At 71.1% G+C, this 113706-nt stretch carries 105 protein-coding genes and 1 pseudogene (1 of these 106 only partly in view); 53 read left to right on the forward strand and 53 right to left on the reverse strand.

The features are described 5' to 3' along the window. The first annotated feature begins 5 nt into the window (after positions 1–5). Both ACFU97_RS14635 and ACFU97_RS14640 read left to right on the forward strand, forming a co-directional pair. Positions 6–1112 (forward strand): carbohydrate ABC transporter permease, encoded by a 1107-nt coding sequence (locus ACFU97_RS14635; protein ID WP_384255978.1) that lies wholly within the window; start codon positions 6–8, stop codon positions 1110–1112. Then, a complete protein-coding gene (locus ACFU97_RS14640) occupies positions 1109–2008 on the forward strand; it encodes a carbohydrate ABC transporter permease (protein WP_384255549.1) in 900 nt (299 codons plus the stop codon). Before ACFU97_RS14635 ends, ACFU97_RS14640 begins: the two co-directional genes overlap by 4 nt. Positions 2009–2030: 22 nt before the next feature. On the opposite strand, the gene ACFU97_RS14645 is transcribed toward ACFU97_RS14640, so the two are convergent. The 4 genes and pseudogenes from ACFU97_RS14645 to ACFU97_RS14660 all read right to left on the reverse strand — a co-directional run. Then, a complete protein-coding gene (locus tag ACFU97_RS14645; protein ID WP_384255551.1) occupies positions 2031–2984 on the reverse strand; it encodes a GNAT family N-acetyltransferase in 954 nt (317 codons plus the stop codon). 53 nt (positions 2985–3037) lie between these two features. Next, complete coding sequence (locus tag ACFU97_RS14650) at positions 3038–3694, reverse strand: class I SAM-dependent methyltransferase (protein WP_384255553.1); 657 nt, start codon at positions 3692–3694, stop codon at positions 3038–3040. Between the two features lie 50 nt (positions 3695–3744). Beyond that, entirely contained in the window at positions 3745–4185 is a 441-nt protein-coding gene (locus ACFU97_RS14655) for a DUF4265 domain-containing protein (protein WP_384255980.1), read from the reverse strand. A gap of 81 nt (positions 4186–4266) precedes the next feature. Further along, positions 4267–4631: pseudogene (locus ACFU97_RS14660) on the reverse strand (hypothetical protein); the annotation flags it as partial. A 94-nt stretch (positions 4632–4725) separates the two neighbouring features. Here ACFU97_RS14660 and ACFU97_RS14665 point away from each other — a divergent pair. The 12 genes from ACFU97_RS14665 to ACFU97_RS14720 all read left to right on the forward strand — a co-directional run bounded on the left by ACFU97_RS14665 (position 4726) and on the right by ACFU97_RS14720 (position 17380). Then, positions 4726–5793 carry a glucose-1-phosphate thymidylyltransferase gene (locus tag ACFU97_RS14665; protein WP_384255556.1) on the forward strand — a complete coding sequence of 356 codons (1068 nt, stop codon included), beginning with the start codon at positions 4726–4728 and terminating at the stop codon, positions 5791–5793. Further along, positions 5790–6776 carry a dTDP-glucose 4,6-dehydratase gene (rfbB, locus tag ACFU97_RS14670; protein ID WP_384255558.1) on the forward strand — a complete coding sequence of 329 codons (987 nt, stop codon included), beginning with the start codon at positions 5790–5792 and terminating at the stop codon, positions 6774–6776. The genes ACFU97_RS14665 and rfbB overlap by 4 nt, the downstream gene beginning before the upstream one ends. 87 nt (positions 6777–6863) lie before the next feature. Continuing rightward, positions 6864–7766, forward strand: a complete 903-nt coding sequence (gene rfbD, locus ACFU97_RS14675; protein WP_384255560.1) for a dTDP-4-dehydrorhamnose reductase — start codon at positions 6864–6866, stop codon at positions 7764–7766. Further along, positions 7763–8362 (forward strand): acyltransferase, encoded by a 600-nt coding sequence (locus ACFU97_RS14680; RefSeq protein WP_384255562.1) that lies wholly within the window; start codon positions 7763–7765, stop codon positions 8360–8362. Before rfbD ends, ACFU97_RS14680 begins: the two co-directional genes overlap by 4 nt. A gap of 285 nt (positions 8363–8647) precedes the next feature. Continuing rightward, on the forward strand, positions 8648–9814 hold the full coding sequence (locus ACFU97_RS14685) for a hypothetical protein (protein WP_384255564.1): 1167 nt from the start codon (positions 8648–8650) through the stop codon (positions 9812–9814). Continuing rightward, positions 9811–10581 carry a WecB/TagA/CpsF family glycosyltransferase gene (locus ACFU97_RS14690; RefSeq protein WP_384255566.1) on the forward strand — a complete coding sequence of 257 codons (771 nt, stop codon included), beginning with the start codon at positions 9811–9813 and terminating at the stop codon, positions 10579–10581. Before ACFU97_RS14685 ends, ACFU97_RS14690 begins: the two co-directional genes overlap by 4 nt. Further along, positions 10581–11840: a nucleotide sugar dehydrogenase gene (locus ACFU97_RS14695; RefSeq protein WP_384255569.1), complete on the forward strand. Its 1260-nt coding sequence runs from the start codon at positions 10581–10583 to the stop codon at positions 11838–11840. Before ACFU97_RS14690 ends, ACFU97_RS14695 begins: the two co-directional genes overlap by 1 nt. Before the next feature lie 3 nt (positions 11841–11843). Next, entirely contained in the window at positions 11844–13049 is a 1206-nt protein-coding gene (gene wecB, locus ACFU97_RS14700; RefSeq protein WP_384255571.1) for a non-hydrolyzing UDP-N-acetylglucosamine 2-epimerase, read from the forward strand. A gap of 48 nt (positions 13050–13097) precedes the next feature. Beyond that, positions 13098–13958 carry a chain length determinant protein gene (locus tag ACFU97_RS14705; protein ID WP_384255573.1) on the forward strand — a complete coding sequence of 287 codons (861 nt, stop codon included), beginning with the start codon at positions 13098–13100 and terminating at the stop codon, positions 13956–13958. Continuing rightward, entirely contained in the window at positions 13921–15504 is a 1584-nt protein-coding gene (locus tag ACFU97_RS14710; protein WP_384255575.1) for an oligosaccharide flippase family protein, read from the forward strand. The genes ACFU97_RS14705 and ACFU97_RS14710 overlap by 38 nt, the downstream gene beginning before the upstream one ends. Continuing rightward, a complete protein-coding gene (locus tag ACFU97_RS14715) occupies positions 15501–16550 on the forward strand; it encodes a hypothetical protein (protein WP_384255578.1) in 1050 nt (349 codons plus the stop codon). The genes ACFU97_RS14710 and ACFU97_RS14715 overlap by 4 nt, the downstream gene beginning before the upstream one ends. 11 nt (positions 16551–16561) lie before the next feature. After that, entirely contained in the window at positions 16562–17380 is an 819-nt protein-coding gene (locus ACFU97_RS14720) for a glycosyltransferase family 2 protein (RefSeq protein WP_384255580.1), read from the forward strand. A 13-nt stretch (positions 17381–17393) separates the two neighbouring features. On the opposite strand, the gene ACFU97_RS14725 is transcribed toward ACFU97_RS14720, so the two are convergent. Together ACFU97_RS14725 and ACFU97_RS14730 are read right to left on the reverse strand one after the other, a co-directional pair. After that, a complete protein-coding gene (locus tag ACFU97_RS14725) occupies positions 17394–17933 on the reverse strand; it encodes a hypothetical protein (RefSeq protein WP_384255582.1) in 540 nt (179 codons plus the stop codon). Between the two features lie 3 nt (positions 17934–17936). After that, complete coding sequence (locus ACFU97_RS14730; RefSeq protein WP_384255983.1) at positions 17937–19151, reverse strand: GNAT family N-acetyltransferase; 1215 nt, start codon at positions 19149–19151, stop codon at positions 17937–17939. Between the two features lie 309 nt (positions 19152–19460). Between ACFU97_RS14730 and ACFU97_RS14735 the strand changes: the two genes are divergently transcribed. Next, the gene (locus ACFU97_RS14735; protein WP_384255584.1) at positions 19461–20816 is read left to right on the forward strand and encodes a potassium channel family protein; all 1356 of its coding nucleotides are present in this window, start codon (positions 19461–19463) and stop codon (positions 20814–20816) included. Positions 20817–20952: 136 nt separating this feature from the next. Here ACFU97_RS14735 and ACFU97_RS14740 read toward each other — a convergent pair whose 3' ends face one another. The 4 genes from ACFU97_RS14740 to ACFU97_RS14755 all read right to left on the reverse strand — a co-directional run bounded on the left by ACFU97_RS14740 (position 20953) and on the right by ACFU97_RS14755 (position 26825). Beyond that, complete coding sequence (locus ACFU97_RS14740) at positions 20953–23574, reverse strand: family 78 glycoside hydrolase catalytic domain (protein WP_384255586.1); 2622 nt, start codon at positions 23572–23574, stop codon at positions 20953–20955. A gap of 53 nt (positions 23575–23627) precedes the next feature. Continuing rightward, complete coding sequence (locus tag ACFU97_RS14745; protein ID WP_384255589.1) at positions 23628–24539, reverse strand: carbohydrate ABC transporter permease; 912 nt, start codon at positions 24537–24539, stop codon at positions 23628–23630. Between the two features lie 3 nt (positions 24540–24542). Next, positions 24543–25427, reverse strand: a complete 885-nt coding sequence (locus ACFU97_RS14750; RefSeq protein ID WP_384255591.1) for a carbohydrate ABC transporter permease — start codon at positions 25425–25427, stop codon at positions 24543–24545. An 81-nt stretch (positions 25428–25508) separates the two neighbouring features. Beyond that, positions 25509–26825, reverse strand: a complete 1317-nt coding sequence (locus ACFU97_RS14755) for an ABC transporter substrate-binding protein (RefSeq protein WP_384255593.1) — start codon at positions 26823–26825, stop codon at positions 25509–25511. A gap of 262 nt (positions 26826–27087) precedes the next feature. Here ACFU97_RS14755 and ACFU97_RS14760 point away from each other — a divergent pair, with 262 nt between their 5' ends. After that, positions 27088–28128 (forward strand): LacI family DNA-binding transcriptional regulator, encoded by a 1041-nt coding sequence (locus ACFU97_RS14760; protein ID WP_384255595.1) that lies wholly within the window; start codon positions 27088–27090, stop codon positions 28126–28128. Positions 28129–28194: 66 nt separating this feature from the next. On the opposite strand, the gene ACFU97_RS14765 is transcribed toward ACFU97_RS14760, so the two are convergent. Further along, positions 28195–29169: an alpha/beta hydrolase family protein gene (locus ACFU97_RS14765; protein WP_384255597.1), complete on the reverse strand. Its 975-nt coding sequence runs from the start codon at positions 29167–29169 to the stop codon at positions 28195–28197. A 281-nt stretch (positions 29170–29450) separates the two neighbouring features. Between ACFU97_RS14765 and ACFU97_RS14770 the strand changes: the two genes are divergently transcribed. From ACFU97_RS14770 to ACFU97_RS14780, 3 genes are read left to right on the forward strand one after another with little or no spacing between them, the layout of a single operon-like run. Further along, on the forward strand, positions 29451–30335 hold the full coding sequence (locus ACFU97_RS14770; RefSeq protein ID WP_384255600.1) for a helix-turn-helix transcriptional regulator: 885 nt from the start codon (positions 29451–29453) through the stop codon (positions 30333–30335). A gap of 36 nt (positions 30336–30371) precedes the next feature. Then, positions 30372–30731, forward strand: a complete 360-nt coding sequence (locus ACFU97_RS14775; protein ID WP_384255602.1) for a hypothetical protein — start codon at positions 30372–30374, stop codon at positions 30729–30731. After that, complete coding sequence (locus tag ACFU97_RS14780) at positions 30731–31171, forward strand: hypothetical protein (RefSeq protein ID WP_384255604.1); 441 nt, start codon at positions 30731–30733, stop codon at positions 31169–31171. The genes ACFU97_RS14775 and ACFU97_RS14780 overlap by 1 nt, the downstream gene beginning before the upstream one ends. Here the strand turns inward: ACFU97_RS14780 and ACFU97_RS14785 are convergent. Beyond that, positions 31141–32355, reverse strand: a complete 1215-nt coding sequence (locus ACFU97_RS14785; protein WP_384255607.1) for an MFS transporter — start codon at positions 32353–32355, stop codon at positions 31141–31143. The two genes, ACFU97_RS14780 and ACFU97_RS14785, sit on opposite strands and share 31 nt — an antisense overlap. 90 nt (positions 32356–32445) lie before the next feature. Here ACFU97_RS14785 and ACFU97_RS14790 point away from each other — a divergent pair, with 90 nt between their 5' ends. Then, positions 32446–33207 carry a DeoR/GlpR family DNA-binding transcription regulator gene (locus ACFU97_RS14790; RefSeq protein ID WP_384255609.1) on the forward strand — a complete coding sequence of 254 codons (762 nt, stop codon included), beginning with the start codon at positions 32446–32448 and terminating at the stop codon, positions 33205–33207. A 253-nt stretch (positions 33208–33460) separates the two neighbouring features. On the opposite strand, the gene ACFU97_RS14795 is transcribed toward ACFU97_RS14790, so the two are convergent. After that, the gene (locus ACFU97_RS14795; protein ID WP_384255611.1) at positions 33461–34399 is read right to left on the reverse strand and encodes a glycosyltransferase; all 939 of its coding nucleotides are present in this window, start codon (positions 34397–34399) and stop codon (positions 33461–33463) included. Then, complete coding sequence (locus ACFU97_RS14800; RefSeq protein WP_384255614.1) at positions 34396–36429, reverse strand: O-antigen ligase family protein; 2034 nt, start codon at positions 36427–36429, stop codon at positions 34396–34398. The genes ACFU97_RS14795 and ACFU97_RS14800 overlap by 4 nt, the downstream gene beginning before the upstream one ends. Before the next feature lie 71 nt (positions 36430–36500). On the opposite strand from ACFU97_RS14800, the gene ACFU97_RS14805 reads away from it, so the two are divergent. Beyond that, entirely contained in the window at positions 36501–37163 is a 663-nt protein-coding gene (locus tag ACFU97_RS14805; protein WP_384255615.1) for a hypothetical protein, read from the forward strand. Positions 37164–37192: 29 nt separating this feature from the next. On the opposite strand, the gene ACFU97_RS14810 is transcribed toward ACFU97_RS14805, so the two are convergent. The 8 genes from ACFU97_RS14810 to ACFU97_RS14845 all read right to left on the reverse strand — a co-directional run bounded on the left by ACFU97_RS14810 (position 37193) and on the right by ACFU97_RS14845 (position 48476). Further along, a complete protein-coding gene (locus ACFU97_RS14810) occupies positions 37193–38239 on the reverse strand; it encodes a glycosyltransferase family 2 protein (protein ID WP_384255618.1) in 1047 nt (348 codons plus the stop codon). Between the two features lie 72 nt (positions 38240–38311). Further along, positions 38312–41776, reverse strand: coding sequence for a DUF4082 domain-containing protein (locus ACFU97_RS14815; protein ID WP_384255620.1), 3465 nt, complete (start codon positions 41774–41776; stop codon positions 38312–38314). A gap of 204 nt (positions 41777–41980) precedes the next feature. Beyond that, positions 41981–43099 (reverse strand): DegT/DnrJ/EryC1/StrS family aminotransferase, encoded by a 1119-nt coding sequence (locus ACFU97_RS14820; protein WP_384255622.1) that lies wholly within the window; start codon positions 43097–43099, stop codon positions 41981–41983. Beyond that, positions 43096–43806, reverse strand: a complete 711-nt coding sequence (locus tag ACFU97_RS14825) for an acetyltransferase (protein ID WP_384255625.1) — start codon at positions 43804–43806, stop codon at positions 43096–43098. The genes ACFU97_RS14820 and ACFU97_RS14825 overlap by 4 nt, the downstream gene beginning before the upstream one ends. Further along, positions 43803–44942, reverse strand: coding sequence for a DegT/DnrJ/EryC1/StrS family aminotransferase (locus tag ACFU97_RS14830; protein WP_384255627.1), 1140 nt, complete (start codon positions 44940–44942; stop codon positions 43803–43805). The genes ACFU97_RS14825 and ACFU97_RS14830 overlap by 4 nt, the downstream gene beginning before the upstream one ends. Further along, the gene (locus tag ACFU97_RS14835) at positions 44939–45913 is read right to left on the reverse strand and encodes an SDR family NAD(P)-dependent oxidoreductase (protein ID WP_384255629.1); all 975 of its coding nucleotides are present in this window, start codon (positions 45911–45913) and stop codon (positions 44939–44941) included. Before ACFU97_RS14835 ends, ACFU97_RS14830 begins: the two co-directional genes overlap by 4 nt. Before the next feature lie 44 nt (positions 45914–45957). Then, positions 45958–47013, reverse strand: coding sequence for a Gfo/Idh/MocA family protein (locus tag ACFU97_RS14840; RefSeq protein ID WP_384255631.1), 1056 nt, complete (start codon positions 47011–47013; stop codon positions 45958–45960). A 23-nt stretch (positions 47014–47036) separates the two neighbouring features. After that, a complete protein-coding gene (locus tag ACFU97_RS14845) occupies positions 47037–48476 on the reverse strand; it encodes a sugar transferase (RefSeq protein ID WP_384255634.1) in 1440 nt (479 codons plus the stop codon). 286 nt (positions 48477–48762) lie between these two features. On the opposite strand from ACFU97_RS14845, the gene ACFU97_RS14850 reads away from it, so the two are divergent. The 3 genes from ACFU97_RS14850 to ACFU97_RS14860 all read left to right on the forward strand — a co-directional run bounded on the left by ACFU97_RS14850 (position 48763) and on the right by ACFU97_RS14860 (position 52136). Beyond that, entirely contained in the window at positions 48763–49641 is an 879-nt protein-coding gene (locus ACFU97_RS14850) for a glycosyltransferase (RefSeq protein WP_384255636.1), read from the forward strand. Between the two features lie 22 nt (positions 49642–49663). After that, positions 49664–51037 carry an MFS transporter gene (locus ACFU97_RS14855; RefSeq protein WP_384255639.1) on the forward strand — a complete coding sequence of 458 codons (1374 nt, stop codon included), beginning with the start codon at positions 49664–49666 and terminating at the stop codon, positions 51035–51037. 76 nt (positions 51038–51113) lie between these two features. After that, the gene (locus ACFU97_RS14860; RefSeq protein WP_384255641.1) at positions 51114–52136 is read left to right on the forward strand and encodes a TolB-like translocation protein; all 1023 of its coding nucleotides are present in this window, start codon (positions 51114–51116) and stop codon (positions 52134–52136) included. Positions 52137–52214: 78 nt separating this feature from the next. Here the strand turns inward: ACFU97_RS14860 and ACFU97_RS14865 are convergent, their stop codons facing one another. From ACFU97_RS14865 to ACFU97_RS14895, 7 genes are all read right to left on the reverse strand, one after another. Then, positions 52215–53552: a hypothetical protein gene (locus ACFU97_RS14865; protein ID WP_384255644.1), complete on the reverse strand. Its 1338-nt coding sequence runs from the start codon at positions 53550–53552 to the stop codon at positions 52215–52217. A 199-nt stretch (positions 53553–53751) separates the two neighbouring features. Continuing rightward, positions 53752–54357: a TetR/AcrR family transcriptional regulator gene (locus tag ACFU97_RS14870; RefSeq protein WP_384255647.1), complete on the reverse strand. Its 606-nt coding sequence runs from the start codon at positions 54355–54357 to the stop codon at positions 53752–53754. Positions 54358–54384: 27 nt separating this feature from the next. After that, positions 54385–56445, reverse strand: coding sequence for a discoidin domain-containing protein (locus ACFU97_RS14875; RefSeq protein WP_384255650.1), 2061 nt, complete (start codon positions 56443–56445; stop codon positions 54385–54387). A 188-nt stretch (positions 56446–56633) separates the two neighbouring features. Then, positions 56634–56825 carry a hypothetical protein gene (locus ACFU97_RS14880; RefSeq protein WP_384255652.1) on the reverse strand — a complete coding sequence of 64 codons (192 nt, stop codon included), beginning with the start codon at positions 56823–56825 and terminating at the stop codon, positions 56634–56636. A 729-nt stretch (positions 56826–57554) separates the two neighbouring features. Beyond that, on the reverse strand, positions 57555–58766 hold the full coding sequence (locus ACFU97_RS14885; protein WP_384255655.1) for a peptidase S8: 1212 nt from the start codon (positions 58764–58766) through the stop codon (positions 57555–57557). 271 nt (positions 58767–59037) lie between these two features. Next, positions 59038–59382: a hypothetical protein gene (locus ACFU97_RS14890; RefSeq protein ID WP_384255658.1), complete on the reverse strand. Its 345-nt coding sequence runs from the start codon at positions 59380–59382 to the stop codon at positions 59038–59040. A 43-nt stretch (positions 59383–59425) separates the two neighbouring features. Next, the gene (locus tag ACFU97_RS14895) at positions 59426–60496 is read right to left on the reverse strand and encodes a ferritin-like protein (protein WP_384255661.1); all 1071 of its coding nucleotides are present in this window, start codon (positions 60494–60496) and stop codon (positions 59426–59428) included. Between the two features lie 300 nt (positions 60497–60796). Here ACFU97_RS14895 and ACFU97_RS14900 point away from each other — a divergent pair, with 300 nt between their 5' ends. The 7 genes from ACFU97_RS14900 (at position 60797) to ACFU97_RS14930 (ending at position 66998) form a co-directional block, all read left to right on the forward strand. Continuing rightward, the gene (locus ACFU97_RS14900; protein ID WP_384255664.1) at positions 60797–62221 is read left to right on the forward strand and encodes an amidase; all 1425 of its coding nucleotides are present in this window, start codon (positions 60797–60799) and stop codon (positions 62219–62221) included. Between the two features lie 33 nt (positions 62222–62254). Continuing rightward, positions 62255–62473, forward strand: a complete 219-nt coding sequence (locus ACFU97_RS14905) for a hypothetical protein (protein ID WP_384255667.1) — start codon at positions 62255–62257, stop codon at positions 62471–62473. Positions 62474–62760: 287 nt separating this feature from the next. After that, positions 62761–64029 carry an MFS transporter gene (locus ACFU97_RS14910; RefSeq protein ID WP_384255670.1) on the forward strand — a complete coding sequence of 423 codons (1269 nt, stop codon included), beginning with the start codon at positions 62761–62763 and terminating at the stop codon, positions 64027–64029. A 64-nt stretch (positions 64030–64093) separates the two neighbouring features. Beyond that, a complete protein-coding gene (locus tag ACFU97_RS14915; protein ID WP_384255673.1) occupies positions 64094–65209 on the forward strand; it encodes a hypothetical protein in 1116 nt (371 codons plus the stop codon). A 207-nt stretch (positions 65210–65416) separates the two neighbouring features. Further along, positions 65417–66181 carry a GNAT family N-acetyltransferase gene (locus tag ACFU97_RS14920; protein WP_384255676.1) on the forward strand — a complete coding sequence of 255 codons (765 nt, stop codon included), beginning with the start codon at positions 65417–65419 and terminating at the stop codon, positions 66179–66181. 56 nt (positions 66182–66237) lie between these two features. Next, positions 66238–66462, forward strand: a complete 225-nt coding sequence (gene infA, locus ACFU97_RS14925) for a translation initiation factor IF-1 (protein ID WP_384255679.1) — start codon at positions 66238–66240, stop codon at positions 66460–66462. Between the two features lie 185 nt (positions 66463–66647). Then, on the forward strand, positions 66648–66998 hold the full coding sequence (locus ACFU97_RS14930; RefSeq protein WP_384255682.1) for an SCO4225 family membrane protein: 351 nt from the start codon (positions 66648–66650) through the stop codon (positions 66996–66998). 153 nt (positions 66999–67151) lie between these two features. Here ACFU97_RS14930 and ACFU97_RS14935 read toward each other — a convergent pair whose 3' ends face one another. After that, entirely contained in the window at positions 67152–67835 is a 684-nt protein-coding gene (locus ACFU97_RS14935; protein WP_384255685.1) for a DUF4389 domain-containing protein, read from the reverse strand. 868 nt (positions 67836–68703) lie between these two features. On the opposite strand from ACFU97_RS14935, the gene ACFU97_RS14940 reads away from it, so the two are divergent. Beyond that, a complete protein-coding gene (locus ACFU97_RS14940; protein WP_384255687.1) occupies positions 68704–70191 on the forward strand; it encodes a flotillin family protein in 1488 nt (495 codons plus the stop codon). Positions 70192–70333: 142 nt separating this feature from the next. After that, positions 70334–70780, forward strand: coding sequence for a type II toxin-antitoxin system PemK/MazF family toxin (locus ACFU97_RS14945; protein ID WP_384255690.1), 447 nt, complete (start codon positions 70334–70336; stop codon positions 70778–70780). Positions 70781–70806: 26 nt separating this feature from the next. Here the strand turns inward: ACFU97_RS14945 and ACFU97_RS14950 are convergent, their stop codons facing one another. From ACFU97_RS14950 to ACFU97_RS14965, 4 genes are read right to left on the reverse strand one after another with little or no spacing between them, the layout of a single operon-like run. Beyond that, positions 70807–71094, reverse strand: a complete 288-nt coding sequence (locus ACFU97_RS14950; RefSeq protein ID WP_384255693.1) for a hypothetical protein — start codon at positions 71092–71094, stop codon at positions 70807–70809. A 57-nt stretch (positions 71095–71151) separates the two neighbouring features. After that, a complete protein-coding gene (locus ACFU97_RS14955) occupies positions 71152–71739 on the reverse strand; it encodes a chloramphenicol phosphotransferase CPT family protein (protein ID WP_384255696.1) in 588 nt (195 codons plus the stop codon). Positions 71740–71777: 38 nt separating this feature from the next. Continuing rightward, entirely contained in the window at positions 71778–72209 is a 432-nt protein-coding gene (locus tag ACFU97_RS14960; protein WP_384255699.1) for a hypothetical protein, read from the reverse strand. A gap of 49 nt (positions 72210–72258) precedes the next feature. Further along, positions 72259–73002 carry a helix-turn-helix transcriptional regulator gene (locus ACFU97_RS14965; protein WP_384255701.1) on the reverse strand — a complete coding sequence of 248 codons (744 nt, stop codon included), beginning with the start codon at positions 73000–73002 and terminating at the stop codon, positions 72259–72261. A 131-nt stretch (positions 73003–73133) separates the two neighbouring features. On the opposite strand from ACFU97_RS14965, the gene ACFU97_RS14970 reads away from it, so the two are divergent. Beyond that, positions 73134–73535, forward strand: coding sequence for a hypothetical protein (locus tag ACFU97_RS14970; RefSeq protein ID WP_384255704.1), 402 nt, complete (start codon positions 73134–73136; stop codon positions 73533–73535). A gap of 149 nt (positions 73536–73684) precedes the next feature. On the opposite strand, the gene ACFU97_RS14975 is transcribed toward ACFU97_RS14970, so the two are convergent. Beyond that, the gene (locus ACFU97_RS14975; protein ID WP_384255707.1) at positions 73685–74509 is read right to left on the reverse strand and encodes a TIGR02452 family protein; all 825 of its coding nucleotides are present in this window, start codon (positions 74507–74509) and stop codon (positions 73685–73687) included. Positions 74510–74797: 288 nt separating this feature from the next. On the opposite strand from ACFU97_RS14975, the gene egtA reads away from it, so the two are divergent. From egtA to egtD, 4 genes are read left to right on the forward strand one after another with little or no spacing between them, the layout of a single operon-like run. Further along, positions 74798–76114, forward strand: a complete 1317-nt coding sequence (gene egtA / locus ACFU97_RS14980) for an ergothioneine biosynthesis glutamate--cysteine ligase EgtA (protein ID WP_384255710.1) — start codon at positions 74798–74800, stop codon at positions 76112–76114. Beyond that, entirely contained in the window at positions 76111–77475 is a 1365-nt protein-coding gene (gene egtB / locus ACFU97_RS14985; RefSeq protein ID WP_384255713.1) for an ergothioneine biosynthesis protein EgtB, read from the forward strand. Before egtA ends, egtB begins: the two co-directional genes overlap by 4 nt. Further along, positions 77475–78266 carry an ergothioneine biosynthesis protein EgtC gene (gene egtC / locus ACFU97_RS14990; RefSeq protein ID WP_384255716.1) on the forward strand — a complete coding sequence of 264 codons (792 nt, stop codon included), beginning with the start codon at positions 77475–77477 and terminating at the stop codon, positions 78264–78266. Before egtB ends, egtC begins: the two co-directional genes overlap by 1 nt. Then, positions 78263–79225 (forward strand): L-histidine N(alpha)-methyltransferase, encoded by a 963-nt coding sequence (gene egtD, locus ACFU97_RS14995; protein ID WP_384255718.1) that lies wholly within the window; start codon positions 78263–78265, stop codon positions 79223–79225. The genes egtC and egtD overlap by 4 nt, the downstream gene beginning before the upstream one ends. Before the next feature lie 58 nt (positions 79226–79283). On the opposite strand, the gene ACFU97_RS15000 is transcribed toward egtD, so the two are convergent. Further along, positions 79284–80030: a class I SAM-dependent methyltransferase gene (locus tag ACFU97_RS15000; protein WP_384255721.1), complete on the reverse strand. Its 747-nt coding sequence runs from the start codon at positions 80028–80030 to the stop codon at positions 79284–79286. Positions 80031–80320: 290 nt separating this feature from the next. Between ACFU97_RS15000 and ACFU97_RS15005 the strand changes: the two genes are divergently transcribed. Both ACFU97_RS15005 and ACFU97_RS15010 read left to right on the forward strand, forming a co-directional pair. Next, positions 80321–80995 carry a glycoside hydrolase family 11 protein gene (locus tag ACFU97_RS15005; RefSeq protein ID WP_384255724.1) on the forward strand — a complete coding sequence of 225 codons (675 nt, stop codon included), beginning with the start codon at positions 80321–80323 and terminating at the stop codon, positions 80993–80995. Beyond that, on the forward strand, positions 80992–81657 hold the full coding sequence (locus ACFU97_RS15010; RefSeq protein WP_384255727.1) for a polysaccharide deacetylase family protein: 666 nt from the start codon (positions 80992–80994) through the stop codon (positions 81655–81657). The genes ACFU97_RS15005 and ACFU97_RS15010 overlap by 4 nt, the downstream gene beginning before the upstream one ends. A 77-nt stretch (positions 81658–81734) precedes the next feature. Here the strand turns inward: ACFU97_RS15010 and ACFU97_RS15015 are convergent, their stop codons facing one another. From ACFU97_RS15015 to ACFU97_RS15025, 3 genes are all read right to left on the reverse strand, one after another. Then, positions 81735–82988 (reverse strand): extracellular solute-binding protein, encoded by a 1254-nt coding sequence (locus tag ACFU97_RS15015; RefSeq protein ID WP_384255730.1) that lies wholly within the window; start codon positions 82986–82988, stop codon positions 81735–81737. A 250-nt stretch (positions 82989–83238) separates the two neighbouring features. Next, entirely contained in the window at positions 83239–83814 is a 576-nt protein-coding gene (locus ACFU97_RS15020; protein ID WP_384255732.1) for a TerD family protein, read from the reverse strand. A gap of 133 nt (positions 83815–83947) precedes the next feature. After that, positions 83948–87373 carry an indolepyruvate ferredoxin oxidoreductase family protein gene (locus ACFU97_RS15025; RefSeq protein WP_384255735.1) on the reverse strand — a complete coding sequence of 1142 codons (3426 nt, stop codon included), beginning with the start codon at positions 87371–87373 and terminating at the stop codon, positions 83948–83950. A gap of 123 nt (positions 87374–87496) precedes the next feature. On the opposite strand from ACFU97_RS15025, the gene ACFU97_RS15030 reads away from it, so the two are divergent. The 3 genes from ACFU97_RS15030 to ACFU97_RS15040 all read left to right on the forward strand — a co-directional run bounded on the left by ACFU97_RS15030 (position 87497) and on the right by ACFU97_RS15040 (position 89248). Beyond that, entirely contained in the window at positions 87497–87988 is a 492-nt protein-coding gene (locus ACFU97_RS15030) for an Lrp/AsnC family transcriptional regulator (RefSeq protein WP_384255737.1), read from the forward strand. Between the two features lie 131 nt (positions 87989–88119). Then, the gene (locus ACFU97_RS15035) at positions 88120–88935 is read left to right on the forward strand and encodes an SAM-dependent methyltransferase (protein ID WP_384255740.1); all 816 of its coding nucleotides are present in this window, start codon (positions 88120–88122) and stop codon (positions 88933–88935) included. A gap of 97 nt (positions 88936–89032) precedes the next feature. Further along, positions 89033–89248 (forward strand): dodecin, encoded by a 216-nt coding sequence (locus ACFU97_RS15040; RefSeq protein WP_384255742.1) that lies wholly within the window; start codon positions 89033–89035, stop codon positions 89246–89248. Between the two features lie 78 nt (positions 89249–89326). Here the strand turns inward: ACFU97_RS15040 and ACFU97_RS15045 are convergent, their stop codons facing one another. Together ACFU97_RS15045 and ACFU97_RS15050 are read right to left on the reverse strand one after the other, a co-directional pair. Next, complete coding sequence (locus tag ACFU97_RS15045) at positions 89327–89818, reverse strand: hypothetical protein (protein WP_384255745.1); 492 nt, start codon at positions 89816–89818, stop codon at positions 89327–89329. Between the two features lie 20 nt (positions 89819–89838). Continuing rightward, positions 89839–90675: an alpha/beta fold hydrolase gene (locus ACFU97_RS15050; RefSeq protein WP_384255748.1), complete on the reverse strand. Its 837-nt coding sequence runs from the start codon at positions 90673–90675 to the stop codon at positions 89839–89841. 124 nt (positions 90676–90799) lie between these two features. Here ACFU97_RS15050 and ACFU97_RS15055 point away from each other — a divergent pair, with 124 nt between their 5' ends. Continuing rightward, positions 90800–91792 carry an LLM class flavin-dependent oxidoreductase gene (locus ACFU97_RS15055; RefSeq protein ID WP_384255750.1) on the forward strand — a complete coding sequence of 331 codons (993 nt, stop codon included), beginning with the start codon at positions 90800–90802 and terminating at the stop codon, positions 91790–91792. Positions 91793–91832: 40 nt separating this feature from the next. On the opposite strand, the gene ACFU97_RS15060 is transcribed toward ACFU97_RS15055, so the two are convergent. Beyond that, on the reverse strand, positions 91833–92666 hold the full coding sequence (locus ACFU97_RS15060; RefSeq protein ID WP_384255752.1) for a helix-turn-helix domain-containing protein: 834 nt from the start codon (positions 92664–92666) through the stop codon (positions 91833–91835). Between the two features lie 112 nt (positions 92667–92778). On the opposite strand from ACFU97_RS15060, the gene ACFU97_RS15065 reads away from it, so the two are divergent. Then, the gene (locus ACFU97_RS15065; RefSeq protein WP_384255754.1) at positions 92779–93396 is read left to right on the forward strand and encodes an NADPH-dependent FMN reductase; all 618 of its coding nucleotides are present in this window, start codon (positions 92779–92781) and stop codon (positions 93394–93396) included. Positions 93397–93426: 30 nt separating this feature from the next. Here ACFU97_RS15065 and ACFU97_RS15070 read toward each other — a convergent pair whose 3' ends face one another. After that, the gene (locus tag ACFU97_RS15070) at positions 93427–93999 is read right to left on the reverse strand and encodes a TetR/AcrR family transcriptional regulator (protein ID WP_384255757.1); all 573 of its coding nucleotides are present in this window, start codon (positions 93997–93999) and stop codon (positions 93427–93429) included. Between the two features lie 166 nt (positions 94000–94165). On the opposite strand from ACFU97_RS15070, the gene ACFU97_RS15075 reads away from it, so the two are divergent. The 5 genes from ACFU97_RS15075 (at position 94166) to ACFU97_RS15095 (ending at position 99307) form a co-directional block, all read left to right on the forward strand. Next, positions 94166–95185: an NAD-dependent epimerase/dehydratase family protein gene (locus ACFU97_RS15075; RefSeq protein WP_384255759.1), complete on the forward strand. Its 1020-nt coding sequence runs from the start codon at positions 94166–94168 to the stop codon at positions 95183–95185. A 96-nt stretch (positions 95186–95281) separates the two neighbouring features. Beyond that, positions 95282–96964 (forward strand): serine/threonine-protein kinase, encoded by a 1683-nt coding sequence (locus ACFU97_RS15080; RefSeq protein WP_384255761.1) that lies wholly within the window; start codon positions 95282–95284, stop codon positions 96962–96964. Between the two features lie 5 nt (positions 96965–96969). Next, complete coding sequence (locus ACFU97_RS15085) at positions 96970–97728, forward strand: alpha/beta hydrolase (protein WP_384255764.1); 759 nt, start codon at positions 96970–96972, stop codon at positions 97726–97728. Between the two features lie 101 nt (positions 97729–97829). Then, positions 97830–98489 carry a tetratricopeptide repeat protein gene (locus tag ACFU97_RS15090; protein WP_384255766.1) on the forward strand — a complete coding sequence of 220 codons (660 nt, stop codon included), beginning with the start codon at positions 97830–97832 and terminating at the stop codon, positions 98487–98489. A 59-nt stretch (positions 98490–98548) separates the two neighbouring features. Continuing rightward, complete coding sequence (locus ACFU97_RS15095) at positions 98549–99307, forward strand: class I SAM-dependent methyltransferase (protein WP_384255769.1); 759 nt, start codon at positions 98549–98551, stop codon at positions 99305–99307. A gap of 36 nt (positions 99308–99343) precedes the next feature. On the opposite strand, the gene ACFU97_RS15100 is transcribed toward ACFU97_RS15095, so the two are convergent. The 4 genes from ACFU97_RS15100 to ACFU97_RS15115 form a co-directional block, all read right to left on the reverse strand. Continuing rightward, positions 99344–100228 carry a fructosamine kinase family protein gene (locus ACFU97_RS15100; RefSeq protein WP_384255772.1) on the reverse strand — a complete coding sequence of 295 codons (885 nt, stop codon included), beginning with the start codon at positions 100226–100228 and terminating at the stop codon, positions 99344–99346. After that, positions 100225–101124, reverse strand: a complete 900-nt coding sequence (locus ACFU97_RS15105) for an alpha/beta hydrolase (RefSeq protein ID WP_384255775.1) — start codon at positions 101122–101124, stop codon at positions 100225–100227. The genes ACFU97_RS15100 and ACFU97_RS15105 overlap by 4 nt, the downstream gene beginning before the upstream one ends. Positions 101125–101313: 189 nt before the next feature. Next, entirely contained in the window at positions 101314–101718 is a 405-nt protein-coding gene (locus ACFU97_RS15110; protein ID WP_384255778.1) for a nuclear transport factor 2 family protein, read from the reverse strand. 11 nt (positions 101719–101729) lie between these two features. Then, positions 101730–104216: an ATP-dependent Clp protease ATP-binding subunit gene (locus ACFU97_RS15115; protein WP_384255781.1), complete on the reverse strand. Its 2487-nt coding sequence runs from the start codon at positions 104214–104216 to the stop codon at positions 101730–101732. Positions 104217–104378: 162 nt separating this feature from the next. Here ACFU97_RS15115 and ACFU97_RS15120 point away from each other — a divergent pair, with 162 nt between their 5' ends. Then, positions 104379–106784, forward strand: coding sequence for an ATP-binding cassette domain-containing protein (locus ACFU97_RS15120; RefSeq protein ID WP_384255784.1), 2406 nt, complete (start codon positions 104379–104381; stop codon positions 106782–106784). Between the two features lie 39 nt (positions 106785–106823). Here ACFU97_RS15120 and ACFU97_RS15125 read toward each other — a convergent pair whose 3' ends face one another. After that, complete coding sequence (locus tag ACFU97_RS15125; RefSeq protein ID WP_384255787.1) at positions 106824–107342, reverse strand: adenylate kinase; 519 nt, start codon at positions 107340–107342, stop codon at positions 106824–106826. Positions 107343–107408: 66 nt separating this feature from the next. Here ACFU97_RS15125 and ACFU97_RS15130 point away from each other — a divergent pair, with 66 nt between their 5' ends. Then, on the forward strand, positions 107409–107750 hold the full coding sequence (locus tag ACFU97_RS15130; RefSeq protein WP_384255790.1) for a VOC family protein: 342 nt from the start codon (positions 107409–107411) through the stop codon (positions 107748–107750). 31 nt (positions 107751–107781) lie between these two features. Here ACFU97_RS15130 and ACFU97_RS15135 read toward each other — a convergent pair whose 3' ends face one another. Together ACFU97_RS15135 and ACFU97_RS15140 are read right to left on the reverse strand one after the other, a co-directional pair. After that, positions 107782–108036 (reverse strand): hypothetical protein, encoded by a 255-nt coding sequence (locus ACFU97_RS15135; RefSeq protein WP_384255792.1) that lies wholly within the window; start codon positions 108034–108036, stop codon positions 107782–107784. Positions 108037–108177: 141 nt separating this feature from the next. Further along, positions 108178–109377, reverse strand: coding sequence for an alanine--tRNA ligase-related protein (locus tag ACFU97_RS15140; RefSeq protein WP_384255795.1), 1200 nt, complete (start codon positions 109375–109377; stop codon positions 108178–108180). Between the two features lie 263 nt (positions 109378–109640). Between ACFU97_RS15140 and ACFU97_RS15145 the strand changes: the two genes are divergently transcribed. After that, positions 109641–110387, forward strand: coding sequence for an MBL fold metallo-hydrolase (locus ACFU97_RS15145; RefSeq protein ID WP_384255798.1), 747 nt, complete (start codon positions 109641–109643; stop codon positions 110385–110387). Positions 110388–110414: 27 nt separating this feature from the next. Here ACFU97_RS15145 and ACFU97_RS15150 read toward each other — a convergent pair whose 3' ends face one another. The 3 genes from ACFU97_RS15150 to ACFU97_RS15160 form a co-directional block, all read right to left on the reverse strand. Next, the gene (locus ACFU97_RS15150; RefSeq protein WP_384255801.1) at positions 110415–112541 is read right to left on the reverse strand and encodes a DUF6114 domain-containing protein; all 2127 of its coding nucleotides are present in this window, start codon (positions 112539–112541) and stop codon (positions 110415–110417) included. Beyond that, positions 112541–113113 (reverse strand): DUF6230 family protein, encoded by a 573-nt coding sequence (locus ACFU97_RS15155; RefSeq protein ID WP_384255985.1) that lies wholly within the window; start codon positions 113111–113113, stop codon positions 112541–112543. The genes ACFU97_RS15150 and ACFU97_RS15155 overlap by 1 nt, the downstream gene beginning before the upstream one ends. 284 nt (positions 113114–113397) lie before the next feature. After that, positions 113398–113706, reverse strand: partial view of a DUF6230 family protein gene (locus ACFU97_RS15160; protein ID WP_384255804.1) — the final stretch only. The gene runs 321 nt beyond the window's last position; 309 of the gene's 630 nt are visible here — the last part of the coding sequence; its start codon lies beyond the right edge, outside the window; the stop codon is at positions 113398–113400.

The raw sequence follows: 113706 nt of genomic DNA on the forward strand, positions 1-113706 counted from the left end.
CTGGCCTGCGGGTCACCCCTGACCTCCCCGGCCGTTCCGGTCCGGGCGCGACTCCCCGCGCCAAGCCGGCGGCGCGCGCGGGGCGTCGCGCCGAAGGCCGCTGGGGCTGGCTGTTCGTCAGCCCCATGGTGATCGTGCTCGGCCTCTTCCTGGTCCTGCCGATCCTGATGGCGCTCTGGGTGAGCCTGCTGCACTGGGACGGGCAGTCCAACCCGTTCACCGGGCAGACGAAGTTCGTCGGGCTCGACAACTACCGCGCCCTGCTCACCCAGGACGGCCTCGACCGCACCCTCTTCGCGACCTCCCTGCGCAACAACCTCTACTACGTGCTGCTGACCGTGCCGCTGCAGACCGTCCTGGCCCTGGCCCTGGCGCTCGTCGTCAACCAGCGGATGCTGCGCGGCCGCAGCGCCCTGCGCACCGCGTTCTTCTTCCCGTCCGTCACCAGCTCCATCGCCGTCTCCACGATCTTCCTCTTCCTGTTCCAGGGCAGCGGCGCCGTCAACACCATGCTGTCCTGGGTCGGGGTGAAGGGCCCGAACTGGTTCAACGACCCCCGTGGGGTGCTCTCCCTCCTCCTCGGCGGCCTGGGCCTGGTCGACACCGGACACCCCTCGGGCGTCCTCGCCGACCACTCCTTCATGGGCCTGTCCTGGTTCGAGTGGCTGTCCGGGCCGTCCGTCGCGATGTGCACGATCATCCTGCTCGCCGTGTGGACGACCTCCGGCACGTTCATGCTGATCTTCCTCGCGGCGCTCCAGGACATCCCGCGCGAACTGGAGGAGGCGGCCGCCATCGAGGGCGTCAACCGCCGCCAGCTGCTGCGGTATGTGACCCTGCCGGCCCTGCGGCCCGTCCTCTTCCTCGTCCTCACCCTCGGCCTGATCGCCACCTGGCAGGTCTTCGACCAGGTGTACGTGATGAGCCAGGGCGCCCCGGGCAACACGACGCTCACCCCGGCCTTCCTCTCCTACAGCAGCGCCTTCGGCGACGCCGACTACGGTCAGGGCGCGGCCATCGCCTTCATCCTGCTCGCCCTGATCCTCGCCATGACCGCCCTGCAACGCCTCGCACTGCGCGAACGCACACCCCGCCTCCGGAGGAACCGATGAGCACCCCGTCCTCGGCCGCCCGGACGCCAGGCCACCCCGTACTGGGCCGCTTCCCCCCACTGCTGCGCGTCCTCGGCCACACGGCCGTCGTCGCCCTCGGGCTGCTCTACGTCCTGCCGTTCGTGCTCCAGCTGGTCACCGGCTTCAAGACGGACCCGGACGCGGCCGCCCACCCTCTCGGCCTGCTCCCCACGACGCCCACGACCGCCGCCTACCAGCGCCTGTTCGGGCTCAGCCAGGCCGGCGAGGGAGTGCCGTTCCTGCGCTGGCTGGGCAACTCCGCCTTCGTCGCCGTGGTCGTCACCGCCGGACGCGTGCTGTTCGACTCGATGGCCGGATACGCGCTGGCCCGCCTCCGCTTCCGCGGGCGCGGTCTGCTGTTCGGCTTCGTCCTGGCGGTGATGGCGGTGCCCGGCGTGGCCCTGCTGATCCCCAAGTTCCTGGTGCTGAACACCTTCGGCCTCTTCGACACGTACACCGGCATGATCCTGCCGCTGCTGGTCGACGCCGCGGGCATCTTCATCATGAAGCAGTTCTTCGAGTCCATCCCGCGCGAGGTGGAGGAGGCCGCCCGCATGGACGGGGCCGGAGTCTTCCGCATCTTCTGGTCGGTCGTCCTGCCGATGGCCCGCCCCGCGCTGCTGACCCTCACCGTGCTCTCCTTCCAGGGCTCCTGGAACGAGTTCACCCACTTCCTCGTCGCCACCCAGTCCAGCCAGTACGAGACCCTGACCACGGGTCTGGCACGCCTGGTCTCGGGTGGTCTGGGCGGCGGCACCCAGTACCCCCTGAAGCTGGCCGCGGCCCTGTTGGCCACGCTGCCCGTCGCCGCCCTGTTCTTCTGCTTCCAGCGGTATTTCGTCCAGGGGGCGAACGCGGGGGCGGTGAAGGAGTAGCGGTACCTGGCCGGGACTGCGGCTACGGCCGGCCGGCGGTCCTGATGAGCGGTACGTCCCGGCTGAACATCCTGAAACCGACGCTGTAGTAGAGCCCGCGCGCCGCCGGATGCCCCGGTGCTCCCAGGCAGGCGACCGTCATGTGACGCGCCCCGGCCGCGCGGGCCAGATGCATCCCGTGCAGCAGCATCGCCCTGCCGAGGCCGCGGCGCCGGTAGTCAGGACGCGTTCCGACGGGCTCGAACTCGGCGGTGCCGTTCGCCTCGTCGAGCCACATGATCGCCGACGCGGCCATCGTGCCGTCCGGCGCCTCCACCAGGATGTGCAGGTCCCCGCGGTAGGGCGGCGTCCGGCGGACGCCCTCGTAGCCCTCGATCGTGTACGCGGACGGGGTCCACGCGTCCAGGTGGGCCTGGACCGCGGCCTGCGGGCCGGCCTCGTCGGCGGTGCGGAAGCGGAACCCGTCGGGGAGCACCGGCCGTTCGACGTCGTCGAGGTCCCGCTCGTTGAGCTGGGTCCAGGAGCCGGTGTCGCCGAGCGCGTCGGGATCGGTCTCGTAGCCGTGCGCCGCCCAGCGCTTGAGGGCGACGTCGTCGGCGGCCTGCGCGATCACCGAGCGCTCGAGGCCGGCTGCGACCCGGTCGTACCAGTCGATCACCTCGTCCACCAGCTCACCGTGGTCGGGATGCACCTGGTACACGAGGTGGGCGCCGGTGAAGTCCTTCACGGACCCGTCGTTCCGCCTCACCCGTCGTGGCAACGTGACCCATCCCCACGCCGCCAACTCGTTTCTGCCGAACCACAGTTGACGCCGCCAGCCGGCGCCGTCGCTCATGTGCCCCTTGCCCCAGATCCAAGCCAGTTCCCCGACCGAGGCATCGCTGTTCACCAGATCGGGCCGGAGAGCGGTGACCCGCCGAGCCAGGTCCTGCATGAGCCGTACGTCCGCGGCGGTCACGAGCTCGGAGTCGTCCATAGGGGGTCACTGTGCCAGCGCGGCCCGCCGGGATCGACCTGTTTTCCGGGTACTCAGGAGTGCTTCCACACGAGCGTGTAGCGCCAGAACAGCCGTCGTCGCAGGCGCGCTCCGGGAAGGACGGCTCGGGCCTCCCGCAGGACGTCGTCGAAGGTCATGTCCGCTGAGCGGGTACGGGCCGTCATGGAGACGGGCCGGGGCGAGGGGCGTCCCCTGTTCTTCAGCCGGCCCAAGGCGGCATTGGCCGGAATGGCGACACCACCGAGCAGATGGTCCACCAGAGAGTGAGCGCGGGACAGGCCGACGACCACCAGCGTCCCGCCCGGGGCCAGATGACGGCGGAAGGAGGCGAGGACCTGCGTGAACGGCAGATGGTGGATGGTGGCGACGCACGTGATGACGTCGTACGAGCCGGCAGGGAACTCGGCCACTACGTCCGCGACGGTGAAGGTCACGGGAAGCGCGGCAGGAGTCAGCTCCTTGGCCCGAGCGGTGATCACCGGATCGGAGTCGACTGCCGTCACGACGGCGGCACGTCCGGCCAGGAGTCTTGCGAGGTCACCGCTGCCGGAGCCGACGTCGAGGGCGTGGTCGACGTTTCTCGGCAGTTGCCTCAGGATCCAGCGGTGGTAGTGGGCGTTGTGATCCCACGGATGGGCGGCATTGAACCGTTCGAGAGCCCGCAGGACACGAGGCGACAGGATCTTCATCCGTGCAGTCCATCAAGTCCGGGAAGCGCGGGGAAGGAGCACCGCTGTCCTCACGAGCGCGCGGCGGCGTGCCAGGCGGCGGTGACGCACCCTTCTTCCCAGTGCCACCATTCCTTGGTCGCGCCGTGCTCCAACAGCGCGCGGATTTTGGGCAGATCTGCCTCCGGTGGGACATCCAAGGCCACCATCCGGAACTGCTCGATGCCTTCGCCCGTCGTGCCGAGGCGATGGAATGCTTCCAGGACGCTCTGCCGGGCGGCGGCCGAGCCGTCGTCCTTCAGCACGATGAGCCGGATGGTGCAGTTCTGCGAGGGCTCGACCGTTTCGCCGGCCCAGAGAACACCTTCATCGTCGGGTTCAACGCTGATGATGTCTCCGCCGGCGACACCCCGAACGAACCAGGGAGTGTTGTCCAGCCGCACCGTACCGTCGCCGAGGTCCACGGCCCACATGCTCTCCACACTCGCCGGCGGCCAGCCGTCTTCGTCCATGTCCAAACGGAAATGGACCTTCACATGATCGTCCCTGACTCCGCTGCTCGTCACCGAACCATCATCGTGGTCCAGGACCGGCCCGGACCAACCCGTAGCCGCCACCACCTCCCGCGCAATGTCCACGACGACGCGGCCGTCCGTCGCCACTCGGAGGCGGTGAGCAGGACTCGTACGATCCCCACCCCAGGACCCATGGCACGCACGAACATGGCCGTCGCCCCCGGCAGCGCACTGGCGGTGTTCGTGTAGATCAGGCGCCGGTGGCCGAGCCGGGAGAAGTTCGCCCACACGGCGGTCAGATTCCTTTCGGTGATCTCCGCGCGGTGCGGGTCTCCCGCCGGTACCGGATGCACCTGGCCCATGAAGTCGCCGTCGATGATCGCGTGAGGGCGGCCTGTCCGGCAGCCGCCAAGGCGGCCAGGGCCCCGCCCACCGCCCGACACGTCCCGAATGCCCTGGCTGCCCCACGTGGCGAAGACCGGCCCTACATATGCGGAATCCTTTCGTCTGCGTGCAGGGCGAAAGTATGGTGATCTCGTGAAGGCACTCCTGTTGTCTGGTGGCTCAGGTACCCGATTGCGCCCCATAACGCATACATCGGCGAAACAACTCGTACCGGTAGCGAACAAGCCGGTGCTCTTTTACGGTCTGGAGGCGATCGCGGAGGCGGGTGTCACCGAGGTCGGGATCATCGTCGGGGAGACGGCGGAGGAGATCCGTGAGGCGGTCGGCGACGGCTCCGCGTTCGGTCTCGACGTCACCTACATCCCACAGGACCAGCCGCTGGGGCTGGCCCACGCGGTGATGATCTCGCGCGCGTACCTGGGCGACGACGACTTCGTGATGTACCTCGGCGACAACTTCGTCGTCGGCGGCATCACGGACCTGGTCGACGCCTTCCGTGCCGAACGGCCCGACGCGCAGATCCTGTTGACCCAGGTGGCGAACCCCACCGCCTTCGGCGTCGCCGAACTCGACGCGGACGGGCGCGTGGTCGGCCTGGAGGAGAAGCCCGAGCACCCCAAGAGCGACATGGCTCTGGTGGGGGTCTATCTGTTCACGCCGGCCGTCCACGAGGCCGTACGCGCGATCAAGCCGTCCTGGCGCGGCGAGTTGGAGATCACCCACGCCATCCAGTGGATGATCGACGCCGGCCGTGACGTGCGGTCCACGACGATCTCCGGGTACTGGAAGGACACCGGGAACGTCACCGACATGCTGGAGGTCAACCGCTCGGTGCTGGAGACCCTGGAGGGCAGGGTCGACGGCACGGTCGACGAGACCAGCGAGATCATCGGCCGCGTGCGTATCGAGGCCGGGGCGAAGGTGACCGGCAGCCGCATCGTGGGGCCGGCGGTGATCGGTGCGAACACCGTGATCGCCGACTCCTACGTCGGCCCGTACACCTCGATCGCCGGCGACTGCCGGATCGAGGACAGCGAGATCGAGTACTCGATCGTGCTGCGCGACTCCTCGGTCAGCGGCGTCCGCCGCGTGGAGGCCTCGCTCATCGGCCGCAACGTCGAGGTGACTCCGGCGCCTCGGCGGCCCGCGGCCCACCGTTTCATCCTCGGCGACCACAGCAAGGTGCAGATCTCATCATGACGACCAGAATCCTGGTGACCGGCGGCGCCGGCTTCATCGGCTCGCACTACGTCCGCACGCTGCTCGGCCCCGCCGGGCCGGACGAGGTGGCGGTCACGGTGCTGGACGCGCTCACCTACGCGGGCAATCCGGCCAATCTCGACGAGGTGCGCGACGACCCCCGACTCGCCTTCGTCAAGGGCGACATCTGCGACGGCGAGCTGGTGAACGAACTGCTCGCCGAGCACGACGAGGTCGTCCACTTCGCGGCCGAGTCGCACGTGGACCGCTCCATCCTGGGCGCCACCGACTTCATCCGCACCAACGTCCTGGGCACCCAGACCCTGCTCGACGCGGCCCTGCGCCACGAGGTGGGCCGCTTCGTTCACGTCTCCACCGACGAGGTGTACGGCTCCATCGACTCCGGCTCCTGGCCGGAGACGGACCCGCTGAGCCCCAACTCCCCGTACGCCGCCTCCAAGGCGTCCAGCGACCTGATCGCCCTCGCGCACCACCGCACCCACGGGCTCGACGTGCGGGTGACCCGCTGCTCCAACAACTACGGGCACCACCAGTTCCCGGAGAAGGTCATCCCGCTGTTCATCACGAACCTGCTGGACGGCAAGAAGGTCCCGCTCTACGGCGACGGCGGCAACGTCCGTGACTGGCTGCACATCGACGACCACGTCCAGGGCATCGAGCTGGTGCGCACCGGCGGCCGGGCCGGCGAGGTCTACAACATCGGCGGCGGCACGGAGTTGACCAACAAGGAGCTGACCGCCCTGCTCCTGGAGGCCTGCGGCGCGGACTGGGACACCAGCGTCGAGTACGTCGCCGACCGCAAGGGCCACGACCGCCGCTACTCGGTGGACTGCCGCAAGGCGCGTACGGAGTTGGGCTACGAGCCCCGCAAGGACTTCGCCACCGGCCTTGCGGAGACGGTCGGTTGGTACCGCGAGAACCGGGCCTGGTGGGAGCCGCTCAAGGAACGCGCCGCCCTGTAAGTACCGCGGGAAAAGCACCGCGCGCACCATGACCGCCGCACCTCAAGTACCCCTCCCCCGGCCCCCTTTCGACGACGAGCGGACACGATGACCTCCACGACCACCACCTGGCTGATCACCGGCGCCACCGGCATGCTCGGGCAGGACGTCATGGCTCGGCTGCGCCGGGACGGCGAGTCGCCCGTCGGCCTGGGCCGGGCCGGCCTCGACATCACCGACGCCGACATGGTGCACGAGGTGATGGCGGCGCACCGGCCCCGGATCGTGGTCAACTGCGCCGCCTGGACGGCAGTTGACGAGGCCGAGGCACGCGAGGCGGACGCCCTGCGCGTCAACGGCGACGGGCCGCGGCACCTGGCCGAGGCCTGCGCGAAGACCGGCGCCGCGCTCGTCCACGTCTCGACGGACTACGTCTTCGCGGGCGACGGCGCCGGCCCCTACCCCGAGGACGCCGCGACCGCGCCGCGCAGCGCGTACGGCCGTACCAAACTCGCGGGCGAGCAGGCGGTGTCGGCCGCGCTGCCCGACGCGGGCTACGTGGTGCGGACGGCCTGGCTGTACGGGGCCGGCGGAGGGAACTTCGTCGACACCATGATCAGGCTCGAGTCCGTCAAGGACACCCTCGACGTGGTCGACGACCAGCGCGGGCAGCCCACTTGGACGGTGGACCTCGCCGACCGGCTGGTGCGGCTCGGACAGGCCGCCCTCGCCGGGACCGCGCCGGCCGGTGTCTATCACGGCACCAGCGGCGGCGAGACCACCTGGTTCGGCCTGGCGCGCGAGGTCTTCCGGCTGCTCGGCGCCGACCCCGCGCGGGTCCGGCCGACGACCAGTGACGCCTTCGTACGACCCGCTCCCCGCCCCGCGTACAGCGTCCTGGGCCACGACGGCTGGCGCCGGGCCGGGATCGACCCCATCCGTCCCTGGCGCGAGGCGCTCGAGGCGGCGTTTCCCGCTCTGCTCGACGAGAAGAAGGGTTCAGTCCGGTGAGCTCGAGGATCCAGCCGACCGCCCAGGTCGACGAGACGGCCACGATCGGTGACGGCACGACCGTCTGGGATCTGGCCCAGATCAGGGAGGACGCCCAACTGGGCAAAGGGTGCATCGTGGGCCGGGGGGCCTACGTCGGCCCGGGCGTCCGCATCGGCGACAACGTCAAGCTGCAGAACTACGCGCTGGTCTACGAGCCCGCGGTGCTGGCGGACGGCGTGTTCGTCGGGCCGGCGGCGGTGTTCACCAACGACTACTTCCCGCGCTCGGTGGACCCGCAGGGCACGTTGAAGCGCGGCGGCGACTGGGAGGCCGTGGCCGTCGTGGTGGCCGAGGGGGCGTCGGTGGGGGCCCGTTCGGTGTGCGTGGCGCCGGTGCACATCGGTCGCTGGGCGCTGGTCGCCGCGGGCGCCGTGGTGACCCGGGACGTGCCCGACTTCGCACTGGTGGCCGGAGTTCCGGCGCGCCGCATCGGCTGGGTGGGCCGGGCCGGCGTACGACTGACCGGACGCGAGGGGGAGCCGGGCGTGTGGGAGTGCTCCGAGACGGGAGCGCTGTACGACGAGAAGGACGACCAACTCGTCGAACGCGCGTGATGTCCTGTTTCCCCCAAACCGCAAATCTTCGAACATCTCCCGGCATAACATGTGTCTGAAGTGTGCAGAGCAAGCACAATGAGCACACGAACCCGAAGTACCCAGGGGGGGTTGCAGGGGTGGGGACACCTGTGTCTGAAATCCGGAGCGACCGCGCTCCGGTGTCCGACGTCTGACGCCTGACGGCTGCGACGTCCGACGTCTGCCTTACGCCGCGTGACCATGCACTCTGCGGCGCTCACCAAGTCTGTTCACAGGACCCAGGGGGGTTGGTGTGTCCAAAAGATGACCACCACACGTCTGGCGGCACTCGGCCATGAGGAACCGCCGCTTCTCGCGCTCGCCCAACGACTCCTCAAGGTCGCGGAGTCGGGACTTCCATCGATGCTGCTGCCCGGGAGTGAGGCCTTCGTCTTCACCATGGCCGGACAGCAGACCGCCGACGGGTCCTGGACCCTGGAACGGCGCGGGGCCAGCACCCGTTACGGGGCCATCACCGCGCTCGGCGTCCGCTTCCTGCCGGAGGGGCGCCAGCGTGCGGTGCTCGGCGGGCGTACGGCCCAGGAGTTCGCGGGCCTGCTGGTCGAGTCGCTGCCCGCGGTGACCAACCTCGGCGACGCGGCGCTCATCGCCTGGGCCGCCGCCGAGACCGACCACCCCAAGCTCTCCGACGCCCTCGCGCGCGTCTACGCACTCGACGAGGAGGGCCGGCCGCAGTACACCGTCGAGGCGGCGTGGGTGCTGTCCGCCCTCGCGGCCGCCCGCGAGACGGTCGACGTGGAGGAACGCTTCGGCGCAGCCCGGGACCGTCTGCTGCGCGCCCGTGTCGGCGACAGCCCGCTGTTCCCGCACGCCACCGGCCCCGGCCTGGTGCCCTGGTACCGGGCCCACATCAGCTGCTTCGCCGACCAGACCTACCCGCTGCAGGCCCTGGCCCGCGCCCACGCGAGCGCCGACGACGGCGACGCCGAGGCCCTGGCCGCGTCCGACGCCTGTGCGGCGCGCATCTGCGAACTGCAGGGCGAGGGCGGGCAGTGGTGGTGGCACTACGACGCGCGCACCGGCGGTGTCGTGGAGGGCTACCCCGTCTACAGCGTGCACCAGCACGCCATGGCGCCGACCGCGCTGTTCGACCTCGCGGACGCGGGCGGCACCGACTTCGGCGCGGCGATCCGCAAGGGGCTGCGCTGGATGACGGACGTACCCGAACTGGCGGGCTCGGAGCACCGGGAGCCGATGATCCTGGACGAGCTCGGCGCCACCTGGCGCAAGGTCTACCGGGGCGACCCGAAGAAGGCCGTGCGCGCCGCCCGGGGCCTGTCCACCCGTGTGGCGCCCGGCCTGCGGCTGAAGTCCCTGGACCGGATGTACCGCCCGCTGTCGGTGGACCGCGAGTGCCGGCCCTACGAGTTCGGCTGGATGCTCCACGCCTGGCAGGGGGGCCGGATATGACGCGGCGTCAGCAGTTGTTCGGGGTCGAGCTGGACCCGCTGACCATGGACGAGACCGTCGAGCGCTGCCTCGAAGCGGTCCGCGACGGGCGCCAGTTGGAGATCGGCGTGGTCAACGCCGCGAAGCTGGTGAACATGCGGCGCGACGAGCGCCTCGCCAAGGCCGTCTCCGGCTGCGACCTGGTGCTCGCCGACGGGCAGGCCGTGGTGTGGGCCGGCCGCATCCTGCGCGCTCCGCTGCCCGAACGGGTGGCCGGGATCGACCTGTTCCTGCGTCTGCTGTCCGAGGCGGAGACCACGGGCATCCCCGTGTACTTCCTCGGCGCCAAGCAGGAGGTGCTGGACCAGATGCTGCTGAAGGTGGCCGACCGCTTCCCCGGCCTGAAGGTGGCCGGCAGCCGCAACGGCTACTTCGACGACTCCGCACAGCAGGAGATCGCCGACGGCATCGCTCGAAGTGGCGCCCACATGCTCTTCCTTGGCATGACCTCGCCGAAGAAGGAGATCTTCACCGCCGCCTACGGCACCCGCACCGGCGCCCGCGTCGTGCACGGCGTCGGCGGCTCCTTCGACATCCTGGCCGGGGTCACCAAGCGGGCCCCCGCCTCCTGGCAGCGGTGGGGCATGGAGTGGCTCTACCGCGCGGTGCAGGAGCCGCGCCGGCTGGGCCGGCGCTACCTCACCACCAACGCATCCTTCCTTCTCATGACGGCGCGCGAGCTCTTCCGGCTCACCCCGTCGGCAGCTCCCGCGAACAGGAGTCACTGATGCGCGTCGTCGTCGTGGGACAGGGATACGTCGGGCTCCCGCTGGCCATCAGAGCCGCGGAGGTCGGACACGAGGTGATCGGCTACGACGTCGACACCCGCAGGATCAAGAGCCTCGCCGCCGGTGAGTCGTTCGTCGAGGACGTGTCCTCCGAGCGGATCCGGGCGGCCTTGGACAACGGCACCTACCGTGCGAGCGACGCGGCCCGCGACTGCGGCGGCTTCGACGTCGCGGTGGTGACCGTGCCGACGCCGCTGCACGAGGGCACGCCCGACCTCCGCTACATCAGGGAGTCGGCGGTCACCCTCGCCCGCTACCTCCGCCCCGGGGCCACGGTCATCCTCGAGTCGACCACCTACCCCGGCACCACCCAGGAGATGTTCGGCCCGATCCTGGAGGAGGGCTCGGGCCTGGCCGCGGGATCCGACTTCCACCTCGGCTACAGCCCCGAGCGGATCGACCCCGGCAACGCCGTCTGGGGCTTCAAGGAGACGCCGAAGGTCGTCTCCGGCGTCAACGAGGCGTCCTTGAAGGCGGTCGAGGGCTTCTACGGCCAACTCGTCGACACCACGGTGCCGGTGGGCTCGCCCAAGGAGGCCGAACTGGCCAAGCTGCTGGAGAACACCTTCCGGCATGTGAACATCGCGCTGGTCAACGAGGTCGCGATGTTCGCCCACCACCTCGACATCGACATCTGGCAGGCCATCGACGCGGCCTCCACCAAGCCCTTCGGGTTCATGAAGTTCACGCCCGGACCGGGCGTCGGCGGCCACTGCCTGCCGATCGACCCGTCGTACCTGTCCTGGCGCGTGCAGCGCGAACTCGGCCAGAGCTTCCGCTTCGTGGAGCTGGCCAACGACATCAACAACCACATGCCCGAGTACGTGACGCGCCGCATCACCGACCTCTTCAACGAGCGGCGCCGTTCCGTGAACGGCTCGCGCATCCTGCTGCTGGGCCTGGCGTACAAGAAGAACACCGGCGACGCGCGCGAGTCGCCCGCCCTGCGCATCTCCCAGCTGCTGCTCGACATGGGCGCCCAGGTCAGGGCCGCCGACCCGCACGTGGTCGAGAGCCTGCCGATGGACACCCGCCTGGTGCGGGTCGAACCGACGCCGCAGGAGCTGGCGGACGCCGACGTGGTGGTCCTGCTCACCGACCACGACGGCTTCGACTACGAACTCGTCGCCGAACACGCGCCCTTCGTCCTGGACTGCCGCCGGCGGCTCCCGGCCGGGCCCACGATCGAGGTGCTCTGAACCATGCCGCGCATCGTCTGCGTCGCCGGCGCACGCCCCAACTACATGAAGATCAAACCGGTGATGGACGCCCTGGAGGCCCGGGGTGCCGAGGTCCTCCTCGTCCACACCGGCCAGCACTACGACCCGGCCATGAACGACGTGTTCTTCGCCGACCTCGGCATCCGCCCGCCCGACCGCTACCTCGGGGTCGGCTCGGGCAGCCACGCCGAGCAGACCGGACGCGTGATGACCGCGTTCGAACCGCTCCTCGACGAGGTCGCCCCGGACATCGTCGTCGTGGTCGGCGACATCAACTCCACGCTGGCCTGCGCCCTGGTCACCGCCAAGGCCGGACCGCTGCTCGCCCATGTCGAGGCCGGACTGCGCAGCCGCGACTGGAGCATGCCGGAGGAGATCAACCGCGTCGCCACCGACCGCGTCGCCGACTATCTGCTGGCCCCCTCCCCCGACGCCGTGGACAACCTGCGCGCGGAGGGCTACCGGGAGGACCAGGTCCACCTCGTCGGCAACGTCATGATCGACACGCTGCTGGCCAACCTGGAGCGGGCCCGCGCCTCGGACGTGCTGGACCGATACGGCCTCTCCAAGGGCGAGTTCGGCCTGGTCACCCTGCACCGCCCCGCCAACGTCGACGACCCCGAGGTGCTCGCCGGGCTGCTGAAGGCGCTCGGTGAGATCGCCGGGAGCTGTCCGCTCGTGCTGCCCGTGCACCCGCGGGCAGCCGGCAAGCTGGCCGAGATCGGTGTCCCCGGTGGCATCCAACTCGTGCCGCCCGCCGGGTACTTGGACTTCATCGCCCTCCAGGACGCCGCCCGTGTCGTCCTCACCGACTCCGGCGGCGTGCAGGAGGAGACCACCGCGCTGGGAGTGCCCTGCGTGACCCTGCGCGACAACACCGAGCGCCCGATCACCGTCGAGCAGGGCACCAACGTGCTGGCCGGGAGGGACCCGGAGCGCATCGTGGCCACGGTGAACGGTGTGCTGTACGCTCCGCCCGCGCCGCGCCGGCCGGAGTTGTGGGACGGCCGCGCGAGCGACCGTATCGCCGAGGTCCTGCTGGCAGGAGGCACCGCGGCCACCCGCCCGCGGCCGACCGACCTGCCGGCACCGGCGGACCCTCCGGCATCGGCCGACCGGCCGAGAGCCGTCGGCCCGGAAACACCCATCGACCCGACGAGCCCCACGGACCGAACGTTCCCCATATGATCCGCTTGCAACATATGCTCGTCGAACGTCTGGTCGCTAGGGGGGACCATGGATCTCGCTGAGATCTTCCGGGTGATGCGCAGGCGCTGGTACGTCCTGCTGCCGGGGCTGCTGCTGACCGCCGGCCTGGTCGCCGCCGTGCTCACGCTCGTCCCGGTCACGTACCAGTCGCAGAGCACGGTGGTCCTCCTCAACTCCCAGAAGGCCACCGTGGCCTATGACGGCAATCCCTTCCTCAGCACCCAGACCTCGCTGACCGGCATGGCCGACAGCCTGGCGCGCAACCTCAACTCCGACGACTCGCTGCGGGACCTCAAGTCCCGTGGCGCGAAGGGCACGTTCGAGGCCAAGCTCGCCGACAACGCGCAGGGTCCGCTGATGTGGCTCACGGTCACCGGTACCGACAAGGCCTCCGTGCTGGCCTCGGACAAGATCCTCACGTCGTACGCCAAGGAGCGGCTGGACCAGTTCCAGAAGCAGCAGAAGGTCAACTCCAAGGCCATGATCCGCATGACGACGATCGTGCCGCCCCAGAACCCGGTGGCACAGACCAAGACGCGGCTCGAGTACATGGTCATGGCCGGAGGTCTGGGCCTGGTGCTGAGCCTGGTCGGCGTCTTCTACGTGGAGGCACGCCGACGGCCGCGCACGGCGCCCGCGCCGGAGGAGGCCGTACAGCCCGAAGGACCCGCGGAGCCGGTCACCGTCCGCGAGCCGACGGCCGGGGAGCCGGTCGCGGAACAGACGATCGCCCTCCGGCGCCCGCCCGCCTGGTCGCGGGCCGCCGAGAACCGGCGGGCCGCACAGCCGAGGGCCGGCCGGTCCGCCACGGCGGTGGCGCCCGCCGAGCCGCTCGACGAGGAGTCGACTCATGGACAGCGTTCGCACACCCGACAGCGAGAGATCTGAGGCGAGCGGAACAACAGCGGCGAGCGGAACGGCTCCGGCGCACGAGACGGCGACGGCCGACCGGCCCTCCCCGGGCGGTGGCAGCGCCGATCCGAACGGCAGCACTCCCGCCCCGGACTCCCTGGGGACGAAGGTCCGTTCGGCGGCCCGCTGGAGCCTGATCAACACCGTGGTCATGCGCCTGGGCAACTTCGCCACCGGCATCCTGCTCGCGCGCTTCGCCCTGGGGCCGGCCGAGTGGGGCGTCTACGGCATCGCGCAGACGGTCCTGCTGGTGCTGCTCTCGGCGAACGAACTAGGTGTCAGCCTGGCCATCGTCCGCTGGGACGGCGACCCGCGCCGCTTCGCGCCGACCGTCCTGACCCTGGCCACCGCGACCAGCGGCCTGCTCTACGTCGGCCTGTTCCTCTCGGCACCGACGGTGGCCGGACTGCTGGACTCGCCGCACGCCACGGGCGTACTGCGGGTCATGTGCCTGTGCCTGATCATCGACGGGATCGCCCAGGTACCCGCCGGCTTCCTGACCCGGGAGTTCGCGCAGGGCAGGCGGATGGTCATCGACGCGCTCAACTTCGTGCTCAGCACCGCCGTGACCCTGCTGCTGGCCTTCGCCGGCTGGGGCGCGATGAGCTTCGCCTGGGGCGCGGTCGCGGGCAACGTCGCCGCGCTCATCGGCTGCGCCCTCGCCGCCCCCGGCACGCTGCGCTTCGGCTGGGACCGCGAACAGGCCCGCGCCCTGCTGCGGTTCGGGCTCCCGCTGGCCGGGGCGAGCCTGCTCGCGCTCGCGGTCGTCAACGTCGACACCATGGTCGTCGGCTCCACCCTCGGCGGGGTCGCCCTCGGTTTCTACGTCCTGGCGTTCAACATGTCCGGCTGGCCGGTCCGGGTCATCTCCGAGGCGGCCAGACGCGTCTCCTTCGCCGGCTTCTCCCGTCTCGCCGACTCCCCGCAGGCCCTCGCCCAGGGCTTCAGCCGCGCCCTCGGCGTGCTGGTCACCGGCACCGTGCCGCTGTGCGTCCTGCTCGGCGGCCTCGCCGGCCCCGTCGTCCAGCTCATCTACGGCGACAAGTGGCTGCCCGCCGCCCACGCGCTGCCCTGGCTGATGGCCCTGGGCCTGATCCGCATCGGCTGCGAACTCGCCTACGACTGCCTGGTCGCCACCGGACAGCGCCGCTCCCTCATCCTCGTCCAGGGGCTGTGGGTCGTCGCCCTGATCCCCGTGCTGATCGCCGGCGCCCGCGCGGGCGGGATCGTCGGGGTCTCCCAGGGCCATGTCCTGGTCGGCGCCGTGCTGGTGGTCCCCGTCTTCCTGCACGCCCTCGGCCGGGCCGGGATCGGCCTCGCCCACATCGCCAGAGCCTGTGCCTGGCCCTTCCTCGGGGGAATCGTGATGACCGTGGTCCTCCTCGCCGCGAAATGGCTTCTCGGCGACGGTGTCCTCGCGCTGCTCGCCATCGGCACGGTGGCGCTGGCCAGCTACGCGGTGTGCGTGCTGCCCAGCCTCCGTTTCCTGCGCGGCTCCGACCGGACACCGGAGGCCGTATGAGCAGGCTCCGCGCGTGTGCCGCCGGCCTGGCCCTGCTGCTGGCGGCGGGCTGCTCCGGATCGGCCGGCTCCTCCTCGGCCGACCGGGCACCCAGCACCCTTGACCGGCCCCCGGTCGCCGCCGACCCGTCCAGCGCCTCGCCGTCGGTCCGTACGACGCCCAGCCCGAGCCCCTCCGGCTCCACGCCCGCCACCCACGGCCCCAGCGCGAAGCCCTCGGCGCGCGCCACCACCGTGACGTCGCTGGAAGCCGGCTTCCCCAACGCCGGGACCACCGGCCCCCGTACGGCCCTCAAACCGCACTCCACCGGGAACATGAGCATCAAGGCCGACGGCACGGTCATCAAGGGCTGGGACATCAAGGGGTCACTCGACATCTACGCCGACAACGTGACCATCGTCGACTCCAGGATCACGTCCACCAACTGGTGGGGAGTCAACCTGCGGCCCGGCTTCCACGGACTGCGCGTCCTGCACACCACCATCACCGCCGTCCCCGGCAAGGGCCCCGACAACGGCGGTGTGGACTACGCCGTGTCCAACATGGGCGCCAGCTCCATCGAGGTCGGCTGGTGCGACATCTCGGTCTTCGGCAACGCCCTGTCCATGGGCCAGGGCAACATCCACGACAACTACGTCCACGACCTGGTGCCCTTCCGCAACGCGGGCGGTGAATGGCAGCACACGGACGCGGTGATCAGCGGGGGCGGCAACTCCGGCCGGCTGATCATCCGTCACAACACGCTCCTCAACCCGGTGGACGTCGAGCGGGGAGCGTCCGCGAGCATCGGCCTGTTCGCCGACACGGGCCATGTCTCCAACACGGTGATCGACAACAATCTTCTGGCGGGCGGCGCCTACGCCCTCTACGGCGGTGGCGAGGGCGCGACCGGGATCACGGTCACGAACAACGTCTTCTCCACCCGCTACCACCGCAACTCCGGTGTCTACGGCTCCGTGACGGCCTGGAACGCCGGTTCCGGCAACGTGTGGCGCGGCAACCGGTACGCCGACGGAACGCCGGTCACGCCCGAGCCGGCTGGCTGAGGAGAACCGTGATGAGACGCGTGGCCCGCCTCCCCTGGGAACTCCTCAAGCTTGCCTTCGGCTGGCTGGTCCTGTTCGAACTCCGCAACAAGGTGCTGCTGGCCCCGTCGGCCCTGCGCCTGCGCCGCTTCGAGTCGGCGGAGGTCGACCGCCTGGCGCCCACGACCGCCGCCGCGCCCACGGCCCTGGTCGCGACGGTCATCGCAACGCACCGCCGCCCGGAGGAACTTCAGCGAGCCATCCACTCGGCCCTGTCCCAAACGGTCCGCGACCAGATCGTCGTGGTCGTCGACGACGGCGCGGGCCTCCCCGAACTCCCGGACGACCCGCGCCTGTTCGCCGTCTCCCTCTCCCGCAACACCGGAGTGGCGGGCGTGGTCCGCAACGTGGGCATCCGCCTCACCCGCTCCCGCTACGTGGCCTTCCTGGACGACGACAACGTCTGGGAACCAGACCATCTGGAACGGGCGTTGGCGGTCCTGAGCCCCCCGGCCGGACCGGACGCCCCCGAAGACCCTGACGCGCCCGACGGCATCTACACCGCCCTGCGCCGGGTGCTCCCGGACGGCACCGACCACGACGTCCTCTCCGTCCCCTTCGACCGCCATCGCGCGGCCCGCGAGTCCTTCCTGGACACCAACGCCTTCGTGGCCCGCCGCGACAGCACCCTCCACTTCAGCCGCCTCCACCGCACCCCGAAGGTCCTCCCCCGCGAGGACTGGGAGCTGATCTACCGCTACAGCCGGGGGCACAGGGTGCGGCACGTGCCGCACGCGACGGTGCGCTACCTGGTCAACCCGGAGAGTTTCTACACGACTTGGTCGGGCTGAGGACCGATACGCCTCACAGCCAGTCCGCCCGCTGCAGCACGGCGGTGGCAGTCGCGGCTACGGACGTGTCAGTGGCATCGATGCCGAAGTCCTCGACCTCGGCGCGGTCCAGGATGCGATCGAGTTCGCCCGAACGGTTCAGGTGCCAGGTCAGCCCGGTGTGGTCGTCGCCGTGGCGGTGGGCAAGGCGCCGGTGGACCGTGGGGAGTTGGACTCGCAGGCGACATACCGACAAACCGATACCGAGTGCCTCCTCGTACTGACGGCGCTCGGCTCGGCTCTCCGCCACCCCCGCGAGCACGAGCCGGGACACGCCCGCGTCGAGATAACTGCCCGCCACAAGGCGCAGGTTCCGCAACACCATGCCGAAGTTGAAGGGATCGCCTGCGGGACGCGGCCAGGAATTGCACAGCCAGTCGAGGTCCATCACCGCATGGGGGATCTCGGCGTCCGCGAGCAAGTTGCCCGCGGCCTCGGCCACCGAGGTCTTGCCGACGCCGACCGTGCCGGTGATCAGCAAAGCACGCGGGGTGGTGGAGTTGTCAGGAACCATCGATCAGAACCAGTGCAAGCAGTGCGGCTCCCGGTCCCCGCGGAACAGGGTGTCGGCGAGGTGGGCCGCGTTCGGGTGGTGGGGCCGGATGTGGCCCGCTCGGACGAGGGTGCTCGGTGTCGTGCCGCCCAGGTAGATCGAGCCCAGGTCGCTGACGTCCAGGGTCAGGTCGGGGGCGCGGTCCGTGGGGGTGCAGTCGGCCTTGCCGTTCTGGATGGTGAGGAGATAGCGGTCGTGTTCGTCCAGGAACGGGTCGGTGACGTCCAGGACCAGCTCGCCGTCCGTGAACCAGCCGCGGGCGGTCAGCGCGCGAGGGATGTCCAGCAGGCGCACCCAGAGCCAGTCCGTGTCGCCCGCCACCTCGCCCGCGCGGAAGTCCGTCAGTTGCCAGCGCAGCGGGTGCCCGGGCGGCACGTGCTTGAAGACGACCTTGTCGACCAGGTCGTGGTTCAGTACGAAACGGGCCAGGGCCGTGAATGAGGTGTCGTTGGCCGTGATGGTTTCGTCGACCGTCAGCGTCTGCCCCTCGCCGATCAAGTAGCTGGCGTAGCCGTCGGGCACACCTGTCGGGTCACGGTGGACCGCTGCGTAGCGCGACGCCGGCGCGATCGGAGGCTGTCCCGCGCCCGAGGCCCACCAGCGGGGCGGGCGGGAGAGCGCACCTGGCTGGGTGCGGCGGTAGCGGTCGTAGATCTCCTCCAGGAGGTCGCCGCACTCGGCACGCCGCAGTACCTCGACCGTGCCGGCCGGCGCGGCGTCCGCCTCACCGCCCCGGAGTCCCGCGAACGCTCCCCGGTGCCGCGGCACCGTCACCCGCTGCGTGTACGTCGCCGGGCCGTAGCCGAACCTGCGGTAGATCAGGGCCTCGGAGGCCAGGAGGACGGACATCGCCTCCCCGCGCGCCCGCAGCTCGGTGAGCTGGTGCCGCATCATCGCGCTGAGCACGCCCTGGCGCCGGTGCGAGGGCAGGACGCCGACCGCGGTCACCCCGGCGACGGGGACAAGGGTCTCGCCGGGCAGCGTGAGTTCGAAGGAGTACGCACCCGCCGTGCCGACGGGCCGCCCCTCCGCCGTCACGGCGAGCAGGTTGCGGTCCATCTCGAGCGCCGCCCACCACACCCCGCCGCCGTCCTCGGCCGGGGTTTCCGGGAAGCGTCCGAACGCGGCATGGAGGGTGTCGACGAAGACGTCGCGGTCCTGGTCGGTCGTGGAACGAATCTCCGTTGCTGCGGCTGCCTCCCCGGGACGACGGCACCACGGCGCGTGGTGCCCCGCGACAGTGCAGCCCCACCCCGTGCTCAGGTCAAGCGAATTACGGCAGGTCCCGGCCCCACCGCCGCACCACGCAAATCGGATCCTTCCTGTCAAGTGAGGCGACCGTACAACCCGCCACGTGATCGTCATCCAATTCGGCGGCATGATCGCCGCCGCGAAAGGCCGACGCTAGGTCCCATGACGAAGCCTTCCTCGACCCCACCGTCCACACCGCCCCGCCGACTGCAGCTGACCGGAGGATGACGAGACGCCGTGAACCACTCCCCCGCCCCGGCCGGCGGCCGCTCCTTCGTCGTCATCGGCGAGACCAACGTGGCGCGCCGGGTGTGCGCGTCCCTGCGCGAGGGTGCGCACATGGTGCGGCACCTGACCAAGCCCCGTGACGAGGAACTGCGGGCCGCCATGACGCCGCCGCCCGACGCGGTGGCGGTGCTGCTGCACGACGACGTCGCGGCACTGCGCTACGCCCTGGCCGTCGCCCACATGTCCGACCGCACCCCGATCACCGTCACCATCTTCGACCGCACCATGGCCGGCGAACTCCTGCGCCTGCTGCCGCAGTGCCATGTCACCTCCCCCGCCGACCTGGCCGCGCCCGCCCTCGCCGGACCCTGCCTCGACGGCACGATCGCGGCCCTGTCCCACAAGGACGGCCGCCCGCATGCCGTGCAGGTCACCGACGGGCACACCCCGTCCGCCCGGCCCTGGAGACCGGAGCGGGACCACCGCCGGTCCCGGATCGGCCGCCTGGCAGGGCAGTTGCGGCCCCATGACGCGGGCACCCGGCTGATGCTCGTCGGCATGCTGGGCATGCTCGCCGTCCTTCTCGCCGACCTCACCTGGCTGATCGCGCTCGGGCACCACCCCGCGCAGGCGCTGTTCGACGCCGCCCGCGTCGTCGCCACCGTCGGACCGGCGGCCGCACCCGAGCACTCCACCGTGTATCCCGTGGTGGCCAGCGTGTTCATGCTCGGCACCATCGTCTTCAGCGCCATGTTCACCGCGGGCCTCATCGACCGGATGCTCGGGCCCCGCCTGGTCGGGCTGATCGGACCGCGCACCATCCCCCGCGCGAACCATGTCATCGTCGTCGGCATCGGCCAGGTCGGCCTGCGGCTGTGCGGTGAACTGCGGCGCCTGGGCGTGCCGGTGGTCGGCGTCGAGCGCGACCCCGACGCGCCGGGCGTCCGCCTCGCGCGCTCCCTCGGCATTCCCGTTCTGACCGGCCACGGCGGCGACCGGGCCGTCATGGAGAAGGTCCACCTCGACCGGGCCCGGGCGCTGGCCGCCGTCGGCTCCGACGACCTCGACAACATCGCGGTCGCCATCGCCGCGCACGGCATCGCACCCGGAACGCGCGTCGTCCTGCGGGCGGGTGAGCACGAGGCGATCGCCGAGACCCGCTCCCTGCTGCCGCTGGGCACCATCCGCGACGTCACCAGCCTGTCCGCCGCCTACGTCCTGGCCCGCCTCCTGGACACACCGGCCACCGGCGTCATCTCCCATCAGCACCGCATGTTCGTCCAGCTGCCCGCGGACACCTTCGAGCCCTGGCCCCTCGCGGCCCGCACCGGCTGCGCCCACGTGGATGTCGCCCTGACCTCCTGAGCAGCAGGACGGGGCCGGGCGGGGGCGGGTCAGGACGCCCTAGGGAGAAGAGGGGGGGGGTTGGGGGCGGCCGCCCCCACCCCCCCCCCCCCGGCCCCGTCGTCGTGTTCTCAGAACCGCCACCGGCCCGCGCGTCTCAGGCCGCGGCGCGGTCGAGTTCCCCGCTGTCCAGCCGGTGCCGGCCCGGTCCTACGGGGACGGGGGCGCAGCCCGGCAGGTGCACCACGCCTTCGCAGCCGTCGGGCACGACCACGTCCGCCGTCATGCCGGTCGCGGTCTGCTCCCAGGCGATCGAGGCGGTGCCGTAGGGGGTGTCGTGCCGTGTCGTCGCCGAGGTGATGCCGCCGCCGGGGCGGGGGCGGAAGCGGAGGGTGCGGTAGCCCGGCGAGGTGGGCTCCAGGCCACCGACGACGCGGTGCAGCCAGTCCGCCACGGCCCCGAGGGCGTAGTGGTTGAAGGAGGTCATGCCGCCGGGGTTGAGGGTGCCGTCCGGGCGGAGGCTGTCCCAGCGCTCCCAGATCGTCGTCGCCCCCATGGTGACGGGGTAGAGCCAGGAGGGGCACTCGGTCTGGGTGAGCAGCCGGTAGGCGACGTCGAGATGGCCGTTGTCGGTGAGGGCGTCGCAGATGAGCGGGGTGCCCACGAAGCCGGTGGCGATCCGGGCGTCGTCCAGCAGCACGAGCTCCGCCAACCGGTCGGCGGCGGTGCGGCGTTGACGGGGATCGTCGAGCAGACCGAACACCAGGGCCAGGGAGTAGGCGGTCGGGCTGTCGCTGGTCATACGGCCGTCGGGCAGGACGTAGCGGCGGCGGAAGGCGTCGGCCACCTCCTCGGCGAGCCGGCCGTAGTCGGCGGCCAGGTCGTCGTGGCCCAACGCGCGGGCGGAGTCGGCCAGATGGCGGGTGGACCAGGCGAAGTAGCCGGTCGCCACGAGGTGGCGGTCGGTGCGGGCGGCGGCCGGGTCGTCCGGCGGGGCGATCGGGTCCAGCCAGTCGCCGAGCTGGTGGCCGGTGTCCCACAGCCGGTCGGGTCCGGCCAGGCGGGCCATCAGATCCACCCAGGCGCGGCCGGTCGGGAAGTGGCGGCGGAGCAGTTCCAGATCGCCGAAGCGCTGGTGCAGGACCCAGGGGGTGAGCGCGGCGACGTCGCCCCAGGCGGCGCCCGGCCGGATCGGCGTCCACTGCGGGCCGCCGGGGATGACGGGGACGTACCAGGGGACGGTGCCGTCGGGCAGTTGCTCCACGGCGACGTCGCACAGCCAGGAGTCGAGCATGCCGGCGCAGTCGTAGAGGAAGGAGGCGGTGGGGGCGAAGACCTGGATGTCGCCGGTCCAGCCGAGGCGTTCGTCGCGCTGCGGGCAGTCGGTGGGGATGTCGACGAAGTTGCCGCGCATGCTCCACACCACGTTCTCGTGCAGGCGGTTGACGAGCGGGTCGCTGCACGCGAACCAGCCGGTGCGGCGCATGTCGGTGTGGTGGACGCGGGCCACGACGGCGTCCTCGACGGGGCCGCCGGGCCAGCCGGTGATCTCGGCGTAGCGGAAGCCGTGCAGGGTGAAGCGCGGCTCCCAGGTGAGGGCGGCGCCGGGCAGGACGAGGGTGTCCTCGGCGGTGGCGGCGCGCAGCGGCCGGGTGGCGAGTTCGCCGTCCTGGAGGACCTCGGCGTGGCGCAGGGTGACGGTGGTGCCGGCCGGCCCGTCGACGGTGATACGCAGCCGCCCGACCAGGTTCTGCCCGAAGTCGAGCAGCAGGCGTCCGTCGGGCCTGGGCGTCACGGTGACGGGGCGTATCTCCTCGGTGCAGCGCACCGGAGCCGCGGTCGGTGCGACGAGGGTGCGGGGGTCGCGCTCGCCGACGGCGACCGGGGTCCAGGCGCCGCCGGAGGTCTCGTCGCCGGTTTCGTCGCCGGTGCGGCCGTCGGGGGTGGACCAGGCGGGGTCGTGCAGGCGGGCGTCGAACGTCTCCCCCTCGTACAGACCGCTGAAGAGGATCGGGCCGGTGGCGGCCTGCCAGGTGGGGTCGGTGGCGACGACCGTGACGGTGCCGTCGTCGTGGGTGACTTCGAGCTGGGCGATGAGCGACTGGTCGCGGCCGTAGAGGTTGCGATGGCCTCCGTCGAAGCCGATGCGGCCGCGGTACCAGCCGTCGCCGAGCCAGGCACCGAGGGTGTTGGCGCCCTCGGCGAGGTGGGCGGTGACGTCGTAGGTGTGGTAGCGCAGGCGCTCTCCGTAGACCGTCCAGCCGGGCGAGAGCGTGTCGTCACCGATGCGGCGGCCGTTGATCTCGGCCTCGTACAGGCCGTGGGCGGTGATGTACAGACGGGCTCGGGTGACGGGTCCGGGGAGGGTGAAGTCCTTCCGGACGCGCGCGGGTTGGCGGTCGCTGTCCGGGTCTTCGGGCCAGGCGGGGCCGACCGGCCGGGCCTGCCAGTCGGAGGGCTGGAGGAGTCCGGCCTCCACGGCCGCGGGCTCGCTCCACGCGGAGGGCGCGGCCGGCGCGTCGGCGGTCCACACGCGCACGCGGACGACGGCGCGTTCCCGGGAGACGAGGGGGCGACCGGGCCAAGGCACCAGGATCTGCAGCGAGTTGGCGATCCGGCCGGTGCGCTCGGTCACGCCGCCGCGTGCGATCTCGATCTCGTGGGCGACCTGGGCGCCGGTGCCGGCGGGCAGGGTCCAGGACAGTCGGGGCTCGGGGACGCCGGTGCCGAGGCCGTCGAGGAGGTGCTCGAAGGTGACCGGGGCAGGCTGAGAGGACACAGGTGTGGGGCCTTCCGTGGATGCGGGCTGGTGCGGTGTCGGCGCTGCGGTGATCAGCCCTTGACGGCTCCCGAGGTGAGTCCCTTCATCACCTTCTGGTTGAGGAAGAGGTAGATCACCAGGGTGCCGAAGACGTTGATGCAGATGGCGGCGAACAGCGGGCCGTACTGGGTGGCGCCGAAGTCGCCGGTGAAGTTGAGCAGGCCGACCTGGACGGTGCGCAGGTCCTGGCTGTTGGTGAAGGTCAGCGCGATGAGCAGGTCGTTCCAGAGGAAGAAGAACTGCACCAGTCCGACGGTGAGGACGGCGTTGCGGACCATGGGCAGGCTGATGGTCCAGAACGAGCGCAGGATGCCCGCGCCGTCGATGGTGGCGGCCTCGAAGAGCTCGCGCGGCAGGCTCTTGTAGTACGTCGCCATCATGAACACCGCGAGCGGCAGGCCGGTTCCGGTGTACGTCAGCACGAGGGGCCACAGGGTGCCGGACAGGCCGGTTTGGAAGTAGACGGTGAACAGCGGCAGCAGGATCATCTGGGCCGGCACCATCATGCCGGCGAGGAAGATCAGCAGGGTGAGGCTGCGGCCCTTCCACACCATGATCTGCAGGGCGAAGCCGGCCGCGCTGCCCAGCAGCAGGATGAGCGCGAGGGCGGGCAGGACGGCCAGCAGGCTGTTCTGCACGTAGAGGCCGATGTTGCCGGTCGTCCAGGCCTCGCCGTAGTTGCCCCACTCCCAGTGCGTGGGCAGGCTCCAGGTGGAGTGGTCGAGGTAGTCGCTGTTCGACTTCAGCGAGGTGAGGAACATCCATACCAGCGGATAGATCTCGACGACCAGCAGGACGGCGACGACGGCCCTGGCCCACCAGCGGCTGCGGCCGCGGGTGGTGCGGCGGCGGAGGGGGCGGACGGCGCGTCCGGGCCTCCCGTCCGTGGCGGCCGCGGTCTTGAACGGCGTGTCTACGGCCATGGTTCAGCCCTCCGTGAGGTCGCGGCGCGAGAGGCGGAAGACGACCAGGCTCACCAGCAGGCACACCACGGTCAGCAGCAGGGCGACGGTGCTGCCGTAGCCGTAGTCGCCGTAGGTGAACGACGTCTGGAACATGTACAGGGTCAGCGGCGAAGTGCTGTTGCCCGGGCCGCCGTTGGTGAGGGCGACGATCGAGTCGAAGACCTTCAGGGTGCCGTTGATGCTGAAGACCAGGGACGACATCAGCACCGGGAACGACATCGGCAGCACGATGTGGCGGACCAGCCGCACGCCGGTGGCGCCGTCGAGGCGGGCGGACTCCAGCACCTCCTCGGGGATGTCGACGAGTCCGGCGAACAGCAGGACGGCGTAGAAGCCCATGGAGCGCCAGACGTCCATGATGATCAGGACCCAGAAGGCGTGGCCGGCGCTGCCGAACCAGTCGACGGAATCCAGACCGACCGCGTTGAGCAGGGAGTTGACCGGGCCGGTCTGCGGGGCGATCTGGAAGAACTTCTGGAACAGCAGGCCGACCGCCACGGTGGGCAGGACGACCGGGAAGAACACCAGGGTGCGGACGAGGGCGGAGGCCTTCTTGAGGAAGAACACGTAGAGCAGGGCCAGGAGATAGCCGGCGACCACCTGGCCCGCGGTCACGGCGGCGGCGTACTTGAGCGTGAACCACAGGGCCTCGCGCACGGCCGGATCGGTGACCAGGCGCTGGAAGTTGGCCAGGCCGTTGCCGGTGAACCCGTCGATGGTGTTGCCCTTGGTGAAGGAGTATCCCAGCGACCACACCATGGGCACGAGCATGATCAGGGAATAGACGAGGAGGGCGGGACCGAGCAGGATCACCACGGCCCTGCGGTCACCGAGTACGCGGTGCATGGGTGCGTCCACTTCGTTGTCGGGTGTGCCGGGCGGCCGGGGCGCACCGGTTGCACGGGCCGGCCGGCCGCCGGGCCGGCGTCACTTGGTCGACAGGGCGTCCTGCACCGTCTGCATGAACTGCCGGGCGCTCATGCTGCCGTTGACCAGCGAGGCCGCGTTGGTCTGGCTGACGGTGGTGGCCTTGGTGCTGAACAGGGCCTCGAACCACAGCACGTTCCGCCGGGAGCTGCTGATGGTCTTGCGGACCTGCCCGGTGACGGCGTTGGTGTCCGCGACGGTGCCGCTGGTCCTGAAGCCGGAGATCGAGCCCTGGTCCTTGAGCGCGGTGGTGCCGTAGTGGGCGGCGATGCACTTCACCCAGGAGCCGACGTTCTTGTCGAAGGTGCGCTTGCCGAGGGTCATGGGCAGGCCGACGTTGGACGGGTACTGGTCGACGGAGCCCTTGCCGCCGGAGACCGCGGGGAACGGCATGAACCCGACGTTCGCGGCACCGATCTTGTCCTGCTCGGGGTCGGCGATGTTCGTCAGCGCCCAGCTGCCCATGTAGAACATGGCGGCCTTGCCGGTGAGGAACTGGTTGAAGGCGGTGTCGTAGTCGATGGAGCCGACGCCCTTGCCGAAGTAGCCCTTCCTGCCGAGGTCGGCGACCTGCTGCGCCGCCTCGACGTAGGCGGGGTCGGTCAGCTTGGCCTTGCCGTCGGCGACGTCCTTGAGCGCGTCGGGTCCGAGGCTGCGGTAGAGGTAGCCGCTGATCAGCCGGGTCAGCGGCCAGCCCTGCTGGCCGGAGGCGGAGAACGGCTGGATGCCCTTCTTCTGCAACGCGGCGGCCGCGGCGACGAGTTCGTCCCAGGTGCCGGGAACGGCGATGCCGTTGTCGCTGAAGACCTTCTTGTTGTAGAAGATGCCCTCGATGTTGTACTCGTACGGCAGGACCGCGAGCTTCCCGCCGTACAGGGCCTTGATGGTGGAGACCGCGGAGGGCTCCAGCCGGTCGTAGACGCCGAGGCTCTTCAGCTCCTTCTCCAGATCGGCGATCTTGCCGGACGTGTAGAGCTGCTGGGTCAGCGCGGGGGCGTTGCCGGCCGCGAACTGCACGGGCAACGCGCCCTGTCCGGCGAGCAGTTGGAGCTTCTGGTCGAGGCTGGTCTGCGGCACGGTCTCCACCTTCAGCGGCAGCGCCTTCTGCGCCGCGCTGCAGGCTCCCTTCGACAGGGTGGTCAGAGCCGTCTTCACCGTCGTGTTCTCGGTGTTCGTCAGGTAGCTGAAGTGGTCCGGGGACGAGGCCGAGCCGCTGCCGGTGCCTCCGCAGGCGGTGGCGATGAGGGCCAGGGCGGCGGCGCCGGCGGTCGGCCCGGCCAGGCGGGCCCTTCTGGCGGAGGACGAGACGGTGTTCACGGCAGGCTCCCTGTCGTCGGTGAGGGCGGAGTCGGGCGGTGCGGCGCCGGGGGCGGGCACGGCGAGGGAAGCGCTCGTGGACGATTTTGTAAAACGTTATCCACGGCGAAGTGCGCACCACGATGCAGCGCGATGCACCAACCGTCAAGACTTCCGCCGGTAACGCTGACGAAACGGGGGTGAACCGCTTCCGCCGCCTCTGCCGTATCGTGTAGACCGTTATCTTCATTAAGGTCAGCAGGAGACCCAGGGAGAGCCGAACATGGGCCACGAGCCGCAGCCGAGGAAACGCGTCACCATCACGGACGTGGCGCAGCACGCGGGCGTGTCCACCGCCGCGGTCTCCAAGGTGCTCCGCAACGCCTACGGCGTCAGCGCGGCGATGCAGGAGAAGGTCCGCGCGGCCATCGCCGAGCTCGACTACCGCCCGCACGCGGCGGCACGGGGCATGCGCGGGCGCACGTACACGATCGGCGTCCTGCTGGACAACATCCGCAACGCCTTCTTCGCCGACATCCTCGACGGCGTCCGCGACGAGCTGCGCGACAGCGAGTACACCGTCATGATCGGCGCGGCGGGATTCGGCGCGGACGCCCAGCAGCGCACCATCCGGTCCATGGTCGACCGCCAGATGGACGGCCTGCTGCTGATCGCGCCCGGCATCCAGCGCTCCGAGGTCCTGACCACGGCGCAGTCCACCCCCACTGTCGTCATCGGCCACCATGACGCGTCCGACCTGCACGACTCCGTGGTCGACGCCGACGCGGCGGGGGCCGGTCTGGTCGTCGACCACCTGGTGGAGCTGGGGCACCGCAACATCGCGCTGGTCTCGTCGCCGGGTACGCGCAGCAGCAAGTGGGCCCGTACGCCGGAGATCGTGCTCAGCACCGGCTACACCGACGCGATGGAACGGCACGGGCTCGCCGGCCACGCACAGATCAGCCGCACGGCGTACTCGGACGAGGGCGGCCACAAGGCGGGCATGAGCCTGCTGACCGGCAACAATCCGCCGACCGCGATCATGACCGGCGCCGACGTCGCCGCACTGGGCGTCTGGCGCGCCGCCCACGAACTCGGCCTGCGCGTCCCCGAGGACGTCTCGCTCGTCGGCTACAACAACACGGCCCTCGCCGACCTGGCCACGGTCCAGCTCACCAGCGTCGACCAGGCGGGCCACGACATGGGCTCCACCGCGGCCCGCCTCCTCATCGAACGCGTCGAGTCCCGCCGGGAGCGGGCGGTACTGACGACGATGACGCCGCGGTTGGTGGTGCGGAACAGTACGGGGGTGCCGCGGGGTTGAGGCGCCGCGGCGCCCTCCCGGACGGTGACGGGAGCTCGGCGCCCGTAGCCGCCCGGCCGGGGTGGACTACTTGGACTCGACCCGCCCCATCGGCGCGGCACCGGCCGCCAGCTCCTTGCACGCCGTCTCCCAGGCATCGTCACCGGGCTGGAACCGACTGCGCAGGTAGGCCGAGGTGAGGCGTCCGAGGGCCGCCACCTGGCCGGGGTTCTCGTCCGACAACTGCGCCGTCTCGGCCGCGTCGTATCCGGAGATCCCGCCGAGGATGTGTCCGGCGTCCAGCAGGGTCAGCAGGGACTTGGGCGCGGGGGCGAGGTGGTAGGGGTCGGTGTGCCAGTCGGGACCCACGTCGGTGAAGTGCCGCGAGTCGTCCTTGTCGCCGGCGACGACCAGGGCCGGGACGGTCATGGTGGAGAAGTCGGTGGTGCGGAAGAACGGCACCATCCCGGCCATCGGCCCGTTGAGGACGTCACCGCCCCTGCCCGGTGCGGCGAGCAGCACGCCCGCCTTGATCCTGGACTCGAGGAGGTCCACTTCCTCCCCCGTGTCGGGGTCGGTGAGGCGGGCGCCCAGCAGGAGCCCGGCGGTGTGGCCGCCGAGCGAGTGCCCGGCCACCGCGATCCGATCGTGGTCGATGCGCCCGGCGAGCAGCGGTACGGCCTGCTCGATGTCGCCGAGCCGATCGAGGATGTGGCGCATGTCCTCTGCACGGGAGCGCCAGAACAAGGGGGCGCCGGGAGCACCGGCGAGCCGGTCGCTCAAGGTCGCGGAGTCGAGGTGGGTGGGTTGGACGACCACGAATCCGGCCGCAGCCCAGAGGTTGGCGAGGGGCGCGTACCCGTTCAGCGACGAGAGGTTGTTGGAGCCTCCGTGCCCGTGCGAGAGCAGGATGACCGGCAGGCCGGTCCCGGTCACGGGCGCGGAGACGCGGACCTGGAGGTCCACGGGCCGTCCGGGCACGGGCAGGACCACCGGACTGTAGGACAGGACGGGGGCGGGGGATTCGGGCGATGCGGGGGCGGGGTCGATCGAGGCGGGCATAGGGACGGTTCCCTTCCAGGTCTGTGCCGCGACAGCTCGCAACGAGGCGGCGGCAGGCGAGTGGTGAGGCGTATCCGGCCTCGGCGAATCTGAATCGGAACGTCGTTCCGATTAGCATGCGGAACAGAGTTCCGTTTTGTCAAACACATGGGGACGGGCGGTGGGCGGCCGTCGGCCCAGGCGTCGCCGGTGGAACGTTCGGCCGGCGGCTTCATCGGCGGCTGCCGCTTCAGTACCGACAGGAACCCCACGCGCCCGGCGACCGGATTAGCCTGGAATGCGTGAGTACCGAGAGTGACATCCGCGAGTTCCTGGCCTCCCGCCGCGCCAAGATCACCCCGCAGCAGGCGGGCCTGCCCGCCTACGGCGGAAACCGGCGCGTGCCCGGCCTGCGCCGCGAGGAAGTCGCTCTGCTCGCCGGCGTCAGCATCGACTACTACGTCCGCCTCGAACGCGGCCACCTCGCCGGCGCCTCGGAGACGGTCCTGGACGCCGTGGCCAACGCCCTCCAGCTCGACGACGCCGAACGCGCCCACCTCTTCGACCTGGCCCGCGCCGCCAAACGCCCTGCCCGCCGCGGCAAGCGGGCGCGCGGGCCGCTGCCGGACAGCGTCCTGCGCGTGCTCGCGTCGATGACCGACTCCCCCGCCTTCATCCGCAACGGACGGCTGGACATCCTGGCCACCAACCGCCTGGGCCGCGCGCTCTACGCCCCGCTGTTCGCCGACCGGAGCGTCGAGACGGTGAACATCGCCCGGTTCACGTTCCTGACCCCGCAGGGCCGCGACTTCTTCCCCGAATGGCAGGAGTGCGTGAACACCACCGTGTCGCTGCTGCGCACCGAGGCCGGACGGGCCCCGCACGACGGCGAGTTGACCGGGCTCGTCGGCGAACTCGTCACCCGTAGCGAGGAGTTCCGCACCGCCTGGGCCAAGCACAACGTGCGGCTGCACCACACCGGCCGCACGTCCTTCCGCCACCCCGCGGTGGGCGTCCTCACCCTCGACTTCGACGCCATGGAACTACCGGCCCACCCCGGCCTGACCCTCACCGCCTACAGCGCCGCCCCCGGCACCCCCGACCACGACGCCCTCCAACTCCTGGCGGCCTGGGCGGCGACGGAGGAGACCCAGCACACGGCAGGCCCTGCGGTCTCCAGCCCGTGACGGCGAGGTCGTCAATGGAGCGTAGGATCCGGAGTCGTGCTCGGCATACGCTGCAGATCGTTCAAGGACGCGCTCACGGTCGCCTTGATATGTGCCACCGGTATCACCTGCCTGCTGTCTCTGCGCTATGCGGAGATAGGCATGTTCTGGCTGATCGGGTCCCCTGCGGCGGGCCTGAAGCTGCTCGGCACGATGTGCCTGATCGCCGTCCCCTGGCTGTTGTTCCGACGCGCTGGAAACTTCGCCATTGCCGCGGCCGCCATCGTCGCGATCACGGCAGCATGCCTTTGGGGTCGACCCTCGCACGTCGCATTCCCGCTCGTGTACGCGTCCATAATCCTTTCCTCGGCGACGCGGATCACCCTCGAACTTGACGCAGGCCGACCAAACGCGTGATGCGCCGTCGAGAGGTCCTCGCCCGTACGCTCTCCTGTCTCGGCATCTCGGTGTTGGGCTGCATCCTGCTGGCCGCCGCGCTGGTGGTCTGGTTCTTCGCCTCCTGGCGACACGCCGCGCGTGGTCGCGACTTCGGCTCGCAGGCCGCTGTCACCGTGTCGGCCGACCGGCTCAGGGGCAGGCTCGAGGACGCCGACGCCGACGGTGTGCTCACCGAGCAGGAGATCATCGACGCGCTGCAGCACCGACCGGCGCGCTCCCTCGTCCGCGAGCAGGACCGCACCGTTCTCGTGGTGCAGGTCGCCGCGTCCGGCTGGGCCCAGTGCTACGCCTACATCGCGCTGCCCACCGGCTCGGTGGGCCAACGGCCGCTCAAGTCCTGCCCCACGGCGACGACTTCGGCGCCGTATCAGGACCCGTCCCGCACCTCCGCTCGCTGACCGCTGCGCACCACCTCCCGCGTACCGTCGGAGACACCGCGCAGCACCCCGGCAGCCGCCGCCGTGATCACGCACAGCACCGTCAGCAGCAGGAAGGCGTGGTTCAGGGCGACGAGGTGGGTCATCCAGCCGATGACGGCCGGGCCGGAGAGCATGCCGAGGTAGCCGATGCCGGCGACGCGGGAGACGTTGGCGCCGGCGGTCGCGGCGTCGGCGCGCCCGGCGGCGCTGAACAGCTGGGGCACGCAGCCGGACAGGCCCAGGCCGAAGAGCGCCCAGCCCACGAACGCGGCCCAGATCCACGGTGAGACGGCGGCGATCGTGATCCCCGCGGCCGCCATGATCGCGCCGTGGCGCAGCACGGCCAGGGCCCCGAACCGGCCCGAGATGCGGTCGGCGATCAGCCGTCCCACGGTCATGGCCGCCGCGAAGGCGCCGTATCCGAAGGCGGCGGTGCTCGCGGGTGCGCCGAGGATGTTCTTCAGGTGCAGCGCGCTCCAGTCGTTGGCCGCGCCCTCGGCCAGCATGACCATGGCGGCGAGGACGGCGAGGATCCGGATCCGTCCGGGCGCTCCGTGCCGTTTCACGACCGGCTCCGCCCCACCGGCGTCAGCGACGGGCTCGGGCGCGTTCGGCAGCAGGCTGTGCGCGGACACCAGCGCGATCACGATGCCAACCGCCCCCGAGGTGCCCAGAGTTACCGCCGGACTCAGCCCCGCGCCGGCGGCACCCGCGGCGACGAGCGCAGCGATCACGCCGCCGACGGAGAACGTGGCGTGGAAGGCCGACATCACCGGGCGGCCGTAGGCCTTCTCCACGTGCACGGCATGGGCGTTCATGCTCACGTCGAGGAAGCCGTTGAAGAAGCCGAAGACGAACAGGGCACCGGCCAGGCTCCAGGGATCGCGGGGCAGACCGGGCAGCACCAGGGCCGCGCTGCACAGCACGCCGGACGCCGGCAGCACGACGCGCGCTCCGAGGCGGTCCGACAGCCGGCCCGCCATCTGCATACCGGCGAAGGCCCCGAAACCGAGGAGCACGAGCAGGCCGCCCAGCGTGGCGTGGCTGATGCCCACGCGCTCCTCGATGGCGGGGATGTGGACCACCCAGGTGCCCATCATGGTGCCGCAGAGGACGAAGTAGACGAAGGTCGCCACACGGGCGGATCGAAGCGTGCGTTCCATGCCACGCACCATAACGAACAGAATTTGTGTTTGAAAGGCTGCTTCATGAACAGTTTGCTTGTTCGTTCTGTCGTGGTGTTCAATCGCGGTATGAGCAACGCAGACCGGCACGGGCTGATCGCGCAGGCCGTCAGGGAGTCGGGCACCGTGACGGTCACGGAGCTCGCCGAGCTGACCGGCGCCTCGGAGATGACCATCCGGCGCGACCTCGACACGCTGGCCGCGCAGGGCGTGCTCGAACGCGTCCGCGGCGGGGCCCGCACCCTCCTCCTGCGGGGCGAGGAACCACCCTTCGCGCTGCGCGCCCACGAGGCCGTCGACGCCAAGCGCCGGATCGCCGCCGAGGTGTCCGCGCTCATCGCCGACGGCGAGACGGTGCTCCTCGACAGCGGCACCACCTGCCTGGAGGTCGCGCGCCTGCTGCGTGAACGGCCGGTCACCGTCATGCCGTTGTCGCTCCAGGCCATCCACATCCTGAGCGATCCCCCGGGCCGGGCCACGCTCATGGTGCCCGGCGGACGGCCCCGCGCCGCCGAGGGCGCCCTCACCGGACCGCTCACGCTCGCCTCCCTGGCGGCCCTCCGCTTCGACACCGCAGTCGTCGGCTGCTGCGGGCTCAGCGCGGCCGAGGGCCTGACCGCGTACGACCTCGACGACGCGGCGGTGAAGAAGGCGAGCATCACGTCCTCGCGCCGCGTCATCCTCGCCACGGACGCCGGCAAACTCGGCCACACCGCATACGCCTACGTCGGCCCGACCTCACTCCTCCACACCCTGATCACCGACAGGACGGCACCGGCCGAGGAGGTGACGGCGCTGGAAGCGACCGGCACGGTAGTCAAGACGGTCTGACGCCCACCTGCCCTCACCACGGTTACGCGCTGTTCCCGAAGGACTGGAAGCGACACGCCTACTCGTTCGCGTCGGAGGCGACCGTCACCGTCTACGCGAGCAGTTACCCGAGCGGCGGTCCGTGTCTGTACCGGCCGATCCTTCCCGAGGAGTACAGCGCCGACTAGGTCGACCGGGCCACCAAGTTGGACGGTGTCGGTGACCACGATGGGGTGCGTGGCGGACCGAAGTCCCGAACAAGAGGATCGCTGAGTCATGGTCCCGGCGTTGCCCTCAGCGCCCCCGGCCTCAGCAGCGCGACCGCCGCCGCGCGGCTCGCCTTCCTGCCCAGCGCCGCCCGTGATGCCTCGCGCAGCAGCACCGCGCCGCGGAAGCAGAGAGTGGCCGCGGCGCCATGGCGCCGTCCGTACAACCGCACCCGGTTGAGCGTGAGCAGGGTCCACAGCCGTGGTGAGACCTGGGAGTCGCCTCCGAGGTGCACGGCCTCGGCCGTCGGCTCCAGCTGGGTCGCGTAGCCCGCGTCCCGCGCGCGCAGGCAGTACTCCGTCTCCTCCGAGTAGAGGAAGAACGACTCGTCCCAACGGCCGCACGCCGCACGGCACTCGGCCGAGATGGCCATCAGCGCGCCGGTCGCCCAGTCGGCGCGGGTGGGGCGCCGATAGGCGGCGGGGTCGGTGACCATTTCGCTCAGGGCCGGGAAGCGGCCGGCCCGGCGGTTGCCGATGGTCGCCTCGCCGAGCGCCCGCAGTACGCTCGACTCGCGGCGGAGTGAGTGGTGCGGGGTGCCCTTTCCCTCCTCGTGGAGCAGGGGTACGGCGATTCCGACCTCCGGCCCGAGGCTGTCGACGAGGCGCTTGGCGCACCCCTGCCGCATGCGGATGTCGGGGTTGCAGATCAGGGCGACCCCCACGTCACCGGCCGCCTCCAGTGCCGCGTTGACCCCGGCCGCGTAGCCGGCGTTACGGCCGGTCTGGACGACGGTGGCCTCGGGGGCCAGGGTCTTGAGGACGTCCACGGTGTCGTCGGCGGAGTCGTTGTCGGCCACGACGAGGTGCCAGTCGAGGCCGGTCATGCCGTCGGGGAGAGCGGCGAGGAAGCCAGGGAGCACCGACGCGCTGTTCCACGTGACGACGATGACGGCGACGGTCGTACTCGTGGGAACCCCACTGCCCGCCGGGACTTCACTGCTCATCGGGACTCCACTAGTTGGGGAAGCTCGGCTTCCGGGGTCGTGCGTGGGCCGGGCACGCCGGCCGCGGCCGCCTCGCGCCGGATGAAGCCCAGGTAGCTGGCCCCCGCTCCCAGCATCAGGAAGAACATGCCGGCGAACATGGGGAAGCTGAGCGAGTCGAAGGTGGCGCTGCTGACCATGGCGACCAGGGCGGAGGCGAAGAAGGCCTGGCCCAGTTCGCGGTCGGCGTCGGTGCGGGCCAGCCGCCGGATCGCGCCGCCCTGGTGGATGCCGGTGATGAAGAGGACGAACAGGGCCACGAGCCCGAGCAGGCCCATCTCGGCCAGGCCCAGCATGTACTGGTTGTCGGTGAAGAAGTACAGGTCCGGGGTGAAGGTGCCGAAGCCCCGCCCGAACAGCGGGTGTTCCTTCAAGTAGGGCACGATCGCCGAGTACTTGACGGTACGGGCCTGGGTGCTGCTGTCGGAGTTGGACAGGAACGACGCGAACAGACCCGTGATCGTGCCGATCAGTCCGGGCACGAGCACCTTGAAGACGGCGACGGAGGCCGTCAGCACGCCGATCGCGGCCCAGCGCCGGGCCGGCTTCCAGCGCGGCACCATCACCAGGGCCACCAGCAACAGCCCGATGATCGAGGTCCGGGACACCGACAGGGGCAGCGCGCCGGCCATGAGGATCACCGGGCCCCAGCGGCGCAGCACGTGCAGATGACGGCGGACCGGGTCGAAGGCCTGCTGGACGGCGAAGGGCAGCAGGATGGCCAACATGCCCGCGAATTCCAGGGGTTGGGCCGTGGTGGCGCGAGGCCGGGTGAAGGCGCCGCGGTCCATCACGCTGACCTGCGCGACGCTGGTCTGCAGGCCGGGGATGTGGATGGAGTCGGCGATGTTGGTGGCCGCGAAGAAGTCGTAGAAGCCGATGGCGGCGACGACGGACGCCATGATGACGACGCGGCGCATCAGCACGTCCAGGCGGCCGCGCTGCTGCATGGCGGCGGACGTCAGCACGACGAGGGACACCCACACCAGGTAGCCGATGAGTCCGCGGTCGGCGCCGAGGACCTCCTGGTGGGAGCTCTCGCGCATCGCGTCGGAGATGTACGCCGCGAGGACGGCCAGGCCGAGCACGCACAGCGAGACCCGGACGAGCCGGGTGCCCGGGGCGGGCAGGATGCGGCCGCCGAGCCAGGTCGCCAGGTACCACATCAGGCCGAGCAGGGCGAAGACGTTGGCCGGGGTGCCCACTCCGCCGAGCGCGGGCAGGGCGAGGTTCGAGGGGATGAAGAAGGCGAGCACCAGGTAGACGGTGAGGACCGCGGTGGCGTCGACCCGGCGGCTGAACATGCCCGCGCGCGACCGCTTCGGCGCGCGGATCCGCTTGGGGGTGCGGACCTTCTTCGGCCGTGGCGCCTCCCGGTAGCGGCGGCGGACGACCGAGACACCCTCCATCAGGATGGACAGCAGGAACGCGGAGACCACGCCCAGGATGAGGACGGCCGCGACACCCTGGTAGCGGCCCTTGGACTTGGCCACCGGGGTCTGCGGCAGCACGACGGGCGCGGTCTGCACGGCGTACGCGGGCGGGACCTTGGCGGCCTCCTGCAAGGCGTTGAGCTGCTCCCCCGCGAAGGCGGTCAGGGTGTTGGTCTCCTTGAGCACCTTGTCCCGGTCGGTGCCGGTGACGCTGAGCACGAGCAGCGGGCTGTCGCTGGCCGGCGCGAAGCCGGCCGTGTAGGTGTCCGTGACCCCGCGGCTGCGCAACTCCTTGGCGGCGTCGGCCGATTCCAGCGTCCTGATCAGCACGTCGGCGGTGACGATCAGCGAACCGCCCGCGTTCGAGATGGGGTTGCCGAAGGTGGGCGCCAGCCGGGCGACGGCGGAGGAGTCGAGCAGCGCGACCGAGCTGTGCGACTCGTAGGAGACCGGGACGGTCACCCACAGGTATCCCCCGCCGATCAGGCTGAGAACGGTGAAGGGCACCATGAAGTACCAGCGTCGGCGCAGAATTGCCCATATCTCACCAAGACTCACGATGCATCCCTCCATTCGGTGGCATCCCACCGCGTGCCCTGCCAGTATCGGGAGTGACGGAAGGAACTCGTATGTCGCCTGGGAACGTCGCCGACGCACTGCTGCGCCGCTGGTACGTCGTGCTGGCCGCACTGCTGCTGACGATGGCCGGGGCGTACTTCGTGGTCCGGCCGACCCCGCAGTACATCGGGTCGGCGGTGGTCGTCCTCAAGCCGCCGGTGACGCGCAGCCAGCCCAACCAGTACACCAATCTGCAGCCGCCGCTCGCCGTGGTCTCCTACGGCGTCGTGCAGCAGCTGCAGTCCCCCGCCGGGACGAAGGAGTTGCGGGCTGCGGGCGTGACGGGGAGCTACCACCTGATCCCCCGCAACAGCGGCACCAGCGCGACGCCCCAGTATCTGATCCCGTCCCTGCAGGTGCAGTCGCAGGCGGCCAGCGCGGACGCCGCGGTGACGTCGGTGCGCCGCATCGTCGAGGTGTACTCGGCGCACGTCAAGCAGATGCAGAGCGCCGAGCAGGTGCCGGCCGAGGCGTGGATCACGCCCTCCGTGCTGACCTCCCCGAGCGCCGCCGAGGTGCAGGGCACCAAGAGCCGCGGGCTCGCGGGGACGGCGCTGCTGGGGCTGGCGGCCGGGGTCATCGGCGCGCTGTGGCTGGACCGGTACGCGTTGAGCCGCCGGACGGCCCCGCAGGGCCGCCGGCGTAGCTCCGGTCCTCTTCCGGTGGCCAACTGAGTTTCCCACCGGGCTGAACTGATCACTCATCAGATGCCGCGGCGCTTCCAGGACTCCCACCACAGCCACTCCCGCCCGCGCTCGGCCACGGCCGACCACACCAGCGGCTGCAGATAGGGCATCGCCTTCGGCCCGATCCGTCTGCGCAGCTTCAGGGCGCGGTATTCGGGCAGCGCCCGGTAGCCGGGCAGGCACTGCTCGGCGAACGCCACGCATTCCTCGACCGGTACGACGCCGGTACGCCCGCGGTCGTAGGCCCGGTAGGCGCGGCGCAGGGCGAAGCGGGCGAGGCGGGTGTGGACCTGCTCGGCGAGGTGGCCGGCGTTCGGCAGCCGGTCGCCGCACTTGGCGAGCACCGAGTCGAAGGCGACCAGGCGCTGGCGCAGGTCGTCGAGCTGGCCGCCGAAGTCGACGGTGGACATGTTCTTGCCGTGGACGCGGTAGAAGGCCTGGTCGGCGCCGCGGACGTAGCCCACGTCGGCGTGTGCGGCGAGCCGCATCCACATCTCGATGTCGCCGGCGTGGGGCAGGGCCGGGTCGTAGCCGCCGACCTTCTTCTGCAGGTCGGTGCGGACCACGACCTCCGGCGAGGTGATGCAGCCGGTGCCCTCGCGGAAGCGCCGCTCCAGCCACCAACGGCCGGGGTGGACGACCGAACCGGTGCTCTGCGTACGGGCCTTCGGCAGCGGCCCGCCGTGCTGGAAGCGCAGCGGGCGGCCGTAGGCGAAGCCCGCCTCGGGGTGGGCGTCCAGCAGCCGGGCGGCGCGGACCAGCGCGCCCGGGACCAGCCGGTCGTCGGCGGACAGCAGGGCCACGTAGTCGCCGTCGGCCCAGTCCAGCAGGCCCTCGTTGTAGGTGGCGATGTGGCCCTTGTTGGTCTCGTGGACGAGGACCTCGATGCGCGGGTCGGAGGCGGCCAGCTTGTGCGCGGCCTCCGCCGAGTCGTCGGGCGAGGCGTCGTCGATGATGAGTACGCGGACGTCAACGCCGTCCTGCTCGTCCAGGACGCTGCTCACGCAGTCGGCGAGGAAGTGGCCGTACTTGTAGCAGGGGATCACAACACTGACGCTGCTCATCGGTCAAAGCCAATCCCCGTCGGTGGTCCGCGCCGCGCAGGGCGCGGACCACCGACGGTGCGTGCGGACGGGTCAGTTCTTCTTCTTGACGACGGTCTTGCCGGTCAGGGTCCAGCTGCGGGACTGCACCGTGTGGCGGTGCTTGTCCTTCGCCTTGACCGTGACCTTGAACCGTGTGCCGTCCGGCAGGGGGGTGGAGAGGTGGACGGACACCTTGTGCGTCGCCCGGTTGTAGGAGACGACGGCCGTCACATGGAGCTTCTTGGCGGCCGCGGAGCCCTTGACGATACTCACGCTCGCCTTGACCGACGTCACCGCGGCCGTCTTGTCCACGGACATGACCAGGGCGCTCGCCGCGTCGGCGGTGTGCGCCACCGAGGAGGCGGTCGCCTCCGAGGCCTTCTGCGTCGCCAGGGACGCGCTCGGGTTCTCGGCGGTGAAGACGGGGCCCACCCAGTAGTTCGCGGATCCGTAGGAACCGTTGGGGAAGGCCGGGTCGGCGCCGTAGCGGTAGAGCCCGTTGTGATGCGCGGTCGTGTCGGCCGTGCCGGTCAGCGGATACGACTGGTGGGCACCGGCGAAGTAGCCGCCGTCCACCGCGTAGTTGCCGTTCGGCGCGTGGTAGGAGACGACGTACGGTGTGCCGGCGGTGACCGCCACCGGGGTGGCGAAGGTCAGCGTCTGCCAGCCGGAGGCCGTCTCGTTGGTGAAGGTCCCGCTCGCCAGCAGCGTGCCGGCGTCCGACCACAGGCTGCCGGTGTGCGTGCCCGTGTTGCCGGTGCCCTTGTAGAAGGTGACACCGGTGATCCAGCCGGCCGCCGAGGACGTGAACCGGGTGCCCAGCTCGACCGAGTTGGCGTCACCGGTCACATCGGTCGTGGCCGGTGTCGCGGAGGCCGGCCACAGGGTGCACGGGCAGGTGACCGCGGGCGGGGTGGAGTCGGTCGTGAAGGACCAGGTCACCGGATCCGTCATGGCGTTGCCCCACACGTCGGAGGCCTGGACGGAGGCGGTGTAGGTGGTGTGCAGCGACAGCTGCGTCGACGGCGTGAAGGTGGCCTTGTTCGCCGAGGGGAAGGTGACCGCTCCCGGCACCGTACTGCCGTCCGCGTCCTTCACGGTGAAGGTCACGCTGTCGGTGTCGACGGCCGCGCTGAAGGTGGCCGACACCGGCGCCGTGATCGACGTGCCGGTCGCCCCGGAGGTCGGGGAGGTCGCGGTGACGGTGGGCGGGTTCGTGCTGGCGGTGGAGGTGTCCAGCACCACGTCGACCCAGTAGTTGCTGCCCGAGGACTGCGAGTTCGGGAAGGCGCTGGTCGAGCCGTAGTGGAAGACGCCGTTGCCGCCGTCGGTGCCCGACTTGAGGCCCGTCAGCGGGGCCAGGCCCGCGTCGCCGTCGTTGAAGTACCCGCCGTCGTAGGAGTATCCGCCGTTGGGGGCGAAGTACGAGGCGACGTAGGTGGTGTTGGCCTTGACGCTGACCGGGGTGGCGAAGTTCAGCTGCTGCCAGCCCGAGGCCGTCTCGCCGGAGAAGGTGCCGGTGGCCAGGCGGGTGCCGGAGGCGGTCCACAGGCTGCCGGTGTGGGTGCCGGTGTTGGCCGGCGACTTGTAGAAGCGCACCCCGGTGATCGAGCCGGCCACCGTGGTACGGAACTTGACGCCGAGCTCGAGCGAGCTGCCGTCGCCGGCGTTGACGGTGCCGGGCACCGACGAGGCGGGCCAGATGGTGCAGGGGCAGGCCTGCGGCCCGACGGTGACCGGGATGGTGGTGACGGCGCCGATGTTGACGCTGTCGTCGACCGCGCGGACCTTGATGTTGGCCGCGCCCGGGCTGGTCGGGGTCCAGGTGTAGGTCCACGAGGACAGGCCGGTGGCGGCCTTCCAGGTGGAGCCGCCGTCGGTGGAGACCTCCACGCGGGCCACCACGCCACCGGAGTCGGAGGCGGTGCCCTTGATGGTGACCGGCTTCAGCGCCGGGACGGTGACCCCGGAGGCGGGGCTCGTCACGGTGACGCTCGGGCCGGTGGTGTCGGTGGTGGCCGTCGCCGCGACGAGGTTGCTCTGCCGCGTCGCCGGCTGGACGCCCATGTCGGCAAACACGTTGAGCGTCGCCTGCTGCATCCGGGAGTCCTCGGTGACCACCGTGTCGTCGGGGTTGTAGGTGGGGACGTTGGTCAGCCCCCACGACCACTGCACGGTCCCCGACCCGAACACCAGGGCTCCAGAGTCCTGGTCGCGGAACTCGACGAGGTTGTGCGTCGCCGTGCCGTTGCCGTAGACGTTGCCCCAGTCCATGCGGAGCTTCTCGTCGTTGATGTCGACCGTCGTGGACGACACGTCGATCGCCCCGGCGGGCCGGGTGGCGTTGTCGATGTCGCTGTCCCACTCGTAGCCGAGGGTGCCCGTCGGGAACGTGGCGGTCTGGCTCGATGTCAGGTTGGCGATGGAGGTGTTGCGCCAGATCCGGTTCTTGCCGTACGAGCCGGGGACGGTGATGGCGTCGGCGCGGTAGCCGTTCACGGTGAACATGGAGCCGGTCAGGATGTTCGGCGGCTGGTAGTCCTGCCCGTAGTTCTTGCTGGCGGGGTCCATCCAGGTGCCGGTCCAGGTGCCGCTGGGATCGGCGATGCCGTTGTTCTGCGCCATCTTGGTCATCTTGTAGCAGACCAGGGTGCGGTCGGCGGTGTTGGAGCCGTCGATGCTCGGCGCGAGGCGCGTCTTCCAGAAGACCTCGTTGCCGCTGAAGAAGCCCTGCCGCACACCTGCCTTCCGGGCGGCCAGGACGTTGGAGTACTGGCTCTGCGTCCAGTACTCGTCATGGCCGGAGGACAGGTACACCTTGTGCTTCTTCAGCAGGGTGGCGCCGTTGGCGGAGGACACGTCGACGCCGGAGGTGTAGCTGACGTCGTAGCCGTTGCGCTCCAGCCAGGCCAGCATCATGTACTCGGAGCCGTAGATGCCGTTGTCGCCGCCGATGTCCAGCGGCCGGTTGTAGCTGACCTCGTAGGCGCGGCCGTCGGGCGCGGGGCCCAGGCCGCCGTAGAGGTCCTGGCCGCCGTAGTCGTTGTAGGCCTGCCAGGTCTGGTCGCTGGTCTGCACGACGACGTCGGAGGTGCTGGCGTCGTTGCGCACGACGAAGGGGTACGGCATGAGGCCGTCGCCGTCGGTCTGCGTCAGGTTCGCGATGTACAGGCCGGACACGGCGTCGCCGGGCACGGTCCAGGTCGCGGTCACGGGCCAGTTGCCGCAGTCGACCAGGCCGGTGTTCTTGGTGGTGCAACTGGCGGGCTTGGTCGTGTAGTTGGCCGGATACGTCACGGCCGCCTGGGCCGCTGTCGACATCTGGCGGGCGCCGTCGCCGCCGTACCAGCCCAGCCGGAAGATCTGGACGTTGTACGGGGTCTTCGACTGGATCTTGAACTGGACGGTGTCACCCGCCTGGACGCTCTCCTTGGTGGTGAAGCCCTTGATGTCGCCGTAGGCGTTGGGCGAGAACCAGTCGGTCTTCGGAGTGCCCGTCTTGCTGTTCTCGCACACGATCGGGTTCGAGCCCGACCCGCACGGATCGGACGCTGCCTGTGCGGACCCGGCCAGCGGGAGCACCGCCAATATCAATGCCGCCACGACGGCGAGGCGCGTGCCTCTGATCCGTCTGCTCCAATGTCTCATGTGTACCTCTCAGCGGTGCTGTGCTGGACCGGCCCGCGGGAGCCGGTGGTGGAGCGAAACTCTGGGGACCGGTCAGCCGGCGAGTGCGTCGGTGAGCGTCTCGACGACACGCTGCTGCTGCTCGGGGGTGATCTGCGGGAACAGGGGCAGCGACAGGATCCGGTCGGCCGCGTGCTCCGCGTTCGGGAAGTCGCCGCGGCTGTGGCCGAGTCGGCGGTACGCCGGGGTCAGGTGGACCGGGGCGGGGTAGTGCACTCCGGCGCCGATACCCTCGGCGTTGAGCTTGCCGACGACGTCGTCGCGGTCGGCTCCGGCGACCTGGATCACGTACAGGTGCCAGACGTGGAGGTTGCCGGGGGCGGTCACCGGCAGGGCGACCCGGCCGGCCGCCGCGAGGCCTGCGAGCAGGGTGTCGTAGCGGGCCGCGGCCGCCCGGCGGGCCGCGTTGCCGTCCGCCAACCGGGCCAGCTTGGCGCGCAGCACGACGGCCTGCAGTCCGTCCAGGCGGCTGTTGAACCCGGCCACGTCGTGGCGGTACTTGGCGACGCCCCCGTGGTTGGCGATCGCGCGCACCAGGCCGGCGCGCTCCTCGTCGTCGGTGAGGACCGCGCCCGCGTCGCCGTACGCACCGAGGTTCTTGCCCGGGTAGAAGCTGGTGGCCGCGATGTGGCCGCTGCCCGGGGTGCGGCCGTCGCGGCTCGCGCCCTGGCACTGGGCGGCGTCCTCCACCACCCGTACGCCGTCCGGCAGTTGGCCGGTCAGCGCCGTCACGTCGGCCATCTGCCCGTAGAGGTGGACGGGCACGACCGCGCGGGTGGCCGGGGTGATCGCGTCGAGTGCGGCCTGCGGGTCGAGGAGGTAGCTGTCGGGCAGGCAGTCCGCCAGGACCGGACGCGCGCCGATGCGGGCCACCGCGCCGGCGGTGGCGATGAAGGTGTTGGCGGGCACCACGACGTCGTCGCCGGGGCCGACGCCGCTTGCACGCAGGGCGAGTTCGACGGCGTCGGTGCCGTTGGCGACACCCACGCAGTGCGCGATGCCGCCGAACTCGGCGTACTCGCGCTCGAAGTGGCGGACCTCGTCGCCGCCGACGAAGGCCGTGTTGGCCAGGACGCGGTCGAAGCCGGCCCGTACCTCGTCGGCGACCTCCTCGTGGGCCGCCTTGAGGTCCACGAGCGGAATCTGGTTCATATGACTGGTCCCCCCAGTGCGTGCGTCGCGAAGTCGTGTGTGTGCGACGCGAGTTGGTCGAGCGCGGGCGCATCCGCCGCACGCAGCCGCCGGGCCGGGCTCCCCACCCAGACCTCGCCCGGCGGCACGTCACCGAGCACGGCACTCCCCATGCCGATCAGCGACCAGGCGCCGATCGTCGTGCCTTCTCTGATCAGGGCGCCGGAGCCCACGTAGGCCCCGCGCTCCAGCCGTGCGCCGCCGCCCAGGCGGACGCCGGAGGTGAGGGTGGCGAAGTCCTCGACCACGTCGTCGTGGGTGAGCACGACCTGCGGCATCACCGCCACGTGCGCGCCCACCCGCACGGCCGCGGTCAGCACGCAGTGCGCGAGCAGGACCGAGCCGGGCCCGATCCGCGAGGTGGCCGACACCGCCGCCGCGGGATGAACGACGGTGGCGTAGCGGTCCTCGGGCAGGGCGAGCCGGTCGACGAGGCGGGCGCGGGCGGCGTGGTCCCTCGGGTTGCCGACGCAGACCACCACACGGGCGGCGGGCAGCTCATGGACCAGGTCGCAGCCGCCGAGCACGGGCACGCCGTCCACCTCGGTGCCGTGCAGGGCGGGGTTGTCGTCGAGGTGCCCGAGCAGCCTGAACCCGCCCGCGGCGGCCACGGCCTGGGCGGTCTCCCGGGCGAAGCCGCCCGCCCCGACGATCACAAGGTCGTTCATCTGCCTGCCTGTTCGCGCAGTGCGGCCACGACGCGGTCCTGCTGGGCCTCGGTCATGGTGTGGAACAGCGGCAGGATCAGCGAGTCGCGGCTGATGCGCTCGGTGACCGGCAGCGGCGCGCTGGGATGCTGCGCGTAGGCGGGTTCCAGGTGCGCGGCCATGATCCCGCGCCGGGCGGAGACGCCGGCTTCGGCGAGTGCGGCGAGCAGGTCGTCCCGGCCGACGGGGAAGTCCTCGGCCAGCAGCACCCAGTAGGACTGGAAGTTGCTCTGCCCGTGCACGGGATCATGGACGGGGGTGAGGCCGGGGATGCCGGCCAGCAACTCCTCGTAGCGGGCGGCCAGTTCACGGCGGCGGGCGATCATGGCGTCGAGCTTGCCGAGCTGGACCAGGCCGATGGCGGCCTGGACGTCGGTCATGCGGTAGTTGAAGCCGACCTCGAGGTAGCTCTCCAGCACGGGCCTGTTGCTGGCGTGGCGTTCCGCCGCGGAGGCGTTCATGCCGTGCTCGCGCAGCCGGCGCAGCCGGGCCGCCCACTCGGCGTCGTCGGTGGTGACCATGCCGCCCTCGCCGGTGGTGACGAGCTTGCGTGGGTGGAAGGACCAGGCGGCGAGCAGCGCGCCGTGTCCGACGGGCTTGCCGCCGACGGTCGAGCCGATGGCGCAGGCCGCGTCCTCCACCAGCGGCAGGTCCCAGTCCGCGCAGGCGGCGCGCAGCGCGTGCACGTCGGCGGGGACGCCGCCCTGGTGGACGGCGAGGACGGCCTCGGTGCGCGCGGTGCGCACCGCGTCCACGGTGGCCGGGATCAGGTTGCCGGTGACGGGGTCGACGTCGGCGAACACCGGCTCGGCACCGACGTAGCGGACGGCGTTGGCGGTGGCGATGAACGACAGGGAGGGCACCACGACCTCGTCGCCCGGCCCGATGCCGAGGGCGACGAGGGAGAGGTGCAGGGCGGTGGTGCACGAGCTGACGGCGACGGCGTGCTCGGCGCCGACGCGTTCGGCGAAGGCCCGCTCGAAGGCGGCCACTCTCGGGCCCTGGGCGACCCACCCGGACAGCACCGCGTCGGAGGCGGCCTTGGCCTCCTCCTCGCCGAGCCAGGGGATCATCACCGGGATGCGGTCGGTGCTCACTTGGCCGCCTCCCGCTCGGCGCGCCACCACTCGACCAGGTCCTTCAGGCCCGTCCGCAGATCGATCTGCGCCGTGAAGCCGAGCCGGTCGGCGGCCTGCGAGGTGTCCGCGAGCCGGCGGGTCACGCCGTTCACCGCGCGGGCGGGGCCGTGCACCGGTTCCAGACCGGTCGCGCCCATCGCCTCCAGCAGGCCCTCCGCGAGCTCCTTCAGCGAGGTCTCCGTACCGCTGGCGACGTTGAACACCTCGTCGGTCAGGTCCGATTCGGCGGCGAGCACATTGGCCCTGGCGATGTCGCGGACGTCGACGAAGTCCATGGTCTGCAGGCCGTCGCCGAGGATCAGCGGCGGCTCACCCGCCTCGATGCGCTCCATCCAGCGGATGAGCACCTCGGTGTACAGGCCGTGGATGTCCATGCGGGGGCCGTAGACGTTGAAGTAGCGCAGCGCCACGTAGTCCAGGCCGTACATGGCGTGGAAGCTGCGCAGCATGCCCTCGTTGAAGGCCTTCGCCGCGCCGTAGAAGGTGTCGTTGTTGTACGGGTGGTGGCGCTCGGTCGTCGGGAAGTCCTCGGCCATGCCGTACACCGACGCCGAGGAGGAGGCGATCACCTTGGCGACGCCGGCCTCGGCCGCCGCCTCCAGGACGTTGAAGGTGCCGTCGACCAGGACCTCGTTGGCGAGCCGGGGCTCCTCCGCGCATTGGGTGATGCGGATCGCGGCCAGGTGGAACACCAGGTCGGCGCCCTCGGTGACCTTCCGCACGGTGTCGGCGTCCCGGACGTCGCCCTCGACGACCTCCACGACCCCGCTGGGCAGGGCCCGGGCGAGGTTGGCGCGGCGCCCGCGCACGAAGTTGTCCAGGACGACGACCTCACGGGCGCCGCCCTCGGCCAGCAGGTCGACGAGGTTGGAGCCGATGGTGCCCGCTCCCCCGGTGACCAGGATCTTCTTGCCACGTACGCTGCTCAACTGCCATGCCCTTTCAGGGAATTGCATCGCTGACTCGGTTTCGCTCAACGCCCGGCGCGCAGGCCGACGACCGCGCCCTTGAACTCGAGGCTGCGGGAGGCCGCTTCGAGGATGTCCAGCACCCTCAGGCCCGCCCGGCCGTCGGTCAGCGGCGCCCGGCCCTGCCGGATCGCGTCGCCGAACTCGTCGACCATGCTGCGCAGCGCTTCCTTCTCGCCGATCGCCGGCGCGACCATGTCGCCGGAGCGGTAGGAGATGAGCATGTCGCGGCGCTCGTCCGCGCCGATCTCCTGCGGCGAGGCCAGGTCCACGCCCCGGTCGAAGATGGCCACCCGCTGGGCGGGGTTGAGGTCGTCCCAGACGAGGGTGCGCTTGGAGCCGCCCACCATGGTGGTGCGCACCTTGGTCGGCGAGAGCCAGTTGACGTGCACGTGGGCGATGGCCCCGGTGTTGAGCTGGAGCGTCAGGTAGGCCACGCAGGCCTGGCCGGCGCCGATCGGGTCGGCCCCGTGGGCGGCGACGGCGACCGGCTCGACGTTGTCGGGCAGGATGAAGTCCAGGATCGACAGGTCGTGCGGGGCCAGGTCCCACATCACGTCGATGTCCTTCTGCACCAGCCCGAGGTTGATGCGGACCGAGTCGACGAAGTGGATCTCGCCGAGTTCGCCGTCGCGGACCAGTTCGCGGATGCGGCCCACGGCGGGCGTGTAGCAGTAGGTGTGGTCGCACATCAGGGTGAGACCGCGGTCCTCCGCCTCGCTCACCAGGCGCTGTCCGTCGGCGTAGGTCGCCGCGAGCGGCTTCTCCACCAGGACGTGCTTGCCGGCGCGCAGGGCGGCCAGGGCGATGTCGAGGTGGGTGCCGGCCGGGGTGGCCACGGCGACGGCGGCCACCTCGGGGTCGGCGAGGACGGCCGCGTAGTCCGAGGTCGCCTCGACCGTCGAGTACGCGCCGAGGACCCGCTCGGCGCGTGCGACGTCGAGGTCGCACAGCCGGCGCAGCCGGAAGCGGTCGCTGGCCTGGAAGTTGCGTACGAGGTTGGGACCCCAGTAGCCGGCCCCGACGACGGCGACCCCCAACGGCTCCGTGGTCTGCGTCACTTGCTTCCTCTTTCCTCGGTCCATCAGTAGGCCCCCGTTCCTCGCACCACTGCGGACCCGGTGCGCGCCAGGATCGACAGGTCCAGGCCCATCGACCAGTTGTCCACGTATCCGAGATCGAGCCGGACCGCCTCGTCCCAGGGCAGGTCGGAGCGTCCGCTGACCTGCCACAGTCCGGTGAGGCCGGGCTTGACGAGCAGCCGGCGCTTGACGTCCGGCGTGTACTCCTCGACCTCCTCGGGCAACGACGGGCGCGGGCCGACCAGCGACATGTGGCCCTTGACCACGTTGATGAGCTGCGGCAGCTCGTCCAGCGAGCTGCGCCGCAGGAACGAGCCGACGCGGGTGACCCGCGGGTCCTTCTTCACCTTGAACAGCAGTCCGTCGCTGTTCTCGTTGAGGTGCTGCAGCTCCGCCCGCAGCGCCTCCGAGTCCACCCGCATGGTGCGGAACTTCAGCATCGTGAAGTGGTCGCCGAAGCGGCCCACACGCTCCTGCCGGAACAGGGCCGGGCCGGAGCTGTCCAGCCGCACGATCAGGGCGATCAGCAGCATGGGCAGCGCGAGCAACAGCAGCAGGCCCGCGGCGAGGGAACGATCCAGCAGGGACTTGGGCAGCCGCGAGAAGCGGGACATGTCCGGTGCCTTGATGCGCACCAAGGGCACCCCGTTGGTGGGCCGGACCGCGAGCCGCTGGGCGGACACGTCGGTCAGCACCGGGGCCAGCAGGAAGTCGACCCCCTGCGCGGCCGCGCTCCAGGCCATCCGGCGCAGCACGGTCGGGTCGGCTCCGGGCACCGGCAGCGCCACCAGGGTGTTGATGCCCAAGGCGTGGACGACGTCGTTCATGCCGCCGATGCCGCCGAGGAAGGGCAGCCCCAACTTCCTTATTTCTGCGGCGTTCTCCGGGTCGCTCAGGCAGACGCCGGCGACCTGGAGCTCCTGCGCGCCGCCGCGCCGCAGCACGGAGACCAGCTCCACGACGCCGCGCGAGGGGCCGACCAGGAGGGTCACGCTGCGGTCCCGCTCGCGCGCCCAGCGTCTGTGCAGCCGGCGGCGGAGCGAGTAGCGGACCGCCACCCCTGTCACGGCGACCGGCGCAGCCGCCATGATCATGTCATGAAGGAGGCCCGAATCGCGGGTGAACAGCCAGTACGCGACGACGGCCAGGGCCGGCAGCGCGACGGCGCCGCGCAGCACCCGCCGGTACTCCTCGGACCCCAGGCCCAGGGCGCTGCGGTCGTAGGAGCGATGGGCGAACATCGCGACGATCCAGGTCGGGGGCAGCACCAGGGCCACCGCCCAGCGGCCGTACGCCGCGTGGATCAGGAAGGCCGCAGCGGCTGCGGCGCAGCCGTCCGCGACCAGCAGAGCAAGTCGGTACTTGTGTTCCCAACGTCTTCGGCGAGCTTGTGGACGCCGATGTTCCACCTGTGCTCGCCCATGCGTGACCTCAATGGTCATGCCCCCCCCACCATGTGCGCGGCTACCCCTGACCGAAGTGCCCTGGACGGAGCGGCACTGGAAAGCGATGGGAGCGTCAGCGGTTCCCCAACCGCCTCAAGCACCCAGCACGCTGGCTACAGATTGATCAGAATGATTCACATTGCCGCACCGTGACACACACTCAAGAACCTGTTCCCCACCCAAACCGGTCCGGCGGAGCTCAATCTAGACCACGTAACTCAGTCTCGGGAACAGTTGGACGAAACACATGTCGCAATAACGACACCGGCGGCATACTGCCCGCGTGACCAGCATTGTGATCCCGGCCCACAACGAGGCGCCTGTCATCGGCAGACTCCTCGATGCACTGTTGGCCGATTGCGACCCCGCAGACGACACCGACATCCTGGTCGTGTGCAACGGCTGCACGGATTCGACCGCGAAAGTCGCCTCCGAGCGCGGGCCGCGCGTACGGGTGGTCGAGATCCCCGTCCCGTCGAAGCACGCCGCGCTGCGGGCGGGCGACGACCAGGCACGGAGCTTCCCGCGCGTCTACGTGGACGCCGACGTCGTGATCACGGGAGCGGACGTACGGGCACTGACCGAACCGCTCCGGGACGAGGCCTCCGGCATCCTCGCCACCGCCCCCGAACGACGGATTCCGCTCGCCTCCTGCGCCTGGCGGGTTCGTGCCTACTACCAGGTCTGGCAGCGACTGCCCGCCGTACGCGAGGGGTTGTTCGGGCGGGGCGTCATCGCGGTCTCCAAGACGGGGCACGCCCGCCTCGCCGCGCTGCCCCCGCTCATGGCGGACGACCTGGCGGCGTCCCTGGCGTTCACACCCGGGGAACGCCGGGTGGTCGACACGGCCCAGGTCGTGATCCAACCGCCGCGAACATGGCCGGATCTGATCAGAAGGCGTATCCGGGCGGCGGTGTCCACGGCCCAGGTCGAACAGAATCAGGCCGAACGGATTCCGGACTCGGGGGAGGCCGCCGAGACCTCGGCGCGCACGAGCACGGCAGACCTGAAGGCCATGCTCCGCCGCGAGCCGAAGCTCCTCCCGAACGTCGTGGTCTTCCTCGCGGCGGCGGTCACCGCCCGGCGCGGAGCCCGAAAGGCCATCCGGGCCCAGGACTTCGGCACCTGGCTCCGGGACGAGAGCAGCCGGCAGCAGCACTGAACCACCGCACGGGGAGCACGACTTGTATCTCACCGAACGTTCCGCGCCGCCGAAGGCGGACGCCGACCGGGGTCCCAGACGCGGGCCGGGGCGCAAGGTCGCCCCGGTCGTCCTCGTCCTGGGAACGGTCAGCCTCATCACCGACATCTCCTCGGAGATGGTCACCGCCGTCCTGCCGCTCTACCTCGTCACCACGCTCGGCTTCAGCCCGCTCGGATTCGGCACCCTCGACGGCGTCTACAACGGCGTCAGCGCACTGGTCCAGCTGACCGGCGGCCACCTCGCCGACCGCGTTCGCAACCACAAACTGCTGGCGGGACTCGGCTACGGCCTGTCCGCGCTGTGCAAGCCGCTGCTCCTGCTCGCCGGCAGCATCGGCACCCTCGGCGCGGTCCTCGCCCTGGAGCGGACCGGCAAGGGTCTGCGCACCGCCCCGCGGGACGCGATGATCTCCCTGTCCACCCCGGCCGAGAAGCAGGGCCGCGCCTTCGGCGTGCACCGCGCGATGGACACCACCGGCGCGATGCTCGGTCCGCTCGCGGCCTTCCTGATCCTGCGTACGGCCGTCGACGGCTACGACGCGGTGTTCGGCGTGAGCGCGTGCGTCGCCGTGCTCGGCGTGCTGGTGCTGGTGCTGTTCGTACCGGGCCGGCAACGGGGGCCGGACGGGCGGCAGCCGGTGACTGCGGACAGTGCGCCCGCGACGGAGACTTCACCGGATGCAGGAGGCGCGACGGACGCGGGAGTTGACCAGGTCGCACCGGTCCAGGAGGCCGCATCGGCCGCGCCGGGCGGCCGGCAGCCCGTTCGCGTCCGTGAAGCGCTGGCTCTGCTACGGGTGCCGCGGATGCGCGCGCTCGCAGGGTGCGCGGCGCTGCTGGGCCTGACCACCGTGAGCGACGCCTTCGTCTACCTCCTGCTCCAGCGGCGGGCGGGCATCGGCGAGGAGTGGTTCCCGCTGCTGCCCCTCGGCACCGCGGCCGTCTTCCTGCTGCTGGCCGTGCCCTTCGGCGCCCTGGCCGACCGGATCGGCCGCCGCACCGTGTTCCTCGCCGGGCACGCGGTCCTGCTCACCGCCTACGCCCTGCTGCTCTGGGCCCCGTCCACGTCGGCCCTCCCCGTGCTCGTACTCGCCCTGCACGGCACGTTCTACGCCGCCACCGACGGAGTGCTCCCGGCCGCCCTGGCCGACATCGTCCCGAGCCATCTGCGCGCCAGCGGCCTCGCCATCGTCGGCACCGGCCAGGCACTGGCCCGCTTCTGCTGCTCGCTGGCCTTCGGCGCCGCGTGGACCCTGTGGGGCGACGGCCCGGCCCTGGCCGGCTCGGCGATCGGCCTGCTGTGCTGCGCCGTGGTCGCGGGCATGGTGCTGCGACCGGCGGGCGGAACCCGATGACCGCGGCCGCCGGCACGAGCCGAACACGTCGTACCCGATCGACCATCACCGCCACGAGAACCACAAGGATCCACAGATGACATCGATGCGCCGCCGTCTGCTCATACTCGTCGCGGCGGTCCTGGTGCTCGCGGGCGTGGGAACCGGCGTCGTGCTGCACGCCGCCGCCCGCGCGGACCGCGCCAACCAGCCCCAGGCAGGCGGGCCCACGGTCGGCTCGGGCAGACTGACCCTCGGCCAGAAGCAGCGCCTGACCTTCGTCAACCAGGCGTCCGGTCCGCACCGCACCGCGGTCGCCTCGGTCCCGTCCACCGACCCCGAGGCCAAGCGCACCGCCACGGACCTCAAGTGCGCCCGCTTCTACGCGGCTTCCGGGACGGGCGTGTGCCTCCAGTCCACCACCGGCGTCCTCAAGCAGAGCAACCGCGCCCTGCTGCTGGACGCGAACCTCCGCACGCGGCACACCTTCGCGCTCGCCGGCACACCCAGCCGGGCCCGGGTCTCTCCCAGCGGCCGGCTGGCCGCCTGGACCGTCTTCGTCTCCGGGGAGTCCTACTCCTCGGCCTTCTTCTCCACCAGGACCTCCGTCCTGGACACCCGCACCATGAAACTGATCCCCAGCCTGGAGACGTTCTCCATCGTCAAGGACGGCAAGCCCTACCACGCCTCGGACATCAACTTCTGGGGCGTCACCTTCGCGCACGACGACGACACGTTCTACGCCACGCTCAACACGGCCAACAAGACGTATCTGGTGCGCGGTTCGCTCTCCCGGCACAAGGTCACGACGCTGATCGAGAACGTGGAGTGCCCGTCCCTGTCCCCCGACGAGACTCGCGTCGCCTTCAAGAAGCGCATCCTGTCCCGCACGGACCTCTGGCACGAGTACGTCCTCGACCTGAAGACCCTCAAGGAAACCCCCCTGGCCGAGCGCCACAGCGTCGACGACCAGGCCACCTGGCTCGACGACAAGACCGTCGCCTACGCCCTCCCGTCCCAAGGCAACGTCGGCAGCACCGACTTGTGGAGCACACCGGCGGACGGAACGGGCACACCCCGGCTGCTGATCGCGGGAGCTTCGTCGCCGGCGCCGCTGTAGCCCGGATCGACGCCCGGAGACGGCGTAGAGGCCCCGTACCCGACCGGCCCGGGGCCTCTGCTCAGCCGAGTCGGGTGGCTACCTGGTGATCGTCACCGTCGCCTGCGCCGTCGCGGGCGTGTGCGCACCGTCGCCCTTGTAGATGGCGGTGTAGGTGACGTCACCCGTCGTGCGCGGGCGATCCGTGAAGGTGAACTCGCCCGTCCCGGAGGGGACGGAGAAGGTGCCGACCGCGGTGCCGGCCGGACTCTCCGCGTCCTGCCGGGTCACGTCCACCGTCGTGCCCGCGGGCAGAGGCTCGGCCGCGGACAGCCGGCCGGTGACGGTGAGGTCCTTGCCCTTGCGGCCGGTGGCAGGGGCCTGAAGGCTGAGCGTGGTGTCCAACTTGCCGGCGTCCGGCAGGACATGGAGCGTCGGGGCGCTGCCGTAGGACACGCCCGTGATCGCGAAGAGACGGTTCTCGTCCGGGGCCCAGGCGAGGCCGTCACGCTGAAGGCCGTTCACGGCGTACTCATGGAGCGTCGGCCAGGTGGCGCCGCCCCGGTACGTCCTGACGAAGTAGTCGGAGGCGCCCGTCGCCACCGTTCCGTCGGTCGCCACGGCCACGGAGTTCGGGAACTGGTAGCTCGAGTAGGACCCGTTCGACGACAGGTCCGCCAGCCGCACGATCTGGTGGTCGTACGGGTTGTTCGCCGCCACGACGATGTTCTGGCCGTCCGCCGTCACCGCGAAGTCGTTGAGGTAGGAGATCGACGGCTCCGCGGTGAAGAGGCGCTCAGTGCGCTTCCGCAGGTCGCCGGCCGCCGTGTCGTAGACCGCCAGGGTGGCCGGGCTGACGCCCTCCTCCCCCGCCACCAAGACGTTCGGGTCGGCAGGGTCCGACGCCAGGGCCGGGGCGTAGTACCAGTACCGGCCGCTCGGGACGAGGGTCGCCGTGGGGGCGGGTGAGGCCACGTCCACCGAGCCGATACCGCCGCTGCTGCCGACGGTGTAGCCGAACCAGAGCTTGCCGCCCGCGAACGCCAGCGTCTGGGGCGAGGTGTCCGCGCCGGTCGGGTAGCGGTTGCTCTCGGTGAGGGTGGCGGTGTCGATCTCGGCGATCGCGCCGATCGTCGACAGGGCCACGTACAGCTTGCTGGAATCCGCCGAGAGGGCCAGGCCCGCGGCTCCCTCCTCGGTGGTGATCTGCTGGATGACGTTGCCGTCGTGGTCGGTGACCACGATGGTGCCGCCGGTGGGGTCGCTGACGAAGACCCGGTCGTGCACACCGTCGACGACGATGTCCCGGAACGAGGCACTGGGCAGCGCCACGCTCGTCTCGTCGGCCGAGGCCGTCCCGGCCCCCGTTCCGACCAGAGCCAGCGACCCGATCAGCACCCCTGCCACGGCCACGGCGGTACGTCTGTGAATACGCAAGTGAGCGAAACCTCCTAGGCGTTGGGACGGCCCCTTCGACCTCCCGTTCGAATAGCGCACGACGGGTGGCAAGTGTCACTGGAGCCGTGAACGGGCCCGATGGGCGAGACCCCGGGCCGCAGGGGCCAACTCACCCGGGCAGGTCAGGTAGGCCGTCCGATGTCGCCGACCGGCCGACCTCGGCGCCTGCGAGGGCCTCTCAGGGCTCCGTCCCGTCCTCGGCCAGCCCCGTGATGTGCGCGGTGACCGTCTCCAGGATGTCCGACCAGGCCGACTCGTCGCCGAGCACGAGGTAGTTGAGGGTCAGGCCGTCGGTCACGGCGGCCAGATAGCGGGCCAACGTGGCGACGGGCACGCGGAGTTGCAGGTCCATGCCGTCGCGCAGTCCGCCGATGAGTTCGGCGTACGCTTCGCCGTAGAGCTCGTACTGGCGGCGGGCCAGATGCACGAACCCCGGCTCGCGCAGGGCGTATTGGGTGAGCTCGTACGTCAGCATGTGCTCGTCGGGGTGGGCCTGGACGTGGTCCCAGTAGGCCTGGAAGCCTGCCCGGACCGTCTCCACGAGCGTGGCCCGGGGCCGCAGGGCCTGCTTGACCACGGTCACGGAGTGGTCGGTGAGGGTGGTGATCACCGACTCGACGAGGGCCTGCTTGGAGTCGAAGCAGTAGTGGAAGACGCTCAGGGACACGCCCGCTTCGGCGGCGATGGACCGGGTCGTCGTCCTGGAGACGCCGTCCCGGGCCATCGCTCTGATCGCCGCTTCCGTCAGCTGTTTGCGCCGTTCCGCCGACGGCATGCGTGCCATGTGTGTCCTCGCGGGTCGTGACCTCGATCAGGCGCTGTGCACGCCGACGTCGTAGAGCGAGTATCCCCAGTCCGTGCCGCGCTGGAGGCCGTGTACGCGAACATAGCGCGCCGGGGTGCCGGCGAACTTGGCCGTGTCCAGGCCGCCGTCGCCGGAGGTGGTGGACCAGACGGTCCGCCAGTCCGCGCCGTCGGTGGAGACCTCGATGCGATACGACTTGCCGTACGCCCGCTCCCAGTCGAGCGTGACGCGGCCGACCAGGTTCGTGGCGCCCAGGTCGACCTGCCACCACTGGTCGTCGCTCCAGTCACTGGCCCACCGGGTGCCGCCGTCGCCGTCGACGGCCCGTCCCGGCCGGTAGCTGGTGAAGGGGTTCCACTCGGACGAACTGGCCGTCGCCGTACGGCCCTTGGCGAGGTCGACCGACGCCTGATGCTGTTCGGTCGCGCCCAGGGTGTCCAGATAGGACTCGGCGCCGCGGAACAGGTCGTCCACCACATCCTGGCCGCCGACCTTGCGGATGTCCTCGATCCAGTCCGGGATCATGCCGACGTGGGCGCCGCCGTCGGTGTTGAAGTCGAACGTCCGCTGCCCGGTGGTGAGTTTGTCGACGACCGAGCCGCCGTCGACGGTCTTGAAGGGGTACGTCACCTTGTTCGGGGCGTCGGCGCCGCGCGGGGCGGGATGGTCGCCGACGCCGTTGAAGTCGGTGCCGAAGCCGTAGCCCACGTGGTACTTGTCGCGCAGCGCGTCCGTGCGCTTCGCCTCCGCGGCGAACCCCTCCGAGCCGTGCATGTACTGGGCGACGAAGCCGCCCAGGGAGTAGACGCGTTCCGTCCAGTCGGCGTCCATCCAGCTGTGCGAGGAGATCACGCCCGGGTAGGACGCGGCGTCGAAGATGTCGAGCACCCGGCCGACCGCCTTGACGCTCATGTGGTCGATCTCCAGCATCATCTTGCGCTTCATCATGGCGTGCACCGCGTACTCGCCGAGGTCGGTGAGCCCGCGTTTGTTGCACTGGGCGTCGCTGTCGTAGGACGGGACGGCCACGCCGGCCGGCAGGTCCTTCTCCGCGCCGGACGACGCGTTGCCGATGGGGTTGTCGTGCTGCGGGCCGGTGCACTTCTCGGTCTGCCAGAAGGTGCCGGTCGACAGGAACTGGCCGACGTTGATGGCCGTTCCGAGGCCACCGGAGTCGAAGCGGACGCCGCACAGCGCGTTGTCGAACTTGTGGCACAGGAACATGGAGCGCACACCGAGCCCGTACAACTCGTCGAGGCCCTTGTCGATGTCGGCCTTGCTGCACTGCGGGACGTCCAGGATCTGCTTGCATCCGAACGGCTCGGAGGTCTCGACGCCCAGGATCACCGCGAGCTTGCCCTGCTTGACGACCTCACGGGCCTGGGCGCTGTCGGTGACGATCCGGAACCAGCCCTTGCCGGCGCCGCCGTACATCGCGTCGATGTAGTCCTGGAGTTGGTACGTCATCTTGGCCTGCAGCCGGATCGAGGTCATCTCGTCGCAGCTGCGGTCCTTGAAGGGGTAGACCGAACAGATCACGCCGTTGGTGACGAGGTCGTTGACGAGGACCCGCTGGCCGCCGCGCCAGGCGCGCTCCAACCAGGCGTAGTAGTCGGCCTGATGGGTCATCGAGTCGTAGGCGGGCCAGTCCTTGAAGGTGGGCCAGCCGACCGGGTCGTGCCGTCCGTCGCCGCCGTGGGTGATGTAGTCGAAGATGGCGAGCGTGCCGTCGGGGTAGTGCTCGGGGCAGTCCTTGAGGGCGTCGGCGACGCCCCCCTCGGAGAAGACCTTGCCGCAGATCAGCCGCCCGCCGAACGCCTCGTTGGAGAACAGGTGGTTGTGCGCGTCGACGAACCCGCGTACCTCGCCCGCGGAGTTGGTGCCGGTGAACGGTTCGCCCGTCACCCCGATCTGGGAGTCCGGGGCGGGGCGTGCGGTCGGGATCCACCAGTCACCCGCGGCCGCCGAACTCGGGCTGGGGCCGAGGGTCATGGCCAGCACCAGGAAGAGCAGCGACAACACGGTGACGTTCTTGCGCCTGCGGTACCAGCGTCGAGTCAGCGTCACTTCCCACGCCTCTCAGTCGGCGGGACGCGGGCTTGACCGGTCGGTGGGGTTGTCATGGCCCGCGCAATACTGAGGGGAGGATGGCCGCGGGCACCCAATGAGTCAAGAGTCCGGGACGCTTGACCTGATGAATGGGTGAGATGCGCGGCGCGAGCCCTCCTCCGTACCACCGCGACGTGCCTTCGTCACTACCACCCCGGCGTCTCGTACCCGGCCGGCTGCCCGAGGCCGTCGTGGTCGTACCGGCCGTCCGCGGGCCGGACGTACGGCGGCTCGACGCCCGCCGGGGACGGCAGGCTGCCGTAGCGCTCCATGCGCTGCCAGCGCAGGCGTGATCCCGACACCGCGGTGAACACGGACTGGATCACGACCAGGTACATCAGCCACCGTGAGGACCGTCGTCCCACACCGTCGTCGCGGGAGGCGGTCCGGCTGCGTACACCGATGTGCCGGCGGCGCACGCGGGAGTACCGGCGGCGTACCCGGACGCGCCGACGGCGTAGGCAGACGTGCCGACGGCGTACGGAGCTGTCTCCGCCGCGCGGCCGTCGCCCATCGGACCGGTCCAGTGGTCGGCCTGAAGCGGGTACGCGTCTCCGTAGGGATACGCGGGGCCGGCCCCGTGGTGGGGATCCTCCCCCTACACCACGCCGTTTTCGTCCATCCACTGCACGAGTCGTGCTCCTTGTCCCGGCCGGACGACACAGCCGCACGACTGGACAGAGCGCACGCGGCCGGAAGTGTTACACCTCGCTCCGGCAATTCGGCACGGACCGACCGGATCGGGCAGGTCCGTCGGAAGTGCGTGGGGCGGCCCGTCCCCTTGCGTGGGAGGAAGCGGGCCACCCCGGTCCCTCTCCATGCCGCTCCCAGGGGGGCGTCAGAAGCACCACGGGGAGTGGTCTGAGAGGCGCGCGGTGCCGAGCCGGCGGGCGGTCACCCGTGATCGGTTCGGCCCGCACCGGACACTCCCTCAGCGCACGGCGGGCACGAAGTGTCACCCGGCCGCGACCACGACGGCGGCCGGGCGGTACGTCACCCGTACCACCCGGCCGCCGTCGATCCGCGCAACGGACCGAAGAACCAACCCGCCTATTTCTTCCGGCAGTTCACCCGGTGAACGCGGCGGTGCCGTTCGGGACGCCGAGACCCGACGGACCGTCGTACCCGGTGGCCCCGGTGCACAGGTAGGAGCCGCCGCAGCTGCCGTTGGAGCCGCTGGTGACGTCGTACAGCGCCGAGGTGTGCGCGTACGGGAACGACGCCGGGTAGGAACCGGCGGACGGGGCACCGCCCAGCGCGTAGGTCGCCGCGATCAGCGGGGAGGAAGCGCTGGTGCCGCCGAAGACCATCCAGCCGGTGGCCGAGCGGTAGGTGTCGTAGACCGCGACACCGGTGTTCGGGTCGGCGACGGCCGACACGTCAGCCACCGTGCGGTTGGCGCAGCCGGTGTCCTTCTGCCAGCTGGGCTTGGCGTCGTCCGCGGAGCAGCCGGAGCCCGCCCCGCTCCAGACCGTGTCGGTCCAGCCGCGGGAGGTGGAGGCGGTCTTCAGGGACGTACCGCCCACCGCCGTCACGTACTTGGACGCCGCCGGGTACTCGACTCCGTAGCCGTTGTCCCCGGAGGAGACGGTGATGGCCACGCCCGGGTGGTTGAAGTAGCTGGAGTCGTAGGTCGAGTCGCCGGCGGACTCGGAGCCGCCGTAGCTGTTGGAGACGAACTTCGCGCCCAGCCGCACGGCGGTGTTCACGGCCGTGCCCAGGTTGGTCATGCCGGCCGAACTCGCTTCCACGAGCATGATCTTGCAGTTCGGGCAGGCCGCGCTGACCATGTCGAGGTCGAGCGAGATCTCCTCGGCCCAGCCGGAGTCTCCGCGTGGGTAGCTGGTGCCGCCGTTCTGGTCCACCTTCTTGAAGCAGCCGTTGGCCGTGGTGCAGGCGGACAGGCCGTACTGGGAGCGGTAGACGGCGAGGTCGGCCTCGGCGTTGGGGTCGTCGTAGGCGTCGACGATCGCCACCGTCTGGCCCGAACCCCCGCTCGCGGACGGCAGGTTGTACGCCGCCTGGAGCGAGGCGGGCCCGTAGCCCGAGGGAGCGGCGGCCGCGGTCAGGTCGCTCTCGGCGTGCGCGGACTTCGGGGTGCCCGCGGTGACCTGCAAGGCGTTGCAGGCCATGTCGCCCTTCTTCGTCGGGGCGGCGCAGGCGTGGGCGACGGTCACGCCGTGCGAGGGGGAGGCGGCGGCCTGTCCGGCAGGGGCGGCCAGGGCGAGCGCGGCTGCGGCAAGTGCGGCCACGCCGGTGAAGGAAACGGTTCTGCGCAACGTACGTCCTCCGCATGGTGGATGAACCGGGAAGGGCTGTGGGGGGTGCGCGGTACGACCACGGCGCGGGGTGTGCGCCGTGGCCGCGGAGACCGTACGAATGTCGGGGTCACGTCAACAAGAAGGGAAGTTGAAGCGGAGACGTTCCTTTGCCGTCCCTGAGACGATCATGATCTTCTCTTGAGCGGATCATGGCGAAAAACCAGCCCGATCATGGCTTGACCGGACTGGTCGGACGCCGCAGGTGGGGCGTCGAATGCCTGACGCAGGCTCAGCGCGACACCGCGAGGATCACCGTGACGCATGTCGTGATCAGGGCGGCGGTGATCACGGCCATGCCGATCAGGGTTCCGCGGAGCCAGCGGCCGAGACGCATGCGGTGCTGCGCCTCCATCTCGCCGATGCGCGCGGCGATGTGATCGGTCACCATGCGGGCGACGTAGGCCTGTTCGCCGAGATACCACCGCTCGATGTCCGTCTTCTGCCCGCGGGTCAGCCCCTCCGTCCGGGCGGTGAACTCGTCCACGCGCTGATGCGCCGCCCGCAGATGCGCCTCGCGGTACAGGAAGTTGTCGATGTCGTTCAGGCCGCGTGCGGCCTCCTTGCCTGCGTCCATGGTGCACCTCCAGAGAGGGTTGCGAGCGCGCGGGAGGTCGCCCTCAGCCGCGGGACTCGGGCTCCACGTATTCGAAGGTCGGGCCGGCGGTCGTCTCGTCTCCGTCCGGCGTCTGCAGCAGGCGTTGTGCCTGGCCCTTGAGCGCGTACATCGTGCCCATCGCCGTCCCGAGCATGGCCGGACCGCCATTGAAAGCTTGCTCAAGTTGGTCGAGCAATATGCAGTACGTCCGGTTGAACCGTTCCTGGCCGGTTCGGATCGGACTGCCCGAAGGACGGTCCGCCAGGCGGGGGTTGGGGCGCATCGGGAGAATGCCGTCGCGGTCGACGACGACGGCCTCACCGGTGGGGCCGGACTGCGCTGTGTCGCCGCGGCGGTACCGGCGGCCCAACTTGAGCTCCTGGAACCGGTAGTAGTGGGCGACCTCGTCGCGCTCGGGGTGGAAGACGTCCCGGTCGCCGTCCCAGACTTCACCGCGTGACGTGCCCTCGCCCTGCTCGACGATCTCCGCCAGCGCCGCCAGCGCCGAGGCCAGATCGGTGACGGCCTTCAACTGGCCGCCGGTGTGCGAGAAGGGACCGGCCGTGATCTGGCGAGCCGGGTCGCCGGAGAACAGCTTCTCCTCGCCGAGTTCCGCGCACAGCTGGTGCAGGCCCTGCTCGATCGCGTCGTAGAACTGCCCGATGGTCTCGTAGCCGTCGCCTTCGGCCGGAGCGCCGGGCGGCGCCGGACGCTCCAGCCGGAGGAACATCTCGAGTGCGTCGGCCCCGAACGGCACGAGTGACAGCTTCAGCGAACGGTCGGCGTGCGGCAGGGTCCGGGGATGGGGCGCCAGCAGGGTCGCCGGGTCCAGGCGCGGCCGCCCGCCGACGGCGTTCAGGAGGTTGGCCGCCAGCGCCAGATGGATCATCTCTTCGACGAAGACACTGCTCACCGCCTGGGCGGCGTCCGGGTTGCGCTGCGGGTCGAGCGAGTAGAGGGCGCAGAGGTAGGGCGGCAGCGTGGCGTGCTCCAGTTCGATCGCCCACTGAAGGTGCTCGCGGAGGCTGTCGAGCGTGGTGATCCGTGCCGTCGCGGGGGCCTCGGCGACGTCGAGCTGTTCTGTGTGATCCACGGGTGTTCTCATTTCGGCGGGCGAACGGGGCGAACGGCGTGAGCAGGGCGGGCACGCGCCGAATACGGTGCGGTGATCTGTGCGGTGGTCTGCGCGTCGTCCGCAGTCGTGTACTAAGACCGGACGGGTGGGCGATGTGTGACATCGCCCCCACATGCACCACTGATCGGGCCCTGCCCCTTACCGCGGCCGGCGGACACCGGGCACACACCACGCGTTCCCCGCCGCGCCCGTTCCCCGCTCCGCCCCGCGGACGTTACTGTTCGGTAGAGAACGCGACGCGCTACCGGAGGTGCCCGCATGACGCCCGATCGTGCCGCAGGTCTTGCGGAGTCCGCCCGTGCGCTGGCCGACGGGGAGGTGAGCTCCCGGGCGCTCGTCGAGCAGGCGCTGGCGCGTATCGAGGCGAGCCGGTCCGCCGTCAACGCCTTCCGGATCGTGCGGGCCGAGGCCGCCCTCGCCGAGGCCGACGCCGCCGACAAGGAACTCGCCGCCGGTGTGCGCAAACCGCTGCTCGGCGTGCCCGTCGCCGTCAAGGACGACATGGACGTGGCCGGTGAGCCGACCGCGTTCGGCTGCGACGGGGAGTTCCCGCCGGTCGCCGAGGACGGCGAGGCCGTACGGCGGTTGCGGGCGGCCGGAGCCGTGATCGTCGGCAAGACCAACACCTGCGAATTCGGCCAGTGGCCCTTCACCGAGGGCCCCGCGTTCGGCGCGACCCGCAACCCGTGGAACCCCGAGCACACACCCGGCGGCTCGTCCGGAGGCTCCGCGGCCGCCGTCGCCGCCGGGCTCGTGCCCGCCGCCCTCGGTTCGGACGGCGCCGGTTCCGTCCGCATCCCCGCCTCCTGGACCCACCTCATCGGCATCAAGCCCCAGCGCGGCCGGATCTCCACCTGGCCGCGCGGCGAGTCCTTCCAGGGCATCACCGTCAACGGCACCCTCGCCCGCACGGTCGCCGACGCCGCCCTGCTGCTCGACGCGGCGAGCGGCAACCACGACCTCGATCCGCACCGGCCGACGCGCATCGACGCCTCCGAGGCGGTCGGGCGCGAGCCCGGGCGGCTGCGCATCGCGCTCGCGCTCAAGCCGCCGTTCACCGCCCTGCCCGCCCGACTGCAGCCGGAGGTACGGTCCCGGGTCGTCCAACTCGCCGAGAAACTGAGCGGGTTGGGGCATGCGGTCGAGGAGGCCGACCCGCCCTACGGGCAGATCGGCCTCACCTTCATCCCCCGCGCCACCGCCGGGCTCGCCGAGCGCGTGGCCGAGGCGCCCTTCCCCGCGCTGCTCGACCGGCGCACCCGCGACGCGGCCCGCCTCGGCCGGCTGCTCGGCGGGGCACCGCTCCGGGCGGCACGGCGGGCGGAGGCCGTACTGCACCGCCGTATCGGCGGCTTCTTCGAGTCGTACGACGTCGTCCTCGCGCCGACGACCGCCGCTCCCCCGCCGCGCATCGGCGCGATGCTGCCGCTGAGCGGCTTCGCCACCGACCGCGCGATGATCGCCGCCTGCCCGTACGCGTGGCCGTGGAACGTCCTGGGCTGGCCCGGCGTCAACGTACCCGCCGGCTTCGTGACCGGCGGACTGCCTGTCGGGGCGCAGCTGCTCGGCCCCGCGGGCAGCGAGCCGCTGCTCATCTCGCTCGCCGCGCAACTGGAGGTGGAACTGCGCTGGCACGAGGCGTGGCCGCCGGGGCGGGCCGTCACGGATGCCTCGGCGGCCTGAGCGGGTGGACTGCTCCAGCCGTACGCTGTGACCATGGACGATGCGTCGATGGTCGGGCTCATGGGGCGGGTCACCGGAACGGTCGGGCCCGGGCTCGTCGGCGAGGTGATGGTCCGGGTGCGGGGCGGCGCCGAGCACTTCCTCGCCTATCCGGCCGCAGCGACGGCCCGCATGGAGCGGGGCACGGTGGTCATGGTCGTGGAGTACCTGCCGCCGAGGACGGTCTACGTCACCGAGGCGTACGACAGTTGAGCGCGACTCCGATGATGCACGCACGAGGCACGGGCGCGCGGAGTGGGAGTGAGGAGCGCGGAGTGGGGAGTGGGAGTGAGGAGTGGGGAGTGAGGACATGGTCGGTCGCCGACGCACGCGTTGACGCCTGAGGCCCTGAAGGGCCCGTCATCGCGTGCTGCCCTTGACGTGCGGCACAGCGAGCCTTCCTGTCTTGTCTTCGGCCCTCCGAGGGGTTCCCTGTGCCGTCCCTGCCGCGCCGTGCTTCCTCCGCTTCCTCCGCGTCCTCCGCTTCTTCGGCCTCCGGCTTGTGGCGGGACCGCGACTTCCGCAGGCTCTGGTGGGGGCAGACGGTCTCCCAACTGGGCGAACACGCAACCCTGTTGGTCCTGCCACTCTTCGCCGTCCTGACGCTCGGCGCCGGTGCCGGCCAGGTGGGTGCCCTGCGCGCGGTGGGGCAGGCGCCGATCCTGCTGCTGTCGCTCTTCGTCGGCGTGTGGGTGGACAGATGGCGCACGCGCACGCTGATGGTGCTGGCCGATGCCGGACGCACTCTCGTCCTGGGCGCAGCCGCCGTGGCCGGACTCCTCGGTTGGCTCGGCCTGCCGGCGCTGCTCGTGGTCGCCTTCACCGTCGGAGCGCTGTCGGTGTTCTTCGACGTGGCGTACCAGGCGTCTCTGGTACGGCTGGTGAGACGCGACCAGTTGGTACGGGGCAACAGCGCGCTGGAGGGCAGCCGGTCCGCTGCGCAGATCGGCGGTCCAGCCCTCGGCGGCGCGCTGGTGACCGCGCTGTCGGCGCCGATCGCTGCCGCGTGCAGCGCGGTGTTCTTCGCGCTGTCGTTCCTGTCGATCCGGCGGATCGGCCGACGCGAGGCGGTCCCGGAACGCACGGAGCGTCCACCGCTGATCTGGCGGCAGATCCATGAGGGCCTGCGCTTCGTCGCGCGCGACACCTCACTACGTACGGTGTGCCTCGCGTCGGCCGCCTTCCAGTTCTTCTTCGCGGCCGTGATGACGGTCTATCTGCTGTTTCTGCCAAGGGAGTTGCACCTGTCGGGCACCGCCGTCGGACTGGCCCTCGCGGCGACGGGGCCGGGCGCGCTGCTGGGCTCCCTGCTCGCCGCGCGCCTGCCGGGCCGCTTCGGGCACGGCGCTGTGCTCGTGTCCGCGGCGGCACTCGGCGACGGCGTGTTCCTGGCCGTGCCGGCACTGCACGGCTCCTCCGCGGTGACGGTTACCGCGCTCCTTGCGGTCAACTTCGTCTTCGGGACCTTCGGCCAGCTGGTGAACGTCACGATCATGGCGGTCCGCCAGACCGTCACTCCGGACGCGATGCAGGGCCGCGCCGCCGCGACGATCAACTGCGTCGGCATGGGGCTGACGGCGCTCGGCTCGCCGCTCGGCGGCTTCCTCGCTGAGGCGTGGGGCACGCGGACCGGCCTCCTGGTGACGGCCGCGGGCATGCTGCTGTCGCCGGCCGTGCTGGCCCTGTCCCCACTCGCCCGCCTGGGCCGGACGCTGCCCGCCACGCATGCACGCGTCGACAGCGGTCATCGCGCCGGCCGAGCTGTGTGATGATGCACGGACAAATGACCGGCCCTGGGGAGGGACCGGGTGTGTGAGAAGGGCGGGGCCCCTCGTGGGGAAGGGTGAGGCGTCCATACCGGACGAGGAGTGGGAGCGCTTCCTTCGTGAAGCCGAGGCGGGCACCAAGGGCGCGCCCGAGGAGCCGTCGGCGCGGGCCAGGATGGTGGCGCAGCGGCTGAAGGAGGAGTCCGGCCGGCCGGAACCGTGGCGGAGTCAGCAACCGGACCGGCGGCGCCGCGGCAAGGGCTGGTACGTGATCGGCCTGCTGGTCGCGGCCGCCTTGGCCGTCGTGGCGGTGGATCCGGGGCGGGTGGCCGGATGGTTCGGCGGTGGTGGCGGAGGGGGAGCCGGGGGCGGCGACAATGCACCGCTCGCCGTGGAGTCGAAGCGCCCGAGCCAGCCGCCGCCGACGGAGGCGGCAGCCGAACAGCCCACCGTGGAGGAGCCGTTCAGGGGTTCGCCCGCGGCGCAGTGGGGGGACGGGACGACCGGCATCGGCATGCCCGAGGCGCGGGCGACCGGCTGGATGACCAAGGCGCAGGTCGCTCAAGTCCTCAAGAAGAGCCGGGACTTCCTCGCCGCGTCGAGCCTGGACCGTGGTGTGCTGCGCGGGGAACGGCCGACCAAGGCCATCGCGTTGATCAACCCCCATCAGCGGGACGTCCAGGACTACTTGGCGGCCGCGTTCCGCACACCCAGCAAGAAGAACGACCCCCTGCTGCTGTTCAGCCGCTTCGAGAAGACGAAGGTCCGGCTGGTCGGGGACGTGGTCAAGACGCGAGGGCGGATCACGTACCGGGAAGGTGACCGGGGCGCGGTCGAGGTGACCAGTGATGTCACGTACGTCTATCCGGTCGTACGCGCCGCGGCGGGAAGCCGCGAGGTCGCCCGCACCATCGTGCGCCGCGAGGTGGTGATGAGCTGGGACAACCCGGCGAAGATCGTCATCGAGCCGGGCACGTTCTCACTCGTCTCGTACAAGGTGGACACCACCAACGGCGGCTGCGACACCTACACCGGTTACCTCACCCCCAAGTTCGGCTCGGAGCGCGCCGCTTCGCGTCCGGGAGACGGTGCCGAGGTCGACCCGTACGACCGCAGCACGTCGATGGACAAGCGCATGCAGGAGTCCGGCGACGCGGGGTGCGGGACGGCGACGCGGTCGTGAGCGGTGGCTGCCAGCAGTGCGAAAAAGAGTTGGCCGGGCTCAAGGCCCTGCTGGTAGCTTGCGGTTGACCGTGACATCACCGGAGGAGGTGACACCCATGAACGCTGTATCGAGGTGGGTGCTCCCCCTTTCCGTCACGGTGTCCGACTGATCCAGGTGTCGTCGGGAGCGCCTCTCCAACCAGGCACTCCTGAAAGGCGAACACCTATGGACACTGTGGTCATCACACGCGTCGCGGAGACGCAGTGGGAGGCCGTGGCCGGGGACCTGATCGTCGGCCACGGCGACGTCGCGCACCGGCCCGACGGGCGGCTCTTCCTCAGTATCGACGTATGGCAGGACACCATCTTCGACCAGCTCGCCACCGCGATGCTGGCGGACCTGCCCGCACCGGTCCACACCGTGGTCGGCGAGGCCGACCGGGACCTGAAGTCGCACTGGGAGCGGCTCGGCTTCACCGTCGGACGCCGGGAATGGGAATACGTCCTGCCCGGTCACCCGCGCGGCGGAGGGCTCGACGCGCAGCACCTCCCGCCCGGCGTCACGATCCTGCCCGCGGGCGAGGCGGACGAGGACCGGCTGCGCGCATTGGACCGTGCGATCCGCGAGGAAGTCGAAGCCACCGTCGGCTGGCGCACGATGCCGGCCGAGGTGCTGTCGGGCCGGCCCGGGTGCACGCTCGTGGACCCCTCGAAGTACGCGACGGCGGTCCGGGACGGCGAGTACGTCGGTCTGGTCCGGGTGGTGCCGGTGCGCCGCCGGGCACGGATCGGACTCATCGCCGTACGGGCCGATCAGCGCCGTCACGGCATCGGGCGGGCCCTGCTGACCCACGCGCTCAGCACACTCCACCGGAGCGGGATCGACTCCGCCTGGGCCGAGGTGGACACCTCCAACGCCGCGGCGATCACCCTGTTCGAGGGCGCCGGCGCGCGGCGATCGAGCGGCTACCTGGAGCTGATCCACCACTGAACCCGCACCACGCCGCGCGCCCCATAACCCCTCTCCGATTCGAAAAGAGACACACCTTGGCAAGAGCAGCAAACGGCCTCGAAATCGAGGGCACCGTCGTCGAATGCCTACGCAACGCCACCTTCAAGGTGGAGCTGCAGAACGGCCACCACGTGCTCGCGCACATCAGCGGCAAGATCCGCAAGAACTACATCAAGATCCTCCCTTACGACCGCGTACTCGTAGAACTCAGCCCGTACGACCTGACCCGCGGCCGGATCCTCTACCGCTACCGGAACTGACCAACGGCAAGCGTGCGTCCGGAAACTCCCGGACGCACGCGGTCTCATGGTCGGGGCGCGGCCGTCTGTGTACGGCCGCCGTCCGGCTGAGTACCCATACTCAGGACCGGGCGTAATGGACCCGCGAGGCTGTCGGAAACTCTCCAGCCCCTCAACACTTCGGCACTTCAGCACGCGGAGAATCCATGCGGATCACGGCCCTGCCACACCGACTTGCGGACCTGACCTTCGGCACCTTCGGCTCGCGGATCTACCTGGCAGTGGTGGCCGCGGTCACGGTGGGCCGCGAAGTCTGTGTCCGTTTCACCGCCCGGAGCCACTCCGCGTCCCTCGACATGTCACTGACCCTCCTGACCGCACCGGCGAGCCTCCTCCTGGACCCGCTGGAGTACCTCGCGACGCTGCGCATGACGGGTACGCCCTCCATGATCGCCGGCTACGCCAGCCTGTTGGCGGCCGCGCTGGTCCAGGCGGCCCTGATCGGCTCCCTGGCACATCGCGCAGGGCGTCGTCCGAGCCACCGGGCACACGCCTGACCCGGCGCGCACCGGCGCCTCCTCAACACAGGTGAGCCAGGGCCGATCCATCCACCGGACAGGGACGTTCACGGGGTAGCAGTTGCCGCGCGGCGTCGAGTTCGCCGTCCTGTACATGAGCGTGGGGCATGGAGACCGCGCTCGTAGGTTGCGCTACCGATCGGAACCGCTCGCCGGAATCCTTGCCGACGGGGAGTCCTGTCCGCCCAGGTCGATGCGGAACGGCGGGTACTCGTCGGTCATCAGCGCGGCATAAGCAGCCACCCGCGCGGCCCAGCGGGCCAGGCCCAGCAGGAAGTCGAAAAGGTGAACCGGGTAACGGGCGGTGAACGCCAGGATGATCACGGCGACCAGGGAGAGGAAGGGGATCAGACCGCCATACCGCCAACTGTCCCCACTCCCTTCTCCCCAGCCACCGACGAACATCCCGACGACGATGTACTGCGGGATCGCCAGCAGCCACCACTTCACCAGGACCAGGCCGCGGGAGAGGCGCTCGGGATAGGCGACGTCGAAGTGCGCCGGGTAGTCGGGCACATCCGCGAGAGTGAACGGCGGGTACCGGTCGGTGCCGAGCACGGTGTGGGCGTAATAGCCGACCCGCCAGTTCCAGCGCAGTACGCCGACGTTGAAGTCGAAGAGGGACCGGGGGAAGCGGCCGGTGAACAGGATGGCGAAGAACGCGACGATGGTCACGAAGACGAACGCAATCCACAGGAAGAACAGCACGATGTAGTGCGGGATGGCGAGGAGCCACTTCACCAGCCACAGCCATCTGGACAGCCCAGGGTCGAGAGACGCCTCGATACGTACAGTGGACGCGGTAACAGGAATCATGTGGACCAACTCCTTTCGAGCGTCCCCGCCCGGCGGCCATCCCACCGTGCCCGCACCCGAACGGGCGGGCGGCAAGGCGATCGCCTGATCATGAATTCAGGCTGACACGCGAGGTGGAAGGCCGCGACTCGGGCGGGTGCGCTTGCCCCGGAAAGGACAGCGGCCAGGGGCGTCATCGCCACCGGCCAAACGAGCCTGGCAACGGCATCCTTGTTCGTCATCGACAGGGCAGGCTGCGAGATCCATACCGGCTCAACCATCCCGCGCCGACGTGGAGCGGCTGGTTCTCGCAGTTCGAGTGCATGCGAACGGCGTTCGCCCGGCCGGAACGGGCTTGTTCCGACTCAGCGCAGAGCTTGGGAAGTACGCTCACAAGGACTCAAGGCCTGCTCTCCGCGGACCGCACCGCTCCTCACAGCAGGCTTTCGTCCCGAAAGATCCACTCCGCACCCAACTCGCGACGCAGCGCGTCCAAAGTCCCAGTCGATCGACTACTGGTACCACTCGCTCAACCTGGCCGGCTCGGCCCGTGTCTCCGGCCTGATCGGCAGGCGCGCCAGATCACAGGGGTAGCCGTACGGGCTGCCCAACGCCTGGTGGACGGTGACCGTCGAGTCCGTATGCAGGGCTCGAATCCGGTATGTGGGTTCTGCCACGGAGACCAGAGCGAGCAAAGCATCTCGCGCACGCCATCGAATTACGACCACACTTGTCTGAACACCTGAGCCCAACTCCGCCCAGGTGAGAGCCTGTTGACAGGCCCCGCGTCAAGAACGCGACAAGGAATCGTCAGCGTCTTCACCGGGCCCCGGCGCAGGAGCACACTCCCTTCGTTCGGTGCCGAAAGGGCACCATGCAAAGGGGGCGTATGCCGATGGTTGTCGGCGTCGTTGCGGGGGTGGCCGTCCTGGCCATCGCTGTACTCATCGGTCTGTTCAAGCTGATGTGGCGTGTCGCGGAACCCAACGAGGCACTGATCATCTCGGGCTCCAAGCACAGGACGGAAGGGCTCGGGGAGGGCATGGGCTTCCGTATCGTCACCGGGCGCGGCACGTTGGTGCTGCCCGGTGTGCAGGCGGTGCGCAAGCTCTCGCTCGATCTGAACGAGACCGAACTGCAAGTGGACTGCGTGACGCAGCAGGGCATCCCGCTCAAGGTGCGCGGCGTGGTCATCTTCAAGGTCGGCGACGACTTCGTGTCGATCGCCAACGCCGCCCGCCGGTTCCTCGACCAGCAGAAGCTGATGTCGGAGCGGGTGCACAACGTCTTCGCCGGTCATCTGCGGTCCATCGTGGGCGGGTTGACGGTCGAGGACATGATCCGCGACCGGGAGAAGCTCACCGGGCAGACCCGGGCGGCCTGCGGCACGGAGATGGAGAAGCTGGGCCTGATCGTCGACTCGCTGCAGATCCACGAGATCGAGGACCCGACCGGCTACATCCGCAACCTGGCCCTGCCGCACGCCTCGGCGGTCCAGCGGGACGCGCGGATCGCGCAGGCGGAGTCGAACCGGCTCGCCACGGAGGCCGAGCAGCAGGCGCTGGCGCGGATGGCGGAAGCCACCCGGGACAGCGAGATTCTGCAGGCCGGCTACCAGGCCGAACGGGACAAGGCCGCCGCACAGGCCCGGCAGGCGGGTCCGCTCGCCGACGCCGCGGCCCGGCAGGAGGTCGTCGTCCAGGAGACCCGGGTGGCCGAACTCGAGGCGCACCGGCGGGAGCAGCAGCTCCAGGCCGACGTCCGCAAGCCGGCGGACGCCCGGGCCTACGAGAAGCGCACGCTGGCCGAGGCCGAGCGCGACGCGCGCATCTCCGGCGCCCAGGCCAAGGCCAAGGAGACGGAGCTCGCGGCGGCGGCCGAGGCGACCCGGGTCAAGACGGCCGCGGGCGCCGAGGCCGAGGCGACGAAGACCCGCGGTGCCGCCATGGCGGCCGCGACGCGGGCCACCGGTGAGGCCGAGGCGGCGGCGTCGCAGGCCAAGGGCCTGGCGGACGCCGAGGCGACCAAGGCCAAGGGTCTGGCCGAGGCCGAGGCCATCAAGGCGAGGGCCGCGGCCCTCGCGGAGAACCAGGAAGCGGTCGTCGCGCAGCAACTCGCCGAGAACTGGCCGGAGATCGTCAAGGCCGGCGCGTCCGCCTTCGGCAGCGTCGACAACATGGTGGTGCTCAACGGCGCCGACGGCATGGCCGACATGCTCGCCAAGGCACTCACCATGGGCGGTACGGGCCTCGGTCTGGCCCGCCAGCTCCTGGCCTCGATGAACCAGAACGGCCAGACGCCGAAGGAGACTTCGCCGTCCCTGAACGGGGTCGCGGCTCCGCCGCCGCAGCGGGTGCCGGTGGAGAAGGAGGGGTAGCCGCGCAGGACAGCGTGGCAGGTCCGGGGGTCCTCGGTTCTTTCGAGGGCCCCCGGCCTCCGCCTCCTGCGAAGGCCCCGTCTGTACGTGGTGCACGTGGGTACCGTGACAGGCCCGCACCCGCTCCGTCTAAGGTGCCCCCGTGACCGCGTACACCGATGAGAACGTCCCCGGCCGCTACGGCCCCACCGCCACCACCGAGGCCGACCCGCGCCAGGTCGGCAAGGTGCGTACCGAGTACTCTCCCGCGCACGACGGCGACCCCGACCCCGGTGAGATCGTCTGGACCTGGGTGCCCTTCGAGGAGAACGACGGCCGCGGCAAGGACCGCCCCGTGCTCGTCGTCGCCCGCGAGGCCAGGGGCACCCTGCTCGCCGTCCAGCTCTCCAGCAAGCGCCACGACGGCGACCGCGAGTGGGTGGCCATCGGCAGCGGGCCCTGGGACCGCACCGGCCGCGACTCCTGGGTCGACGTCGACCGCGTCCTGCGCCTCCACGAGGACGGCATGCGCCGCGAGGCCTGCGCCCTGGACCGCGGGCGGTTCAACCTGGTGCGACAGCGGCTGGCGGAGCGGTACGGCTGGAGCTGAACGCGCGCCCGACCAAGGGCTGGGCTCTAACGGGCCCAGTCGAAAGGCATCGGCGCGCTCCGCGGGATCACCCACGGGTGCGGATAGCGGGCCCGACAGCCGGTGCAGCGTGCGACGAACGGGCCGACCTCGGGGTTCGTGAGGATGCTGTAGTGGCTGGAGGGCTCGGCCGGGACCATGTGCCCGTTCGCCGTCGTCTCCAGGCCGGGCCACTCCCGCGTGCAGCGGCACGCGCGCTCCTCCGCGAACGAACCGCCGTCGGGGGCCTCGGCCGTGCGCGTGAGGAGCTTGGCGAAGTTCTGGCGTATCGACACGGTGAGGGCCCTCCTCTTGACTGCGCCCGGCGCTCGGGCTCTCGACGATGACCGAGGTCAGGACAGCGCCACGGACTCGCGGCCGGGGGCCGGCAGACCCGGGCGCAGCTCGGTCCGGAGGCGCTCGAACGCCGTCGGTGTCGGCCGCTGCGGCAGGAAGGCGCCGATCTGCCGGGCGCAGTCCAGAGCACTGGCCGTGGTCGTGTCGCACTCCAGGTCGTAGACGCCGTGCGCGTGGACCCGCTGGAACTGCATGGCGGCCAGGCCCGCAGGGCGATCCCCCCGCGCCTGCTCACGGCGCTCGAGTTCCTCCGGCGAGCAGTGCACTCCGACCAGCACGACGTGCGCGGCGCCGAAGAGTTCCAGGCAGTCCGGCAGGCGCCACTCCTCGCTGAGCACATGGTCGACCACGACGTTGTTGCCGGCCGCGGCCATCCCGGCGACCGCCCGGTGGTAGCCCATCCAGGTGCGCCGTAGAACGGCGGGGAGTTCTTCCTGGCTGATCTCCCGACGAGTCCGCATCGCGTGGAACGCGTCCACCGGCATGTGGAAGTAGGGCTCGTCCAGGGTATGCAGCAGTTCCTTCGCGATGCTGGACTTGCCCGAACTCGACGTCCCGTTCAGGAAGATGATCAGCCCCGGCATTCGGGCCCCCTCGCTCTCGGCTCACCGGATTCGGTGCGTCAGCCGATGGTAAGCAGCCCCACGCCCAGCGCGATCAGCGCCGCGACCTTCGCCGACTCCAGGCCGACGTAAAAGAAGTGCTCGTGCGAGCGGGGCAGGTCCTCGCCCGCCAGGATCCGGTCCGACCTGCGGTTCAGGCGCGGGCGCACCACGAGCAGCTGCGCGAGGAGGAGGACCACCGTGGCGACGGCCGGTGCCACGACCACCGTCGACGCATCCCCGACGGCGACGGTCACGACGATCGCCGCGGCGAGCACGGCCTCGACGAGGTTCAGCGCCCGGAAGACCAGCCGCCCGATCCCCAGCCCGAGAGGGATGGTCACGCCGGGGGCACGGAACTTCAGCGGTGCCTCCAGGAAGGAGATCGCCAGCACCATGCCGAGCCACACGAACGTCATCGCGACCGCCGCCGCGGCCCATGTGGGGTACATCGAGAACGCCCTTCTGCCGTCTGCTTCCGTCTGCTTCGTCGACGTCGGTCTACTTCCGCGTGGGCGCCAAGTGGGCCAGACACGCGTCGGGTTCGGCGAACGGTTCGAGGTCGGTCACCGTGAGCGGGGCGCGCATCTCGGCCAACGCCCCCTGCATCAGGGACAGATGCAGCGGGCACACCAACTGCCCTTGCTCCTCGGCGAGTTCGAGGAAGGGACAGTGCCGTAGCCGGATCAGCGACGGCGTCTCGCCGCCCGCACCCTCGCTCGTTGAGACGGCCGGGTCGAAGCCGAGGTCGTCCAGCAGTCCTACGAGCCTGGCGGCAGCCTCGCCGGCATCGGCCCGCCCGGAATGCGCCGACTGCCCGTCCTGCCCGGCCTGCCCGGCCTTCCCGGCCTTCCCGGCCTTCCCGGACGGCAGCGGAGACTGACCGGCGAGCGAGCGACCCCAGGCCTCCCCCGCCTCCACGACCGTGAACCGCGCGTCAGGTCCCGCGCTCGCCAGCTGACCGAGCAGCGCCTGCGCGAGCATCTGATAGCGCCGGGTTCCACCCCGGTCCATGCCCGCGCGCGGCGCGTAGACCGTCCGCGGGCGGCCCGGCCCGGAGGGCTCCAGCCCCTCGGGCTCTACGAGCCCCTCCCCGACCAGCGCCTCCAAATGGAACCGCACGGTGTTGGGATGGACACCGAGACGCTCGGCCACCTCCGCGACACCGAGCGGCCCCGAAACCGTACGCAGCACATCGAGGACCTCGCGGCGGCGCGAACCGATGCGCTCACGCGCAGGAGACATGCCGACGCCCCTCTCCCATCCCGCCTGTTGTCCCACCAGCGGTCCCACCTGGGAACATTTTCTCCAAGCAGTACCTGTAATAATTCTACGGCAAGCTGTGAGACGAGCGAGCAGGAGGGAAGGGGCAGCCGATGACCAGCGCCGAGACAGCGGGCGGCGAAGCGCCGGACGAGCCGACCGCGCGCATCCTCTGCGACACCGCCACCCTGGCCGCCGCGGCATCGTCCGAGGCCGCCGTGGCGTGGAAGCTCACCGAGAGCGGGCGCCAACTCGACGCCAATCTGGTCCGGTTGACCTCCGGTCGCCATGTCGCCCCGCACGCGGAACCGGACCTGGACGTGCTGCTGCTCGTCGTCTCGGGCGACGGCGCGCTCGGAACCCCGGACCAGGACGAGCCACAGCCCCTCACCCCCGGCGTCCTGGTCTGGCTCCCCCACGGCTCCACCCGCAGCATCACCGCGGGTGACGACGGCCTCGCCTACCTGACCGTCCACCGCCGCCGCCCCGGCATGCGGATCGGCCGCGCCCGCTGAACAAAGTCGTGGCGCCGGTCAGAAACCCGGCCCCGGCCAGGAACTCATCGCCCCATTCGTCCGTCTACCTGGGCGAGGCCCCCGCCGCATCCCCCGTCTGCGGGGGCCTCACCACACGGGCCCCGGCCCCCGCCCACCTCTCCACGGCGCTACGGCTGAAGCAGCCGCTCCGGAAACGCCCGCGCGAACGCCCCGCGCACCACGTTGCCCGCCGTACGGTCCAGAATCCCGAACGTCACCTGCTCGAAGGTGCCGGCGAAGCGGCCGCCGGGTCCGAGCAGTTCGCGGAACGCGCCCGCCACCTGCGCCGGATCGTTCTGGAACACCCCGCAGCCCCAGGCCCCCAGTACCAGCCGGCGGTAGCCGTGGGCCGCGGCCGCCTCCAGCACCCGTTCGGCACGCACGGCCAGGGCCTGCGGCAGCTCTCCCGCGCGCTCCGGTGCCGTACGCCTGATCACGCCCGCGTTCGGAGCCGCCGAGGTCAGGAAGCCCGCGGTGTACGGCTCGTCGAGCAGACCGCCGCGGTCGTCGCGGAAGACGGGCACGGCCGGTGAGTGGATGACACGGTCGGTGTAGAACGGGTCGCGGTGGGTGCGGTGATGGTCGTAGAACTGCCGGACCTCGACCAGGCACGTGTACAGCGCGGAGGCGCGGCACAGGGCCTCCTCCTGCGCCTGGGCGCCGTTGAGGTAGCCGCCGCCGGGGTTGCGGGCCGAGGCGAAGTTGAGCACCGCGACCTCGCCGCCGAGCCGGCGCGCGGCCTCCAGGCTGCTCTCACCCGTGACCTCGAAGGCCGTCTCGGCACCCACCGCCGAAGGCACCGCCACCGGACCCGGCCCGTACATCCGCGTCCCCGCCCGCGCCGCCTCTACGGCCTGCGCAACGGAGACCTCGCGTCCGTCGGCGGTCCGATAGGCCCCCGCGGCCACGATCTGCTCCGTCTGCTGCGCCATGCCGCGCAGGCGCGCGCTCATGGCGCCACCCCCGTGAGCGCCGTGCACGCGCGCCGCGCGTTCTCCCCCGTCGTGCTCATGGACCGATCCTGGGCGATGCTGGACATGCCGTGCAACAGAGTTTCCGGGTGCGCGAACGGCCGGGAAAGCCCTGGCGAACGTGTGGAACGAGGAGATTACCGAGCCGGAACGTACGAATACGCACCCTTGTGCGATTGGGCGTGAGGGTCTTGGGTGGGACGAGTGCTGCCGTCCGGGCGCCTGACGGCCCGGCGCGGTGGCACGCTCGAATCTCAGGAGGTTCCTGGCATGTCCGATACGCCGAGTACTCATCCGGCGCCCGACTGTACGGAGCCCCGCACCGCCCTCACCCCACCCGAGGTGGAGGCACTGGTCCGGGGCATCTGTTTCAAGACCGGCCCACCCCGCACCGTCGGCGTGGAAGTGGAATGGCTCGTCCACGAGCTGCGCACACCGCAGCTCCCCGTCACAACCGAACGACTCGAAGCGGCCTACGCCGCTCTGCGGAACGTACCTCTGAGGTCGGCGCTCACCATAGAGCCCGGCGGTCAGCTGGAGCTCAGCTCGCCGCCCGCCGCCTCCCTGATGGAGTGCATCCGCACCGTCTCCGCCGACCTCGACGCCGTCCGCTCGGTCCTCACCGGGCAGGGACTCGGCCTCGTCGGCATCGGCCACGACCCATGGCACGCACCCCGCCGGTTCCTGCACGAACCGCGGTACGACGCGCTGGAGGCCTGTCTCGACCGGACCGGACCGGCCGGCCGTCGCATGATGTGCACCTCGGCCTCGGTCCAGATCGGCCTGGACTGCGGATACGAGGAGCCCGGCCCCCTCGGCCACGGGCGGCGCTGGTGGCTGGCGCACCAGCTGGGAGCGGTCCTGGTGGCCGCCTTCGCCAACTCCCCGCTCGCCGGCCGGCAGCCCACGGGCTGGCGCTCCACCCGGCAGCTGCTGTGGCTGGAGATCGGCCCCGGCCGCGCGGGCGCGCCCCCGCTGGACGGTGATCCGCGCCGGGCCTGGGCCCGGCACGTCCTGGACGCGCCGGTGATGTGCGTCCGCCAGGCCGACGGGCCCTGGGACGTACCGGAGGGGCTGACCTTCCGGGACTGGGCCGATTCCGGGGCGCCCAGGCCGCCGACCCGGGAGGATCTCGACTACCACATCACGACCCTGTTCCCGCCGGTCAGACCGCGTGGGTTCCTGGAGCTGCGCATGATCGACGCGCAGCCGGGCGAGGACGGGTGGATCGTCCCGCTCGCCGTGACGGCGGCGCTCTTCGACGATCCGGAGGCGGCCGAGACCGCGTACCGCACGGTGAAGCCGCTGGCGGAGCGGGCTCTCGGGCTGCCGGCGCCGCACAACCCCCTGTGGATCGACGCCGCCCGCCACGGACTGGCCGACCCGGAACTGCACGAGGCGGCGATCACCTGCTTCGCCGCGGCGCTGGAGGCCCTGCCCAGGATCGGCGCCACCACCGAGGTCACGGACGCCGTGGCGGCGTACCTCGACCGCTATGTCATCCAGGGCCGCAGCCCGGCCGACGATCTGCTGGACCGGGTGCGCGGCACGGACCGGCGCCCGCACGGGAAGGACATCCGCACATGACCGACCCCGCCATCGACGCCCCCGTCATCGACGAATCCGCGACGGAGGAGTCGTTCATCGACGCGGAGACGCTCCGCGAGCGGGCGCTGACCACCCTTGTCACCGCGCGTGACCGCACCACGCTCCTGACCAGCTGCGTCGAGGAGCCCGACCTGACCGCCCAGCACTCCCCGCTGATGTCGCCGCTGGTGTGGGACCTGGCGCACATCGGCAACCAGGAGGAGCTGTGGCTCCTGCGGGCGGTCGCGGGACGGGAGGCGATGCGGCCCGAGATCGACGGCCTCTACGACGCCTTCGAGCACCCGCGCTCCGAACGGCCCTCGCTGCCGCTGCTGCCGCCCGCCGAGGCGCGTACGTACGCGGCCGAGGTGCGCGGCCGTGTGATGGACGTGCTGGAGGGCGCCGCCTTCCACGGGACGCGGCTGACCGAGGCGGGTTTCGCCTTCGGGATGATCGCGCAGCACGAACAGCAGCACGACGAGACGATGCTGATCACCCATCAGCTCCGCAAGGGCCCGCAGGCCCTGACCGCCCCCGACCCCGACCCCGTCCCGCTGTTCACCGGTCCGGCCGAGGTCCTCGTGCCCGGCGGCCCGTTCACCATGGGCACCTCCACCGAGCCGTGGGCGCTGGACAACGAACGCCCGGCGCACCGGCGCGAGGTGGCGTCGTTCCACATCGACACCACGCCGGTGACCAACGGCGCCTACCAGGCGTTCATCGAGGACGGCGGCTACGACAGCGAACGCTGGTGGACGCCCGAGGGCTGGGCACACATCCGCAAGCACCGGATCCGGGCGCCGCTGTTCTGGCACCGCGACGGCAAGCAGTGGCTGCGCCGCCGCTTCGGCGTCACCGAGGTGGTGCCGGCCGACGAGCCGGTGCTGCACGTGTGCTGGTACGAGGCGGACGCCTACGCCCGCTGGGCCGGGCGCCGGCTGCCCACCGAGGCCGAGTGGGAGAAGGCCGCCCGGCACGACCCGGCGACCGGCCGCTCGACGCGCTACCCGTGGGGCGACGACGACCCGCGGCCCGAGCACGCCAACCTCGGTCAGCGGCATCTGCGCCCCGCTCCGGCCGGCAGCTACCCGCAGGGCGAGTCCCCGCTGGGCGTACGGCAGTTGATCGGCGACGTGTGGGAGTGGACGTCGAGCGACCTGGCGCCGTACCCGGGCTTCGAGGCCTTCCCGTACAAGGAGTACTCGGAGGTGTTCTTCGGGCCGGACTACAAGGTGCTGCGCGGCGGTTCGTTCGCCGTGGACCAGGTGGCCTGCCGGGGTACGTTCCGCAACTGGGACTACCCGATCCGGCGGCAGATCTTCTCCGGGTTCCGCACCGCACGCTCCGCGGGAGACACCTGATGTGCCGTCACCTCGCCTATCTGGGGCCGCAGGAGCCGCTCGGCAGCGTTCTCGTGCAGCCCGCGCACGCCCTGTACCGGCAGTCCTGGGCGCCCCGGCATCAGCGCCACGGGACGGTCAACGCCGATGGTTTCGGGGTGGGTTGGTACGCCGAGGATGACCCGGTGCCGGCCCGCTACCGCCGCGCCGGGCCCATCTGGGCCGACCTGTCCTTCGCCGACCTGGCCCGTGTCGTCCGCTCGGGCGCCGTACTGGCCGCAGTACGGGATGCCACCCTGTCCGGGGCGGACGCGGAGGCCGCGGCGGCGCCGTACGCCGCCGGGCCGTGGCTGTTCAGCCACAACGGGGCGGTGAAGGGCTGGCCGGGTTCGCTCGCCCCGCTCGTCTCCGCCCTGCCCGCCGTCGACGTGCTGTCGCTGGAGGCCCGCAACGACTCGGCGCTCGTCTGGGCGCTGGTCCTGGCGCGGCTGCGCAACGGCGACGACGAGGGGCAGGCGCTCGCCGACACGGTCCTGGAGGTCGCCGAGGCGGCCCCCGGGTCCCGGCTCAACCTGCTGCTCACCAACGGCGAGACGATCACCGCGACCACCTGGGGCGACACCCTCTGGTACCTGTCCCGGCCCGGTCGCAGCACCGTCGTGGCGTCCGAGCCCTACGACGACGATCCGCACTGGCAGGAGGTCCCCGACCGCACCCTGCTCGCGGCGAGCCGCACGGACGTGCTGCTCACCCCTCTCAAGGAGCCGAGCGACGCCTCGGCCCCCGCACTGCCGAAGGAGCCTTGTACGTGAGTCCGTTCCTTCTCACCCGCACCCTGCCCGAGGACGCCACCGACGCCGCCCTGCGCGCCGACGTCCAGCAGGGCCTGACCGGCACGCCCAAGACGCTGCCGCCGAAATGGTTCTACGACGCCGCGGGCAGCGATCTGTTCGAGCAGATCACCGAGTTGCCCGAGTACTACCCCACGCGTGCGGAGCGGGAGATCCTCATCGCCCGCTCCGGCGAGATCGCCGCGGCGACGGGCGCCCGCACGCTGATCGAGCTCGGCTCGGGTTCCTCCGAGAAGACCAGGCACCTGCTCGACGCACACACCGGCCTGGACACCTACATCCCGGTCGACGTCAGCGAGAGCGCGCTCAGGCAGGCGGGCGAGGCGCTGGTCGCCGAACGTCCGGGCCTCCAGGTCCACGCCCTGATCGCCGACTTCACCGCCGGCCTGACCCTCCCGGACACGCCCGGCCCCCGGCTGATCGCCTTCCTCGGCGGCACGATCGGCAACCTGCTCCCGGCCGAACGGGCCGCCTTCTACACGGCGGTCCGCTCCCTCCTCTCCCCCGGCGACGCGCTGCTCCTCGGCACGGACCTGGTCAAGGACGAGAAGGTCCTGGTCCGCGCCTACGACGACGCGGCGGGCGTGACGGCCGCCTTCAACAAGAACGTCCTGACCGTCGTCAACCGCGAACTGCGCGCCGACTTCGACCCGGACGCCTTCGAGCACGTCGCCCTGTGGGACTCCCACAACGAGTGGATCGAAATGCGCCTGCGCTCCCGCACGGCGCAGACGGTGAAGATCCACGCGCTGGACCTCGCGGTCGACTTCACCGAGGACGAGGAACTCCGCACGGAAATCTCGGCAAAGTTCCGCCGGGAGGGCGTCCGCTCCGAACTCTCCACCGCGGGCCTGGACTTGACCCACTGGTGGACGGACGAGGAAGGCCGGTTCGCGTTGTCCCTCAGTGTGGCGCGATAGTCCGCGACAGCAGGATTGGGGCAGGCGCCACATCCGGCGCCTGCCCCATCGCTGTGTGTCAGCGCACCGAGGTCTCTGCCTCCGGACGCCGCGCGAGGAAGACGAACTCTCGGCCCGGCCGGTCCGGAGCATCGCGCACATCGTCGACCACGAACCCATGCGCGCCCAGGTCCGCTTCGATCTCCTCACGCGCGCGGAAACGCAACGTCGAATCCGACGTCAGCACTTGGCCGTCCGCGGCGAAGGTGTAGGTCCATCTGAACGTCACCAGGGGCCGGCTCAGGTCGGTCAGTTCGACCCAGGTCCCGACTGCGCCCACGCCGGGAATCTCTGTCACGCGGTACGAGTCCTCCCGGTTCCACTCCTCCCAGGCACGACTCGCCGGATCCCGCGTCTCGAAGACGAGGCGTCCGTCTGGCCGTAGTGACTCGTAGGCTCCGCGCAGGGTGTCCTGCCAGGCCGTCGGATCCGCGATCGCCTGAGCGACGTTCGCCGTCATGGTCGCGAGGTCGACCTGCAACGGCGGGAGCGTCGACATGTCCCCGCAGATCCACCGGACCCGCTCACCGCCCGGCTTGCCCTTGGCTACGTCGATCGACGCACCGGCAGGGTCGATCCCGATCACGTCGATTCCGCGGTCAGCCAGGAGGAGGGCGAACACCCCTGTCCCGCACCCGATGTCCAGCACTCGACGTGCTTCGAACTCGTCCACCATGTCGACGTACGCCACGAGGTCGCCGCGATCGGGGTCGAGCTGGTCGTAGACCGCGGCGAGCCGCGGATGCCCGAAGCACTCGTCAACCATGCAGGTCACGGTATGCCGAGCCGGCTCCACCTCTCCACTCGTTTCACCGCCTCACAGCGAGACCGAGCTTCGGCGGGCACTGACGCGTAAGTCGCTTCGGAAGAGTTCCGAAACATTCGTAATTTGATCTTGACGTTGCCGCTGCCTCCACGCGATCTATTGGCCAAAATGGCATGCTCAATCGCCCTCGAATGTTTCGAGTTCTCACCGAAACTATTGACGCTTGACGGGGACAGGCCAAAACTGGCGGACCGAAACCCGGCCTCGATGCACGAGGAGGAAACCCCCACATGGACGCCACACCCGCACACCCGCTGAGCCGCAGGGCAGCCTGCGGTCTGTTGTTGGGGACGGCCGCCGCGCTGGCGGTGCCCGGTACCGCCCGGGCCGCCACCGTCATCACCACCAACCAGACCGGCACCAACAACGGCTTCTACTACTCGTTCTGGACGGACGCGCAGAACACCGTCTCCATGACGCTGGGCAACGGCGGCAACTACAGCACCAGTTGGCGGAACACCGGCAACTTCGTCTGCGGCAAGGGCTGGAGCACCGGTGCTCGCCGCAACGTCAGCTACTCCGGCAGCTTCAGCCCGTCCGGCAACGGCTACCTGTCGCTGTACGGCTGGACGTCGAACCCGCTCGTCGAGTACTACATCGTCGACAACTGGGGCACCTACCGGCCCACGGGAACGTACAAGGGCACGGTCACCAGCGACGGCGGCACGTACGACATCTACATGACGACGCGGTACAACGCCCCGTCCGTCGAAGGCACCAAGACCTTCAACCAGTACTGGAGCGTGCGCCAGTCGAAGCGGACCGGCGGCACCATCACCACCGGCAACCACTTCGACGCCTGGGGCCGCGCCGGCATGCCGCTCGGCAGCTTCAAGTACTACATGATCCTCGCGACCGAGGGCTACCAGAGCAGCGGCAGCTCCAACATCACGGTGTCGGGATGAGCCTCACCACCAGGCTCGGCGCCGCCGTCGCCCTTGTCGCCGCCGGCACCCTCACCCTCCACGCCGCCCCCGCGCAGGCCGCCACCTGCACCGGCTACGTCGGACTCACCTTCGACGACGGCCCGTCCGGCAACACGGCCAATCTGCTCAACGCGCTCAGGCAGAACGGCCTGCGGGCCACGATGTTCAACGAGGGGCAGTACGCCGCCGCCTACCCGGCCCAGGTCAGGGCCCAGGTCGCGGCCGGCATGTGGGTCAGCAACCACAGCTACACCCACCCGCATCTGACCCAACTCGCCCAGGCCCAGATCGACTCGGAGATCTCCCGCACCCAGCAGGCCGTCGCGTCCGCGGGCGGCGGCACGCCCCGGCTGTTCCGCCCGCCCTACGGCGAGACCAACGCGACGGTGAAGTCGGTCGAGTCCAAGTACGGCCTCAGGGAGATCATCTGGGACGTGGACTCGCAGGACTGGAACGGCGCGAGCACCGACGCGATCGTCGCGGCCGCCGGCCGGCTCACCAACGGCCAGATCATCCTGATGCACGACTGGCCCGCCAACACGGTCGCGGCGATCCCGCGTATCGCGCAGGGCCTTGCCGCCAGGAACCTGTGCGCCGGCATGATCTCCCCGCAGACGGGGCGTGCGGTGGCACCCTCGTGATCCCCGCGGTCTGAACCCGCAGCACCTCGGCCTCCGGACAGGCGCCTGCGGGGGGGTCAACCAAGCAAGTACGAGGCTCAGTTCAGTCTGTTGAGTACGTCCGTGATGCGCCGGGAGGCCCGGCGGGCCTCCGTCGCCGGGTCGGCTCCCGTGAGCACCCGGGTCATGTACGCCTTGATCGGGTTGTCCGCCTCGACCGCGCCCCACTGGGGCGTGCTGGGCGTGGCCCGGCCCTGTGCCGCCCCGGCGGCCATGGCCGCGACGCCCTCCTCGCCGGCGACATGCCGGGCGAGGTTCCTCTTGTTGGGGACGTAGTTCATGGTGCGGGCCAGGTCCGTGTCCCACTTGGCGCTGGTGAGCGCGGCGACGACGGCCACGGCGCCGTCGTGCTGGCGGGTGTTGTTCGGGATGACGAGGTCGGAGCCACCGGTGAAGACGGCGCCGGGGTGGGCGGCTGTCGGACCGGGCACCGGGAAGAAGCCCAACTTGCCCTTCAGGCCCGGGTTCTGCTGGACGACGGTGCGGGCGAGGCCCGGCACCGCGACGATCTGGGCGACGTGGCCCTTGGCGAACACGCCTGCCTGCGGCGGGTGTTCCTCGTCGGCGCCGGCCGGCCCGTCGCCGAGGGCCTGCAGATGGCGGTAGAAGTCCATGCCGCGTAGGGCCGCTGCGGTGTCCAGGGTGCCGCGCCAGCCCTCGCCGTCACCGTCGTCGGCCAGTTCCCCGCCCTCGTCCCAGATGAACCCGGCGAGTGTGTACCAGTCCTGCCCGGCGAGGTAGATGCCCTGGTTGCCACCGGAGTTGAGCTTCTCCGTGGCATCCAGCCACTGCTCCCGGGTGCGGGGCGCGGTCTTGATGCCGGCCTGCGCGAACAGGTCCTTGCGGTAGACGACGACCCGGTTGGCCGCGTACCAGGGAATGCCGTACTGGTGGGAGAGGAACTGTCCCGGCTCGGCGAGGCCGGGCAGCCAGCTCTCGCTGCCCCAGCGCAGCGACGACTCCAGGGTCAGGTCGAGCAGCCTGCCTCCCTCCACGTACTGCGGCACCTGGGTGTTGCCGACCTCGATGACGTCGGGTCCCTCGCCGGAGTCGGCGTCCAGAGCGGCCTGCACCTTGGGGCCGATGCCGGTCCACTGCTGGATGCGGACGTTCAGCCGCAGGTTCGGGTTGTCGCGCTCGAACGCCGCGGTGAACCGTCGCAGGAAGCTCGGCGAGGCGCTGTCCTTCATCAGCCACGCCGTGACGGTACGTCTGCTGCTTCCGCCGGGTTCGAGCCCGCAGGCGCCGACGAGTCCGACGGAGGAGAGGGCGAGGAGGCGACGACGTCTCACGAGGGGTCCTGTTCTGTCTGACGGACAGGGGAAAGGGCCCGACGTGGGGGGACGAGCGCAGGGGCTCGCACGGGTCGTCCGGGATTTTGGTATGGACCAATGCCTGAGTCAAGGGGGTGCGAAAGCCACGCAGGTGGAGGAAGGCGACCGGGGGCGCCGTCCGGAGAACGGAGGACGGCCGGCGCACCGCGGTGCGCCGGCCGTCCTCACCTCATGCCGGAGCGCGTCCCACGCGCGGTGCGCGCGGCGGTCAGACGTTGACCCCGAAGTCCGACGCGATGCCGGCCAGGCCCGACGCGTAGCCCTGGCCCACCGCACGGAACTTCCACTCGCCGCTGTGCCGGTACAGCTCCCCGAAGACCATCGCGGTCTCGGTCGAGGCGTCCTCGGAGAGGTCGTAGCGGGCGATCTCCTGGCTGTTGGCCTGGTTCACCACCCGGATGAAGGCGTTGCGGACCTGGCCGAAGCTCTGGCCCCGCGCGTCCGCATCGTGGATGGAGACCGGGAACACGATCCGGTCGATGTCGCCCGGCACGCCCGCGAGGTTGACCTTGATGCTCTCGTCGTCGCCCTCGCCCTCACCGGTGAGGTTGTCGCCGGTGTGCTCCACCGAACCGTCCGGGCTGCGGAGGTTGTTGTAGAAGACGAAGTGCTGGTCCGAGGCGACCCGGCCGGAGGCGTTGAGCAGCAGCGCGGAGGCGTCCAGGTCGTAGTCCGCGCCGGTGGTGGTGCGCACGTCCCATCCCAGACCGATCAACACCGCGCTCAGCCCCGGCGCTTCCTTGCTCAGCGACACGTTGCCGCCCTTGCCCAGGGAAACTCCCACGGTTCATTCCTTCCGATCGCGGGCCGACTGTAGGGTCACTGGGTTTCAACGCCGGATCCGGCCACCGCGGTTCCCACGCTTGCGCAACAACTGAAATGAGAAGCCCCGGCGGTACGGCTTCGACATCGCGCGCTCAACTGTCCAGCGCACGCAGCGCCTCGCGGGCCTGCTCGCGGTACTCCTCCACCCGCGCCATCTTGATGTCCTCGTAACCCCGGATGGACTGCGGGAGTTCGGCGATGCGCACGACCGTGTCGGCGTTGTCCGGGGTGAGCCGGTCCAGGGCCTCGCGCATCAGCTGCTGGTACTGCGTGACCAGGCCGCGTTCCGTACGGCGCACTGCCGCGAGCGCGAAGGGGTCCAGCGGGGTGCCGCGCAGCCGGCGGGCGGCCCGCAGGGCACGGAAGGCGGGACCGCTGGTGCGGCGCAGGCGGATCTTGCGGTTCATGCCCAGGGCGCGCAGGACGGGCGGGTGCAGCATGACGGAGACCTTGGCGTCCGTGCCGAACTCGGCCCGGATACGGGCCTGTTCGGCCGGGTCGAGGTGCAGGCGGGCCACCTCGTACTCGTCCTTGTACGCCATCAGCTGGTGCAGTGAGGTGGCGAAGGCGTGCGCGATCCGCCGGGCGTCGCCCTCCCCCGCGCGCTCGGTGGCGCGGCGGGTGACGGCCTCGACCGCCTGACGGTAGCGGTCCGCGTAGGCGCCGTTCTGGTAGTCGGTGAGGTCGTCGGCGCGGAGGGCGACCGCCTCCTCCAAGGTGGTGCTGCGCGGGGCCTGTTCCTGCGGGGCGGCGGCCCGCCGTACGGCCTCGGGGTCCAGCACCGCCGTGCGTCCCCAGCGGAAGGCGGCCAGGTTCTTCGCCACGGAGGCGCCGTTGAGCTCGATGGCGCGTTCCACCGCCGCCGCCCCGACGGGCAGGCAGCCGTGCTGGTAGGCCGCGCCGAGCAGCAGCATGTTGGCCGGCATGTGGTCGCCGAAGAGCCGCTCCGCCAGACCCTGGGCGTCCAGCGGGAGCAGCGCCTCGGAACGGGTCGCCGACGCGATCTTGTCGAGTGCGTCCTGCGGACCGCCGGGCACGGCGACCTGCCGGGTGATCATGGTGGCGGTGGGCACGACGGCCGTGTTGACGACGGCGACCGTCCGCTCGGGCGAGCATGCGGTCAGGGTGGGGTCGGACGCGGCGCCGAGCAGGTCGTAGCCGATGAGGACGTCGACGCCGGTGCCTGAGGCGCGCACCGCGCCGTCGACGGGGTCCTTGCCGATGCGGACGTCGCTGACGACGGGGCCGCCCTTCTGCGCCAGCCCTGTCTGGTCCAGGCCCGCGGCGTACAGTCCGTCCAGGTGGGCTGCCATCTGCAGGATCTGGGAGACGGTGACGACGCCGGTGCCGCCGATGCCGGGCATGCGCAGGACGATCTCGTGGTCGGTGAAGCGGCGCTCCGGCTCGGCCAGGGAGGCGGGCGGTTCGGGCAGCCGGGCGGGTGCGGAGCCGGCCGAGGTGCCCGGTTCGACCAGCAGGAAGGAGGGGCAGTCGCCCTTCAGACAGCTCAGGTCGGAGTTGCAGGACGGCTGGTGGATACGGGTCTTGCTGCCGAACTCGGTCTCGACGGGCTGCACCGAGAGGCAGGTGGACTGCTCGGCGCAGTCGCCGCAGCCCTCGCAGACCCGCTCGTTGACCACGACCTTCTCGGCCGGCGTCGGCAGCAGGCCGCGCTTGCGCATCCGGCGCTCCTCGGCGGCGCAGCGGTCGTCGTGGATCAGCACCGTGACGCCCTTGACGGCGGCCAGTTCGCGTTCCACGTCGGCGAGGTCGTCGCGATGGCGCACACTGGCCCGCACGTCGAGGCGGGTCCCGCGGTAGGTGCGCGGCTCGGGCGTCGTGATGACGATCCGCCGCACGCCCTCCAGGGCGAGGAGCCGGGTGAGCGCGACGACGTCGAGGCGCCCTTCGACGCTCTGCCCGCCGGTCATGGCGACGGCCTCGTTGTAGAGGAGCTTGTAGGTCATGGTCACGCCGGCCGCGACGGCGGCGCGCACGGCGAGCGAGCCGGAGTGGTGGAAGGTGCCGTCGCCGAGGTTCTGCACGAAGTGCCGGTCGTCGGTGAAGGGGGCCAGGCCGAACCACTGCGCGCCCTCACCGCCCATCTGCGTCACGCCGATCTGGTGGCCGCGCATGCCGCTGCCGTCGAGGGCGACCATGGCGTGGCAGCCGATCCCGACGCCGACCAGGGTGTCCTCGGTGGTACGGGTGGAGAGGTTGTGCGGGCAGCCGGAGCAGAAGAACGGGGTGCGGGCGGCGACGAGCGGCAGCATGCGCAGCCCTGACGGGCGCGGCTGCCCCACGAGCGCCGCGGCCCGGCCCGGCAGGCGTTCGGCGCCGATGACGCGGGCCATCGCCCGGGCCACCTCGTCGGCCTTGAGGGTGCCGCGGACCGGCAGCAGCGTACGGCCGCTCGCGTCGCGGCGGCCGAGGACGGCCGGTGCGCCGGGCCGGCCGTAGAGGGCCTGCTTGAGGTGGCCCTCCAGGAAGTCGGTCTTGTCCTCCACGACCAGCAGGCGCTCCAGGCCCTCGGTCAGCTCCGCCAGGTGGTCGCCGTCCAGCGGGTAGGGCATGCCCAGCGCGATGAGGCGGATGCCGAGCCGCTCCGTCTCGGCCTCGTCGATGCCGAGATCGCTCAGCGCCCGGCGCACCACGGCGAAGGTGGTTCCGGAGGCGAGGATGCCGAGCGTCGCCCGGCGGGCGGAGGCGACGACGCGGTTGAGGCGGTGCTCGCGGGCGTAGGCGCGGGCGATGTCCAGCCGGCGGGTCAGCAGGTCCTGTTCGGCGTCCAGCGCGGCGGGCCCGACCAGCACGGGCGGCTTGCCGGCCGGGCGGCGTTCGGGCACGGGAACGTCGCGGCCGAGGTCGCCCAGGTCGACGGTCGCCGAGGAGTCCGCGACGTCGGAGACGATCTTCAGGGCGGTCCAGAGGCCCGCGGCCCGGGACAGGGCGACGGCGTGCAGGCCGTAGTCGATGAGTTCGCGCACCGATCCGGGCGCGAGCAGCGGCAGGTAGAGGCTCTGGCACATCGCCTCGCACGAGCTGGGCAGCGTGGAGGACTTGCAGTCCGGGTCGTCCCCGATCCAGGCGACCGCCCCGCCGAGCGGCGCGGTGCCGGCCATCGTCGCATGCCGGATGGCGTCCGCGGCCCGGTCCAGGCCGGGGTTCTTGCCGTACCAGAACCCGGTGACGCCCTCGTGGCGGGCTCCCGGCAGCTGCCCGAGCAGCTGGGTTCCGCCAACCGCGGTGGCGGCCAGTTCCTCGTTCAGGCCGGCCTTGAAGACCACTCCGGCCTCGTCGAGGAACTGTGCCGCGCGGCCCATCTCCAGGTCGACGCCGCCCAGCGGGGAGCCCTGGTATCCGGAGACGAAGACGCGGGTGTCCAGGCCCCGCTCCCGGTCGAGGCGCCGCTGCTCCAGCGTGAGCCGCACCAGCGCCTGCACCCCTGACATCAGGGCACGCCCGTCGTCGGCCGTGTACTTGGCGTCGAGCGACGAGGAGACGACCGGGACGCTCACGAGTTCCTCCATTGGATCCGGGGAGCAGAAGTGGGGCACAGCACACAACCGGGCGACGGTCGACGCAAGACCTGCGAGACGAAATACCCCGAAGACGCAAAGAACTCATGGACAGGGGCCGACTTGCTTGATTCCATTGCGTCACCGCAGGCCGAGGAAGGGGTGGCGATGGCGCCGTACGAACTGGACGAGACGGATCACCGGCTGCTGCGTCTGCTCCAGGCGGACGGGCGGCGCACGTTCTCGGAGATGGCCCCCGAGGTCGGCCTGTCCGTGGCGGCGGTGAAGCGCAGGATCGACCGCATGCGCGAGGCCGGGGTCATCACGGGCTTCACCGTCCAGGTCGACCACGCCAAACTCGGCTGGGGCATCGAGGCGTTCACCGAGCTCCGCTACGCCGGCACCACCAGCATCAAGGACATCCTCGCCAGCACGACCCGCACCCCCGAGGTGCAGGCGGTGTTCACCATCGCCGGTGACCTGGACGCCCTGGTCCACATGCGGGTGCGCGACATCAACCATCTGCAGGAGGTCATCGACCGGCTGCGCGGCTCGGGCAAGGTCATCGGCACCAGGACGCTGATGGTGCTCGGCTCGTGGACGCGCGAGGACTGAGCCGGATCGCCCCGCCGGCCGCCGGCGAAATGCAATTGCAGGGCGAACTGGTCTATGGGACGAGGGCGTTGGCCAATAGGTTATGCGTGGAAGCATTCAACGACGCCTCGGCTGAAAGACGGACGCCACGCATGACGGACCCTGAGACGACGCACGGACCTGCGGCCCACTCGAAGATCGACACGTCGGTGCCGCACTCGGCCCGGATCTGGAACTACTGGCTGGGCGGCAAGGACAACTACCCGGTCGACGAGGAGGCCGGAGACGCGTACACCGCCGTGTTCCCCGGCATCGTCACCATCGCCCGCAGCAGCCGCGCCTTCCTGCGACGCAACATCACCTACCTGATCAATGAGGCCGGGATACGGCAGTTCCTGGACATCGGGACGGGCCTGCCGACCGCCAACAACACGCACGAGGTGGCCCAGCGGCTGGCACCCGAGGCGCGGATCGTCTACGTCGACAACGACCCGATGGTCCTCTCCCACGCCCGCGCGCTGCTCTACTCCTCGCGCGAGGGGGCGACGGCCTACGTCGACGCCGACGTGACGGACCCGGACCGCATCCTGGCCGCCGCGGCCGAGACGCTGGACTTCAGCCGCCCCACGGCGCTGATCCTCAGCAACATCCTGGGCCACGTCGGCGACTACAAGGACGCGCGCTCCATCGTGACCCGGCTGATGGACGCGCTGCCCTCGGGCAGCTACCTGTCGATCAACGACGGCTCGCGGGGCATCGACCCGGTCTTCGAGCAGGCGCAGGACGCCTACAACGAGAGCGGGGCCGTCCCCTACAACCTGCGCACGGTCGACGAGATCACGGCGTACTTCGACGGTCTGGAGCTCGTCGAGCCCGGTGTCGTGTCGGTCCCGCTGTGGCGTCCGGAGGCCGACAACCCGGCTCCGGAAGTCATCGGCGAGCACGGCGGCCTGGCCCGGAAGCCCTGACGGTCACCGGTCGGTCGGACATGTCGCGCTCCGCCGCGCCTTGGGGCACGGTGGAGTGACGTGTGACACAGGTGTCACGGCGGAGAGGAGCACCGGCATGTCCAACCACACCTACCGGGTCACGGAGATCGTCGGCACATCGCCCGACGGCGTCGACCAGGCCATCCGCAACGGCCTCGCCCGTGCCTCGCAGACCCTGCGCAACCTGGACTGGTTCGAGGTCACCCAGGTCAGGGGCCAGATCGAGGAGGGGCAGGTCGCGCACTGGCAGGTCGGTCTGAAGGTGGGGTTCCGGCTGGACGAGGACAGCTGAGGCACGCACGACCGAGACGCCGAGGGGCCGGCCGCCGACGGATCGGCGGCCGGCCCCGGCTCAGGCATCTGCCCCGGCTCAGGTCCGCCCCTCCCCCTCCTGCGCCGTCCTGAGCGCGGCGGACGGGGCCGTCCAGCGTGCCCGTACGACGCGGAAGCCGGCCCGCTCGGCGTCGTCGCACACCAGCTCGTCGTCGTCCACGAGCACGCGCACGTCCCGGTCGCGGGCGAGGCGGCGCAGGATCTCCAGCTTGGTGCGGCGGGCGGGCCTGCGGTCGTCGTTGCGCCGCATGTGCACCCGGCCCTCGGGCAGCCCCTGCGCGGCGAGCCAGCCGAGCGTGTCGCGGCGGCAGCGCTCGGGCCGGCCGGTGAGGTAGACGACCTCGCACTCCTTGGCGCTCTCCAGGGCCAGCGCGATGCCCTCGGGGATCGGCGGGTCGGCCGGTGCGGCGGCGAAGAACGCGGCCCAGTCGCGCGGTGTGCGCTCCAGGAACCGCTGCCGGTGGGCCGTGTCGGCGAGCGTGTTGTCCAGGTCGAACACGGCGAGGGGGCGCTTGCTGCTGTCGGTCACACGGCCACCCTAGACAGCGGTCAGCCGGCCTGCTGGTCGACGAAGGCCAGCAGCGCGGCGGTGAGTTCGGCCGGGGCGTCCTCCTGGACGAGGTGACCGGCGCCGGCGATCGGCTCCAGGCGCGCACCCGGGATGCGGGCGACGAGTTCGTGCCCCTTGGCCGGCGGGATCCAGGTGTCCTCCTGGCCCCAGCAGACCAGCGTGGGGATGCCGATCTCGCCGTAGCGGTGCTGCACTTCGTTGGTGTGGCGCTGGTCGGCCTGGGCGATCTGCCGGTAGAAGGCCGCCTGGCCCGGGTCGCCGAGCCAGGGGGCGACGAGCCGCTCCAGCACGGCGGGGTGCAGGCCGCGGCTGCTCGCCGAGCCGACGTACTCGCGCACCAGGGCGCCGTGCAGGGCGGGCGGCAGCTGCTCGAAGACGTCGGCGTGCGCGCCGACCAGCCGGAAGAACGGCGAGCCCCAGGGCATCAGCGCGACCGGGTCGACGAGCGCGAGGGCCCGGTAGCGCGCCCCGTGCAGCAGGTGGGCGCGCAGGGACACGGCGCCGCCGAAGTCGTGCGCCACCACGAGCGGTTCCGTCAGGCCCCAGTGCGCCAGGAGCTCGGTGAAGACCCGGCCCTGGGCGGCCAGGGAGACGTCCTGCCCGGCGGTCATCTGCGAGGCGCCGTAGCCGGGCATGTCCCAGACGAACACCTGGTGACGCCGGGCGAGCGAACGGGCGACCGCCCGCCAGACGTACGAGGAGAAGGGCGTGCCGTGGCAGAGGACGACGGCGTCCCGCCCCGGCTCGCCGAGCGTGTCCCAGCGGACGTCGCCCGAGGCGCTGCGGAAGGTCTTGGTCAGCGGCCAGTCACTCACAGGCTTGCTCCCAGACGTCGTGCCGACCGTGACGCGTACACGCTAGCAACCGGTCCTCCCGCCCGCCGGGACCCTGGTCGGCGCCCGTGCGGAATCCTGCGGGCCGTCAGGTGTTGAAGGATGTATGAGCTCCGTGATCGCCCAGACCCGCTTCTCCGTCCTCGACCGCTCCCGTACGCGCGAGGGGCACACCGATGCGGAGGCGCTGCGGGACACCGTGGGGCTGGCCCAGGAGCTGGAGGCGCTGGGCTACCACCGCGTCTGGGTCTCGGAGCATCACGGGGTGCCCGGGGTCGCCGGGTCCGCGCCGACCGTGCTGGCGGCAGCCGTCGCCGGGGCGACGCGTTCGATCCGCGTCGGCACCGGCGGCGTGATGCTGCCCAATCACCAACCCCTCGTCGTGGCCGAGCAGTTCGGGGTGCTGGAGTCCCTCTTCCCCGGGCGGATCGACATGGGGCTCGGGCGGTCCGTCGGGTTCACCGGCGGGGTGCGCAAGGCGCTGGGCCGGGACAAGGACGACGCCGAGGACTTCGAGGCGCAGCTGCACGGGCTGCTCGGCTGGTTCCGCGGAACCTCGCCGACGGGGGTGCACGCGCGCCCCGCCGAGGGCCTGACCGTGCCGCCGTTCGTCCTGGCCATGGGCGAGGGCGCCGCGATCGCCGCCCGCGCGGGCCTGCCCATGGTCATCGGCGACCTGCGCAACCGCGAGAAGATGCAGCGCGGCATCGACCACTACCGCACCCACTTCCGGCCCTCCCCCTGGGCGGGCGAGCCGTACGTCGTCATCTCCGGCACGGTCGCCGTGGCCGCCACACCGCAGGAGGCGCGGCGACTGCTGGTCCCGGAGGCCTGGTCGATGGCGTACTCCCGCACCCACGGCACCTTCCCGCCCCTCCCGCCCGCCGAGCGCGTCGAGGACCTGGCCATGACGGACAAGGAGCGCGGCTTCTACGAGTCCGGTCTCGCCGGCCACGTCGCGGGCACCGAGGAACAGGTCGCGCACGAGCTGGAGACGGTGCTGAAGGAGACGGGGGCGCAGGAGGTGCTGGTGACGACGAGCACGTACGACCGTAGGGCGCTGCTGGACTCGTACCGGCGCCTGGCCCGCCTGTGGTGAGGGTCGTCCTCTTCCGCACGTCCCACGGGATCCACGGGTTCTACGAGATCGCCCGCAACCGGGCCTGAGGACGGCGGAGTTGCCCGACCGCCCGGGCCGTCTGCTCGTCCGCCGGCAGCAGCACCACCAACTGCTGCCCGTCCGCGGTGAGTTCGAGGACCTCACGGTCGAACCGCAGTTCGCCCGCGGATGGATGGACGATCCGGAGGGCTTCCAGGTGCGGGACCACATGCCGGTTCAGCCGGCGCGTGAACTCGGGCCCGGCGACGGGCGCGAGCTCGCTGGTGAACCACTCGGAGTTCTCCACGGACGGCGCCAGCCACAGGTCGAAGACCTGCTGGTCGGCGACCTCGTCCCAGTCGGCGAAGAACGTCCGGGCGCGGGGGTCGGTGAACAGGTGGCGGGTGAGGTTCGGGTCCTCCCGGTCGAGGAGTCCGGAGGCGCTCATGACGGACTCGTAGTCGCTGGTGTGGGCGAGGACGTCGCCGAGCCGGTTGGTGACCATGGCGATGCCCGGTTCGAGCAGGCGCAGGGTCTCCAGGACGGCGGGCCGCACCTTGCGGCGCGGCGGTGCGGGCTGGGCGTACGCGGCGCATTCACCGCCGCTGATCTTCGCGAGGTAGCGCAGGTGGTTGCGTTCGGCCGCGTCGAGGCTGAGCGCGTCGGCGAGCGCGTTCACCACGGCCACGGACGGGTTGCGGTCGCGTCCCTGCTCCAGGCGGGTCAGGTACTCGACGCTGATGCCCGCCCGGGTGGCGAGGTCCTGGCGGCGCAGCCCGGGTGAGCGGCGGCGGCCGTGGCTCGGCAGTCCCAGCGACTCCGGCTGGATGCTGTCGCGCTTGGTCCGGACGAAATCCCCCAGCGGCGTTCCCATACCGGAAGCCTAAGCCGACGCCCGCCGGTCGGGGACGGCTCAGCGTGGCCCTGTCGGGGCCAGCCTCAGCACGGTCTGGCTGGGGTCGCGGGGCGGCCGGAGGGTGGTGGACATGGACAAGAACACGAAGGGCGTGGACAAGAACACGCACAAGCTGGTGATCATCGTCGGAAGCGTCCGGGACGGCCGGTTCGGCCCGGTGGTGTCCTCGTGGGTGGCCGAACAGGCCGCCGAACACGGGGGGTTCGACGTCGCGATCGTCGACCTTGCCGACCTGGAGATCCCGTTGGCCCTGCCCGACGCGTCGCCGAAGTACGCGGGCGACGCCTACCCCCGCCCGGCCGGGATGGCGGCCCTGACGTCGGCCCTGGAGGGCGCGGACGCCTTCGTCGTGGTCACACCCGAGTACAACCACAGCTACCCCGCCTCCCTGAAGGCGGCCATCGACTGGCACTTCACCCAGTGGACGGCCAAGCCCGTCGCCTTCGTCAGCTACGGCGGCGCGGCGGGCGGCCGGCACGCCGTGCTGCACCTGGAGAACGTGCTGACCGAGCTGCACGCGGTGACCGTCCGCGACGGCCTCGCCTTCCCGAACTACTTCACCACCTGGCAGGACGGCCGCCCCCTCGACGACGCGGCGGCCGGCTACGCCAAGACGCTGCTCGACCAACTGGCCTGGTGGGCGAGCGCGTTGCGGACGGCCCGGGCGGCCGAGCCGTACCCGGCGTGAGGCCGTCGATCCGCTCGGCCGCCCGGCGGTTCAGGCGTCCGGCGCGGCCCTGAGCCCGTCCACGATGAGGACGAGGATCCGCCGGACCCGCTCCTCTCCGCCGCGGGCCGGGTCGATCCGCCACAGCACGCCGAGCTGCAGCAGGACGTCCTCCGGGTCGAGGCCGGGCTTGAGGGAGCCGTCGGCGGCGCCGGCCTCGAGGAGGAGGGCGATGGCGCGGACGAAGGGGGCGTAGTTCTCGTCGTCGCGGCCGTCGTTGGTGGCCGCGTGGACGACCTCGGCGACGCCGTACTTGAGCCGCCCGTAGTGGGCCACCTCGTCGAACCAGAACCGCAGGGCCTCCAGCGGCGGATGCTCGCGCAGCAGCTCGGGCACGCGGTCGATCAGGTGCTGGATGTCGTGACGGTAGATCTCCATCACGAGGGCCTCGCGCGTGGGGAAGTGGCGGTAGAGCGTCCCGATGCCGACGCCGGCCTGCTTGGCGATCGCGGTGAGGGAGGTGGAGCCCGACACGGCGAGGGCGTCCCGGGCGACGGCCAGGATCCGTTCCCGGTTGCCGAGCGCGTCTTTCCGGGTCGGCTTCGCGGAGGGTGGCGGGTTCACGGGGTGGGTCGTCCCATCGGTCGGGGGTCGCCGATGCGGTCGGCGGCATGCGGCCGATCGGCTCGGATTGCGAAGCGGAGGGGTCTCCGGTACGTTGGGAGACGGAACGGAGACCCCTCCGTTTCCCTCATTCTGGCACACCCATCCCTGTCCATGGAGGACAGCCATGCCCGAACTCGTCCTGGTCACCGGAGGCAGCGGCTACATCGCCGGCTGGACGATCGCCGAGCTCCTGCGGCGCGGCTACGACGTCCGCACGACGGTCCGCTCGCCGGCCCGTGAGCAGTCGGTCACCGCGGCCGTGTCGAGCGCCGTCGACCCCGCCGGCCGCCTGAGCTTCGCGGTCGCCGACCTCACCGCCGACGCGGGCTGGGAGGCCGCACTCAAGGACGTCGACCACGTCCTGCACGTCGCCTCACCGCTCGGCCTCTCCTCGGACGGTCCCGTCGCGCTGGTCGCCACCGCCCGCGACGGCACACTGCGCGTCCTGCGCGCGGCCACCGCGGCCGGCGTACGGCGCGTGGTGATGACCTCGGCGGCGAACGCCGCGAGCCCGTCCTCGTACGCCACCGAAGGCATCACCGACGAGACGCTGTGGACCGACCCGAGCGACCCCACACTGATCCCCTACCGCCGCTCCAAGACCCTCGCCGAGCGTGCGGCCTGGGACTTCATGGAGAGCTACGACGGCCCGACGGAACTGGCCACCGTGCTGCCGGGCGCCGTCTTCGGGCCGGTCCTGACGGCTGACACCACCGGCTCCGTCGGCATCGTCGCCCGCATGATCACCGGCGGGATGGCCGGCATCCCGCGGATCGGCCTGGAGATCGTCGACGTGCGCGACCTCGTCGACGTGCACATCCTGGCGATGACGTCACCGGCGGCCGCGGGCCAACGCTTCCTCGCCACCGGGGAGTTCCAGTGGATGGCGGACATGGCGCGTACGCTCCGCGACGGTCTCGGCGAGCACGGCGGCCGGGTGCCCACCCGCGAGGTCCCGGACTTCGTCATCCGCCTGCTGGCCCGCTTCCGCGACCCGTCCCTGCGGGAGATCACCCCCGCGCTCGGCCGCCGCAACCGGCACAGCACCGAGAAGGCACGCACCCTGCTCGGCTGGCAGCCACGCCCGGCCCGGCAGACGGTCCTGGACTGCGCGGAGAGCCTGATCGCGCGGGGTGCCGTGTAACGCCCCACCCCGATCACCAGGCACACCACAACCCTTAGTCTGCTCTTGTTGGTCATCCTGTCGGGGGAGACGGGGACAAGGGGGGAACAAGGGCCGATGAACAATGCCACCAAGGTGTTCCAGCCGTTGCAGGTGGACGATCCGCCCATGGTGGCCGGTTACCGGCTGGCCGCGCGGCTCGGCGCCGGTGGCATGGGGCGGGTCTACCTCTCGCACACACAGGGCGGCCGGCCCGTAGCGATCAAGGTGGTACGGCCGGAGCTGGCCGACGACCCGGCCTTCCGGCGGCGCTTCGGCCGCGAGATCAAGGCGGCCCAGCGGGTCAGGGGCGCGTACACCGCCGAACTGATCGACGCCGACGCGGACGGCAGACCACCCTGGCTCGCCACGCTCTACGTGCCCGGCCCCTCCCTGGCCGAGGCGGTCACCCGGCGCGGACCGCTGCCGGTGCCGGCGGTGCTGTGGCTGATGGCCGGGGTGGCCGAGGCGCTGCAGGCCATCCACGGCGCGGGCATCGTGCACCGCGACCTCAAGCCCTCGAACGTGATGCTGGCCGCCGACGGACCGCGTGTGATCGACTTCGGCATCTCGCTGGCCGCGGACGCCAGCTGGCACACCGCCACCGGCTCCGCCGTCGGCACGCCCCAGTTCATGGCTCCCGAGCAGGCGACGGCAGGTGAGGTCACGGCCGCGACCGATGTGTTCGCGCTCGGTCAGACCGCGGCGTTCGCGGCCCTGGGCCGACCGCTGTACGGGGACGGCCCCTCGGCCACCGTCCTCTATCGCATCGTCCACTCCGAGCCCGAACTCTCCCTGCTTCCCGAGCAGTTGCGTCCGCTCGTCGCCCGGTGCCTGGCCGCCGAACCCGAGCAGCGCATCACCCCGGCGGAGATCGTCGAGTGGTGCCGGCAGCGGCTTGGGCGGGACGCCGACGCGGGCGGCGGCCCGGCCGTGTGGCGGGAGGTCGCGGGGCCCGAGGTGACGGTTCCCGCTCCGGTCCCCGACCCCACGCGCACGCACACGATCGCGGCACCGCCGACGGTGCCCGCCCACGGGCGGCCGTTGCTCGCCCAGCCTCAGCTCCAGAGGCGGCCGACGACACCGAGCGAACGCTCGGCCCGCCGAAGACGCACCACGCTGGTGACCGCCGCCGTGGTCGCGGTCGCGCTGCTGCTGACCGGGCTGACCTGGATGTTCCACGGCATGGCGCAGGAGCAGCGTTACCGGCACACCGCCACGTCCACGACGCCGGGTCCTGGAGCGTCCGGGTCCGCACGATCGTCCGGGTCCGGGGCTGGATCCGGTGCCGGGGGCGGTTCCGCGTCGGCCGCGGACGCCGACTCCGGCACCCGGTCCACGGAATCGTCGGGCCCCTCCCCCACCGCGCCCGCGACCCCGCGCCCCGTGCCGTACCCCCAGCAATGGCTCGACGAGAAGACCTCGCTCAGCCTCGAAGAGCCGGTCGCCCACAAGAACCGCAAGGGCGACATCCGCTTCGACTGCAAGCAGGTCGGCTGCGCGCTGCAGAGCGACACCAGCGACCTGACCCTGCTCTACAGCAAGCCGGGCGCCACCTACGACTCGTGCCGCTCCGCCCTCTCCGGCGCCGACACCCACCGCCTCCCCCTGGCCGCCGTGGCGCCCGGCAGCGAGATCTGCGTCCGGGGCCCTTCCGGAGCCATCGCCCTGCTCGTCGTCCAGGTGAAGTCGACGGCCCTGTGGGACAAGCCCGGGATCAGCTTCCTGACGGCGGACATGACGGTCTGGCGGAAGGCATAGTCGCGATGGGTGCGCAGGTGGTCGTCAGCACGGGGCTCGTCTACGGGCCCAGCGGCAAGTCCATGGACGTCCACCGTCCTGCGGACGCGCCGGATGCCGCGCCCGCGGTGCTGCTCTGGCACGGCCGCGGCCCGGACGAACGGGACGTGCTGGCGCCGGTCGCCCGTGCCGCGGCGGCGCTGGGCGTCGTCGTACTGGTGCCGGACTGGCGCCCCGACGCTCCGGACGGCGGGCGCACTCACCTGCGGGAGTCGGCGGCCTTCGTACGGCAGCACGTGGCCGAGTTCGGCGGGGATCCCGGGAGGATCGTGCTCGGCGGCTGGTCGCGGGGTGGCAAGGCCGCGGTGGGCGTCGCCGTGCGTCCCGCGGCCTTCGACGGCTGGCGGCCTTACGCCGTCGTGGGTGTCGCCGGTGCGTACGGATCGGCGGCGCCGTCCACCGGCACCGTTCCGCTCGACGACCTCCGGCGAGGCGGTGACCTGCCGTCGCCCGTACCGGTGTGGCTGGTGCACGGCACCGCCGATCCGGTGGTGGACGCCGAGCGGTCACGGGAACTGCACACGGCTCTCCTGGAACAGGGCTGGCCGGCGTCCCTCGACGAGGTCGCGACCGATCACGCGGGCGTCGTCATGACCGAGTTCAGCCGCGAGCACCACCGCTGCCTGCCCAGCACCGCCGGCCACGCGGTCGAGGCGGGATCCCTGACCGCGGCCGTTCTGGCCCGCGCCGCCAACGGAGTCACGAGCAGCCCCAACTCTCCTTAATTTTACGGCACTTGAGTATCACCGGCGAAAATACCCACCACCCGCCGGCGGTACGGAGTTAGCCTCGGCACGGCCATCGTCCGACGGGGAGGGGTTACGGCATGCAGGAGCAGGACTGGGTCGCACGCGCGGGAGAGCTCTTCGAAGCGGCGATGTTCCGTGGGGACGCGTCCGCACTGAACCGATCCGACGAGGAACTGGACGCGGTCGAGGCACCGCTGTCGATGGCCCGCGGCAAGGTGCTGCACGTGCGCTTCCTCAACGACCGCGAGGAGGACGGCCGCGAACTGGAACTGTTCGAGCGCGCGGCCGAGTTGTACCGGCGGCTGGGGGACGTGTCCGGTGAGGCGGACGCGTTGTTCTGGATCGGGTGCTGGCACCAGGTGGTGAAGGGCGACGGCATCACCGGCAGGCCGTACTTCGAGCGGTCGTACGCGCTGGCCCAGTCCGTCGACGACCGGATGACGATGTCGTACGCGATCCGCCACCTCGGCTTCGCCGACAAGGACGCGGGTCAACTCGACCTGGCGCGCGAGCGGTTGACCGAGTCGGTGACGCTGCGCCGCGAGATCGGCTTCCGGCCGGGTGAGGCGGCGGGCCTGGTGGCGCTGGCCTACCTCGCGGCCGAGACCGGCGACCTGCCGACGGCCTTCCGCCACCTCGACGAGGCGCAGACGGTCGCCGACGAGTGCGGCGCCAAGACCGTGTCGGGGTGGGTCGAGCAGGCACGCAGGCTGATCGGGTCCGAGACGCGGTCCTAGGCGGCGGCTTCCGACCGATTCGGGTTCGTCCAGTTCGTCCGACTGACACGGGAGCGACGATGAGGTCGATCGACTACGACACCGAGCAGCATCAGGATTACGCACGCGGCCGCGCACTCACCCAGCAGCAACTGCAGGTATGGATCGGCGCCTTCGCGGAGGCGTTGCCCGAACGGCGGCCGCTGGCAGGGCTGGACGTCGGCTCGGGGACCGGCAGGTTCACTCCCGCGCTGGCAGGAGCGTTCGGGCCGGTCGTCGGCGTCGAGCCGTCGGACCGTATGCGCGAGGTGGCGCAGACGCGGTCCCCGCATCCCGGAGTGCGGTATCTCCCGGGCACCGCCGAGGAGATGCCGGTGCCGTCCGACAGCGCCGACTACGCGCTGCTGGGCTGGTCCTGGCATCACGTCCAGGACAAGCCGCGGGCGGTCCGGGAGTTGGCCAGGGTGCTCAGGACCGGCGGGCGGCTGCTCCTGCGCACGAACTTCAGCGACCACCATCCGCGGCCGTGGTGGCTGGAGTACTTCCGCCGCGGCTACGAGGCGGACGCCGCGATCTTCCAACCGCTGCACGAAGTCATCGCGCTGTTCACGTCGGCCGGTTGGCGCGTCACCGGCTTCGGCACGGTCACCGAGTCGTCCGCGGGCACCCGCGGCGAGATGCTCGCACGACTGCGCCTGCGCACGCTGTCGTTCTTCGCCCAGCTCAGCCCCGACGAGCTGCAGACCGGCTTCGACCGGCTGGAACAGGCGGTGGCCGCGGACCCGGACGCCCCGGCGCCCGAGTTCGCCGAGCCCCTGCTCACGCTCGAACTGTGCTGATACGGCACAGCGCTCCATCGGGAACGCCGAGCCGTATCAGGCTCGGCGCCGGAACGGGGCGAGCGTGGCGCGCACGACGTCGGCGGCGCCCCAGTCGGGATCGAACTGGGCGATCACGGCGAGGTGTTGGCGTAGCTGAAGGATCGGCATCCGTTCGCGCCAGCCGCGGTCCAGCCCGGTCAGCTCGGCGTACAGCTCGAAGAACACGCGTGCCTCGGGCGGCGGCGCCGTGGTCCACAGGTGAGCCAGGTCGACCTCGGCCCAGGTGTAGGACACGGCCGGGTCGATGAGCGCGGGACGTCCGCCGGGGGTGGCCATCACGTTCAGCGCCCACAGGTCGCCGTGCGTCAGGCACGCGGGCCGTTCCGGCAGCAGCTCGGGCAGCCGGTCGCACAGCCGCTCCAGCGCCGTCCGGTCCGCGGCGTCGAGCGCAGCCTGGACACGGTGCTCGCCGAGCCAGCGCAGCAGGCGGTGCCGGGCGAAGAACTCGAATCCGTCGTCGTGCCAGGTGTTGACCTGCCGCCGACGGCCCAGCCAGTTGTCCCGGTGCCACCCGAATCGGGCGTGCCGGGTGGTGGAGTGCAGGTGGGCGAGCGTATGCGCGAGCTGCTCCCAGAAGGGCTCCGTGGCCGGCCGGGGCCGCAGCCGGGACAGCACGAGCAGGTTGCGGTCCGCGAGGATGACCTCGGGGGTGGCGATGCCGCCGGCCTCGCGCAGCACGGTGAGCCCTTCGGCCTCCGCGGCGAAGGCATCGTCCGACGGCGGCTCGCCGAACGCCTTGACGAAAACCGACGTACCGTCACCCCGGCGCGCGAGCCCGGCGGTTGCGGCGAAGCCGCCGGTGGCCGGCTCGACGTCGACGACATCGGTCAGACCGGCCGCGTGGAGACGTTCGAGCAGGAAGGTCGTCGTGTCCGTCACGGGCGTGTTCCTCTCGGGCACTCACGCCTCTTCTCCCCCGGTTGGCCCGGATGATCGTCCGGCCGCCAGAGCCAGCGCAGGGCATCGGGAAGCAGGACTCCGCCGTGGTTGGGGCTGTGGCCGCCGTCGCCGAGGACAAGGCGGAAGTCGTAGCCGGCTTCTGCGAGCGCCGCCGCGACGCGCAGGTTGTCGGCGAGCCAGTTCGCCTCGGGCTCGTTCCAGCGCAGGTCGCGATGGCCCGCCTGCAGGAAGATGCGCAGCGGCTTGCGGGGCACGCGTGGGATGAGTCCGGGGTACGGGTTGCCGCCCGGCATCTGCGCGAAGCTGGACAGGTACCCGATCACCCGGCGGAACTTGTCCGGGCGCAGCCACGCCGCGGTGAAGGAGCAGTTCCCGCCGCTGCTGCCCCCGCAGATGCCCCAGCGGTCGGGGGCGTCGGCGATGGAGTAGCGCTTGGTGACCTCAGGGATGATCTCGGTCAGGAGAAAGCTGACGTACCGGTCGTCGTAGGCGTCGTACTCGGCGTTGCGGTTCTTGGGATCCGCACCGTCCGGGAAGGCACCCGGGTCGACGAACACGCCGACGGTGACCGGGATGTCACCGCGGTGGACGAGATTGTCCAGAACGATCGCACCGCGGACCTCCCCTTCGGGGTCCAGGTACCACCATCCGTCCTGGAACACCATCAGCGCCGCGGGCTCCGAGGGGTCGTACCGCGCGGGCACATGCACCCAGAACTTCCGTGTCGTTCCCGGGTAGATGGCGCTGTCACCCCAGTCGAACGCGACCGTCTCGCCGACGGGCACCCCGGGCTGCACGGCGGAGTCGGGCCCGTGGGCGTACCGCACATCGGCCTGGTGAACCGGAAGTGGCAGATAGGGCACCTCGATCGTCACGCGGGCCAACGTAGAAGAGAGCAGGACGAGTCTCAACGGGGTTTACGGCTGCCCCACCCGCCTGACTTCCCCCTTGGCCGTAGCAGACTGCGGCACCCAGACGAGAGGAGCGCTGATGCCGACTGACCGGCGTTCGGTCTCCGACCGGCCGAGGGGTGACGCACCCCCGAATCGGCGCCCCCTGAACCCTCAGTCGTCGTAGTAGGCCCTGGCGACCGCGTACGTGTCCTCGTACAGGTGGTAGCGGGTGATGCGGCCGTTCTGGACCGTGGTGTGGAGGGCGAATGCGGTGTCGATGTCGCGGCCCGTCTTGCGGACCTCGGAGACCATGCGGCCGACGAGGACCACGTCGTCGCCGTCGGTGATGATCTGGTGGAGGTCGAACTCCTTGCCCTGCACGTGGGTCTGCAGCAGCTCGAAGAACGTCCGCATGCCCTCCGCCGAGTCGACCTCCGGGACCCACGGGATGCCGGGCGGATGCGGGATCGAGAACGACACCGAGTCGGCGAACAGCGCCGCCGCCTCCGCACTCTTCCCCTCGGCCAGCAGCGGGAGCAGGCGTTGCACGGTCTGTGCCGGTGACTCTGCTGTCATGTCTGCCGACGTTACCCGGTCGACTCACCTCGTTCCGCCCGAATGGAGATCGTCCCGTCCTTCACGTCCACCACCGCGTGGTCCCCGGCCGTCAGGTCCCCCGACAGCAGCAGGTCCGCCAGCCGGTCGTCGACCTCGCGCTGGATCGTGCGGCGCAACGGGCGCGCGCCGAAGTCCGGTTGGTGCCCGATGTTCGCCAGGAGGTCGGCCGCCGCGTCGGTGACCTCCAGGGTCACGTCCTGCGCGTGCAGCCGGCGCCGCGTGTGCTCGAGCAGGAGCTCGACGATCTGCCGCAACTGGGTCCGGTCGAGCCCGCGGAAGACGATGATCTCGTCGATCCGGTTGAGGAACTCGGGACGGAAGTGCTGCCCCAGGATCGGCATGACGGCCTCCCGGACCTTGGCGTAGTCGTCCACGCCCGCGGCCAGGATGCGGTCGGCGCCGATGTTCGAAGTCATGATGATCACGGTGTTCTTGAAGTCGACCGTACGGCCCTGGGAGTCGGTGAGCCGGCCGTCGTCCAGCAGTTGCAGCAGCGTGTTGAAGACGTCCGGGTGCGCTTTCTCCACCTCGTCCAGCAGCACCACGGCGTACGGCTGCCTGCGCACGGCCTCGGTGAGCTGGCCGGCCTCCTCGTGGCCGACGTACCCGGGAGGCGCGCCGACCAGGCGGGAGACCGTGTGCCGCTCCTGGAACTCGCTCATGTCCAGGCGGATCATGCGGTGTTCGTCGCCGAACAGCGCCGCGGCCAGGGCGCGGGCCAGCTCCGTCTTGCCGACGCCCGTCGGGCCGAGGAAGAGGAAGCTGCCGACGGGCCGGTTCGGGTCGCTCATGCCGGCGCGGGCGCGGCGCACCGCGCGGGCGATCGCGGTGATCGCCTCGTCCTGGCCGACGACCCGCTGGTGCAGGTGCTCCTCCAGCTTCATCAGCCGGGCCCGCTCCTCCTCGGTGAGCTGGGCGACGGGGATGCCGGTGGTGCGGGAGACGACCTCGGCGATGTCCTCGGCGGTCACCTTGGGCGCCTGCTCCTCGCCCTGACCGGCCTCGGTCAGCTCCGCCTCGGTGTCCTTGATGCGGTCGCGCAGCTCCTTGGCGCGCTCGTACTCCTCGTCGGCGACCGCCTGGTCCTTCTCCCGGTTCAGGGCGGCGATGCGGTCCTCGATCTCGCGGGTGTCGGCGAGCGGGGTCTTGGCGCGCAGCCGTACCCGCGCCGCCGCCTGATCCATCAGGTCGATCGCCTTGTCCGGCAGGAAGCGGGAGGTGATGTACCGGTCGGACAGCTCGGCCGCCGCGACCACCGCCTCGTCGGTGATACGGACCTGGTGGTGGGCCTCGTAGCGGTCGCGCAGGCCGCGCAGGATCTCCACCGTGTCGTCGACGGTCGGCTCGCCGACCAGGATCGGGGCGAAGCGGCGCTCCAGGGCGGCGTCCTTCTCGATGTGCCTGCGGTACTCGTCGACGGTGGTGGCGCCGATCAGGTGCAGCTCGCCGCGGGCGAGGGCGGGCTTGAGCATGTTGCCCGCGTCCATGGCGCCCTCGCCGCCTCCGCCCGCGCCGACGACGGTGTGCAACTCGTCGAGGAACAGCACCAGTTCGTCGCCGTGCTCGCTCACCTCGTCGAGGAGCTTCTTCAGCCGCTCCTCGAACTCGCCGCGGTACTTGGTGCCCGCGACCATGCCGGCCAGGTCCAGGGAGACCAGCCGCTTGCCCTCCAGCGTCTTCGGTACGTCGCCGGAGACGATGCGCTGGGCGATGCCCTCGACGATCGCGGTCTTGCCGACGCCCGGGTCGCCGACCAGGACCGGGTTGTTCTTGCTGCGGCGGGAGAGGACTTCGATGGTCTGCTCGACCTCCTCGTCCCGTCCGATCACGGGGTCGAGGCGGCCGGCGCGGGCGTCCTCGGTGAGGTCGCGGCCGTACTCGTCGACGGTGGGCGTGCTGGTGGGCCGCTTGCGCTCGGCCGTGCCCTCGCCACCGCCGGCGGCGGGCAGCCGGGCGGGCTCCCAGCCGTTCTCGCTGAGCAGGTGGCCGGCCGCCGACTCGGGGTTGGCGGCCAGCGCCCGCAGCAGGTGCTCGGGGCCGATGTAGGAGGAGCCCTCGGCGCGGGAGAGCTGGTAGGCGTCGAGCAGGGCGCGCTTGGCCGACGGGGTCAGCGTGGTGGGCTCGCTCTTCTCGCCACCGCCCTCGGCGGTCTGCAGCCGCTCCCTGAGCCGGTCGGGGTCCGCGCCCGCCTCGGTGAGCAGCCGGCGGGTGGAGTCGTGCCGGGTGGCGGCGGCCAGCAGATGCCGGGCGTCCAGCTCCTCGCTGCCTTCGACGGCGGCGATGTCCCGCGCGTCGGCCACCAGCTCCCGGGCCCGCTCCGAGAGCAGGCTCCCGATGTCGACCCGCTGCGCCCTCCGACTCGGCGAACCACCCCCGGTGCCCCCGAAGAACCGGGACATCAACTCGTCGAACTCCTCGAAGGGACTACGTCCGAAGCCGAAACCGGGGGTCGTCATGTCCACAAGGCCTTCCGTGCGAAGCCAGACATACGTGTCCCAACCTGGCACAGACCCGTGGAGCCCGCACCCGCGCCGGTCACCGAGCGTGATGCGGCGGGGCGGATTAGGATTGTGGGGTTTGTCCCGCCGCAGCCTCAGACCGTACGGAGTGCTCCTCGTATGCACGGCCCCCACGTCCCGCACGACGTCCACAACGGTCACGACGGCCCGGGCGGGCACGACGATCATGGCAGCCACGATCCCTACGTCCGCGTACGCAATGCCCGGGAGCACAATCTCAAGGGTGTGGACGTCGACATTCCGCGGGACGTGCTGGCCGTGTTCACGGGGGTGTCGGGGTCGGGGAAGTCCTCGCTCGCCTTCGGGACGATCTACGCCGAGGCGCAGCGGCGCTACTTCGAGTCGGTCGCGCCGTACGCGCGCCGGCTGATCCACCAGGTCGGTGCGCCGAAGGTCGGGGAGATCACCGGCCTGCCGCCCGCGGTCTCGCTCCAGCAGCGCCGCTCCGCGCCGACCTCGCGCTCGTCCGTCGGCACGGTCACCAATCTCTCCAACTCGCTGCGGATGCTCTTCTCCCGGGCCGGGGACTACCCGCCGGGCGCCGAGCGCCTCGACTCCGACGCCTTCTCCCCCAACACGGCCGCCGGGGCCTGCCCGGAGTGCCACGGCCTCGGCCAAGTCCACCGTACGAGCGAGGAGTTGCTGGTCCCCGATCCGTCGCTGTCGATCCGGGACGGCGCGATCGCCGCGTGGCCGGGCGCCTGGCAGGGCAAGAACCTCCGCGACATCCTCGACACGCTGGGATACGACGTCGACCGCCCCTGGCGCGAACTGCCCGCCGACGCACGGGAATGGATCCTCTTCACCGACGAGCAGCCGGTCGTCACGGTGCACCCGGTGCGCGACGCGGACCGTATCCAACGGCCGTACCAGGGCACGTACATGAGCGCCCACCGCTACGTCATGAAGACCTTCTCGGACTCCAAGAGCCCCACCCTGCGCACCAAGGCGGAACGCTTCCTGACCAGCGCGCCCTGCCCCGTGTGCGGCGGCAGCAGGCTGCGGCCGGAGTCGCTGGCGGTGACCTTCGCGGGCCGCACGATCGCCGAGTTCGCGGCGCTGCCGCTCACCGACCTCGCCTCCGCGCTGCACGCCACCTCGGAGACCGCCCGCGTCCTCACCGAGGACCTGCGCTCCCGTATCGCACCGGTCCTCGAACTCGGCCTCGGCTACCTCAGCCTGGACCGCTCCACCCCCACCCTCTCGGCGGGCGAGCTGCAGCGGCTGCGCCTCGCGACACAGCTGCGCTCGGGGCTGTTCGGAGTCGTCTACGTCCTCGACGAGCCGTCCGCGGGACTGCACCCGGCGGACACCGAAGCCCTGCTCACCGTCCTGGAACGGCTGAAGTCGGCGGGCAACTCGGTGTTCGTCGTCGAGCACCACCTCGACGTCATGCGGGGTGCCGACTGGCTGGTGGACGTCGGCCCGCACGCCGGCGAGCACGGCGGCGAGGTGCTGCACAGCGGCCCGGTGGCGAACCTGGCCCCGGTCACCGCGTCCGCGACGGCCCGTTTCCTCTTCGACCGCTCCCCCGCCACCGCACGCCAGGTGCGCACTCCACGTGGAGAGTTGAAGGTCGGTCCGGTGACACGGCACAACCTGAGCGGGGTGACCGCCGAGTTCCCGCTCGGCGTCCTGACCGCGGTCACCGGCGTCTCCGGCTCCGGCAAGTCCACGCTCATCGGAGAGATCACCGAGGATCTGGCGGGCGTGCGGCGGCTGGTCTCGGTCGACCAGAAGCCCATCGGCCGCACGCCGCGCTCCAACCTGGCCACGTACACGGGCCTGTTCGACGTCGTACGCAAGGAGTTCGCGGCCACCGACGAGGCGCGCGAGCGGGGGTACGGAGTCGGCCGCTTCTCCTTCAACGTCGCCGGGGGCCGCTGCGAGACCTGCCAGGGCGAGGGCTTCGTCAGCGTGGAACTGCTGTTCCTGCCCAGCACCTACGCGCCGTGCCCGTCCTGCGGCGGGGACCGCTACAACCCCGAGACACTCCAAGTGACGTACCGGGGGCGGAACATCGCGCAGGTGCTGGACCTGACGGTGGAGAGCGCGGCGGAGTTCTTCGCGGACACCCCGGCGGTGGCCCGCAGCCTGACCACCCTCCTCGACGTGGGGCTCGGCTACCTCCGCCTCGGCCAGCCCGCCACCGAGCTCTCCGGCGGGGAGGCCCAACGCATCAAGCTGGCCAGCGAGTTGCAGCGCGGCCGCCGCAGCCACACCCTCTATCTCCTCGACGAACCCACCACGGGCCTGCACCCGGCCGACGTCGAGGTGCTGATGCGCCAGCTGCACGGGCTGGTGGACGCCGGGCACACCGTGGTCGTCGTCGAGCACGACATGTCCGTCGTGGCCGGCGCGGACTGGGTCGTCGACCTCGGCCCGGGCGGCGGCGACGCGGGCGGCCGCATCGTGGCGACGGGGACGCCGGCGCGGGTGGCGGAGACGGAGGGGAGCGCCACGGCGCCATATCTGCGGCGGGTGCTGGCGGCGGGGACGGCGTGAGCGCGGCGTGAGCGCGGTGCCAACGCGATGCGAGCCTGATCAGAGGGAAGTGATCCAGGCCGTCGTCTCGTCGGGGTGCGCGAAGCGCACGGTGTCCAGGGGCGCGAACCGCGGATCGCTCGTACGGCGCGCGATCTCCTCGCGCCGGCCGGCGTGCTGGGACCAGGACCACCACACCGGGTGCTCCTTGCTGAACCAGCCGCCCCACGTCTCCCTGTTGCCGCCGAAGACGCGCTCGCGGGTGAGCGTGCGCCGCAGGGAGCGGCGCAGCACGCGCGGCAGCACGACGCGCTTGCCGTAGTCCAGCCAGAGCACCGTGTCGGCCTGCTCCCACAGCAGGTCGCGGACCTCCGGGTAGCCGATGGAGTCGATGATCCAGCGGGGCTCGGCGACGAGGTGCCGCACCTCCTCGGTCAGCCGGCTGTTGACGGCCCAGCCGGGGCCTGCGAAGTACAGGGCGTCCATCTCGTGATACGGCACGTCCAGGCGTGCGCCCACGGCACGCGCGAGCGTGGACTTGCCCGCGCCCGTGACACCCACCACCAAGATCCGCTGCACCCTGGGCACCCTACAGCGGTGGCGAATGCGCACGTCCCGCCCTGCGGCCGACCTATCGTGAGCGCCATGACCCTCACGCTCTTCGCAGGCATCCCGGTCAACGACTACGCGACCGCGCTGGCCTGGTACGAACGGCTCCTCGGCTCCCAGCCGGCGTTCTTCCCGAACGACAAGGAAGCGGTGTGGGAGCTGGCCGAGCATCGCTACGTCTACATCGAGCACCGTCCCGGACACGGTGGCCACGCGCTGCACACCGTGTTCGTCGACGACCTCGACGCCCGCGTCACGGAGATCGCGGAACGGGGCCTGGAGCCGACGAGCAGGGAGACGTACGCCAACGGCGTACGCAAGGTCACCTACCACGACCCGGACGGCAACGAGTTCGGCTTCGGCGGCGCGTCAGCATGAGCCGGCCGCCGGCGGCGCGAGCATCCTGCGGCTAACCGCGCTGCCTCGCTTCCAGCTGCTCCACGTAGTTGTGCGCCGCATTGCTGCCCTGCTTGCCGGGCGAGAGCTTCAGGAGGGCCTTGTCCTTGGCCGGATTGCCGCTGAGGTAGGCCTCGGTGAGGACGTACGGCAGGCCGTCCACGCTGAAGCGAATGCTTCCGTCCGGGTAGGCGCTGACGCGGATCTTCCGTCCGTCGGGAAGCTCGATCGGCTCGGCGACGAAGTGCGCCTTGAGTGGCTCGGCCATACGTAACTCCGGTTCGTACAGGCTCGGCAGGGCGACCAGCCTAGTCCTCGGCGACGGCCGTATGGGGAGTTCGGCCGGCATCGGTCGGCGTCCGCGGCACCGAAGACCCGGCCGCCTGTGTGGAGGTGCAGCCGCACGCCCTCACCCGGCATCCATGGAGTCCGACAGACGTGGCGTACGCAGGCCGGTCACCAACTCGCGGGGCAGGCCGTGGGTGTCGTGCAGGTAGTGGTAGTCCTCGTCGCTCAGCGGGTGGTCGAACTCCGGTCGGGAGAGCACGCGTTGACCTCGTTCGAGAAGCCGGGTGAAGCGCTGTTCCTCGCCCAGGAGCACCTCCCGCACGGATTGGGGTCCGCAGGGCTGCTGGAAGTGGTCGAGGGTGTGTTCCACGAGTTCCACGGTTACGTCGGTCAACGTGCGCGACGGATCGTCGCGTCGGAGCGTGGTGAGCAGGCGGCGGATCAGACGGCGCAGCACGTAACCGCGGCCGGTGTTGGACGGGCGCACCCCGTCGCCGACGACGACGATGCCGGAGCGCAGGTGGTCGCAGACCAGACGCAGGGAGCGCTCGTCCAGGTCCCACAGCCGCGGCAGCAGTCGCATCCACGGTTCGAACAGGTCCGTCTCGTAGACCGAACCGCGTCCCTGGAGGACGGTCAGCAGGCGTTCCAGGCCCATGCCCGTGTCGATGCCGGGCTGCCGCAGAGGTTCGAGGGTTCCGTCCTCGTGCCGGTGGTGGCGCATGTGGACGTGGTTCCAGATCTCCACCCAGCGCGGGTCGGTGGTGGGGGTGCCCTGGGGCGGGACGCCGGGGCCGCCGGTCCAGACGAAGATCTCCGAGTCGGGGCCGCAGGGGCCGACCGGCCCGTTGGACCACCAGTTCTCGTCGCCGGTCCGCTCCACGGGCACCCCCAACTCCTGCCAGGTGCGCAGGGCTTCGAGGTCGGGGCCGACCTGTTCGTCGCCGCCGAAGACCGTCACGTGCAGGAGCTCCTGCGGGATGCCGAGGCCGTCGCGCAGCAGCGCGTGGCCCATGCGCAGGCTCTCGGGATGGCCGTAGTCGCCCAGGGACCACGAACCCAGCATCTCGAAGACCGTCAGGTGCGTGGGGTCGCCGACCTCGTCCAGGTCGGTGGTGCGCAGACAGCGCTGGACGTTGACCAGACGCCGGCCCTGGGGATGCGGGCGGCCCAGCAGGTACGGCGTCAGGGGATGCATGCCGGAGGTGGTGAACAGCACCGGGTCCGTGGGCGGCGGGAGCAGGGAGCTGCCGGTGACAAGCCGGTGCCCGCGCTCGCGGTAGAACTCGGTGAAGGTCTGCACGACCTGGTCGGTGTTCATGGCGGTGGTCCTTCGGGTCATGGGACCGGAAGGGACCGCGGGAGCGGCGCCTACGAGCCTGCGGAGAGGTGCGAGAGCGTCCCGGCGGTCCGTTTCCGGCCGCCGGGGAAAGGTGAGGAGGTCAGGCGTCGGCAGCCGGCGAGTTCGTCGCTCGCGCGGCCGCGCTGGGGCTGCAACAGGTCCTGACCTTCATGGACGCCACGCTAGCAAGCGGGCCGAAAGTCCGTCGCCCGGTTTTCCGGCGGGCGTTAGGGTCTGCTGTCATGCGACTGACGGTTCTCGGCGGCTGCGGCGCCTGGCCCACGGCCGGGCAGGCGTGCAGCGGTTATCTCGTCGAGTACGACGGCTTCCGCCTGCTGCTCGATCCCGGCTACGCGAGCATGCCGCGTCTGCTGCACCACCTCACCGTCGACGCGGTCGACGCGGTGCTGATCAGCCACGGGCACCCGGACCACTGCGCAGACCTCAACCCCCTGCTGCGCGCAAGGGGGTTGAGCGACGCCCCTCCGCCGGCCCTGCCGGTGCACGCCCCGCGCGGAGCGCTCGACGCGGTGCTCGCGCTGGACAGGCCGGGCATGCTGGCGGCGGCGTACCGTCTGCGCGAGTTCGATCCCGGCGACCGGTTCGAGATCGGCCCGTTCACGGTCGGGACCCGGCTGCTGCCGCACTTCGTGCCCAACGCCGGCATCCGGCTCGCCACGCCTCGCGGGGTCCTCGCCTACACCGGCGACACCGGCCCCAGCCCCGACATCCCGCGCCTGGCCGAGGGCGCCGACCTGTTCCTGTCGGAGGCCACGTACCTCCACCGTGTGCCGGACGGCGACGCGCCGTATCTGCTGACCGCGCGCCTGGCCGGCCGGTACGCCCACCAGGCGGGCGCGGCGCGGCTGGTCCTCACCCACCTGTGGCCGGGCACGGATCCGGCGACCGCCCGGGAGACGGCCGCGGAACTCTTCGCGGGGCCGATCGACGTCGCCGTACCGGACCTCGTCGTGGCACCGGCTTCCTGACCGAAGGAGCAGGACGGTGCGCCCGTGTCAGCGGGACGCCGTCTGGTGGAGACCGGGGACGTCCAGATCGTCGGCGCCGAGGTACTGGTTGTACGCGGTGACGTTCGTGAAGAAGATCGGGATGGGCAGGGTCAGCCCCGGTGGCAGCGGGGGCGGCATGCTCGGGGTGAACGTGACGGGGAGCAGGCCGAGCAGGTTCCCGCTGAGGACCTTGGTCAGCAGGACCACGGGCTGACCGGTGGCAACCGTCGTGCTGGAGGGGGCCCCGTCCGTCTCCAGAGTGCCCTGGCAGGGATACCAGGGGCCGGGTGCGGTCGGGTCCACGCTGCCGATACCGGGAATGCCCATGTCCAGCAGGGGCAGCCGGAGGCCGGGCAGGCCGTGGAAGGGCGGAGCCGGCGGCGGGGGCTGGTTGCGGCCGCATCGGGGGGCGAGGAGAGGCGCGGTCTCGCGCAGGCTCTCGATGTCGAGGCGGGTCACCGTGAAGACCAGGACCTCCTGGGGTCCGTACGCCGTCGGCACTTCGGTGATGCCGTGATAGGTCAGGCCGGTGAGCACCATCAGGGGACTGCGGACCCGGAACGGCTGGGCCGCGGCGGGCACTTGGTACGCGGCCGCGTCGACACCGAGCCTGAGGGAGATCAGCGGCTGCGGAAGGCACCAGGGCGAGCGCGCGCCCTGGCCGGAGCCGAGGTCCAGTTTGATGTGCAGGGGCAGAAGCGACAGCAGGCCGTCCATCCGCCCGTCGCCGGGCAGGCGCGGGATGTGCAAGGGCAGGTCGGACGGCGGGACGGCGTCGCGGGTGTTGTCGCCGGACCGGGCCGGGACCTCGTGCGACCTGCCCGGCCCTGCGGAGTGGTCGTCCATGCCGCGCCGCAGCGGGCCGGCGGTACCGCTCGGGCTCGGCGTCGCGCGGTCGTGCCGGGCGGCCGGGCTGTCGTCGTGCTTGCGGGGGGTGTCGTGTGCGTCGGGTGCACCGTCCAGGCCCAGCAGGCCGGCGACCGAGCCGAGCAGGCCCGCTCCGGAGGAGGGCGCCGGTGCGGGCGCGGGCTTCACGGGGCCGGATCCCCCTCCGGACGTGTGTGTGCCGTGCGCTTCGGTACGCGGCTTCGGCACCCGGGGGGCGCGGGACGTGTGCGACCCCTGCGGGCCGGACTCCGCGGTGGCCGAGCCCGTGGGGTGGTGAGCGTGCTCAGGCCCGGGGCGGGGTGCGTTCGGCCCGTCCTGCGGTGCGTCCGGCGCGGCATCCGCAGGGTTGCGGTTTCCCGTTCCCGGCGCGGTGGGTGCCTTCCCGGCCAGCAGTCCGCCGAGCAGAGAACAGACGGTCAGGCCCTGGGGGGTGCTGGTGTCCTCGTCGGCGGTCCCGCCGGGCATGCCGGGCACGCCGAGCGATGCGTCGGCGATGTTCGACACCGTCCGGGCGTGGTGCGCCGGGGCCGCCTGCAGCCCGCCGGTCAGGAGCGCCCCGATCGGTAGCACGCCGAGCGCCCGCAGACGGATCGTGCGCCAAGTCAGGGGCTTCGTACGCGAGTTGCCGCCGTCCTGTCCGCCGTCGGCCGCCTGCTCTCCGTCGCCGCCTCCCCCGCTTCCCGGTTCACCGGAACCGCCGGGCCCACCAGGGCCGCCGGGGCCGCCGCTCCCACCGGGGCCGCCCGGGCCATCCGGCCCGTCCGGGTCACCAGGGTCGGCCGGGTCCCCCGGATCGGCGGCTCCCCCAGGGCCGTCCGAGCCGTTCCCCCGACGCCAGTCCGGCCAGATCGGGGGCCGGGCCGGCGGCCGTGGGTACGGCACCCAGCTCACCGCCATCGCGCCGCCGGCGATGCCCAGCAGAAAGCCGATCAGGAAGCCACCGAAATTGGAGAGCACGAGTGAGGCGACGGCGAACACGAGCGTCGCGATGCCCGCGAACACCCGGTGCCCGGGCGCCAGCCACAAGCTGAGCGCGAGGACCACCATGAAGATCCCCATGAGCGACCCCGCCACGCCGGCGATGCCCTCGTGCATCATGATCGGCAACGGCGCGAACGGGATGGAGAGGATCTCGACCCCGGCCAGCAGTGTCCACACTCCCGCCCAGAACGGGCGGCTTCGCCGCCAGTCCGCGAAGGCGTTCCACCACCCGGACCGCCGCCCGTCGTCGGCTGCACTCCCCATCAGAAACACGAGTGGTCGCCGACCTTCACGCTCAGGTGGAGTCCCGGCAGCCGGAACGTCGCCGCGCTCACCGAACGCGTCTGCTGCCGCAGATCGTCGATGCGTACGGTGTCGGCCTGCTCGCCGAAGCCACCGGGCTCGCCGTGCACGCCGGGCACCCCCTGCACGGTCGCGGCGTCCTGGCCGATGTTGATGTTGTGGAAGAGCGCGTCACCCTGCAGGTCATGGGTGTCCGCGACGAGCCGGTACGCGTGCGCGGGAGTCCCGCCGTCGCCCGAGGTCAGCCGAAGGGTGACGGGCCCGAAGAGAGGCACGTCCTGCACGACGGACTGGCAGAGGTCGTACAGCTTGGCGTAGCGGATCCCGGAGAGTGCTTCCGGGTACGAGGCATGAGCGCCTCGGTCCAGCACACCGAACTGGACGAACCCGCGCCCTTCGAGGGTGCTGGCGGCGATCTGGAAGCTCTGGCCGGACACCGTGAACGAGTTGGGCGACACCCCGAAGGACGCGGCCAGGGCACCACGCGCCATCGCCGTGCACAGCACGGCGGACGCCAGCAGGGTGGGCACCATGGCCACGGCCGTACGCCTCCATCGGGTGTGCCCGGTGGGAGGTGTACCCACGGTGTTCTGTGCGGCACTTCCGGCGATGCTTGTCATCCCTCTCCCCGTCAGACACGCGGGGCCGGCCCACCGGGCCGAGAGACCCCGACGCCCGAGTCTCGGGCGGTATGCATCGCCAACTGCCGCGGGACCCGCTTGTGACTCCGCGACCGGCCGAGGGACCCAAATGGGGGGACGCCTTCACCCGCTCGGCGCAAAGGGAGCCGTAGCGGGTGAAGGGTGGGACGGGCCGTTCAGTAGCAGGGCTTGGATCCGGACTTCACACCCAGGTGCAGGCCGGTGAGCCGGAAGGTGGCCGCGGTCACCTCACGGGTCGACTGCCGCAGGTGATCGATGCGTACGGTGTCCGCCCGCTGGCCGAAGATTCCCGCGCCGTCGGGGCCGTTCTTGAAGGTCGAGGCGTCCTGCCCGATGGTGATGTCGCTGAACACCGCATCGCCGCCGAGGTCGTCCGTGTGGACGACGAGATGGTCCGCGTGCGCGGGCTTGCCGCCCCCGCCGGCGCCGATCCGCAGCGTGGTCTCGCCGACGACGGGAAGGCG

The sequence above is a fragment of the Streptomyces sp. NPDC057616 genome (assembly GCF_042800575.1).
GTDB lineage: Bacteria > Actinomycetota > Actinomycetes > Streptomycetales > Streptomycetaceae > Streptomyces.

Excerpts from the sequence above, each read along its gene's own strand:
- ACFU97_RS14640 (WP_384255549.1), top strand. The coding sequence starts at position 1,109 with ATGAGCACCCCGTCCTCGGCCGCCCGGACGCCAGGCCACCCCGTACTG.
- ACFU97_RS14645 (WP_384255551.1), bottom strand. The coding sequence starts at position 2,984 with ATGGACGACTCCGAGCTCGTGACCGCCGCGGACGTACGGCTCATGCAG.
- ACFU97_RS14650 (WP_384255553.1), bottom strand. The coding sequence starts at position 3,694 with ATGAAGATCCTGTCGCCTCGTGTCCTGCGGGCTCTCGAACGGTTCAAT.
- ACFU97_RS14655 (WP_384255980.1), bottom strand. The coding sequence starts at position 4,185 with ATGGACGAAGACGGCTGGCCGCCGGCGAGTGTGGAGAGCATGTGGGCC.
- rfbB (WP_384255558.1), top strand. The coding sequence starts at position 5,790 with ATGACGACCAGAATCCTGGTGACCGGCGGCGCCGGCTTCATCGGCTCG.
- rfbD (WP_384255560.1), top strand. The coding sequence starts at position 6,864 with ATGACCTCCACGACCACCACCTGGCTGATCACCGGCGCCACCGGCATG.
- ACFU97_RS14685 (WP_384255564.1), top strand. The coding sequence starts at position 8,648 with ATGACCACCACACGTCTGGCGGCACTCGGCCATGAGGAACCGCCGCTT.
- ACFU97_RS14690 (WP_384255566.1), top strand. The coding sequence starts at position 9,811 with ATGACGCGGCGTCAGCAGTTGTTCGGGGTCGAGCTGGACCCGCTGACC.
- ACFU97_RS14695 (WP_384255569.1), top strand. The coding sequence starts at position 10,581 with ATGCGCGTCGTCGTCGTGGGACAGGGATACGTCGGGCTCCCGCTGGCC.
- wecB (WP_384255571.1), top strand. The coding sequence starts at position 11,844 with ATGCCGCGCATCGTCTGCGTCGCCGGCGCACGCCCCAACTACATGAAG.
- ACFU97_RS14705 (WP_384255573.1), top strand. The coding sequence starts at position 13,098 with ATGGATCTCGCTGAGATCTTCCGGGTGATGCGCAGGCGCTGGTACGTC.
- ACFU97_RS14710 (WP_384255575.1), top strand. The coding sequence starts at position 13,921 with ATGGACAGCGTTCGCACACCCGACAGCGAGAGATCTGAGGCGAGCGGA.
- ACFU97_RS14715 (WP_384255578.1), top strand. The coding sequence starts at position 15,501 with ATGAGCAGGCTCCGCGCGTGTGCCGCCGGCCTGGCCCTGCTGCTGGCG.
- ACFU97_RS14720 (WP_384255580.1), top strand. The coding sequence starts at position 16,562 with ATGAGACGCGTGGCCCGCCTCCCCTGGGAACTCCTCAAGCTTGCCTTC.
- ACFU97_RS14725 (WP_384255582.1), bottom strand. The coding sequence starts at position 17,933 with ATGGTTCCTGACAACTCCACCACCCCGCGTGCTTTGCTGATCACCGGC.
- ACFU97_RS14745 (WP_384255589.1), bottom strand. The coding sequence starts at position 24,539 with ATGGCCGTAGACACGCCGTTCAAGACCGCGGCCGCCACGGACGGGAGG.
- ACFU97_RS14750 (WP_384255591.1), bottom strand. The coding sequence starts at position 25,427 with ATGCACCGCGTACTCGGTGACCGCAGGGCCGTGGTGATCCTGCTCGGT.
- ACFU97_RS14760 (WP_384255595.1), top strand. The coding sequence starts at position 27,088 with ATGGGCCACGAGCCGCAGCCGAGGAAACGCGTCACCATCACGGACGTG.
- ACFU97_RS14765 (WP_384255597.1), bottom strand. The coding sequence starts at position 29,169 with ATGCCCGCCTCGATCGACCCCGCCCCCGCATCGCCCGAATCCCCCGCC.
- ACFU97_RS14780 (WP_384255604.1), top strand. The coding sequence starts at position 30,731 with ATGCGCCGTCGAGAGGTCCTCGCCCGTACGCTCTCCTGTCTCGGCATC.
- ACFU97_RS14785 (WP_384255607.1), bottom strand. The coding sequence starts at position 32,355 with ATGGAACGCACGCTTCGATCCGCCCGTGTGGCGACCTTCGTCTACTTC.
- ACFU97_RS14790 (WP_384255609.1), top strand. The coding sequence starts at position 32,446 with ATGAGCAACGCAGACCGGCACGGGCTGATCGCGCAGGCCGTCAGGGAG.
- ACFU97_RS14795 (WP_384255611.1), bottom strand. The coding sequence starts at position 34,399 with ATGAGCAGTGAAGTCCCGGCGGGCAGTGGGGTTCCCACGAGTACGACC.
- ACFU97_RS14805 (WP_384255615.1), top strand. The coding sequence starts at position 36,501 with ATGTCGCCTGGGAACGTCGCCGACGCACTGCTGCGCCGCTGGTACGTC.
- ACFU97_RS14810 (WP_384255618.1), bottom strand. The coding sequence starts at position 38,239 with ATGAGCAGCGTCAGTGTTGTGATCCCCTGCTACAAGTACGGCCACTTC.
- ACFU97_RS14820 (WP_384255622.1), bottom strand. The coding sequence starts at position 43,099 with ATGAACCAGATTCCGCTCGTGGACCTCAAGGCGGCCCACGAGGAGGTC.
- ACFU97_RS14825 (WP_384255625.1), bottom strand. The coding sequence starts at position 43,806 with ATGAACGACCTTGTGATCGTCGGGGCGGGCGGCTTCGCCCGGGAGACC.
- ACFU97_RS14845 (WP_384255634.1), bottom strand. The coding sequence starts at position 48,476 with ATGACCATTGAGGTCACGCATGGGCGAGCACAGGTGGAACATCGGCGT.
- ACFU97_RS14860 (WP_384255641.1), top strand. The coding sequence starts at position 51,114 with ATGACATCGATGCGCCGCCGTCTGCTCATACTCGTCGCGGCGGTCCTG.
- ACFU97_RS14870 (WP_384255647.1), bottom strand. The coding sequence starts at position 54,357 with ATGGCACGCATGCCGTCGGCGGAACGGCGCAAACAGCTGACGGAAGCG.
- ACFU97_RS14880 (WP_384255652.1), bottom strand. The coding sequence starts at position 56,825 with ATGTACCTGGTCGTGATCCAGTCCGTGTTCACCGCGGTGTCGGGATCA.
- ACFU97_RS14890 (WP_384255658.1), bottom strand. The coding sequence starts at position 59,382 with ATGGACGCAGGCAAGGAGGCCGCACGCGGCCTGAACGACATCGACAAC.
- ACFU97_RS14900 (WP_384255664.1), top strand. The coding sequence starts at position 60,797 with ATGACGCCCGATCGTGCCGCAGGTCTTGCGGAGTCCGCCCGTGCGCTG.
- ACFU97_RS14905 (WP_384255667.1), top strand. The coding sequence starts at position 62,255 with ATGGACGATGCGTCGATGGTCGGGCTCATGGGGCGGGTCACCGGAACG.
- ACFU97_RS14920 (WP_384255676.1), top strand. The coding sequence starts at position 65,417 with ATGGACACTGTGGTCATCACACGCGTCGCGGAGACGCAGTGGGAGGCC.
- ACFU97_RS14930 (WP_384255682.1), top strand. The coding sequence starts at position 66,648 with ATGCGGATCACGGCCCTGCCACACCGACTTGCGGACCTGACCTTCGGC.
- ACFU97_RS14935 (WP_384255685.1), bottom strand. The coding sequence starts at position 67,835 with ATGATTCCTGTTACCGCGTCCACTGTACGTATCGAGGCGTCTCTCGAC.
- ACFU97_RS14940 (WP_384255687.1), top strand. The coding sequence starts at position 68,704 with ATGCCGATGGTTGTCGGCGTCGTTGCGGGGGTGGCCGTCCTGGCCATC.
- ACFU97_RS14955 (WP_384255696.1), bottom strand. The coding sequence starts at position 71,739 with ATGCCGGGGCTGATCATCTTCCTGAACGGGACGTCGAGTTCGGGCAAG.
- ACFU97_RS14960 (WP_384255699.1), bottom strand. The coding sequence starts at position 72,209 with ATGTACCCCACATGGGCCGCGGCGGCGGTCGCGATGACGTTCGTGTGG.
- ACFU97_RS14965 (WP_384255701.1), bottom strand. The coding sequence starts at position 73,002 with ATGTCTCCTGCGCGTGAGCGCATCGGTTCGCGCCGCCGCGAGGTCCTC.
- ACFU97_RS14970 (WP_384255704.1), top strand. The coding sequence starts at position 73,134 with ATGACCAGCGCCGAGACAGCGGGCGGCGAAGCGCCGGACGAGCCGACC.
- ACFU97_RS14975 (WP_384255707.1), bottom strand. The coding sequence starts at position 74,509 with ATGAGCGCGCGCCTGCGCGGCATGGCGCAGCAGACGGAGCAGATCGTG.
- egtA (WP_384255710.1), top strand. The coding sequence starts at position 74,798 with ATGTCCGATACGCCGAGTACTCATCCGGCGCCCGACTGTACGGAGCCC.
- egtB (WP_384255713.1), top strand. The coding sequence starts at position 76,111 with ATGACCGACCCCGCCATCGACGCCCCCGTCATCGACGAATCCGCGACG.
- egtC (WP_384255716.1), top strand. The coding sequence starts at position 77,475 with ATGTGCCGTCACCTCGCCTATCTGGGGCCGCAGGAGCCGCTCGGCAGC.
- ACFU97_RS15000 (WP_384255721.1), bottom strand. The coding sequence starts at position 80,030 with ATGGTTGACGAGTGCTTCGGGCATCCGCGGCTCGCCGCGGTCTACGAC.
- ACFU97_RS15005 (WP_384255724.1), top strand. The coding sequence starts at position 80,321 with ATGGACGCCACACCCGCACACCCGCTGAGCCGCAGGGCAGCCTGCGGT.
- ACFU97_RS15010 (WP_384255727.1), top strand. The coding sequence starts at position 80,992 with ATGAGCCTCACCACCAGGCTCGGCGCCGCCGTCGCCCTTGTCGCCGCC.
- ACFU97_RS15035 (WP_384255740.1), top strand. The coding sequence starts at position 88,120 with ATGACGGACCCTGAGACGACGCACGGACCTGCGGCCCACTCGAAGATC.
- ACFU97_RS15040 (WP_384255742.1), top strand. The coding sequence starts at position 89,033 with ATGTCCAACCACACCTACCGGGTCACGGAGATCGTCGGCACATCGCCC.
- ACFU97_RS15055 (WP_384255750.1), top strand. The coding sequence starts at position 90,800 with ATGAGCTCCGTGATCGCCCAGACCCGCTTCTCCGTCCTCGACCGCTCC.
- ACFU97_RS15060 (WP_384255752.1), bottom strand. The coding sequence starts at position 92,666 with ATGGGAACGCCGCTGGGGGATTTCGTCCGGACCAAGCGCGACAGCATC.
- ACFU97_RS15065 (WP_384255754.1), top strand. The coding sequence starts at position 92,779 with ATGGACAAGAACACGAAGGGCGTGGACAAGAACACGCACAAGCTGGTG.
- ACFU97_RS15075 (WP_384255759.1), top strand. The coding sequence starts at position 94,166 with ATGCCCGAACTCGTCCTGGTCACCGGAGGCAGCGGCTACATCGCCGGC.
- ACFU97_RS15080 (WP_384255761.1), top strand. The coding sequence starts at position 95,282 with ATGAACAATGCCACCAAGGTGTTCCAGCCGTTGCAGGTGGACGATCCG.
- ACFU97_RS15085 (WP_384255764.1), top strand. The coding sequence starts at position 96,970 with ATGGGTGCGCAGGTGGTCGTCAGCACGGGGCTCGTCTACGGGCCCAGC.
- ACFU97_RS15090 (WP_384255766.1), top strand. The coding sequence starts at position 97,830 with ATGCAGGAGCAGGACTGGGTCGCACGCGCGGGAGAGCTCTTCGAAGCG.
- ACFU97_RS15095 (WP_384255769.1), top strand. The coding sequence starts at position 98,549 with ATGAGGTCGATCGACTACGACACCGAGCAGCATCAGGATTACGCACGC.
- ACFU97_RS15110 (WP_384255778.1), bottom strand. The coding sequence starts at position 101,718 with ATGACAGCAGAGTCACCGGCACAGACCGTGCAACGCCTGCTCCCGCTG.
- ACFU97_RS15115 (WP_384255781.1), bottom strand. The coding sequence starts at position 104,216 with ATGACGACCCCCGGTTTCGGCTTCGGACGTAGTCCCTTCGAGGAGTTC.
- ACFU97_RS15120 (WP_384255784.1), top strand. The coding sequence starts at position 104,379 with ATGCACGGCCCCCACGTCCCGCACGACGTCCACAACGGTCACGACGGC.
- ACFU97_RS15130 (WP_384255790.1), top strand. The coding sequence starts at position 107,409 with ATGACCCTCACGCTCTTCGCAGGCATCCCGGTCAACGACTACGCGACC.
- ACFU97_RS15135 (WP_384255792.1), bottom strand. The coding sequence starts at position 108,036 with ATGGCCGAGCCACTCAAGGCGCACTTCGTCGCCGAGCCGATCGAGCTT.
- ACFU97_RS15140 (WP_384255795.1), bottom strand. The coding sequence starts at position 109,377 with ATGAACACCGACCAGGTCGTGCAGACCTTCACCGAGTTCTACCGCGAG.
- ACFU97_RS15145 (WP_384255798.1), top strand. The coding sequence starts at position 109,641 with ATGCGACTGACGGTTCTCGGCGGCTGCGGCGCCTGGCCCACGGCCGGG.
- ACFU97_RS15150 (WP_384255801.1), bottom strand. The coding sequence starts at position 112,541 with ATGGGGAGTGCAGCCGACGACGGGCGGCGGTCCGGGTGGTGGAACGCC.
- ACFU97_RS15155 (WP_384255985.1), bottom strand. The coding sequence starts at position 113,113 with ATGGTGCCCACCCTGCTGGCGTCCGCCGTGCTGTGCACGGCGATGGCG.